Here is a 115,343-nt window from a genome sequence, read left to right on the forward strand (position 1 = left end):
ACACGCTAAACAGCAACGATACTATCAGCGCCAGCAACGGCAGGCTGGCGCTCAACCGCCAGTTGAACCGCATGCGCAACAGCGGCTTCAGGCGCGGGGCAGCCAGCAGCACCGGCAGAATCAGCAAGGTAGTAGAAAACTGTTCGCTAAACCAGGCCAGCCAGGCGGTAATCACCGTATTGTTATACAGGCTGTCATTACGCAGCACCGACAGCGTCGACGCCACCGCCGCGCCGGCTAAACTGGCAGAGAACATATACAGAATGGCCTGTGGTTTGCCCATCCGGCGCTGCGACTGGGGCAGTAACAGCATTACGCCATAGCCGGTGGCGATCAGCGCCATATTGCAGGCATTCAGCCATAGCGCCAGCGACACGCCTTCACCGGTGGCAAGATCGGCGCTGACCATGCCAAGATAGGTGGCCAGCCACCCCATCGGCGTTGCATACGCCGGCTTGCGCAATAACAGTCCCAGTAAAATGGCGTTTACCGGCCAGAATAATGACAGTGAACCAATCGGCCGAGAAAATATCCCTACCAGCGATAGCAGAAATGTCAGTAAGAAAAGATTAATAAGCTGAAGCGCAACCGGTAGGCCATATTTGGAAATTATCCTGGCGTTCATGGTGTTACCCACGCGCGCATAATAACCAGAATAGTTGTGTGCATATTCTATGACCCAGCAAAATAGGGAAGATAAATAAGCCGTAAATCAGGCTGATAGCCGCGTTAATTTTATTTAGCAGGAACATTCTAACGCATTATCCGGACAAGTCGCTTAGTGGCCGACTCTATCAGCATCACCGCTCCCTTCTCGGTGAGCGGCAATACGCCAACAGCATAGCGCAAGCCGTTGTCTTTCGGAACAAACAGTAAACCACATTATTTTTAAGACTATTCGAAGGTGTTGCTGTTTTCGCGCAGGATTATTTGACTTGCTGGCAGGTACACACAAAAAACCCGGTCTAGGAACCGGGAGTATTTGTACCAATATGCAGTGTTAGCCTAAGCGGGCTAATAACCCCGATACAGTACAACCAAAATGTGCAGAAAAAATGAACAAAAAAGGCGGCGGAACGCATTTAGCGCTTAGCTCGGGCAAAATCGATAAAAGCACGTAACGGGCGCGGCATCTGCCGGTTGGCAGGGTAATAAAGATAAAAACCAGGAAACGGCGGCGTCCAGTCATCCAGCAATGGCAACAATCGCCAATCCGCCAACGCAGCGGCTATTTGACGCTCAAACAGATAAGCGGCGACCATTCCGTCGATGGCGGCCTGCACCAATATCTCCGGTTCGTTGGCCACCAATGGCCCTTCGACGGCAATAATGTCCAGCTTGTCCGCGCCACGTTCAAACTCCCAACGATACGGGTGGCCATTGATCGGCCAGCGGTAGTTAAGACAACGATGGCGCACGTACTCTGGTACAGCTAGAGGATAATCTGGCAACGCTGGAAGCGGAGCAATGGCAACGATTGGCTGATATCAGTGCCATCGAGCTCGGTTTCCCACATGATCTTTGGCGCTGTCTCCCCCCGCAGCATCATGACCGGCGAAATAAATATTGCCGCACGCCAATAAAAAAAATCCCGCACTAGGCGGGATAAACTCAATAGGGATGGGATATACACTACAGGAAAGGAATAACACACAACTTCATCGGGTGAGTTAACACTAGCAATTCCAATGTATAGATTTGTCATTACTCGGTAAGTTTGCTGAGGCAGATGTAACGCCGAATGGAAAAATCAACGTTGGCCATGCCGGCGTGGCTACTCACACCGGCTGCCTGGCCTTGAACACCTTATTCCATCTGTCCGTTATGCATGCAGTGAGGCCATGTCAATGACAAAGCGATATTTCACGTCGCTTTTCAGCATCCGCTCATATGCCTGGTTTATATCCTGTATCGCAATCACCTCAACGTCGGAGGTAATTCCATGCTGCCCGCAAAAATCCAGCATCTCCTGCGTTTCGGCAATACCGCCGATGCACGAGCCAGCCACCGAACGACGCCCTAAAATCAGCGGAACGGTGTTCAGCATCGGATCGATATCCCCCAGGAAACCGACAAATACCAGCGTACCGTCCAGCGTCAGGGTCGACATATACGGATTGATATCATGAACGTACGGCACGGTATCAATAATCAGATCGAACTTCCCTGCCACTTCGGCCATTTGCGCGTCGCTGCTGGACAGGATGACGTGATGCGCACCCAGCCGGCGAGCGTCCTCTTCTTTCGACGCCGAACGGGTGAATAGCGTAACATCGGCACCCAGCGCATTCGCCAGCTTCAGCGCCATATGCCCCAGCCCTCCCAGCCCGACCACCGCCACCTTGCTGTCTTTGCCGATATTCCAACGGCGCAACGGCGACCAGGTGGTGATGCCGGCACACAACAGCGGCGCCGCCGATGAGAGATCCATGCCTGCGGGAATTTTCAGAACGAAATCTTGCGTCGTCACCATGGTTTGCGAATAACCGCCGTAGGTCGGCAGGCTGTCATGAGGATCGACGCCATTATAGGTCTGAATATTACCCTGTTCGCAGTACTGCTCCAGTCCCTGCTGACACGGCTGGCATTGGCGACACGAATCCACCATGCACCCCACGCCGACAATATCGCCGAGCTTGATCCCCGTCACCTGGTCACCTACCGCCGTCACACGCCCAATCACCTCATGGCCTGGTACCAGTGGATAAAGGCTGATCCCCCAATCATTGCGCGCCTGGTGTAAATCCGAATGACATACACCGCAATAAAGAACCTCGAACACCACGTCATCCGGGCGCGGATCGCGGCGAGTAAATTCAAACGGAGCCAGCGGCACCTGCGCTGACTTTGCTGCATAACCAAGCACTTTCATCATCTAGACTCCTGTTCGGCGGGAAAGCTAACAATGAGCAACGGCGGCTCTACGTGGGTTATTGCTGATACTGTTCGTCGCTGACTTTTTCCATCCACTCAACCGGGCTGCCGTTGAGTGATTCGGCAATCGCGATATGCGTCATTGCCGTGGTCGCGGTTGCACCATGCCAATGTTTGACGCCCTGCGGGATCCAGACAATATCACCTTGATTGATTTCCTGTACTGCCTCGCCCCACTGCTGGAGCCAGCCACGACCCTGGGTGACGATCAGCGTTTGCCCCAGCGGGTGAGTGTGCCAGGCGGTACGCGCACCCGGTTCAAAGGTGACGGTCGCACCGCCCACCCGCGCCGACTCGCTGCCCTGGAAAGGCGCATCGATACGCACCTGGCCGCTGAAATAGGCGGCCGGGCCAGCTTGCGACGGTTGTGAACCACTGCGTTGAATTTTCATTTTTTCCTCCACGTCGGCATACGCTGCCGGGGTTAACATAGACATCATCACCGCTGATGCTGCGAGTAATTTCATAATCGCTCCTCATTAAGGTTTAGCCGATTCGACATCGAGCTGCTGCAGATTCGGCATGCAGCGGTTTTTTACCGCCAACGGTGATGGCAAGAATAACAGCGACGGGCTTAGCCGATTAGAGTGCGAAATAAGAATGGGCTTATGAGGTAAACTCATTAAACCTGCAGGTTCGATTATGCTAAAAGTCATCACTTTCACGCCGGCGAAAGCGACCGTTGACACTGGTAACCTCTCAGGCAGAGACACCACGCCTTGTAGATAGCTTGCATGGGCTATTTTTACCATTAATGGCAATCGTATTATCTGCCGGAGCTGTAATACCGCTGCGCTTTATGAGGTAATCCTTGAGAATGTACAAAGTCCCTGTGCAACTGCCAGAGATTAATCACGCTAAGAGGCGTAGGTAAAGAAGATGCTTATTGAAGTCGCATGTTGTGGGGGAACAGTGACTTTAGTAGAGATTGGGAGAAGTGAAAATGGTACGCCCTACAGGGCTCGAACCTGTGACCTACGGCTTAGAAGGCCGTTGCTCTATCCAACTGAGCTAAGGGCGCATTGGGATGCGGCAACTGAAGTTGCGGGTTGGATTATACGGTCAGAGGTTATTGAGTCAATGCCTTTTCATAACCTCGCCGCGCCAAGCGCGCCTTATGCTGTTTTTTCACCCAGCGCAATGGCTTACCAGCCACTATCTGGCCGTACGCCGTGATATTTTTGCCGTCGGCAACCCGCCCAAGCCGGCAAAAAACGCACGGAATGAGGGCGTTTTGGCCACGGTAAACGATGCATATCCTTATTCAGCGCCTGACAGCGCGCTCAGCTTCTGACAAAATAGCCGCATCCCCCGCTTTTCTTATTTGATGGATTTCCACACCGATGGCAGCAAAGATTATTGATGGTAAAACGATTGCGCAGCAGGTTAGAAACGAAGTGGCTGAGCAAGTTAAACAACGCCTGGACGCGGGAAAACGCGCGCCAGGCCTGGCAGTCGTGCTGGTTGGCGAGAACCCGGCCTCGCAAATTTACGTTGCCAGCAAGCGCCGTGCCTGTGAAGAAGTGGGTTTTGTTTCCCGCTCTTACGATCTGCCGGCCTCCACCAGCGAAGCCGAACTGCTAAAGCTGATCGACCAACTGAATGTCGACAGCGACATCGACGGTATTCTGGTGCAGCTGCCGCTGCCGGCCGGTATCGATAATGTCAAAGTGCTGGAACGCATCAATCCGGACAAAGACGTCGACGGCTTCCACCCCTACAACGTCGGCCGCCTGTGTCAGCGTGCGCCCAAACTGCGCCCCTGCACCCCACGTGGCATCGTTACGCTGCTGGAACGTTACAATATCGATACCTACGGCCTGAATGCCGTGGTGGTCGGCGCCTCCAACATCGTCGGCCGACCGATGAGCATGGAATTGCTGCTGGCCGGGTGTACCACCACCGTTACCCATCGCTTCACCAAGAACCTGCGTCACCACGTCGAAAATGCCGACCTGCTGGTGGTGGCGGTAGGCAAACCAGGCTTTATTCCCGGCGACTGGATCAAACCGGGTGCGATCGTGATTGATGTCGGCATCAACCGCCTGGAAAGCGGCAAGGTGGTCGGCGACGTAGAATTTGACGTTGCCAGCCAGCGCGCGGCCTATATCACGCCAGTGCCGGGTGGAGTCGGTCCGATGACCGTTGCTACACTGATCCAGAATACCTTGCAGGCCTGCGAGGAATACCACGACGTTCAACCTAAATAAGTAAGGCAGTATGGAAATTTTTAATCTGGAAAGTCACCCTCATGTCGAACTGTGCGATCTGCTGAAGTTTCAGGGCTGGTGCGAAAGCGGCGGTGCCGCCAAAGAAGTCATCGCCGAAGGGTTGGTGAAGGTTGACGGCAAGGTGGAAACACGTAAACGCTGCAAGATCGTTGCCGATCAGGTGGTCGAATTCGCCGGCAGTAAAGTGACCGTAAAACCCTGAATGCGGTCAATTGAAAAAGGCGCCTGAGGCGCCTTTTTTATTACCGGCACAAACTTACTTGCGCCGCCAGGTGGTGCCCTGCGGGCCATCTTCCAGCACGATGCCCATTTCGTTCAGGCGATCGCGCGCGGCATCCGCCAGCGCCCAATCCTTGGATTTGCGCGCATCGTTACGCTGTTTGATCAACGCCTCGATTTCCGCCACTTCTCCGTCGTCAGCCTGTGCGCCACTTTGCAGGAACGCTTCCGGTTCTTGTTGCAGCAGGCCAAGCACCCTGGCCAGTTTACGCAGTTCCGCCGCCATTGCGTTAGCCGCCGCCATGTCTTCGTTCTTCAAACGGTTCACTTCACGCGCCAGATCAAACAGAGCGGAATAGGCTTCCGGCGTGTTGAAGTCATCATCCATCGCTTCACGGAACCGTGCCTCGAACTCTGCGCCACCCGCGGGAGCCGCCAACGGATCGGTACCGCGCAGCGCGGTGTACAAGCGTTCCAGCGACGCGCGTGCCTGCTTGAGGTTCTCTTCGCTGTAGTTCAGCTGGCTGCGATAGTGGCCGGACATCAGGAAGTAACGCACGGTTTCTGCGTCGTAATAGCCCAATACGTCGCGAATGGTGAAGAAATTGTTCAATGACTTGGACATCTTCTCTTTGTCGATCATCACCATACCGGAATGCATCCAGTAATTGACGTACGGGCCGTCATGGGCGCAACTGGACTGGGCTATTTCGTTTTCGTGGTGCGGGAACATCAGATCCGAACCACCGCCATGAATATCGAAATGGGTACCGAGCTGCTTGCAGTTCATCGCCGAGCATTCGATGTGCCAGCCAGGACGGCCTTCACCCCACGGCGACTGCCAGCTCGGCTCACCCGGCTTGGACATTTTCCACAGCACGAAGTCCATCGGGTTGCGCTTGACGTCGTCAACTTCAACGCGCGCACCGGCCTGCAACTGGTCCAGATCCTGGCGCGACAACAGGCCGTAATCCGGATCGCTGTCGATGGCGAACATCACGTCACCGTTGCTGGCGACATAGGCGTGATCGCGGGCGATCAAACGCTCGGTGATCTCGATGATCTCGGCGATATGCTGTGTGGCACGCGGTTCCTGATCCGGGCGCTCGATCAGCAGCGCGTCAAAATCGGCGTGCATTTCTGCCAGCATGCGACCGGTCAGTTGATCGCAGGTTTCGCCATTCTCCGCCGCACGGCGGATAATTTTGTCGTCAACGTCGGTCACGTTGCGCACGTAATTCAGATCGTAACCAAGATAACGCAGATAACGCGCTACCACGTCGAAAGCAACAAAGGTACGCCCGTGACCAATGTGGCACAGGTCATAAATGGTTACCCCGCACACATACATACCGACTTTTCCGGCATGAATAGGTTTGAATTCCTCTTTTTGACGACTCAGGGTATTAAAAATCTTTAGCATCGGGACATTCCGTGGTGTGCGTAGTAACAGTATTAATAACAGGGATCAGCGTATTGAACCGCGAAGGCCGATCTAATGCAAGGTCAAGGCCAAGGTTTGCGCTACCGGGCAACAGAAATCTGCGGCCCGGCTACAATAGGTTATAACATAACACCACCTATCGTGACGATGGCGTGTCCGGTTGCCGCTACTGACTCGTTAAGGGAGATATGTTATAAGGTCGTTCTGATTGTTCACACCTGTTTTGTGGCATCTCACTTCATCTTGTTAGGATTAAAACTATGGTTACTTTCCACACCAATCACGGCGACATCGTCATCAACACCTTCGCAGACAAAGCACCGGTCACCGTTGAAAACTTCCTGAACTACTGCCGCTCTGGTTTCTACGACAACACCATTTTCCACCGTGTTATCAATGGCTTTATGATTCAAGGCGGTGGTTTTGAACCTGGCATGAACCAGAAGAACACCCAGGCGCCAATCAACAATGAAGCCAACAATGGCCTGAAAAACACCGTTGGCACCCTGGCAATGGCGCGTACCAACGATCCACATTCCGCTACCGCGCAGTTCTTCATCAACGTAGCAGACAACGACTTCCTGAACTTCCGCGGCGAGAACGCGCAGGGCTGGGGATACTGCGTATTTGCCGAAGTGGTTGAAGGCATGGACGTGGTCAATAAAATCAAGGGCGTGAAAACCGGCCGCAGCGGCATGCACCAGGACGTGCCGGTAGAGGACGTGGTGATCACCAGCGTTACCGTCAGCGAGTAATCGCGGCGGCATGAGCACGCTGTTTATCGCAGACTTGCATCTATGCGCACAGGAACCGGCAATTACTGCCGGTTTTCTGCGTTTTTTACAGCAAGAAGCCGTTCAGGCGGATGCGCTCTACATTCTTGGCGATCTGTTTGAAGCCTGGATTGGCGACGACGACCCCGAACCACTGCACGCTGAAATCGCCGCCGCCTTGAAAGCGCTGCAACAGGCTGGCGTTCCGTGCTATTTCATCCACGGCAACCGTGATTTTCTGCTCGGCAAACGCTTTGCCAACGCCAGCGGCATGACGCTGCTGCCGGAACAGCAAGTGCTGGAGCTGTACGGTCGACGGATACTGATCCTGCACGGCGATACCCTGTGCACCGACGATCTGCCCTATCAAAAATTTCGCCGTCGGGTACATAACCCCCTGATCCAGAAACTGTTCCTGGCGATGCCTTTACGCTGGCGCCTGAAGATCGCCGCCAATATGCGGGCGCGCAGCCAGCAAAGTAATCAGCATAAATCGCTGGACATCATGGACGTCAATCCACAGGCGGTTGAGCAGGCGATGGTGCAACACCGGGTACGCTGGATGATCCATGGCCATACCCACCGCCCTGCGGTGCATTCGTTGCAACTCGCCAACGGCGAAGCGCAGCGGGTGGTGCTTGGCGCCTGGCATCATCAAGGTTCGATGGTCAAGGTCACCGCCGACGCCGTTGAGCTGATCCAATTCCCGTTCTGATTGCCACGCTGACGCTGTGCTAAAAATTTTAGCGCTTTTGACGGCGAAAAGCGGCCACGCAACCGTTTTCCTCGCCGTGTACCCATGATATGCTCTACGCCCTCAAACGGCCTGCCTCCGCTGGCATCCGGCCGATGCGTGAACAATCTACAGGAGCCTTACACCCATGGGAGCCAACGCTGCTTCAGCCACCAACACCGAGGCTAAAATCGCAATTGTAATGGGATCAAAAAGTGACTGGGCCACCATGCAATTCGCGGCCGAGGTTCTGACTTCACTTGATGTTCCGTTCCATGTCGAGGTCGTCTCCGCTCACCGCACGCCGGATAAACTGTTCAGCTTTGCCGAACAGGCAAGCGCCAACGGGTTTGACGTGATTATCGCCGGTGCCGGCGGTGCAGCGCATCTGCCAGGCATGCTGGCGGCGAAAACGCTCGTGCCGGTGCTGGGTGTACCGGTGCAGAGCGCGGCGTTGAGCGGCGTTGACAGCCTGTATTCCATCGTCCAGATGCCACGTGGCATTCCGGTCGGCACGTTGGCGATCGGCAAGGCAGGCGCAGCGAACGCCGCGTTACTGGCGGCGCAGATTGTGGCACTGCATGATACCGCACTGGCGCAGCGTCTGGCCGACTGGCGTCAGGCACAAACCGATGAAGTACTGAACCATCCAGACCCGCGGGAGGACGCATGAAACCGGTTTGCGTACTCGGCAACGGACAGCTCGGGCGCATGCTGCGCCAGGCCGGCGAACCGCTGGGCATCGCCGTTTACCCTGTCGGGCTGGACGCCGAACCCGAAGCGGTGCCGTACCAAAACAGCGTGATTACCGCCGAAATCGAGCGCTGGCCGGAAACGGCGCTGACGCGCGAACTGGCGACGCATAACAGCTTCGTCAACCGCGACATATTCCCGCGCCTGGCCGATCGCCTGACGCAAAAACAGCTGCTCGATCGGCTCAATCTGGCTACCGCGCCGTGGCAACTGCTGGCGGATGCCGCCGAATGGCCGCAGGTGTTCGCCTCATTGGGTGAACTGGCGATCGTCAAACGCCGCGTCGGCGGCTATGACGGCCGCGGCCAGTGGCGTTTGCGCAGCGGTCAGCAGCACGAATTGCCGGCCGATGCATACGGCGAATGCATCGTCGAACAGGGCATCAACTTTTCCGGTGAAGTGTCGTTGGTCGGTGCTCGCAGTCATGATGGCCAATGCGTGTTCTATCCGCTGACGCACAACCTGCATGAAAACGGCATTCTGCGTACCAGCGTGGCGCTGCCTGCGCCAAACCCGGCGTTGCAGCAGCAAGCTGAACAGATGCTGGCGGCGATCCTGCATGCACTCGACTACGTCGGCGTGATGGCAATGGAATGCTTTATCGTTGGCGACGAACTGCTGATTAACGAACTGGCACCGCGGGTACATAACAGCGGGCACTGGACGCAGAACGGCGCGTCAATCAGCCAGTTTGAGCTGCATCTGCGGGCCATTCTCGGCCTGCCGCTGCCCAAACCGGTGGTCAATACGCCGTCGGTGATGGTCAATCTGATCGGCACCGCAGTGAATACCGCCTGGCTCGGTCTGCCGCTGGTACATTTGCACTGGTATGACAAAGAGGTGCGCGAGGGTCGCAAAGTGGGTCACCTCAACCTCAACGATCCCAACGCCGACGCGCTGGCGCAGACGCTTGGAGATTTGGCACCCCTGCTGCCAGCGGAATACTGCAGCGGCCTCGACTGGGCGCGGCAAATGCTGGCATAGTCTGCATCAACCGGCGGCAAAAAGGGCGTGGTTCCACTGAACCGCGCCCTTTTTTATTGCCGCGCCAGCGCAACCAGCGACTGCCCACCGTCGGCGCCAAGCGCCAGGGCAATTGATGAGCAACCCAATGGCCGACGCAAACGCCGCCACAGGGCTGATCAGATCGCTCCGGCGTTAACCTTCGTAGCTGCGGAACAGCGCCTGGCCACGCAGTAATCGCACTCCCAGCCAGCCGCCGCACAGTGACAGCAGCAACGCGCTGAACAGTGGCAATGACCACCATAACAGCGGCGTTGGCTGCCAAGGGAAGTCAAACACCCGGCTTTGCAGTAGCCACAGCGCCGCCTCTGCGCCGATCGCCGCGGCGATCCCCGCCACCAGCCCGAGCAGTGCGAACTCGCACCATAGCGTACCACGCAGCAAACGCTTGCTGGCGCCGAGCGTGCGGTACACCACCAGTTCCTGCCGCCGTTGGCGCATGCCGACCTGCACCTGCGCCAGCAACAGCAAACCGCCGCACACCACCACCAGCACCACCATCACCTCCAGCGCCCGGCTAACCTGCTGCAACACGCCGCCGACCTGTTGCAGGATGGAACCGATATCCATCAGGCTTAGGGTCGGGAATTGCCGATTCAATTGCGTCAGCATGCTGCCGTCACCGTCGTAACGAAAGCTGGTCAGCCAGGTTTGCGGCTGGCCGTCGAGCGCGTGCGGCGGGAAGATAAAATAGAAGTTGGGTTTCAGGCTTTCCCAATCCACCTGCCGCAGGCTGGTTACCTTGGCATTGAACGACTGCGTATCGCCGCTGAAGGTCAGCGTATCGCCCAGCTTCACCTTCAGTCGCTCGGCGATACCGGCATCCATTGACACTTCACCGGCCTTCGGTGGCCAGTATCCGGCGGTCAGCGGATTGTGATCCGGTCGTGCCGCCAGCCAGGTCAGGTTCAGCTCGCGGTTGACCGCCTCGCCCCCCGGATCGTCCTCACGCACCAGTTCGGTCGCGACCTGTTGGTTAATTTCCGTCAGGCGTACGCGTACAATCGGATAATAGGTTTCCTCTGGCACCTGATGCTGTTGCAGGAAAGCCTTCACCTGCGGTACCTGTTCACCGGTCATGTTCAACAGGAAGTAGTTCGGCGTATCCGGCGGCAACTGCTGCTGCCAACGATCCAGCAAATCGCCGCGTAGCACCAACAGCAACGCCAGCAGCATGAACGACAGCGAAAAGGCCGCCAACTGGCTGACCGTCACCCACGGCTGGTGCAACAGCCGGTTGACCGCCAGGCGCAGCGCCAGATTGCGCAGCGTGATACGACGCAGTAACAGCAGACTGCCCCAGCCAATGCCACCCAACAGCAGCGCCAGCACCAGCATGCCGGCCAGAATCGACCACAGCAGCGTGCTGGCCCCCATCAGCACCGTCAGCAACGCCACTACCACGATGGCGGTTGCCGGCAGGAAGTAGCGCAGCGGCCAGACATTGGCCACCACATCGCGCCGCAGCACGCGCAGCGGCTGGGTGGCCAACAGTTGGCGATACGGCCGTACGCCGACCAACAGGGAAATCAGCACCAGCGCCCCCAACGACCACAACCACGGCCAGCCGCCTGCCGCCGGCAGTTCGCCCGGCAACACCGGTGCCAGCAACTCGATCAGCAACGCCTCAAACCCCAGCCCGATTGCGCTGCCGCACAGCGCTGCCAGCGCCAGAACCGCCAGCCACTGGCCGATAATCAACCGGCGTAGCGCCCGGCGGCCGGCCCCCAGGGTTTTCAACACCGCGATCAGATCGTAACGGCTGCGGCAATAATGGCTCATCGCCACCGCCACGGCAGCGATTGACAGCAGCAACGTCAACAACGCGGACAGCAGCAGAAACTGTTGCGAACGTTGCAGCGACTTACCCAGCGCCCCGCCAGAATTTTCCAAACCAAACCAGCGCTGGTCGGCTTTCAGCTGTGGAGTCAGACGCGTCTCATAACGCGCCAGATCGTCCGCAGCACCGGCAAACATATAACGATAGGTCAAGCGACTACCGGGCTGCACCGCACCGGTTTTGTCAACGTCCGCCATGTTGATCAGAATGCGCGGCGCGGTCTGGAACGGGTTAAAGCCCGAATCCGGCTCCTGCACGATCTCCCCGGCGATACGCAGCCGGGTGTCCCCCACCTCCAGGCTATCGCCAACCTTCACTCCCAGTAACGCCAGCAGGCGCGGCGCCACCAGCACCGTTCCGGGTTGCGGCTTGACGTTTGCCGGCCGCGTCTCAAGACGGCCATACAGCGGGTAGGCCAGATCGGTCGCCTTGACGTTCGCCAGCTGCGGCCTGTCACCGGCATAGGTCATGGTGGTAAATGACAATTGGCGGCTGACCTGCAAGCCCTGTTGTTGCGCGTCAAGCAGCCACCCTTCCGGTACTGGCCGCGCGCTGCGCAACACCCGATCGCCGGCAATGAAATCCCGACTCTGCTGGCTGAGTCCTTTATCCATACGATCGCTGATGCTGCCGAGCGCCAGCACGCAGGCCACCGACAGTGTCAACGCCAGCCAGACAATCAGCAGCGAAGGCGAACGCCATTCGCGCCAGAACCAGCGCCAGATCATGCTTCCTCCCACAGCTTGCCTTCACGCAAGCGCAACCGACGCTGACAGCGGGCTGCCAACGTTTCGTCGTGGGTCACCAGGATCAGCGTGGTGTCAAAATCACGGTTCAAGGTAAACAGCAGATCGGCGATGCGCTCGCCGGTCTGGCGGTCAAGATTGCCGGTCGGCTCGTCGGCAAACAGCACCCGCGGCCGGCCGCTAAAGGCACGCGCCAGCGCCACCCGCTGCTGCTCACCACCAGACAGCTGCGCCGGCAAATGACTTAGCCGCTGCCCCAGCCCAAGCTGTTCCAGCAATTGCACCGCCTGTTCGCGGCTCTGGCGATCGCTTTCGCCACGCAGCAACGCCGGCAGTTGTACGTTTTCCAATGCGTTGAGCGTCGGCACCAGCATGAACGACTGAAATACAAAGCCGACATTGTTGGCGCGCAGTGCGGCACGCCCTTCTTCGTCCAGCGCGGTCAGCGATTCGCCCAGTAAATGAACATCACCAGCGCTGCCGTCATCCAGTCCGGCCAGGATCCCCAGCAGCGTCGACTTCCCCGAACCAGACTCGCCAATCAGGGCAATTGTCTGTGCAGGTTTGACAACCAGCTCGACTCCGGTAAGGATGGTGAGCTGATGCTCACCCTGACCAACGTGTTTACTAAGATGATGAACTTCAAGAACGTTTTCCGCTGGCATTTTCCCTTCCTTTTGCTGTTGGGCTTATTCGGTTTACGTGCGGCGGCTGCCGATACGTTATTGATTCTTGGCGACAGTTTAAGCGCCGGCTATCGGCTGCCGGTCGCACAGGCCTGGCCGACGCTGCTGGCCAACCAATGGCAGCAGCAACCCGGTGCGCCGACGGTGATCAACGCCAGCATCAGTGGTGATACCGCTGCTCAAGGCCTGGCACGCTTGCCGACGCTGTTGGCGCAGCACAAACCGCGCTGGGTGCTGATTGAACTGGGAGCCAACGACGGCTTGCGTGGCTTCCCGGCGCAGGATGTACAGCGCGATCTCGGTAAGATCATTACCCTGGTGCAACAGGCCGGCGCCCGGCCGCTACTAATGCAAATCCGCATACCGCCGAACTACGGACGCCGTTATACTGAGGCCTTCAGCGCGATTTACCCGCAATTGGCCAAACGGTTCAACATTCCGCTGGTGCCGTTTTATATGGAGCAGGTGGCTATCAAAGCGGAATGGATGCAGGATGACGGTTTGCACCCCAACCGCGACGCGCAGCCGTTTATCGCCACCTGGATGGCGGAGCGCCTGAAACCGTTAGTAAAACATGAGTCTAATTAAATAGGGTTGTACACTAGGTAAAGTTATGCAAAAAGCGGTATTGATAACCGGTTGTTCCAGCGGCATTGGCCTGATCGCAGCTCAGGACCTGCGTAACCGTGGCTACCGCGTGCTGGCGGCCTGTCGTAAAGCACAGGACGTCGACAACATGCGGCAGCTCGGGCTTGAGGGCATCGAGCTTGATCTGGACGACAGCGCCAGCGTTGAGCGGGCGGCGGCGCAGGTGATCGACATGACCGGTGGCCGGCTATACGGCCTGTTCAACAATGGCGGGTTCGGGGTATACGGCCCGCTCAGTGGTATTTCCCGCCAACAGTTGGAACAGCAGTTTTCCACCAACCTGTTCGGCACCCACCAACTGACGCAACTGCTGTTGCCGGCCATGCTGCCCCATGGCGAAGGGCGCATTATTCAGACCAGTTCGGTGATGGGGCTGGTGTCCAGCGCCGGGCGTGGTGCCTATGCCGCCAGCAAATTCGCGCTGGAAGCATGGTCAGATGCATTGCGCATGGAACTGCACGGCACCGGTATTCAGGTCAGTCTGATCGAACCCGGCCCGCTGACTACCCATTTCACCCAGAACGTCAACCAAACGCGTAGCGATCGACCGGTACACAATCCGGGGATTGCCAAGCGACTGACGCTACCGCCAGAGGCGATATTGCCAAAATTGCGCCATGCGCTGGAAAGCCCGAAAGCGCGACTGCGCTATCCGGTGACCCTGCTGGCCCATGCCTTGAGCGTACTGCGCCGTATTTTACCCGGTCGCGCGCTGGACTGGCTGTTGCGCAGCAACGGTTAATTTCATTGCGGGGTTGAACGATGTCCCCCCTGCCCCCACCTAATGTTAATCAGACTTGCACGATCAGAGAGAAACCCATGCTAGCTCCGACTGTTATTGATATTAACGAAATGAATCTGCAGCAAACGCTGGAACAATCGATGTCCGTTCCGGTGCTGTTCTACTTCTGGTCCGATCGCAGCCAGCACTGCCAGCAACTGACGCCGTTGCTGGACAAGTTGGCGACGGAATACGCTGGCCAGTTCGTGCTGGCAAAAGTGGATTGCGATGCCGAACAGATGATTGCCTCGCAGTTCGGACTACGTTCGATTCCTACCGTTTATCTGTTTAAAGACGGCCAGCCGGTAGACGGTTTCCAGGGCCCGCAGCCGGAAGAGGTTATCCGCGAATTCCTGCAGCGTTTTCTGCCCAAGGCAGAAGATCTGAAGCTGGCACAGGCCAATGAACTGTTGCAGGCAGGTAACGCCATCGAAGCACTGCCTCTGTTAAAGGACGCTTGGCAGAGCAGCAATCAGCGCGGCGATATCGGGCTGGCACTGGCGGAAACCCAGCTAACGCTAAACCGCATTGAAGACGCCGAAGCGGTGCTGGCGACTATCCCGCTGCAAGATCGCGACACGCGTTATCAAGGACTGGTGGCACAGATCGAACTGATGAAACAGGCCGCCGACACGCCGGAAATCCAGCTTTTGCAACAGCAGGTCGACGCAGACCCGGCCAACGCCGAACTGGCGGTACAGCTGGCGCTGCAATTGCACCAGGTTGGCCGTAACGAAGAAGCGCTGGAACAGCTGATGGGCCACCTGAAGAAAGATCTGGCCGCCGCCAACGGCAGCGCGCGCAAGACGCTGATGGATATCCTCGCTGCGCTCGGTACCGGCGATGCACTGGCTGCCAAGTATCGCCGTCAGCTGTATTCATTGCTCTACTGATCGCCAAATGGGCGGTTTTCACCGCCCTTCTCGACGCTATCCCCTAGATAGTTCGCGTTGCATCAAGGCGGCAACGACAGGCGCCCCCGGCAGCATAGACCACTAGGTGACCGGGGTGACTGAAGGCAGCCAACGCCGAGGCAGCGTGAAATATGACGGCCATGCTATCCCCTAGATAGTTCGCGTTGCATCAAGGCGGCAACGACAGGCGTCCCCGGGAACATAGACCACTATGTGACCGGGGTGACTGAAGGCAGCCAACGCCGAGGCAGCGTGAAATATGACGGGGATATTACCGGTAGACACGCACCCCACCGTCTACCCCTTTCGGACTAAACAACACCTGCCACAGCTGAATATTACGCGAACGGAATGCGCCGGCGCAGGCATTCAGGTAGTAGGTAAACATGCGTTCGAAGCGCTCGGAGTAATTGTCCGCCAACGATGGCCATGCCCGTTTGAAGTTGTCGAGCCAGGCCATCAGGGTGCGATCGTAATCCGCGCCGATGTTGTGCCAGTCTTCCATCACAAAGCGCCCCTCGCTGGCCTCGGCAATGTGTTTTACCGATGGCAGACAGCCGTTCGGGAAAATATATTTATCGATCCAGGCGTCTACATTGAGATCGGTTTGATTGGAACCGATGGTGTGCAGCAGAAACAGGCCGTTAGGCTTCAGGTTGCGCGCCGCCACGTTAAAGTAGGTATCGTAATTTTTTGGCCCGACGTGCTCGAACATGCCTACCGAGACGATGCGGTCAAACTGCCGATGCAGATCGCGGTAATCCTGCAATAAAATCTCGACTTCCAGGCCGGCACAGCGCTGCTGCGCCATTTTCTGCTGTTCGGCAGAAATGGTCACGCCATGCACTTTTACTCCGTACTGTTCCGCGGCATATTGCGCCAACCCGCCCCAGCCGCAGCCGATGTCCAGCAACGTCATTCCTGGCTGCAAGCGCAGCTTTTCGCAGATCATCTTCAGCTTGTTTTGCTGCGCCTGTTGCAGCGTATCCGCGTCTTTCCAGTAGCCGCAGGAATACTGCATATAGGGATCCAGCATTTGACTGAACAGATCGTTGCCAATGTCATAATGTTCCTTGCCGACCTGCCAGGCGCGTTTGCGCGATTGGCGGTTGACCAGGCGTGCATAGGCGATACGCGCTATATCCGTCAGGCTGCTCGGTAGGCGTTCATCAATGCCGGCACGTAGAATGCGGGTGAACAACATATCCAACCGTTCGCAATCCCACCAGCCATCCATATAACTCTCACCGAAACCCAGCGAGCCTTCCTGCAATATACGTTTGAACAACGCCGGATTTTTTACCTGAATATCAAACGCCTGGCTGCCATTAATGGTTATGCCAGCCTCGCCAAGCATCTCTTCAATGATTAAATACCAGCGATCTTTTTTCTGCGACAGCGCATTAATGCCGATCGAATCCATAAAAATCCTTGCCGTAAAAGACATTTCAAAAAGCATAGTCGCAAATTGAAATGACAAATTTTTGAAAGAAAGTCTTCTTCTACGGCAACTATACTCAGGGCAGGAAAGGTCATGAAATGAATTAAAATTATTAGCAATATGCCAAATTGGCATGTTTTCTGGCCCCGTCATGCCCGCCTCTCCCGGTCCCCTTAACCATGCACGCAGGTGCCTTTGGTTCCCGCCAGGATCGCGGCGGCATCACGCAGTGCGCCAATATAGGCGTTACGGCCGGTCGCCTGCACGAAATCGATCGCGGCCTGTGCTTTCGGCCCCATAGCGCCGTCATCAGCGGCAAAAGGCCGTAGCTGGGTCGGCGTCACCCGCGTTAAGGCACGCTGATGTTCGGTGCCCCAATCCTGATATACCGCGTCGGCGTCGGTGAGAATCAATAGATGATCGGCCTCTAGCCGCTGAGCCAACAGTACCGCTGCCGCATCCTTGTCAATTACCGCCTCTGCGCCACGGTAGCGACCTGCGTCAGCAAATACCGGCACGCCGCCGCCGCCGCAACAAATGACCAGCCGCCCCTGTTGCACCAGTTCGCTGATGGTGTCCAGCTCAACGATATCGCACGGCTTCGGCGAGGCGACCACCCGCCGCAAATAGTCGCCATCACGCTGCATGCGCCACCCCCATCGCCGCTCCAGCTCGCTCTGTTGCTCCAGGCAATAAACCGGACCGATAAATTTGCTCGGGTGTCTGAATGCCTCATCCCGTGCCTCGACCACCACGCGAGTCAGCACGGTAGCCACCGGCGGCATATCGGGCTGACTGCCAACTGACTGCGCCAGCATATAACCCACCATGCCCTGCGTTTGCGCGACCAGAATATCCAGCGGATAAGCAGGAATTTCCTGACAGCTCTGGTTCTGCAAGGCCAATAATCCAACCTGTGGCCCATTGCCATGCACCAGAATCACCCGGTATTCTCGTGTCAATGTCCACAGCCCCTGCACAACTGCCTCCATATTCTGATATTGATTCTCTGCGGATAATTCCTGTCCACGTGGCAATAGCGCATTCCCGCCCAAGGCAACGACGATTTTCTTCATTTTATCATCCCTTAATTAATCAACGTTAGCAGGACAAATTAAATTAAAAACTTATTTTATATGTGATCGCTGGCACAAATGGCCAACAGTAAATTTTATTTTTAAAATAACGCCGGCGCTCCACCCATCATATTTAATAAAAAACCTGGTTAGTTAATTTTTTTTAAGAAAAACGCACTATCAGTAAAAACATTATGAACAATCAATCGCCTGTGAACTCCGTCACGATGCTGGCCAATGATTTTTCGCACTCTAGCGCTAGAAAAGGCCGTGGGCCAATGAATTGTTAAATCCTTTTAACAAAAAACAGGGATTTCAATCTATTTAATCGGGGGGATAAATGAGCCATTCAACTAACGAAACGGTTATTAATGCCAAGCGAAGAATACCTGCATGGTGTATTACCATTTTCCTTTTCTGGCTTGGTTGGATATTTATGTATGCGGACCGCACCATATTAAACCCCGTCATGGGCGAACTGGAAAAGGAATTCGGTCTGAGCGGCACTCAGCTTGGGGTTCTTAATTCCGTGTTTTATTTTTCTTATGCGCTGTTGCAGGTGCCAGCCGGGGTGCTGGGCGACAGGATCGGCAGGAAGAAAGTGCTGGTTCCCGGCTTCCTGCTTTTCGGCGCTTTTACCGCCGTCACCGGCTGGGCCAAAAGCTGGAGCACCCTGCTGTGTGCCCGCGTGGTCACCGGCGCCGGTGAAGGGACCTACTATGGCCCGCAGTACGGTATATCTTCCGAACAGATCCCCAAAAAATACCGGTCGCTTGGCAGCGCCATCATCAACAGCGGCATGGCATTTGGCATTGCGCTAGGGCTGATGACCTCCAGCTGGCTGGTCTTCGACCTCGGCCACAGCTGGCGCATGCCGTTTTACGCAATGGCGGTGCCCAGCCTGCTGACCGGCCTGGCGATTTGGTGGTTCGTCAAAGAAAAGAAACGCAGCGCGCAAACCGTCGCCGCAGGTGGCCAAAAAATCAGGTTTAGCGATCTGTTCAAAAACCGCAATTTGCTGTTGGTGTACCTGATGGTGTTTTGCAGCCTGTTCGGCTTCTTTGTCATCCTGACCTGGCTGCCCTACTACCTGCAAAACGAACGCGGTATTCCCGGTTCAGAAACCGGCTTTATCTCCTCGCTGGTGGCATGGATCTCCATTCCCGGCGCGCTGCTGTTCTCCAGCCTGTCCGACCGTCTTGGCAGACGCAAGCCGTTGATTCTGCTTCTGGTGCCGCTGGCAATCCTCAGCATGATCTCGATCGTGTGGATGCCAACCATGACCGGAGTGATCGTCGCGCTGTGCATGTATGGTCTGGTGGGCAAGCTGGCGCTAGATCCGGTGCTGATCGCACTGGTGGCCGACAGCGTTGATGAACACAACTACGGTTCGGCCTTTGGCCTGTTCAACTTTATCGGTATGAGTTCTTCCATTTTGGCGCCGATTATCGCCGGTATGGTACGCGATATCACCGGCAGCCTGGCCGCCAGCTTCTACTTTTCCGCTGCGCTGCTGGCTGTCGGCCTGTTCGGCATGCTGTTCCTCAAGGAAAAGAAAACCCCAGAGGTAATACTATGATTCATGCGTTTATTAAAAAAGGCAGCTTTCAGGATTCAGTCAGTCTGATGCTGATTTCGCGCCGGCTCAGCGAGTCAGATGCGGTAGACGAGGTATCGGTAATGATGGGAACCCCGGCCAACAAGACGCTGCTGAAGGCGACCGGCTTTTGGCATCCGCACTTCACCGATGCCACGCCCAATGACATCTGCGTGGCCATTCGCTGCGAGCACCGACAGGACAGCATCACCGACAGCGTACGCCAGCAGTTGGAGCAGGCGCTGAACACCGTCAGCCAGGGCAACGGCAACGGGCAAGCGCTGCCGACGGCCCGTCGCTGGCAAAGCGCATGTGAAAAATTGCCAGATGCCAACCTGACACTGATTTCCGTTGCCGGCGAGTACGCCGCGGAACTGGCCGAGCGCGCGCTGGAACGGCAGCAAAACGTAATGATCTTCTCCGATAATGTGTCGCTGGAGCAGGAGGTGGCGCTGAAACAACGGGCACGCGCCCGGCAATTACTGGTCATGGGACCAGACTGCGGCACTGCGGTGGTTGCCGGCGTACCGCTGGCCTTCTCCAACGCACTGCCGACCGGAAGCATCGGCATCGTCGGCGCCTCCGGTACCGGTATACAGGAACTGGCTTCGCAAATTGCCCTGATGGGCCAGGGCATTACCCATGCGCTTGGCCTCGGAGGCCGCGATCTGAGCGCCGAAGTGGGCGGCATCAGCGCGCTGACCGCTCTTGAGATGCTGGCGGGCGATCCACACAGCAAAGTGATTGCCTTCGTTTCCAAGCCGCCGGCAGCGGTGGTGCGCCAGACGGTTCTGACGGCAATGAAAGCGATTGGCAAACCGGTGGTGGCCCTGTTTCTTGGCTCCAGTCCGCCCCTGCGACGCGACGGCAATGTCTACCTCGCCAGTACGTTGGCGGAGGCCGCTCGGCTGGCGGTGATGCTGGCCAACGTTGCAGCCGTGGCCAGCACGCAGCCAAAGGTGATCGAGCGGAAAATTATCGGGCTGTTCACCGGCGGTACGCTGGCGGCGGAGGCCGCAATGATCCTGGGCGAACATCTCGACGCCAAGTCGGATCAACGGCATACGCAGGGGATCATGTTCCAGGCTGCCGGGCATCAGTTGATCGATCTGGGTGATGATGTTTATACCGTGGGCAAACCGCATCCCATGATCGACCCCACCGCCCGCCATCAACAGATCCTGGCACTGGCGGAACGGCCCGAGATCGGCGTACTGCTGCTGGACGTGGTGCTGGGTTACGGTTCACATGCCGATCCGGCAGGCATGGCGGCCAACGCCGTGACCGAACTGCGCGCTCGGCGCGGCACCAGCACGCCGTTGGTGGCGATCGCAACCATTACCGGAACGGAACAGGATCCCCAACAACGCAGCGTACAGCTCAATACCCTGCTCAACGCCGGCATCGTGGTTATGAACAATCTGGAAGAAGCCGTGCTTTTGGCATTGCAGCTGATAACCCCGGGTCCGGGCGACGGATTTGCCCCGCTTCATGCCCTGCTGCAAGACGCCAGGGTCATCAATGTCGGATTGCGCAGCTTCGCCGATGAGCTACAGGCCAACGGCTGTCCGGTGGTGCATTACCAATGGTCGCCGGTAGCCGGCGGAAACGCGCAGTTAGCCAATTTATTGAAACAATTAGATTAAAAGGATCGGTTATGTATTCATCTATCACCGCAGCCAATCAGGCGGTCATTGAACGTATCAGAACAGCCAGGCCACACTGGGTTGGCGTCTGTCCCGCACAGCAAGCAGTGCCACAGCTCGCCAACGGTAAAAAACTGCTGCATGCCGGTCCGCCGCTGGACTGGGGTGCCATGACCGGGCCAATGCGCGGAGCCTGCATCGGCGCCGCTATTTTTGAGGGCTGGGCCGGCAGCGAAGCGCAAGCGCTGTCTTTGTTTGATACCGGTGCCGTGGAATTCATCCCCTGCCATCACGTCAATGCCGTGGGTCCGATGGGCGGCATTACCTCCGCCAACATGCCGGTGGTGAAGGTAAAAAACCTGACCCATGGCAATATGGCATATTGCAACCTGAATGAGGGTATCGGCAAAGTAATGCGCTTCGGGGCATATGATGATGAAGTTCAGCGGCGTTTGCATTGGATGCGCGAGGTTCTGGCACCGGTGCTCAACGATATACTGGTGCAGATGGAAGACGGCATTGACCTCGGCGCGCTGATGGCACAAGCCATTACCATGGGTGACGAATTCCACCAGCGTAATATCGCCGCCTCCTCCCTGCTAATGCGCATGCTGGCAACCGGCATTGCCCAACTGCCACGGGACAAAAATCAGCTGGCGGAGGTGCTACGCTTCCTCAGTATCACCGATCAATTCTTCCTGAACCTGGCAATGGCCTATTGCAAGGCCGCCATGGATGCCGGAGCTGCCGTCAAGGCAGGTTCGATTGTCACCGCAATGACGCGCAACGGACGCGATTTCGGCATTCGCGTCAGCGGGTTGGGAGAACGTTGGTTTACCGCCCCGGTAAATACTCCGCAGGGGTTGTACTTCACTGGCTATAGCCAACAGGACGCCAACCCCGATATTGGCGACAGCGCGATTACCGAAACGCTGGGCATTGGCGGTGCCGCGATGGTCGCAGCACCCGGCGTTACGCGCTTCGTCGGCGCCGGCGGCGTTGCGGCGGCACTGGCAACCTCCGAAGAAATGGCAGAAATCTACCTGGAACACAACCCGCTGCTGCAAATCCCTACGTGGAACTTCCAGGGAGCCTGTCTGGGATTGGACGTCCGTCGGGTGGTGGAGACCGGGATCACCCCGCTGATCAATACCGGGATCGCGCACCGCAATCCCGGCGTTGGACAAGTGGGTGCCGGCACGGTACGGGCACCACTGCCCTGCTTCGAACAGGCGCTAATCGCGCTTGCCGAAACGATGAATATTAGCGGCTGACTTATGCGGGCCGCAGCGGCGGCCCGCTCAACCGGAGGAATAGTGTCCAGTTATGTGCCGTTGGCCATCAGCCAATCTCTATCGCTCCGCCCCACCTCACTGCGTTGCATCGGTATATTCGGCAAAGCCATCAATCTGCTGACTACCGACGATCGCCTGCTGGTGTTACAACGCTACGGCCATGGCCTAAGCCCAATGGGGATGCTGATACGTGGCACAGATTTTAACGCCATAGCGCAGGCGCTGGGCCGTGACGATACCTTACGCCTGTGCTCCTCCGGTCTGCACCATCGTCGCTTTTCCATTGGCGTTACCGCCCGGCGTATCTCGCTGACAATGCCTCCGTTAACCCTATTGCCCCACTGCCTGGATAGATTACTCGCCGGCCAATCTCATGCTACCGGCCTGTTTGGTCCACTGGAGCAGGCGATAAAGCAGCCGCTCTCGCCATGGTTGCACGATTTACGCCAACATCTGTTCCACTGGTTGACGGGGCACCCCTGCGACTTTACGCCTTTTATCGGGCTTGGTCCGGGTCTGACGCCCAGCAGCGACGATATGCTGATTGGCGTCATGGCATTGCTGCATAGCGATCGGCGCTCTCGGTCACGAATGCAGCAGCTTTCCCTCCTGCCGCCGTCCTGCACGCTGCGCAGGCTCACCGCCAGCGTCAGCCGCAGCTATTTGCAGCACGCGGCCGCAGGGAGATTCTCCTCAACCTTGTTAAGCCTGTTGCAGCGTTTGGCACAAGGGCGTGGAAGCCACTCGCAAATCGGACATTTTTTGACGTTAGGCCACTACTCCGGTGCCGATACCCTGTTAGGGTTAGCCATGGCTAACCATTGGCTCGGTGATTTTTATCAGGGAAGTGACGCTTATGCTTGATCAAGAAACTATTCGTACCTTTATCAAGGTTGCCGAGAGCAGCAGTTTTTCCAAAGCGGCAGAAACGCTGTTCAAAACGCCGGCGGCTATTAGCTATCGCATTAAAATGCTGGAAGAGAACGTCGGGACTCAGCTGTTCCTACGCACCACCCGTACGGTGCAACTGACGCCGGCCGGGGTACACCTGCTGGAACGCTTTCGTCAGTGGCTGGCCTGGTTTGACGCCATGCCCGGCGAATTACAGCAGATCAATCACGGCGTCGAACGCCAGGTCAACATCGTTATCAATAATCTCTTGTACAGCCCGACGGCGGTAGCCCAACTGCTGACGCATCTGCATCAACGATTTCCGTTAACGCAGTTTCTGCTGTCGCGGCAGGTGTATATGGGGGTATGGGATACACTGCTTAACGAAGGTTTTCAACTGGCTATTGGCGCCACCGGCTATGAGTCACTGGCTAACCACGTCAGCATATTGGAGCTCGGCGGCGTAAGCTGGCGGTTTGTCGTAACGCCGCAACATCCGTTGGCCAGCACCACGGGGGTGTTGGACGAAGATCGGCTGCGTGCCTACCCGGCAATTAATGTCGAGGACACCTCGCATAATCTGACCAAACGTATTGCCTGGCTATTGCCGGGTCAAAAAGAAATCAAAGTTCCCGATTTGCGCAGCAAGCTAGAATGCCATTTGCAGGGGCTTGGCGTAGGATTTTTACCGCTGAGCCTCTGTCAGCCATATCTGCAATCCGGCCAGTTGATCGCCCGTGAGATGGTCAACCAACGCCAGCCGTCGCCGTTGTCCCTCGCCTGGCATAACCACAGCGGTAGCGCGGTGGCTGAAACCGTCGCTTTATTTACCAACAAAGCGCCCTGCATCGCCCAGTTTCTGAAAAATATCGACCTCCCGAGCTGATGCGTTGGGTTTTCCCCAGCGGATGGCGTAATATCTATTTACATATGTCTGACAGGAGGTTATGCCATGTTTACCCTCATTCCCATCATCATCGTCGTGGCGCTGATCGTGGTGTTCGCTGGCGTCAAAATTGTGCCACAAGGTTACCAATGGACGGTAGAACGCTTTGGCCGCTACACCAAGACGCTGATGCCGGGCCTGAATCTGGTAGTGCCATTCATGGACCGTATTGGTCGCAAAATCAACATGATGGAACAGGTACTCGACATCCCGTCGCAGGAAATCATTTCACGCGACAACGCCAACGTCGCCATCGACGCCGTGTGCTTTATTCAGGTGGTCGACCCGGCACGTGCCGCCTATGAGGTCAGCAACCTCGAGCTGGCAATCGTCAATCTGACCATGACCAACTTCCGTACCGTTCTCGGCTCGATGGAACTGGATGAAATGCTGTCGCAGCGCGACAGTATCAACAGCCGACTGCTGCATATCGTCGACGAGGCCACCAATCCGTGGGGCGTCAAAATCACCCGTATCGAAATTCGCGATGTGCGTCCACCGGCCGAGCTTGTCGCCTCGATGAACGCGCAGATGAAGGCGGAACGTACCAAACGTGCGGACATTCTGGAAGCCGAAGGGGTACGGCAGGCCGCGATACTGCGCGCCGAGGGAGATAAACAGTCACAAATCCTCAAGGCGGAAGGCGAGCGCCAGTCGGCCTTCCTGCAGGCAGAAGCGCGAGAACGTGCGGCCGAAGCCGAAGCCCGTGCCACCCAACTGGTGTCCGACGCGATAGCAAACGGGAACATTCAGGCGGTGAATTACTTTGTCGCGCAGAAGTACACCGACGCGTTGCAAAAAATCGGCTCCGCCAACAACAGTAAAGTGATCATGATGCCGCTGGATGCCAGCAGCCTGCTCGGCTCGATTGGCGGTATCAGCGAATTGCTGAAAGACGGCAAAGGCCAATAATGATGCTGGAACAGATTGCGGCACATCCACACTGGTTCTGGCTTTCGCTCGGCGGACTGCTGCTGGCGGCGGAAATGCTTGGTGCCAGCGGCTACCTGTTGTGGAGCGGCGTGGCCGCGGTAGCGGTCGGCGCCATCGTCTGGCTGCTGCCGGCCATCAGTTGGGAATGGCAGGGCGTACTGTTCGCCATTTTGGTGATGTTGGTGGCCTATCTATGGTGGTACTGGCTGCGACAGCGTCCACAGGAAACCGGCGGTAGCACGGTGCTTAATCAACGCAACCGCCAGTTGATCGGCACCCGTGCCACGCTGAGCGAACCGATACGCAATGGCGTGGGGCGGATAAACATCGGTGACAGCAGCTGGCGTGCGCAGGCAGCACAGGATTTACCGGCCGGAACCGAAGTAGAAGTGATTGCGGTCGACGGCGCTACGCTGGTGATCCGCGCGCTTAATCGCTAATGTTTATGGCAGCAGCCTGCCAGATTGTTAATGATCGGGCAGTCTGCACCATCATCCCCCGGGCACTGCTCCGCCAGCAGCAACAGGCGCTGACGCATTTCGCCCAGTTCATGAATGTGCTTTTCAATATCGGCCACTTTTTGCAACGTGCGGGCTTTGACATCGGCGCTGTGCCGGCCGGGATCGTTAAACAACGCTACCAGCTCCCGGCATTCGTCCAGATTAAAGCCAACCTGACGCGCCTGGCGCAATAATGTCAGTTCTTCTATATGTTTCGGGCTGTAGCTACGGTAGCCGTTTTCGCTGCGCATCGGCGCGGTAACCAAGCCTTTTTCCTCGTAAAAACGAATGGCTTTGCTGGTTAAACCGGTTTTTTTGGCAACATCGCTAATATTCATTCTCCCCCCTTGACCTTACCCTTGCTGGAAGGTTTAAGCTCATTCTTAATGAAAAGAGTTAAGACGGTCAAGTCTTAATCAATTCCCTAACGCGAGGAACCACATCATGTCACAAACTACCGTGTTGGCATTGCAGGGACTGTCCTGCATGCACTGTGTTGGCAGCACACGCAAGGCTCTGGAAGCCGTGCCGGGTGTCACGGGTGCGGACGTAACCATCGACAGCGCCAAAGTCACTGGCGATGCCGATCCGCAGACCTTGATCGAGGCGGTCGAACAGGCCGGGTATCATGCCAGCCTGGCGGGAGCCGATAGCCACCCAAAAACTGAGCCGTTGGTTGATGCAACTCCTTCGTTGCCGGAAACGCAGTCAGCGGCACAGGCTTTAACTCCGGCAACATCCGAGCAGGACGACGACAGCGTGCAACTGTTGTTGAGCGGCATGAGCTGTGCCAGTTGCGTCAGCAAAGTGCAGAATGCACTGCAGGGCGTGCCAGGCGTCGAACAGGCGCGGGTCAATCTGGCAGAGCGCAGCGCATTGATCACCGGCGCGGCCAATCCGCAGCAGCTGATAGCCGCGGTAGAAAAAGCCGGCTACGGCGCGGAAATGATTCAGGATGAAACCGAACGTCGCGAACGCCAGCAACAAACCGCACGGGACAATATGAAGCGGTTCCGTTGGCAGGCGGCGCTTGGCCTGGCTCTCGGTATCCCGCTGATGGCCTGGGGTCTGTTTGGCGGCAGCATGACGCTGACGGCGCAGACCCAACGACCGTGGCTGATCGTCGGTCTGATAACCCTGGCGGTGATGGTGTTTGCCGGCGGCCACTTTTATCGTAACGCCTGGCGCGCGCTGAAAAACGGCAGCGCCACCATGGATACGCTGGTAGCGCTCGGTACCGGGGCTGCATGGCTGTATTCGATCAGCGTCAACCTGTGGCCAGAATTCTTCCCGATGGCGGCGCGACACCTGTATTACGAAGCCAGCGCCATGATCATCGGGTTGATTAACCTCGGTCATGCGATGGAGCAACGGGCACGTCAACGCTCCTCGCAGGCGCTGGAAAGACTGCTGGATCTGACACCGCCCACTGCGCGTCTGGTTACCGATGGCGGTGAGCAGAGCATCCCGTTGGCAGAAGTGCAGTTGGGTATGACACTGCGCCTGACCACCGGCGATCGTATTCCGGTTGACGGGGAAATCATCCAGGGCGAAGTGTGGATCGACGAAGCGATGCTGACCGGCGAAGCGGTGCCGCAGCAAAAAGGCGTTGGTGATACCGTACATGCAGGCACGGTGGTAGAAGATGGCAGCGTGCTGTTCCGCGCCGCCGCCATCGGCAGCAAAACCACGCTGGCGCGCATCATCAAGCTGGTACGACAGGCGCAAAGCAGTAAACCGGAAATAGGCCAGTTGGCGGACCGCATTTCTGCGGTGTTTGTACCGACGGTGGTCGCCATCGCCCTGTTCAGCGCGGCAATCTGGTATTTCTTCGGCCCGCAGCCACAGCTGGTTTATACCCTGGTGATCGCCACTACGGTGCTGATCATCGCCTGTCCGTGTGCACTCGGCCTGGCAACACCGATGTCGATTATTTCCGGCGTTGGTCGTGCGGCAGAGTTTGGCGTTCTGGTACGTGATGCCGATGCACTGCAACAGGCCAGCAATCTGGATACGCTGGTATTTGATAAAACCGGTACCCTGACCGAAGGCCAGCCGCGCGTGGTGGAGATCGTCACCTTTAATCAGGTGAGCGAACAGCAGGCGCTGCGTTGGGCGGCAGCGTTAGAGCAAGGCGCCAGCCACCCGTTGGCACGCGCCATTATCGACCACGCAGAGGGGCAAAGCCTGCCGCAGATTAGCCAGTTCCGTACCCTGCGCGGCGCCGGTGTCAGTGGTGAGGCCGACGGCGTCAAACTGCTGCTGGGCAATGCCAGATTGTTGCAGGATCATCAGATTGCCATCAGCGCACTGGAAAGCCAGATGCAGCAACAGGCGGAACGCGGCATCACGCCGGTGCTGTTGGCCGCCGACGGCAAACCGGCTGCCTTGATCGCCATTCGCGATCCGCTGCGCAGCGACAGCGTCGCCGCATTGCAGCGCTTGCATCAACAGGGGTATCAGTTGGTGATGCTGACCGGCGACAACCCGGTGACGGCGAACGCCATCGCCAAGGAGGCCGGGATTGACCGGGTGATTGCCGGCGTCCTGCCTGACGGCAAGGCAGATGCCATCAAGCAGTTGCAGGCACAGGGCCATCGTGTCGCAATGGTGGGCGACGGCATCAACGACGCCCCGGCGCTGGCGCAGGCCGACGTCGGTATTGCCATGGGCAGCGGCAGCGATATTGCCATCGAAACCGCTGCGATTACGCTGATGCGTCACAGCCTGAACGGCGTTGCCGATGCGCTGGAACTGTCCAAAGCTACGCTGCGCAACATGAAGCAAAACCTGCTTGGGGCGTTTATTTACAACACGTTGGGCATCCCGATCGCCGCCGGTGTGCTGTACCCACTCACCGGTACGCTGCTCAGTCCGGTGGTGGCCGGCGCGGCAATGGCGCTATCGTCGATTACCGTGGTCAGCAATGCCAACCGCCTATTGCGCTTCAAACCCAAACAGTAATGCTCAGGGGCTGCCATTGGCGGCCCCTTTCTTTGCTACTTTCTGACTTTCCTGCGCGGCGCAGAGCGTTTAGCATGGGGTAAACGCTTTACCGATGAACGACAGCGTATCGCCTGCGTCCTCGGAGCCATCAGGAGCCACGTTGTATGGGTCAACTGCTACGCCGCATTGCCGCTTTTTTCGGCCTTATCTCTCCCATCGCCTACGCCTATCCGGCCCTGGACGTCACGCTGCCGGGCGATCGTCAGCTGCATCTGGTCGGCAGCATACACATGGGTACCGTCGACATGGAACCCCTGCCTGCCAGACTGGTCAGTCGGCTTAAGCAAGCCGACGCGCTGATCGTGGAGGCCGACATTACCGGTAGCGCCTCGCCGTTCGGTGAGCCCGATCCGCAGCCCCTGCTGACGGAAAGGCTCAACGCAGAAGAGCTGGCGCAGTTGCAACAACTGTGTCAGGAACTGGGAACGGATATCGAGGGTTTCTACGCGCTGCCCGGTTGGCAAGTGGCACTGATGATGCAGGCGCGTCAAGCGCAACGGCTTGGGCTACGGGCAGAATTCGGCATTGACTATCAGCTGTTGCAGGCTGCCAGAGATCAGCAGAAAACCGTGATTGAGCTGGAAGGCGCACAACAGCAATTGAACATGCTGCAGGCGCTGCCCGAAGGCGGTATGGCGTTGCTGCGCGATACGCTGGAGCATTGGCATACCAATGCACGCCTGCTGCAAACCATGGTCAGTTGGTGGCTGGACGCCAAACCCAACATGGCGCTGGAAACGCTGCCAGCCACCTTTAGCGCCGCGCTGTACGATGTGCTGATGCAGCAGCGCAATCGCAACTGGCAGCAACAGCTGCGGGCGTTGCCGCCGGGGAAATACGTGGTGGCGGTTGGCGCCCTGCATTTGTACGGCGAGGACAACCTGCCGGCGATGCTGCTGGCGGAGTAAAAAAATGGCCAATATCGCTATTGGCCAGTCAAAGAGGAATTTCTCATATTCTAGTTATACGCATTGCAACCGTGTTAACGGTTACAGCTGACAGGGTAGCAATCTGGTGAACATATTGGCAACCTGCTTTATTCATTGGCGGCACAGCTTGCTGCATTTGCACTATTTTTGTAATTTTATTGCCGTGCGTTGCAACTCTTTCCCGCTCGGGATCATCTTAGGACAAAAATTATGACACCCGCCGTTGTGCTGCTTGAAAAACAAAAGGTCGCCTTCACCCTGCATCCTTATCACCACGACAGTGACGAAACCAATTTTGGTGATGAGGCGGTTAAAAAGCTCGGGCTCAATGCCGATCAAGTCTATAAAACTCTGCTGGTGGCGTTAAACGGCGATGCCAAACACCTGGCAGTGGCAGTCACGCCGGTTGCCAGCCAGTTGGACTTGAAAAAGGTAGCCAAGGCGCTGGGAGCCAAAAAGGCGGAAATGGCCGATCCGCTGCTGGCGCAACGCGTGACCGGCTATCTGGTTGGTGGTATCAGCCCGCTTGGGCAAAAAAAGCGCCTGCCGACGGTGATAGACAGCCCGGCTCAGCAGTTTGCCACCATCTTTGTCTCCGGCGGCAAACGCGGGCTGGATATTGAACTGGCAGCAGTGGACCTGTGTCGTTTGCTGTCAGGCAGCTTTGCCGATATCGCCAAGCGGGACTGAGCATGGCGCGCGGCAGTGCCTTGTCGTCGACAAAACACCGCCGCCTGTTTTAGCGATAAACGATTTCACCCTTTGGCTCATACGCCGCCGCATCCAGCGGCGAATGTTTCTCGATATACTGCTTGAGCACTTCGGCATCAATAAAACCGGTGTTGACATAGCTTGGCAACCCGTCGATCTTCGGATAGCCGTCACCGCCCAGGGCGTTGAAATTGAGCGTCGCCATGCGGTAGGTTTTATCCGCCTGCAGCGGTTGTCCGTTGATCTTCACCTGGCTGACGCCGGTGCCATCAGCCAGCAGACTGACGTTGGCAAACTGGGCATAGGCGCCGGAATCCGGTTTCATATTGGCCACCACCGCCAGGTATTTTTCCACTTCGCGACCGGTCATATCCGCATATACCAGGGTGTTGCCGAACGGCTGCACCTTGAGCACGTTTTTATAGGTGATGTCGCCAGGCTCGATCGAGTCCCGCACCCCACCGCCGCTCATCACGGCAAAATCGGCGTTGGCACGTTCCATTTGTGCCGCCAGCAGCACCCGCGCCAGATTGGTCTGCACAAAACGCACTTTGCTGCGATCGCCTTCCAGTTTGCCGTTGACGCTGCCGATCTTGACGTCCAGCTGCGCCTTGCCCTTGTCCTGGAACGGCGTCAGCAATTTCATCATAGCGGGATCTTGCGCAATCTCCTGGGTGTAATACACCCGTTCGCTGCTGCCGTCGGCCTTTTCCACTTTCTTTTTCAGATTCACCGGGATCAGTTGGTAATGCACCAGCTTCAGCTCACCGTTGCGGAACTGGAAATCGGCGCGGCCAACGTATTTGCCCCACTCATGAGCCTGAACGATCCAGGTGCCGTTCTGCCGGTCTGGCGCACAAGGCGTGCCCGGCACGTAATCGACCTGTTTGTGGTTTTCGTCAGCCATGCATACCGGATCCTGCGAATGGCCGCCAACGATCATGTCGAGATAGCCTGCCGGCAGGCTACGGGCCATTTCGACGTCACCGGGCGCGTTGGAGCCGTGCTTTCCGTCGTCATAGTGGCCCATATGGGTCGCTGCAATGATCACGTCCGGTTTTTCACCGTTACGCAGTTGCTCCACCACCTGCCTGGCTTCCTGCGCCGGCGCGCGGAACTCGATATCGGTGAAATATTCCGGGTTACCGATTTTGGCGGTATCGTCGGTTGTCAGGCCGATAACGGCAATCTTGATACCTTGCCGGTCAAACAGCGCGTACGGTTTGAACAAGCGCTGCCGGGTGCTTTTTTGGTAAATATTGGCGGAAAGCAGCGGGAACGTGGCCCACTTTTCCTGCTGGCGCAACACGCTGAGCGGGTTATCAAATTCATGGTTGCCAATGGCCATCGCGTCGTAACCAATCAGATTCATGCCGCGAAAATCGGGCTCGGCGTCCTGCAGGTCTGACTCCGGCACGCCGGTATTGATGTCGCCACCCGACAGCAGCAGCACGCTGCCACCCTGTGCAGCCACCTGTTGACGAATGCTGTCCACCAGCGTTTTTTGCGCGCCAAGGCCATATTCGCCATGATCGTTACGCCAGAAATGGCCGTGATGATCGTTGGTATGCAAAATGGTGATGTCGTAGGTTTTATCCTTTTCCCAGGCGCCGGCCAATCCTGGCATCACGCTTAGGGACGCCGCCAACGCACAGACGCTGGCTTTTAACGCAAAACGCATGACGAATCTCCATGTTATAAGCAGTTCAAAGTGACGAGTGCAGAATTGTAACGCAGATAAACCACCGCTAATTTCAATTTTTTGCGATGTGCGTCAGATTATGTCGCATCTGGCAAAAAACCAGCAACCTGCTTAAGATGTGAGCCTGTCTACTAAAACTTACCAGGCTAACAATAATATGACTGACCGTAGCGACATCGCCACGCCTCCGGCCAAAGGCAGCGCGGTTAAGGGCACCGCGTTTTCCATACTGGGCGCCATCAGCGTTTCACACCTGCTTAACGATATGATCCAATCGCTGATCCTGGCGATTTACCCTATTTTGCAAGCCGACTTTAACCTCAGTTTCGTGCAAATCGGCATGATTACCCTGACTTATCAGCTCACCGCTTCGCTGTTGCAACCGCTGATCGGCTATTACACCGACAAGCACCCGCAACCCTATTCGCTGCCGATCGGTATGGGCTTTACCCTGTGCGGCCTGCTGTTGCTGTCGATGGCCAACACCTTCCCGCTGGTACTGTTGGCGGCGGCGCTGGTCGGTACCGGTTCGTCGGTGTTCCATCCAGAATCGTCGCGCGTGGCGCGTATGGCGTCCGGAGGGCGCCATGGACTGGCGCAATCGCTGTTCCAGGTGGGCGGCAATTTCGGTAGTTCACTTGGCCCATTGCTGGCTGCGCTGATCATTGCGCCTTACGGCAAAGGCAATGTCGCCTGGTTTACCTTGGCGGCGCTACTGGCGATCGTGGTGTTACTGCAGGTCAGTAAATGGTATCAGCAACAGCATCGCGCCACGCAGGGCAAGGCCAAACCGGCATCATTGTTGCAACCGCTGCCCAAGCGTACCGTCGCATTTTCGCTAACCATTCTACTGGTACTGATTTTTTCCAAGTATTTCTATCTCACCAGCATCAGTAGCTATTACACTTTTTATCTGATTCACAAATTCGGCGTGTCGGTGCAGAGTGCGCAAATCCATCTGTTCGCCTTCCTGTTCGCGGTAGCGGCTGGCACCATTATCGGTGGGCCGATTGGCGACCGGTTCGGGCGCAAATACGTAATTTGGGCCTCCATTCTGGGTGCGGCGCCGTTTACCCTGGCCCTGCCCTACGTCTCGCTGGAATGGACCGGCATTTTGACGGTGATCATCGGCCTGATTCTGGCTTCCGCCTTCTCGGCCATTCTGGTGTATGCGCAAGAACTGATCCCCGGTAAAGTGGGGATGGTGTCCGGCCTGTTCTTCGGTTTTGCCTTTGGCATGGGCGGGTTGGGCGCGGCGGTACTCGGCTATGTCGCGGACGCCACCAGTATCGAACTGGTTTATAAAATCTGCGCTTTTCTGCCTCTGATCGGCATTATCACCGCACTATTGCCAAATATGGATCATAAATCGCAGTAACAGTCGTTTTATCCCGGTTGAAAACCAGCTTTCAGCCGGGACTCCCCCTTGTCTCCACAAGTGTTTTAACACTATCCATCATAAAACTGCCACTTGGCATGGCTATCATAGCAATCGGCCATTTTTCTACAGAATAGCAATATTTAATCAAGCGGCGTATCGACAAATGCCATAAACTAAATGTATCAATACGTAACAGCCCCCGCCCCGCAAGCATGAAAGAAGGAGACTTGATGCATCATTCAACACCGCTGATTACCACCATCGTCGGAGGGTTAGTACTCGCCTTCCTCCTCGGTATGCTGGCGAACCGTCTGCGCATTTCCCCGTTGGTGGGATACCTTGCCGCAGGCGTACTCGCGGGCCCCTTCACGCCGGGTTTTGTCGCCGACACCTCACTGGCGCCGGAGCTGGCGGAAATCGGCGTGATCCTGTTGATGTTCGGCGTCGGTCTCCACTTCTCGCTGAAAGATCTGCTGGCAGTAAAATCCATCGCCATCCCCGGTGCCGTGGCGCAGATTGCCGTCGCTACCCTGTTGGGTATCGGTCTGTCGCATCTGCTGGGCTGGGATCTGATTTCCGGGCTGGTATTTGGCCTTTGCCTGTCTACCGCCAGTACCGTGGTATTGCTGCGAGCGCTGGAAGAGCGGCAGCTTATCGACAGCCAGCGTGGGCAAATTGCCATCGGCTGGCTGATCGTCGAAGACCTGGCGATGGTGCTGACGCTGGTGCTATTGCCGGCCTTCGGCAATCTGTTGGGCGGCGGCAACCACGCCAGCCCCCTGCAACTGCTGAACGAACTGGCAATCACCATCGGCAAGGTGGTGGCCTTTATGGCGCTGATGATCGTCGTCGGCCGCCGTGCCGTGCCGTGGATCCTGGCCAAGACCGCCAGCACCGGCTCTCGCGAGCTGTTTACCCTGGCGGTGCTGGCGCTGGCGCTCGGCATCGCCTACGGCGCCGTAGGCCTGTTTGACGTATCGTTTGCGCTTGGCGCCTTTTTTGCCGGCATGGTGCTGAACGAATCTGAGCTGAGCCAGCGCGCAGCGCATGATACCTTGCCGCTGCGCGATGCCTTTGCGGTGCTGTTCTTTGTTTCGGTCGGCATGCTGTTCGACCCAATGATTTTAATCAACGAACCGCTGGCGGTGCTGGCGACGCTGGCGATCATCGTGTTCGGCAAATCCGCCGCCGCCTTCCTGTTGGTGCGAATGTTTGGTCACTCCAAGCGCACCGCGCTGACCATTTCCGCCAGCCTGGCGCAAATCGGTGAATTCGCCTTTATTCTGGCCGGTCTGGGGATTTCGCTTGGCATGATGTCGGAACACGGCCGCAATCTGGTGCTGGCTGGCGCCATCCTGTCCATTATGCTCAACCCGCTGCTGTTTACCCTGCTCGAACGTTATCTGGCGAAAACCGAAACCCTGGAAGAACAGAGCCTGGAAGAGGCGGTGGAAGAAGAAAAACAGATCCCGGTGGATATGTGCAACCACGCGCTGGTAGTCGGCTACGGTCGCGTTGGCAGCCTGTTGGGCGAAAAGCTGCGCGAAGCCGGCATTCCGATGGTGGTGATTGAAACCTCGCGCCCGCGAGTGGAAGCGCTACGCGAACAGGGAGTCAAAGCGGTATTGGGCAACGCCGCCAACGTAGAGGTGATGGACCTGGCGCGGCTCGACTGTGCGCGATGGCTGCTGCTGACCATTCCGAACGGCTACGAGGCGGGGGAAATCGTCGCCTCGGCGCGCAGCAAGCGGCCGAATATCGACATCATCGCCCGTGCCCACTACGACGATGAAGTGACCTACATTAGCGAACGCGGCGCCGACCAGGTGGTAATGGGCGAGCGTGAAATCGCCAACAGCATGCTGAATATTCTGCAGCTCGACGATATCAGCGAAGAAGAAAAAGCCGGGGCCTGCCCAATCTGATTGGCCATACCTGGCGGATCGCCATGCCGGACAGCTCAGCCTGGGCGGCATGGCAACAAACCGTGGTTACCGTTCCCAGTAAGACTCTTCCAGGCTGTCTTCCCGCTCCGGCAGGCCGCGCGTCAGGCGCGGTGAGTGCTGATTCAACACCTGATAGCTGACGCGGTTGGCGTATTTGCACACCTGTGCCAGCGAGGAGTAGGTCAGGTAGCTGCGTGCATGCTTGCTGGAGTTAGGCACATTGTTACGGTGATAACCGTTGGCGGCAATGTCATGCAGCAGCGCCGACAGCGCCCCGTCACCGGCCCCGTTGGTATTCATGATTTTTTCCGGCCCGCCCATGTACGGCGCGATGTGCGAATAGACGCGGAACGGACTTGCGCAATGCTCGCGGCGCATCGCACGGCTGAACTCGTAAAGGTTGAATTCGGCAATATGCCCCGGCAGCAACGGGTGCTGCGTCTGGCGTTTGGTCGCTTCTTCGGTATAACCGGCCATGTACAGTCCGTTCGGCCCGGCGGTGCACAGCACCAGATCGACCCAGTCCAGCGCCATATCCGACGCAGTCAACGGATCGCTTAAACCGGTCAGCTCCAGCGCTTCGTCTTCGTTCATCGCCAGGATCGACACGTTGTCGCGCAGAAAATCGCGCCACCACTGGGGGTTGTCGGCGATGACATACTTGGTGCCCAGCGTCAGCACCACTGGCACATCATGCTTTTTGGCAAAGGCGATCGCCTGCATGGTCGCCGCCGGCATCGGTTCGCCGGGTTTGCAGCGCACCAGATACGACGTCAGCACCAGCGCCGACGCGCCGGCGATCACCTCTTCCGGAATGCTTTCGGGGCGCAGCTGATTCATCTGGCCCGGACTGATGGCAAAGGTGCGTTCGCCGCTTTCGCCAATCAGCGTGAAACAACGGCCAATCGCGCCGTCTACCGCCTGCAAATAGTTGAGATCGGTGCGGCTGGAGGTATTACACAGGTAACGATAGGCGTAACTGCCGATTTTGATATTGCTGCACATGACCCCCAGCAGGATCGAGCGATCGTCCGCCAGCACCGAATAGTTATGTAGCGTATTGCCGATGGTGCCGCCGGCAAACTGATGAGTAATCAGGTTTTTTTCGCTCAATTCCTGATACAGCGCTTCGGCGACCTGGTCTTCAATCACCAACGAGTGGCCCAGGCTCAGGCCATAGCGCTCAACAAACGCGTCATCCACTTTGGCTTCAATATCAACCAGCGTTTGATCGATGCCGACGATATAAGAGGTGCTGATTTCGTTTTCGGGCTGAACCTGTTGCAATAACGGATCGCGAGCGTTCACCGGAAAATAGTGTTTGGACTTACGTTTACCAGGAAATTTCATGTAATTTGGCGGTAGTGGCAGTTAACAGGCGGGGAATGTTAACACATTCCCGCCGGATAAATGATACGTCGTTGGCGATCAGAAGCGTTGCGCCACCAGCTCCTGCATCATGTCGATATGCGCCGAATCGTCATTGAGCGCTGAAATATATTCAAATTTTTCACCGCCGGCATGCAGGAAGATTTCGCGATTCTGCTCTTTGATTTCCTCCAGCGTTTCCAGACAGTCGGCCGAGAAGCCCGGGCAAATTACCTGAATATGCTTGACGCCCTGCGCCGGTAACGCCTTCAGCGTTTCGTCGGTATACGGCGTCAGCCACGGCTCGCGGCCAAAACGTGACTGATAGGTCAGCATGATGCGATCCGGCGCCAGCGGCAACGATGCCGACAGCGCGCGCAGAGTATCTTCGCAGCGTTGCGGATAGTCATCCCCCAGCCGCGCGTAGCGTTTCGGGATGCCGTGGAACGACAGCAACAGCCGATCGGGCTGGCCATGCTGGTCGAATGCCCGTTCGACACTGTGACGCAGTGCGGCGATATACGCCGGGTGCTCAGCGTAATCGCGGATAAAGCTGACCGATGGCAGGCGACGATAGCCCTTGAGCACGCGCGCCACGCCGTCCCACACCGCAGCGCTGGTCGAACAGGAGTATTGCGGGTATAGCGGTAACACCACCAGATGGGTTACGCCCTGCGACAGCAGTTTGTCGATGGCCTGTGCCAGGCTGGGCGCCCCATAGCTCATGCCAAGCTCAACCGGCGTGTTCGGCATTCTTTCCGCCAGCGCCCGCTGCTGCCGGCGGCTGAACACCAGCAGCGGTGAACCTTCTTCCATCCATACCGACTGATACAGCTTGGCAACGCGCGGCGAGCGGATCGGCAAAATCACCCCATTGAGAATCGGCCACCAGATCGGCGGCGCAGTATCTACCACGCGATCGTCACTGAGGAATTCCTTCAGGTAGCGTTTTACCGCAGGCGAAGTCGGGGCATCCGGCGTACCCAAGTTCACCAGCAGCACCCCGTGTTTCTCTTGCTTCATCTTTGTTCCCCTCGTTTCCCTTACGCCCAGCGCATCCTGGATATAACCATTGACTGCACCTATTGTAACGGAAATGAGGTTTATCGGAACCGATAACAGCGACAGGCCTTACCGTTGTGCCAGTTGCCACACCGCCGCCACGTTGCGTGCGGTGACTTCCAGGTTATGCGCCGCGCCGGCCAATGCTTCCTCCAACGTCACGATGCGATCGATCACCGAAAACGCCGCGTCGATGCCGTGCTGATGCACCACCTGGTAATCCGCCGCCAGGCTGCCGGCAATGCCGATCACCGGCAGCCGATGGCGTTTGGCGACGCGCGCTACGCCAATCGGCGTCTTGCCATGGATAGACTGACTGTCGAGCCGCCCTTCGCCGGTGATCACCAGGTCGGCTCCCTTGATCGCCTCTTCCAGCCGCAGGGTTTCGATCACGATTTCGATCCCTGGCCGCAGCTGTGCATCAAGCATACCGAGCAATGCCGCGCCCATACCGCCTGCTGCCCCGGCGCCCGGTGCATTGAGTACGTTGCGCCCGGTGGTCTGTTCCAACAGGGTGCCATAATGACGCAACGCGTTATCCAACTGCTCAACCATCGCCGGCGTCGCGCCTTTTTGCGGGCCAAAAATGGCCGAAGCGCCGTTTTTGCCGCACAGCGGATTATCCACGTCGCAGGCCACGGTAACCTTCACCTGCTGCAAACGCGCATCCACGCCGGAAAGGTCAAGCTCAACCAGGCTGGCCAACGCCGCGCCGCCCGGCGGCAAGGACCGTTGTTGCCCATCCAGCAGCCTGGCTCCCAGCGCCTGCATCATGCCGGCACCGCCGTCGTTGGTCGCGCTGCCGCCAATGCCGAGGATAATTGCGCTAACGCCGCGATCGAGCGCCGCCAGTATCAGTTCACCGGTACCATAGCTGGTGGCGATCAACGGATCGCGCTGGCCACTCGGCGCCAGATGCAAACCGGACGCCGCCGCCATTTCAATCACCGCCGTTTCGCCGTCGCCCAGCAGACCATAAAATGCCTCAACCGGCGTGCCTAGCGGCCCGCGCACCGACAACTGAACGATTTCTCCCTCGGTCGCCGCCACCATCGAATCCACCGTGCCTTCGCCGCCGTCGGCCATCGGCAACTTGACGTATTCAACGTCGGGATAAATCTGGCGAAACCCGCGTTCAATCGCCGCTGCGACGTCCAGCGCACTCAGGCTTTCCTTGAAGGAGTCCGGAGCGATTACCACTTTCCTCAGCGCTTTCATCATAGTTTCCTTAACCTGCCAGATTGAATACGCCAAACATCAGCGCAGAGACTGCCGCAATGGTAAAGCCCACCAGCGTTTCGTACGGCAACAGTTTCAGCCGCTCGTGTACCGCCATATTGACGCTGCCGCCCGTGGCGTGGAAGAAGCTGCCGTGCGGCAAATGGTCAAGCACCGTAGCGCCGGCGTGGATCATCGCCGCGCCCGCCAGACCACTGACCCCCAGCTCCAGCAGCGTACTGCTGAACACCCCGGAGGCCACGGCGGTACCGGCGGTGGTAGAGGCGGTCGCCATTGACATCAGCGCACCGGAGAGCGGCGCCAACAGCCAGGCTGGCAGGCCGGTATGCGTCAGGCCGTTGATCAAGACGTCTTTTAACTGCGAATTGGCGATGATGCCCGCCAACGTGCCGGTGCCAAGTAACATGATCGCCACCGGCGCCATGCGAGACAGGCCCGACACCATAAACTGATTGCATTGGCGAATTCGTCCCATCAGCAATGCGCCGACCAGGCCACCAACCGGCAAGGCGATCAATGGATCGATAGCTATCCCGGCGATCGGCCGTAGCGACAGCAGCAGGATCGCCACCAACGGTGCGCTGATAGCCGCCATAAAACCGGGGCGAGCGCCCTCGGCCTGCACCGTCAGCTCTTCGGCGCTGACCATGCTGCCCCGATTGCTGAGCCGCTTGGCCAGCAGGTAGGCCACTACCAGTCCGCACAGGCCGGGCACAATACCTGCCATCATCACCGACGTTAGCGGCACGTGAAAATTATCCGCCGCCGCGATAGTGTTGGGGTTCGGCGACATCACGTTGCCCGCCTTGCCACCGCCGATCATCGCCAGCAGGATCGCCACGCGTGAGATCCCCGCCTTCTGTGCGATCGACAGGGCGATCGGTGCGACAGTGATCACCGCCACGTCGATAAATACCCCGACCGCCGTCAGGATCAGTGTAGCCACTGCCAGCGCCAGCAGCGCGCGCGTTTCACCCACTTTGCGCACGATGGTTTCGGCAATGGTATGCGCCGCGCCGGACTCGATCAGCACCCCGGCCAGCACGCCCGCCGCCAGGATGCGCATCACCGCATTGGTAATGCCTTGCGCGCCGGTAATCATCAGCGAAACGGTCTGTACCAGATCGGCACCGCCGACCAATCCCCCCGCCAGCGCGCCGGCTATCATGCCGTAAGCGGGCGGAACCTTGCGTAAAATCAGTACGATGGCGACAAGCAACGCCACCAGTGCACCCAGTGTGGATACCGTAGTCATTGTTGTTATTCTCTTGTTGTTGGTGTCTGGCCAACATATCCCCGGACAACGGGATTAACTTGAGAGGAAACAACAAAAAACGCACCGACCGGCGGCAACAAAGTTGTGGGTTAGCACAATTCACTCATTCATCAGCATGCCGATATACAATTGCAACGTCCCGGTTAATTCATTGATTTTTAAACCAGTAATCGCCTCGATTCGTTGCAGTCGATAGCGCAGGGTATTGACGTGGATATGAAGCTGAACCGCGGTCTGCGTCTGATCACAGTTCCGGTAAAAATATTGCCTCAGGGTCTGGCGCAGCACGCCTTTCTCATCGTGTTCGCACAGTTGCTGCCACGGGCGACTCAGCTCCTGCGCACGCCAGTCGTCGCTCATGTCGCACAGCAGTGATGGCAACGGGTAGTCCGGGTAAAACAGCAGTTTATGCCGCAGCTTGAGCCGCTTCGCCATCGCCTGGGTGGCTCGCGCGGTCAGTCCGGAGCGGAAAACGCCATCGCCGCCGCCAAACAACCCGCCGACGATCAGCCGCAGGTTGAAGCGCTGCTGAAACTGGGCCTGCAATTGCTGCGCCTGCTTGCGCTCCTGCTTCAGGTTCCATACTCCCTGCGCCAGGCTGGCCGGCCGCAGCAGCACCAGTTCATTGAAGTCGGTCATGGCGATCAGCGCCTCACGCTGGGTGTTTTCCAGTTCGCGCAGCAGCTCGCGCAACAGGTGCGGTTGTTGATCGTGCAATTCGATGATCCACACAATACGCGGCTGTTGCAGATCCAGTCCCAGATACGCCGCCATGGACTCCAGCGCGGCCGGCTCTCCGGTTCCTTGCAACAGCTGGCTCGCCAGTTCTTCGCGGTAGCGTTTTTCCCACTGATGCTGGCCAAGCAGCGCCGCCTGTTCCACCATCAGTTCGGCCGCCATCTTCACCAGTTCGGCATAATTGCGCACCTGCGCCGGATCGCCGGAGATTCCAATCACCCCCACCCGCTGGTTGCGGAAACAGAACGGCAGGTTGATGCCCGGTTGTACGCCTTTCAGGTGTGCGGCGGTGGCAATATCGATTTCCACCACGCGGTTTTCGGTCAACGCCAATACGGCGCCTTCATGACGCTGGAACAGCCGCGTCGGATCGCCAGAGGCGATAATGACACCGTTGTGATCCATCACATTTACCGAATGGTTGATGATCCCCATGGCGCGTTGAACGATCTGCCGGGCGGTGGATTCTTCCAGAAAAGTAGTCTGTCTGAGCATGCGCTTCTTCCTGACGGCTGAAATGGAGGCTGTTATACGCCATTCCCGCTAGGGATTTAATCAACGGCGGCGTAACAAGCTAAGGGGATCACACTTCGTGGGGAAAAAGCAAAAAAAAAACGCCGGGCGCATGCCCGACGTTAGCTGACACTGATCTCTCGGCTTAGCCGAGAATGGTGGCCAGTTCGGCGCTCACTTCAGCAACTTTGCGGGTGCCGTTGATTTTGTGGTATTCGGTGTTGCCGGCGTCGGCTTCCTGGCGGTAGTAGGCAACCAGTGGCGCCGTCAGCTGATGGTATTCCACCAGACGTTTACGCACGGTTTCTTCCTGGTCGTCTTTACGCGTGGTCAGCTCTTCACCGGTCACGTCGTCTTTGCCTTCGACCTTAGGTGGATTGAATTTAACGTGATACACGCGACCCGATGGCGCATGCACACGGCGACCGACGATACGATCGACGATCAGTTCATCCGGTACGTCGAATTCCAGCACGTAATCCACCTTGATGCCGGCTTCTTTCATCGCATCGGCCTGTGGAATCGTACGCGGGAAACCGTCCAGCAAGAAACCGTTACGGCAATCTTCCTGGGCGATCCGCTCTTTCACCAGGGCAATCACCAGCTCATCGGTGACCAGCTTGCCGGCGTCCATGATTTCCTTCGCCTGCTTGCCCAGTTCAGTGCCGGCCTTCACGGCTGCGCGCAACATATCACCGGTGGAGATTTGCGGAATAGCGTATTTCTCCATGATGAATTGAGCCTGAGTACCTTTACCAGCGCCCGGAGCGCCCAGCAGAATGATACGCATTGCGTAAATCCTCTTATATTTTTATAAAATTGCGAAAACGCTCAACCATACCATTTTAGCGGGGGGTGGCTCAAGGTACGAGAAAGGAAATCGATTGCGTATCAGCAAGAGGAAAAGTGATTAAAATACGCGACTGCCAGGGTAATAGCGGGGAAAACGCCCAAAACCTGATGATTTTGGGCGCGTTAAATCAGAATTATGCGGAAAGCAACTTGTTCATGCGTCGGATGAACTGGTTCGGATCTTCCAGCGTGCCGCGTTCGGCCAGCAACGCCTGATCCAGCAACAGGTCGATCCATTCGGCGAATTGTTCGTTATCACCCACATCGGATGCGCGTTTGACCAGCGCATGTTCCGGATTCAGCTCGAAAATGTACTTCACTTCCGGTGCCTGTTGACCGGCGGCAGCGAACAGTTTCGCCATCTGGGTGCTCATTTCATCGGCATCGGTGGTCACGATCGCCGGCGTATCGGTCAGACGGTGCGTCAGTCGCACGTCCTTCACCCGCTCGCCCAGCAGCGTTTTAACGCGTTCAATGAATGGCTCCAGCTGTTTTTCAGCTTCTTTCTGCTCTTCGGTTTCGTCTGCCAGTTTTTCCAGCGCCTCATCGGCCTTGCTGACCGACTGGAATGATTTGCCGTCGAATTCGGTCAGGTAGCTCATCATCCATTCGTCGATACGCTCAGAGAGCAGCAGCACTTCGATGCCCTTCTTGCGGAACAGCTCCAGGTGCGGGCTGCTGTTGGCCGCGGCGTAGCTGTCGGCGGTGATATAATAAATCTTATCCTGTCCTTCGCTCATGCGGCCGACGTACTCTTCCAGCGACACGGTTTGCGCCGAGCTATCGCCGTGAGTAGAGGCAAAGCGCAGCAGCTTGGCAATCGCGTCCTTGTTCGCCGCATCTTCCGCTGGCCCTTCTTTCAGCACCAGGCCGAATTGCTGCCAGAATTTCTGATAGGCTTCGGCATCGTCCTTCGCCAGTTTTTCCAGCATCTGCAATACGCGTTTGGTCAGTGCGCTGCGCAGATTCTGGGTTACGCGACTGTCTTGCAGAATTTCACGCGATACGTTGAGCGGCAGATCGTTGGAGTCGATCAGTCCGCGTACAAAGCGCAGGTAGTTCGGCATAAACTGCTCTGCGTCATCCATGATGAATACGCGCTGTACGTACAGTTTCAGGCCGTGTTTGTGATCGCGGTTCCACATGTCCCACGGCGCCTGCGCCGGAATGTACAGCAGGCTGGTGTATTCCTGCTTGCCTTCAACGCGGTTGTGGCTCCAGCTCAGCGGATCGGTGAAGTCGTGGGCAATGTGTTTGTAGAATTCTTTATACTCTTCGTCGGTAATATCGGACTTGCTGCGCGTCCACAGCGCCTGGGCCTTGTTGATTTTCTCCCAGTGAGTCGCGCCGTCGGCGTCTTCTTCGTTGTTGCTTTCGATCTCTACCGGCAAGGCAATGTGATCGGAATATTTGCCGATCACCGAACGCAGACGCCAGGCGTCGAGATACTCGTCTTCGCCTTCGCGCAGATGCAGGGTGATTTCGGTGCCGCGTTCGGCTTTGCTGATGTCGGCAATAGTGTAATCGCCCTCGCCGGCAGATTCCCAGAACACACCCTCATCGGTAGCTGCGCCGGCAGCACGGGTGCGTACCGTTACCTTGTCCGCAACGATGAACGCCGAGTAGAAACCAACGCCGAACTGGCCGATCAGCTGGCTGTCTTTGGCCTGATCGGAACCGATCGATTCGAGGAAAGCCTTGGTGCCCGATTTGGCGATGGTGCCGAGGTTCTCGATCACTTCATCGCGACGCATGCCGATGCCGTTATCAGCGATGGTCAGAGTACGTTTTTCTTTGTCGAAGGACAGACGCACGCGCAGCTCGCCCTCTCCTTCGTACAGTTCCGGCGCAGACAGCGCGCGGAAACGCAGTTTGTCCGCCGCATCGGAGGCATTGGAAATCAGTTCGCGCAGGAAAATTTCTTTATTGGAGTACAGCGAATGAATCATCAAATGAAGCAGTTGTTTTACTTCAGACTGAAATCCGCGAGTTTCTTGACCTTTCATACTCATTGCTTACCTCAAAGACAATTGCAACCAAACACAGACAATGAGGATCAGGTGGGGATGAGGGCCTTATTTTTCAAGCGGGTGGCGGGGAATTTTTTAACCGGAGCTAACGGGGCGAAGCCGCCCCGTCAGGGAAGTGCGTCAGTATTTGATGGCGTGGCGCCCGGCCAATGAGTGCGACAGCGTGGTGCCGTCGACCATTTCCAATTCGCCGCCTACCGGCACACCGTGCGCAATGCGGCTGGCCAGTACGCCGTACTGGCCGCACATTTCCGCGATGTAATTGGCGGTTGCTTCACCTTCCACCGTCGGGTTGGTGGCCAGGATCACTTCGCTGATGCTTTCCTGTTCCAGCCGTTGCTCCAGCCGATCGAGGCCGATATCGCCGGGTCCGATGCCGTCAAGCGGCGACAGATGGCCCATCAGCACAAAATAGCGCCCGGCGAACTGGCCGGTCTGCTCGATGGCATGGATATCCGCCGGACTTTCCACCACGCAAATCTGGCCGTTTTGCGCACGACGCGGATTGGCGCATATGGTGCAAATATCCTGCTCGGTGAAGGTGCGGCAATCGGCGCAATGGCCGATTTCCGACATCGCGCGGGTCAGCGCCTGTGCCAGACGCATGCCGCCACTGCGATCGCGCTGCAGCAGCTGAAACGCCATACGCTGCGCCGATTTCGGGCCAACGCCCGGCAGGCAGCGCAGCGCCTCCATCAGGGTTTCAAGCAGCGGACTGGTTTGCATCAGAACGGCATCTTAAAGCCAGGCGGCAACTGCATGCCGCTGGAAACCGAGGCCATTTTTTCTTTCTGGGTTTCTTCAACGCGACGTGCGGCATCATTGAACGCGGCTGCGATCAGATCTTCCAGCATGTCTTTATCGTCTTCCATCAGGCTCGGATCGATTTCCACACGGCGGCAGTTGTGCGCCCCGTTGATGGTTACTTTCACCAGGCCAGCGCCGGATTCGCCAGTTACTTCCAATTTGGCGACTTCTTCCTGCATCTGCTGCATTTTTTCCTGCATTTGCTGGGCTTGCTTCATCAGGTTGCCCAGACCGCCTTTACCAAACATAGTCGTCTCTCGTAGCAATGGGCCGCGCACGGTGCGCGGCGGTTAAATGGGGCGAATACTGTCTTCATCCAGATCTGCATCAAAGAAGCGACGCAGCGTCTGGATATTGGTATCCGCAACGATGGACTGACGCGCCTGCGCCAGTTTTTCTTCATATATGGCTTGCCGCCACTCCAGCGGCGTTCGCTCCGCCGGGTTTTCGTCTTCCACCACGGTCAGCTCAATCGGGCCACCGTGCAGCTCGCTGAGCGCGTCGCATAATGCCTTTTGCGCCGAGGGCGTGTTCAGGTGACGCTGCGCAGGCCGTAAATGGAGACAAATCTTGCCGGGCTCCAACTGCTGTTTAAAGGCGTTCAACGCCAATTGTTGCACCAGTTTCGGGATGGTCAGCCGGTCTATTTCCGCCGCCCACGGGTCGCGCGCGATTGACTCTACCACCAGTTTAGCCGACAGCTCGGGGGTTTTTTCATGTTCCAGCGCGGTACGCAGCGCCTTTGGCGTCGCCAGTGGTTCTGGCGCTGCTTCTGGCGCGGTTTGCGCTCGCCAGCGATACGCCTCCGGCTTGGCCGGTTTTTCCTTGACGATTTTTTCCGCCTGACGCTGCTGGCTGCGCTCAGTCACGGAAGCCAATCGCTCCAGTGCCGAGTTTGCCGGCCGCGCTCTTCCTGGCGCCGCCGGCTCACTCTTTTTTGGTGTAGATGCCCCCTGTTGCCGCTGCAACTGGGTGCGCGCCTTCAATAACTGCGCGGTGGCGTCCGGTAAATTTACCGCCTGTGACGAAGCCGCGGCCTGCCCTAACGGCGGCGGTGCCTCTGACGATGGCGGCGCTGTTGCCGGTGCCTGCGCCGCCGGGACGGCCGACGTCACGCCCTGCGCCGAGGACGTTGAGGTAATCGCTGCCGGCTCGGGGATCTGCGCCTTGGGATGAAACGCCAACGCACGTAACAGGGTCATCTCTACGCCCATGCGGCGATCGGGTGCATAAGCCAGCTCTTTACGACCCACCAGCAATGTCTGGTAATACAGTTGCACGTCGGCAGGCGGCAAGCTGCGCGCCAGCTCACGCAGTCGCTGTTCGATAGCGGCGTAATGATGATCCAGCACCGAGGGCAGCAATTGCACCATCGCAATGCGATGCAGCAGCGCCAGGGTTTCCACCAGCAGGCTTTCCCAATCGACGCCGCGTGCTGCCGCTTGTGCCACCTGAGCCATCACTTTTTCGCCGTCGGCGTTGACCAGCGCTTCAAGGATCGCCAACGGCTGTTCGTCGTCCAGCGTGCCGAGCATATGGCTGACGGTGGCGCTGGTGACCTGGCCCTCGCCCATGGCGATCGCCTGATCGGTCAGGCTGAGGGCGTCACGCATGCTGCCGTCGGCGGCGCGCGCCAACAGTTGCAGGGCGCGGGCGTCGCTCGCGATCTGTTCCGCCTGTAGTACCGTTTCCAACTGGTTGCGGATTTGCTCCACGTCCAGCGCCTTCAAATGGAATTGCAGGCAGCGTGACAGAATGGTCACCGGCAGCTTTTGCGGATCGGTGGTCGCCAATAAAAATTTCACATGCGCCGGCGGCTCTTCCAGCGTTTTCAACAACGCATTGAAGCTATGGCGTGACAGCATGTGCACTTCATCGATCAGGTAGACCTTGAAACGGCCGCGCGCTGGCGCGTACTGCACGTTGTCCAGCAGATCGCGCGTGTCTTCCACCTTGGTTCTGGAGGCCGCATCGATCTCGATAAGATCGACAAAACGCCCCTGCTCAATCTCGCGGCAGTTATCACATTGGCCACACGGGGTAGCGGTAATGCCGGTTTCACAGTTAAGGCCTTTGGCCAACAGGCGGGCGATGGTGGTCTTACCCACGCCGCGCGTGCCCGAAAACAGATAGGCATGATGAATCCGCCCAAGCGTTAGGCCGTTGGCCAGTGCGGTCAGGACGTGTTCTTGCCCAACCACATCTGCAAAGGTTTGGGGGCGCCACTTACGGGCGAGAACCTGATAGCTCATTAATACCGGAGAAGTCGAATAATCTGGAGGGTCATGCTAACACAGCAGTGCGGCGATCCGCGATAGCCCATTCTGTTTCGAGCGACAGCGCCGTTGGCCAACGGCCTGTGTGCCAGTCGCTCGATTTTGATCGGGGTTGAATGCTAAATCAATGGCCGGCGAAGTTGACCAGGCTGTAGCAGTCGATGCCGAGCTGGTTCAGACGTGCTTCACCGCCGAGATCCGGCAGGTTGATGATGAAGGCGGCGTCTTTCACCTGGCCGCCCAAACGACGGATCAGTTTGGCGGTGGCTTCGATGGTACCGCCGGTCGCCAGCAGATCGTCCACCACCAATACCACGTCGTCTGCGGTGATGGCATCGCTGTGGATTTCAAGCTGGTCGGTGCCGTATTCCAGCTCATAGCTTTCGATCAGCGTGGCACGCGGCAATTTGCCCGGCTTGCGTACCGGCACAAAACCAACGCCCAATGCCAGCGCTACCGGCGCGCCAAACAGAAAACCACGCGCTTCGGTACCGACCACTTTGGTGATACCTGCTTCGCGATAACGCTCAACCAGCAACTCGATGCTGGCAGCGTAAGCCAGCGGATTTTCCAGCAGGCTGGTGACGTCACGGAACAGGATGCCCGGCTTAGGGTAATCCGGGATGGTTTTGATACTGTCTTTGATAAACTGAAGCTGCTGCGCAGTAGCGGTCATAATTATTGCCTGATAAAACTGCTTGAAACTGGAACGCAGGCCGCCTGATATCCTGCTTCACCCATTAGGGCGAAACCATTAATCAAGGACGTTCAGGGAGGGTTCCCGCGCACGAAAACGCCCAAATCTATGCAAACTGGCAGACAATTGCAACTCTACCCTTCATCTTTCATGCCCCACGGGGCTGGGAAAACGCCGGCGGGGCCAGTGGATTCATACGCTTGCCGTCAGATGGCGACGTCAGGCTAACAAGAATTCTAGCCTGCCTTCAGCGCCGTTTGTGCTGATCCGCATCGACCACCGGCAGGCGCAGCATGACGATCAACAGCGTCGCCAGCATCACCAGCAGCAGGCCGCGCACCCACCAGATTTTCACCAGCCATAGCGACACGGCAAAAGTCAGCACAATAAACAGCATGGCCTTCCATTTGGCGCCCGGCGGCAATGCGCGGTGGCGTTGCCAATGGCGCAGGTAACCACCAAACCATGATTGATATAACAGCCAATGGTGAAAACGCGGCGACGAGCGGGCGAAACACCAGGCCGCCAACAGCAGAAAGGGGGTGGTCGGCAACAGCGGCAATACCACGCCCAGCGTAGCCAACGCCACCGCTAGCCAACCTACAGCGATCAATAGCCAACGCGTCATGCCGATCCTTTTAGCCAGACAGTATGCCAATGACTGTAACACCGGAACTACTGATAATGAATATCGCCAAAATATTCCGAGAGCACCACATAACGGCAATATTCAAACGGCTGATCGGCACCACTGAGAAAGGTTTGCCGAGCAACCGACAGTAACGGCGTATTTGACGCTACCTGCAGCAGTTCACACAGCTCCCGGGACGGCAAGATGGCGTCGATTTTTTCCACCGCGGAGCCAATGGCGATCTGATAGCGCGTCATCAGCAACTGGTAGAGCGACTGATTGGCCAGATCCTGCGGCTGCAATTGCAGTCCGGGAAAAAAAGACAGATTGATGTAGATTTTCTCATGGTTGAACGGCTTGCCCTTGGCGGAACGCACGCGCGAAATAAACAGATACTTATTGCCGGGCGGCAGGTTCAGCCCATCCAGCAGGGCATCTTTGGCGCTGCGTTGCGCAATGTCGAGGATCTGACTGTCGATGCGGATCTGGGAAAAACTGAGGTCGGCGGTGATGCCGCGGAAGGTATGACCGTAACTTGCTCCCTCTGGCAACGCATTGACCACCGAGCCGGTGCCGCGCTGCGAGGCAATGATGCCGCTTTCCACCAGCGCGTTCCACGCCTGCTTTACCACGATCAGCGATACATCAAACTGGCGGGCGATGTCTTTTTGCGTCGGCAGGCGATCGCCCAGCCGGTATGTGCCGTCAAGGATCCGATGGCAGATAATGGAATATAACTGCTTGTATAATGGCGTATAGCTCGCCTTATCTACCACCAACGTAAAACCTCGCCTGGTCAGGTTGGAAGGGAAAGTTGCAGCGCTTTCCCTTGGTTATGCATTATTCGGTTATTGAACGCGCCAGCGCCTCCAGCGAGAAATGATTCATTTTATCCAGCAGAGGCAGGTAATGTTCAGGCCAGGCCGCGGCACCATGGTATGCCCCTGAAATCGCGCCGACCATGGTTGCGACGGTATCCGTGTCATTACCGATATTAACGGCGGAAATAATAGCATCAACCGGCGTGGCGGCACAGCAGGCAAATAACCCCAGCGCCGCGGGAACCGCCTCACTGACGTGCAACCCGGTGCCGATAATATCGTTCAGTTCGACGATCGCGGTTTCCCAGTGGCGATGACGCTTGCCAATGGCAACGGCCAGTTCGATGCGCCGACCGACCGACGGCCCGGCGATCGCCATTGCTCCCTGCTCTGCAGCCAGAGCCAGCCCCTTATCCGCTCCATAGATCGACGCGGCGACGATCGACGCGCTGCTGGCGCTGGACGAGAGTGCTTCGGCGATCGCTGCCGCCATCGCGGCTGCACCAGACATTGCCAAAACGTTATTGTGGGTAAAGCGCGCAATGTCGAGCGCACACTGGATCGCACCCTCCAGATCGCCTGGGTGCAGCACCGCGGCAGGCCAGATCTTCATCGCCGAGCCGTTGGTGGCTGCCGCGTTGCCACCGTTGATGATCTGCACCGACTGCTTTTCCCCTTCCAGCTCGCCCTGCAACGATGCACGCCGATCGTTGAAAATGGCCTTCATTGCCGCGCGCGTCGTCGGGCCGGTAAAATTGGCATAAAAGGGGTAATCCAGCCAGCGTTGAAAGGCTTCTTTCATCGCCGAGTCTGTGACTTTACGCCCATGAGTTAGCAGCGCATCCATAATATATTTCGCCTGAATAAAATCGTCAGTGCACATGCCGGCCTCGTTACAGCGCCCAAAGGTATCCGCCGGCGGTTTGACAAAGGTGGTCACCCAGCCGCCAAAAGTGTCTTTTATCTGTTGTTGCGTTCGTACCTCCGTTGCTGCGCCCATCGCATCAGCAGCAGCGGCGCCGATCAGGCAGCCTAAAACATGGTCGTAATTTGCGTTCATCAAAGTCTCCTTGGGTTTATCGCATCTGATGGGTCATAAATGCCGCCAGTTGTTCGGCATCTGGCAGCGCCGTCATGGCGCCTTTTTGTGTCACCGCCGCCGCACCGCAAAAATTGGCGACGTTCATCGCCGAGGTGAGCGGTTGCTGCCGCCAATCCGGTTGCTTCGCCAGCTCGATAAGTAATCCGCCGACAAAGGCATCGCCCGCGCCGGTGGTGTCGACAACCTGCACCGGCAGCGCCGGGTAATGCCGCTCTTGCCGTTGATGTATCAGATACGCCCCCGCTTCGCCGAGCGAAATGACGGTGGTCGGACAGCCCAGTTCGCGGGCGTAGTAACGGGCGGAATGCCAGTCCTGCCGTTGAGTCAGTCGACACAGCTCATCGGCCGAAATCTTGCAGATATCCGCCTGGGCAATGGCATTTTCGATTTGTGGCGCAATGTCGGCCGGGCGGTCCCACATGGCTTCGCGCAGGTTGACGTCAAACAGCACGGAACCCTGCGCCAGACGCATGCGCCGAGCGCCTTGCAGGCAAGCGTCACGCGCGGGCTGGCGAATCAGGCCGATGGAGTTGAAGTAAAACCATTGATTGGCAGCAAACGGCGGTAGATCGGCCGCGCAGACAAAACTGTCGGCGCTGGGGGCCACCAGATAACTGAACGAGCGCTCGCCGTCTGCCGCCAGATCGACAATCAGTACCGCGGTTTTCAGCGCCGGGTCGAGCGTCAGATGACCAATGTCGACCCCTTCACGCCGCAGGGTTTGCGCCAGAAAGTGCCCAACCGGGTCCAGCCCAAGCCGGCCAATAAAGCCGCAATGGCCGGCCAGCCGTGCGATACAGACCGCAACATTGGCTGACGCGCCGCCGGGGCATTTCAAATAGCGTTGTTGGTCGTCGGGCACCAGATCGACCGAGGCATCGCCAATTACCCATACGGTATTTTTAGCCTGCATATCAGCCTCGCTTGCCAAGCACTAATTTCAGCTCGGCGTAGTAATGATTATTAATAATGTAACGCTTCATTATCAGGCTAATGGCGAAATGAAACAGGGCAGGAATAACCGTCATCATTAGCGCTATTCCGGCCAATGCCGTTGGCGATTGCTGCGCATCCGGCTGATAACCGAAATAACTCAGCAGAAAACCCAATATTCCCCCGGCGATGCCCATGCCGAACTTCTGGAAAAACAGGATGCCACCAAAAGCCAGACCGGAAACCCGTTTGCCATTTTTGTTTTCACCGTAATCTACCGCCTCGGCAATCGACGACCAGAAAATCGGCATTTGCATATCGCAAAAATAGTTAATCAGGAAATAGGCGACAAAAGCCAACCACAGATCGCCCTGCCCCACCAGAAAATACATCGCCAGACTCAGAATAAAGGTCATCATCTGGCTGTGGCGGAACAGTTTTATCTTGTCATATGCTCGGGTTATATAGGTGGTGGATATCATTGCCAATATCGAAGCCACTACGCCGATGGTCAAAAAAGGTGAAATTAACGCGTCGCCGCCGTTTAGATAATATTTGGCATAATACGCCGCCACCGAACCACGAATCACATATCCGCACATCAGCAGCATGATCACCACCCCCAGCAGTAACCACTGATCGTTACGCAACAACAGTCTGAACTGTTCGCCGCTGCGCATGGTGGGGATTTCTGGCCGGCTGCGTTCGCGCGTGGCCAGGAAGCAGAAGATGAACAACGCCGCCCCGACCGCCCCCATCAGCCCCATCGACAACTGATAGCCCAGCGCCTTGTTACCCTGGCCGAGCCACACCGCCATTATCGGCACAATGATGGTTACCAGAAACGCGGCAATCTTGGTCATCACAAAGCGATAACCATTCGCGCTCAACCGCTCTAGCGGGTCGTCGGTAATAACGCCAATCATCGAGATATAAGGAATGGTTATCGCGGTATAAACCACGGTCATCAGTATGTAGGTAAAATAGGCCCAGGCCAATTTTGCAGTATAGGCAACGTCCGGCGTAATAAACATCAGGTAGACCGCAAAACCAAACGGCAGCGCAAACCATAATAGATAAGGACGGTAACGCCCCCAGCGTGTATTGACCTTGTCGGTATACATTCCCATCAACGGGTCGATAATGGCGTCAAGAAAACGCACCACCATAAATAACACGCCGACGTCGACCGCATGCAAACCGTATACGTCGGTATAAAAATAGGCCAGCAACAATTGCATCGCAATCATGATGATATTGATTGCCATATCCCCGGCGCCAAAGCCTATTTTCTCTATTACTGACAGTTTCATCTGAGCACCTTTTAATAACGTATGACGCCGGCAACAACGGCGGGCCATTTTTATTATTCACAACCTGGCCGTTCAGGCTGGGTTGTTGGCGACACAAGCCGGTTCGCTTGCCTCACCCCCTGGAACGCTGGCACAACCCCAGTGTAGTGAAGTCGATAAAAATATAAAGGTATACTGTTATACTTTTTAATTGCGATCACAAAAAAAGGCCCGCAGGCAGCGTTAGCATCGGTGCGGTTACAATGAAAACCTATCGTATTCAATCTACTGGGAAACAGATAAGGATAGCGATGATACTTGTATCAAACGCCTATCGCGGGCAAGCTAGGCTTCTTTAAGTACCACATGGGGAACGGCGTGAATACGCAGCATTTATTACAGGCTTTGCAGCAGCAAATCGCGGCGCTTGCCAGTGAAGTAACGCCGCGCGGCGATGCAGCGGTTTCGCAGGCGCGCTTCGATAGCGCGTTATTCGCCAACCACGGGACGCGACTGCGAGATTACCTGGCGCAGGTACAGAAGAACTTCAGCCAATTGCAAACCGCCGTCCATGACAACCGCAACGCGCAAGTGGCGTTCCTGGCGGAAAAATTGGTCGCACAGATCGGCGCGCTGCAACGTGAACTGGCAACCCAGGCGCTGCGGCGTCAGAATCAGCCCAAAGCGCCGGCGCAGGTCGATCTGTACCATAAGCTGGCAGAGCATCAGGATTATGAGCGCCGTTTGCTGGCGATGATCCAGGATCGCGAAAGTCTGTTGGGCCGACAAACCACTCTGGCAGGGCAGCAAAAAATACAGCAGGAGCTGGCGGCGCTCGAAGGCCGTCTGATGCGATGCCGTCAAGCGTTGGCACGCATAGAGCGCAGTATTGAAAGAAAAGAAAACGGTTTTTGAAGTTTTATCACATTATTTGAAGGAATATTCCCCTCCCCGGCCAGGGTTCACTATACTCAGCCAGTGTCAGAATTCATTCACCCATCGCAAACCAAATAATGTTGGATTTATGTCCCTAGAAAATGCTTCACCAGAATTGCAGCTGGCAGTCGATCTGATTTACCTGCTGGAATGTAACGAGATCGATCCAGCCACCGCGCTGGCGGCGCTGGATATCGTCAAACGCGACTATCAGGAAAAAATGCAGCGCAGCGGCGCCGCCACGCCGTATCTGCCCGGCAACCCTTAACCGTGCTTCAGCGGTTGTTCATCAGCTGGCCGGTTGTTCCTCACCAGGATTGTAGTCACGCCTCACTTCCTGCACCTCGTTACCCTGCTGATTATGCAAATACACCTCCAACTGATTGAAGGCGATATTGATGTCGTTTTCGCGGCACAAACGATCGATGGAACGATTAAGCTCATCGACGGTGTAACTGCGGTCGCGTAGCTCGCGTACGTACAGGCGCAATTCATGATCCAGCGTGCTGGCACCGAAATTCAGGAAAAACACCTGCGGTTCCGGATCGGCCATTACCCGCGGGTTGTCGTGCGCAGCCTGCAGCAATACCTGTTTGACCTTGTCCAGATCGGAACCGTAAGCCACGCCTACCTTGATCAACACCCGGGTAATGGTGTCGGACAGTGACCAGTTGATCAGCCTTTCGGTAACGAACGCCTTGTTCGGAATGATCACTTCCTTGCGATCGAAATCGGTGATGGTGGTGGCGCGAATGCGAATTTTACTGACCGAACCGGAAAAGGTACCGATGGTAATGGTATCGCCAATGCGCACCGGGCGTTCAAACAGGATGATCAGGCCGGAAACAAAGTTGGCGAAGATCTCCTGCAAACCAAAGCCCAGCCCGACCGACAGCGCCGCCACCAGCCACTGCAGCTTGTCCCATGAGACACCCAGCGATCCCAGCGCGGTTACGGTGCCCACCGCAGTGATCAGATAGGTCAGGATGGTGGTAATGGCGTACGACGCCCCCTGGCGCAACTGCAAGCGTGACAGCACCAGCACCTCCAGCAACCCCGGCAGGTTGCGCGTCATGACATAGGCGACCATCACCGCCAGCAACGCCACCATCAGATTGCCAAGCGTCACCGCCTGCGGCACGCTACTGCCAGCCACCACGCTGGTGTAATGCCACAGCGAGATGCTGTCCAGGTAGCCGAACACCGTGATCAGATCAGACCAAATCGCATAGAACGCGGTCGCGAACAGCAAGAACAGCGCCATGGTGGTCAAACGCAATGACTGCTGGTTGATCTGGTCCAGCGCCAGCGGCGGCTCTTCCACCGGTTCGTTGCCTTCTGCGCCCTCTTTCGCCAGACTTTGGCGGCGCGCCAGCGCCCGCCGGTAGGCCAGACGGCGTGCGGCAACGCTCAAGCCGCGAATGGCGGTCAGATAAACGATATTCCACAGGAAGAACAGATACAGACTGTCGATCCAGCGCCCTGCCAACCGCAGCGTGGTATAGAAATAACCGGCAAGCATCAGCCCAAGCAGCATCAGCGGCGTCGCGGCAATGGCGGTAACAATTACCAGCCGTACCGCATGCGCGCCTTTTTCGCGCCAGCTGTCACGGCAGATCGGGAATACCAGCACCGCCAGCAGTAACAGCGTCAACATCACCACCACCTGACCAATGACGTCTTCCACCAGTCGCAACGGCGCCTTTTCACCCAGAACCGACCAGAAGATCAGCGGCAACAGCGCTAGCCCCAGACGAATTGTCTGGCGGCGGTAGTGCGCGCACAGGCTCGCCGACAGGGCGAAATGCCGCTCGGCAATCCCCCCCGGCACCATTAGGCGGAAGGTGAAACCGAACACCAGGTAAAACAGCGTCAGCTGCTGCGACAGCGACCATAAAAAATCGCTGATGCTGATTTCCGAGCGGTAACACCAAAAACCGGCGCCAAGTAGCAATGCGGCACCCGGCACCACTTTTAGCAGGATCAGCAATAGCGCCTTTGGCGTATGCAATTGGCTGTCGCGCTTCAATTGCCCGACGTCGTTGCCGAGCTTTTGTATATGGCTGTCAATCAGGCTATAGCGCCAGCGCAGCAAGCCGATCAACAGCAACATCGGCAGCAGGAACACCAGCACGCGCAGCCCGCCGTCCAGCAGTTTGGCGGCTTTGAATTTGAAATCCAGCGACGCCAGCTGCTGTTTGATGGCACCGGGCAGGGCCTTCAGCCAGGCCAGATCGATGGGTTTATTGCTGTTCACCCAAAAAATCTGCTGGGTCAGCGTGTCCTGTACCGAATCGTATACGCTGGTGAGCTGCTGCTGATTGATTTGCAGATTAATCGCCAATGTCAATTGATTGCTCAGTTGGCGGTTCAATTGATCCAGTAATTCACGGCGCATATCAATGATTTCATTCAACGCATCAATCACATCATCACTGGCCTTTTCCTGGGCATTGGCCAACAGCTTATCGATGTAATCATTGCCCTTGAACAACTCGTCCCGCTGCTGGTTAATGTCAAACTGCTCCAGACGCAGGTCGGCGATATGGGTTTGCATATCCGCCACCAGTATCCCCTGCGGCAGGCTCTGCTGCTGCTGGTACAGAATGCGCGACAGCACCAGACTGCCTTTCAGCATCTGGATCTGTTCTTTCAGATTGCGTTCGGATTGCAGGCCACGATCGAGCCAGCTTTTTACCTGGATATTTTGCTGGAACAGGGTGTTGCTTTCACGCGTTGCGGCAATCAGCCGCTGGCTGAGCTGGCGATTGAGATCCAGTTCGTTGCGCACCAGCGCATCGTGCTGGATGTCGGTGGCATCTTCCGGGTTCTGCGCCGCTTTGGCGGTTTTTTCCGACAGCGTCAGGCGTTTGCTGTTGACCACGTTCTGCAGCACCTGCACCTGATGGTTCAACTGCTCTATATGGCCGTTGGTATAGTCACGCTGTTTCTGCAGCAAATCCTGGAGCGTAGTATTGGCTTCAAGGCTTTTACGTTGCAGTTCGATCTGCGCATTCAATAAAACCTGTTCCGTAGCCAACATCTCCTGTTGGCTGGTGCGCAACATTGCCTGCCCCGGCGATTGCCCATTCAGTTGATTGCGGATCTCCTGCAGGCGTTGCGATGCGGTGTACATGCTGGTTTGTACCCGTTCCGGCTGGGTTTGCAGCGACACCAACTGGCTATTGTAGGTCGACAGGCTTTCCTGCGCGGTTTGCAGCTCATCCAGCGTTTGGTACAGGCGACCTTCCAATTGGCGCAGCGACAGCGTCAGCAGTTCGGCACGTACCGTGGTATCATCCGGCGGCGATTTCAACGCCTCCAACTGCTCCGTCACCTGCCTCAGCTTCACCGGTGCCTGCTGTAACTGCTGTTTCAACTGCCCCCCTTCCTGCCGGATATGCTCGATAGCGTCCAGCAGTTCAGTGGTGCGGTTGAGATCCTGTTGCGACAGCTTTTCGACCGGCGTCAGCGTTTTTTGCCTGGCCAACGCCTCAAGCTGGTTCTGGATATCACTGCGCGACGGCAGGTCGCTATTATAGGAAATCTGTGCCAGCGCCGGCTGCCATAGTGTGCAGACCATCAGAAGCAACAGTGCCACGGCGCGGCATGGCACCGTGTACGACATTGACAGTAAAGCCAAAGGGAAGGACGTGACGAACCTGCGACTCATGATTTGACTTCGTTTCAACTAATAAGCCTAAAGGTTAGCATGTTCGCCAAGCGGCAAAAAACGAGAAAAATATTGCCGATGATGAATGGGGGTCTGACCGCAGACTCAAAACGTCAGGACTTTCTCCGCCGCTAGCGTCCACTGAGCCAGTTCGACCAGCGTACCAATCTCCACCCCGTCAACCAGAGTCAGTCGGCTGACGCCGCGCGCATCGGCGCAGGTTTTACACAGCTTGATCGGTACCTGCTGCGCGCTGAGAATTTCCAGCATCTGCTGCAGGTGATAGCCTTCGTGTGGCTGCTGCCCGGCGATACCGGCAATCACCGCGTCAGACATCAGAAACAGTTTCAAATCCAGCGAGCCTTGCTGCTCTTTCAAGGCAATCGCCAGACGCAACGCATTAAACAGCGATTCCTGCCCGTAGGCTGCACCGCTGGCAATCAGTACCATTGAAGTCATCTATTCCTCCCTGTTTGCTATTGAAGGGGGCCGTCGACACGCTGCATCAACGCCGCCCGCTCACCCGGTTTGATACGCAACGTTGGGCAGTACTGCGCCATTTCGATAAACGCATCAACCAACGTTGCTGCCTCGCGCTTCAAATCAAAACTTTCCGGCATAAAAAGCCAGTTTTCCATCAGGCCGGTGACATAGGCACGCAAAATAATAGCCGCACGGCGGATATGCAGATCCTCCGGTAGCTGGTCATGACGGATGCAGTTCTCAAGCACTGACTCAATCCGCTCGTAACTTTCCAGGTACAATACCTTGCGCACGTCATGTAATGGCATCATTTCGCCCACAAACTCGCATTTATGAAATATAATTTCCATCAATGCACGTCGACGGACGTCTTCTACCGTAGCGGTCAAGATGTAAATCAGGATTTCCCTTAAAATCCTCAGTGGATTCTCTGGAAACTTTGCCTGATACTCTACTTCGAGGTCACCTATTTTCGATTCTGATAATTCCCAAACTTCGTTAAACAGGTCTACCTTATTTTTGAAGTGCCAATAAATTGCACCACGGGTAACCCCGGCTGCGGTGGCAATATCTGTCAGTGACGTTGCAGAAACGCCACGTTCAGAGAATTCTCTTACCGCAGCATCAAGAATGTGCTGTCGGGTTTCTTGCGCCTGCTGTTTGGTTTTTCGTGCCATGGCGTTGTTTTTTAGGGGGACTGTGATTTACATACATTCGCGAATGTATGTACCATAGCACGCACATATAATTAACGCAGCAATGGGTTTTAATGCTTGTGATCCATTGATCATTTTGAAATCGGACACTTGAGGTTTTTCTATGAACAAAAACAGAGGGTTAACGCCTCTGGCGGCAGTTCTGATGCTTTCCGGCAGCTTAGTGCTTACAGGATGTAATGATAAAGAAGCCCAACAGCAAGGCGCGCAACAACCGGCCCCTGAAGTGGGTGTGGTGACCCTGAAAACCGAACCTCTCAACATTACTACCGATCTCCCTGGTCGCACCGCTGCGTATCGCATCGCCGAAGTTCGTCCTCAGGTCAGCGGTATTATTCTGAAACGCAACTTTGTTGAAGGTAGTGATATCAAAGCCGGTGAGTCGCTGTACCAGATCGATCCCGCGACTTATCAAGCCACCTATGACAGTGCCAAAGGCGATCTGGCCAAGGCTCAGGCCGCAGCCGACATTGCCCGTCTGACGGTCAACCGTTACAAACCATTGCTGGGTACCAATTACATCAGTAAGCAGGATTACGATACCGCCATCTCCACCCTGCAACAGAATAACGCGGCAGTGGTCGCGGCCAAGGCTGCGGTAGAAACGGCGCGCATCAATCTGGCCTATACCAAGGTGACCTCGCCGATTTCCGGGCGTATCGGCAAATCCGCCGTCACCGAAGGTGCGCTGGTAACCAGTGGTCAAACCAACGCGTTGTCTACCGTACAACAGCTGGATCCGATGTACGTTGACGTTACCCAGTCCAGCAACGATTTCCTGCGTCTGAAACAGGAACTGGCCAGCGGCTCGCTAAAGCAGGAAAACGGCAAGGCCAAGGTCAAGCTCCTGCTGGAGAACGGCCAGACCTACGCACAGGAAGGCACGCTGGAATTCTCTGACGTAACCGTTGATGAAACCACCGGCTCCATCACCATTCGCGCCGTGTTCCCGAACCCGAAAGATGAACTGTTGCCTGGCATGTTCGTGCGCGCTCGTCTGGACGAAGGCGTTCGCAACGACGCGCTGCTGGTTCCACAGCAGGGCGTAACGCGTAATCCGCGTGGCGATGCGACTGCGCTGGTGGTCGGAGCCGACAACAAGGTGGAACTGCGTTCACTGAAAGCGGATCAGGCGATTGGCGACAAATGGCTGGTCAGCGAAGGGTTGAAAGCCGGCGATCGCGTTATTGTCACCGGATTGATGAAAGTCAAACCGGGCGCGCAGGTAAAAGCACAAGAAGTTGACACTCAGGCGCAAAAACAGCCACAGGCTGACGCGCAGAAGTCATAAAAAGGAGCCGGTAATACATGGCTAAGTTCTTTATAGATCGCCCTATTTTCGCCTGGGTAATCGCCATCATCGTGATGTTGGCGGGGGTGCTTGCGATAATGAAACTGCCGATTGCGCAGTATCCGACTATCGCACCACCGGCGGTGACGATCTCCGCCACCTATCCTGGCGCTGATGCCACGACGGTGCAGGACACCGTGACACAGATTATCGAACAGAACATGAACGGTATCGATAATCTGATGTACATGTCCTCATCCAGTGATTCCTCTGGTAGCGTACAAATTACATTGACGTTTGAATCCGGCACCGACCCTGACATCGCGCAGGTTCAGGTCCAGAACAAACTGTCTCTGGCAACGCCACTGTTGCCACAAGAGGTGCAACAGCAAGGCCTGAAAGTAGAAAAATCCAGCAGTAGCTTCCTGATGGTAGCCGGCTTCGTTTCCGACGATCCGAACATGACCCAGGATGATATTGCGGACTACGTGGCTTCCAATATCAAAGACCCGATCAGCCGTTCTCACGGCGTGGGTGAGGTTCAGCTGTTCGGGGCACAATACGCGATGCGTGTCTGGCTCGATCCGAACAAGATGAACAACTTCCAGCTTACGACGACCGATGTTACCAGCGCCATCACCGAGCAGAACAATCAGATTGCCGCCGGGCAACTGGGCGGTATGCCTCCGGTGCCGGGCCAACAGCTGAACGCCTCGATCATTGCGCAGACCCGTCTGAAGTCACCGGAAGAGTTCGGCAAGATCCTGCTGAAGGTTAACAGTGACGGTTCGCAGGTGCGTCTGAAAGACGTGGCACGCATCGAACGCGGTGCTGAAAACTATTCGGTAACGGCGCGCTTCAACGGCAAACCGGCGGCAGGTCTGGGTATCAAACTGGCCACCGGCGCCAACGCCCTGAACACCGCCGCTGGCGTAAAAGCGGAACTTGGCAAGCTGGCTCCCTTCTTCCCGCAAGGGATGAAAGTGGTTTATCCGTACGACACTACTCCATTCGTCAAGATTTCGATTAATGAAGTGGTGAAAACGCTGTTCGAAGCGATCGTACTGGTATTCCTGGTCATGTATCTGTTCTTGCAAAACTTCCGTGCGACGTTGATTCCAACCATCGCCGTACCGGTCGTCTTGCTGGGAACATTTGCCATTCTTGCAGCGTTCGGCTTCTCGATAAACACCCTGACGATGTTCGGCATGGTGCTAGCGATAGGTCTGTTGGTGGATGACGCCATCGTGGTGGTGGAAAACGTCGAGCGTGTGATGTCCGAAGAGGGACTGCCGCCGAAAGAAGCCACCAGAAAATCGATGGATCAAATCCAGGGTGCGCTGGTCGGCATCGCGCTGGTACTGTCGGCGGTATTCGTACCAATGGCGTTCTTCGGCGGTTCTACCGGGGCGATTTATCGACAGTTCTCGATCACCATCGTTTCGGCAATGGCCCTGTCGGTGCTGGTTGCGTTGATTCTGACGCCGGCGCTGTGTGCCACCCTGCTCAAACCGGTAGCGAAAGGCGACCACGGCGTGAAGACCGGCTTCTTCGGCTGGTTCAACCGCATGTTCGAAAAGAGCACGCACCACTACACCGACAGCGTAGCCAACATTCTGCGCAGCACCGGTCGTTACCTGCTGATCTATCTGCTGATCGTCGTCGGCATGGCGTTCCTGTTCCTGCGTCTGCCGTCCTCGTTCCTGCCGGATGAGGATCAGGGCATCCTGCTGACCATGGTGCAGTTGCCTGCCGGTGCCACCGAGGCACGTACCTCTAAAGTTCTGGAAGAGGTCACCGACTACTTCCTGACGAAAGAGAAAGACAACGTGGTGTCGGTGTTTACCGTTGCCGGCTTCGGCTTTAACGGTAATGGCCAGAACAACGGTCTGTCCTTCGTCAGCCTGAAGAACTGGGATGAACGTCCGGGTACCGAGAACAAGGTTGAGGCGATTGCTGGCCGAGCCATGGCTGCCTTCTCGAAAATCAAGGACGGTATGGTCATTCCGTTCAACCTGCCTGCAATTATCGAACTGGGCACCGCGACCGGCTTCGACTTTGAATTGATCGACCAGGGCGGTCTGGGACACGAAAAACTGACCGAAGCGCGTAACCAGCTGTTGGGCATGGCTGCAAAACACCCAGATGTTCTGGTCGGTATGCGTCCTAACGGTCTGGAAGATACGCCGCAGTTCAAACTGACCGTCGATCAGGAAAAAGCCAAGGCGCTGGGCGTCAGCATTACTACCATCAACAGTACGCTGACCACCGCGCTGGGCGGTTCGTACGTCAACGACTTCATCGACCGTGGTCGTGTGAAGAAGGTTTACGTACAGGCTGATGCACCGTTCCGTATGTTGCCGAACGACATCAACAACTGGTATGTGCGCGGCGATAGCGGCCAGATGGTACCGTTCTCCGCCTTCGCTACCGCGAAGTGGGAATACGGCTCACCGCGTCTGGAGCGATACAACGGTCTGCCATCGATGGAAATCCTCGGCCAGGCTGCGCCAGGCAAGAGTACCGGTGAAGCCATGAACCTGATGGAAGAACTGGCGTCGAAACTGCCAAGCGGCGTTGGTTATGACTGGACCGGCATGTCCTACCAGGAACGTCTGTCTGGCAACCAGGCCCCGTCACTGTATGCCATCTCGATTCTGGTGGTGTTCCTGTGTCTGGCGGCGCTGTATGAAAGCTGGTCGATTCCGTTCTCGGTGATGCTGGTACTGCCACTGGGGGTTATCGGTGCGCTACTGGCGGCAACCATGCGCGGTATGAACAACGACGTTTACTTCCAGGTGGGCCTGCTGACAACCATTGGGCTATCGGCGAAGAACGCGATATTGATCGTGGAATTCGCCAAGGATCTGATGGAAAAAGAAGGCAAGGGGCTGATCGAGTCAACGCTGGAAGCGGTTCGCATGCGTTTGCGTCCGATTCTGATGACCTCGCTGGCCTTCATCCTCGGGGTACTGCCGCTGGTTATCAGCAGTGGCGCTGGCTCCGGTGCCCAGAACGCGGTAGGTACCGGCGTTATGGGCGGGATGATCACCGCAACCGTGCTGGCGATCTTCTTCGTTCCGGTGTTCTTCGTGGTGGTACGCCGCCGCTTCTCCAAGAAGAGCGAAGACCTCGAGCATTCTCATCCGGTTGAGCATCGCTGATCCCCTTCTCTACTGAATACCAAGGCCGCGTATGCGGCCTTTTTTTATGCCCCCCTCCCTTGACACGCGCAATGGTTGCTCTGGGTCGACAATTTATACTTGATCGAGTACGCCGATCGGCGCATACTTATTGTTATAGTATAACATAACATGAGAGGTCATCATGAAAGCAGACATTCATCCAGAATACCGTACCGTGGTGTTTCACGATCTGAGCGCCAATGCCTATTTTAAAGTGGGGTCGACTATCAAGACCGAGCGCACTATCGATCATGACGGCGAAACCCTGCCATACGTCACTATCGACGTCTCTTCCGCTTCGCACCCGTACTACACCGGCAAGCAGAAAGAGTTTTCCAAAGAAGGCAGCACCGCACGCTTCCAGCAGCGTTTCGGTCGCTTTATCGGCAGTAAGTAAAGGGAATCAGCATGCAGGTTTTGAGTTCATTGCGTTCGGCGAAGAATCGCCATCCAGATTGCCGAGTGGTGCGCCGCAAGGGTCGCATCTACGTGATCTGCAAGTCCAATCCACGTTTTAAAGCGGTACAGGGACGTAAGAAAAAGCGTTAACTATCGTAAAACATCTCGTTTATCGTCAAAGCCCCGTAGCTGTTCAACGGGGCTTTTTTATGGGTAATTGCCAATCGGCTCTAACAAGCCCCACCATCCAGACGGGGCTAAATCACCGTTATTTCATACTGGCGACCATGGTTTCGACGTTGTGCTTGAACGCCTGAACATAGGTTGCCGCTGGCCCCTGGGCGGTTGACAGCGCTTCAGGATACAACTCTCCACCAGCCTTGGCGTCGGTTGCCGCGGCGATTTGCTTCACCAGGCGTGGATCGGTCTGGTTTTCGATAAAATAGGTGTGCACCTTTTCCCGTTTGATTTGGGTAATCAACTGGGCAACGTCACTGGCGCTGGCCTCCGCCTCGGTAGAAAAACCCACCGGCGCCAGGAAGGTCACGCCATATTGCTGCCCGAAATAACCAAACGCATCATGGCTGGTCAGTACCTTGCGCTTTTCTGCCGGCACGGCGGCAAATTCCGCCTGCGCCCAGCGGTCGAGCCGTTGCAACTGCTGTATGTATTCGGCGCCGCGTTGACGGAAATAATTGGCATCCTGCGGATCGGCGGCGATCAACGCATTCATCACGTTCGTCGCATACTGAACGCCGTTTTTCATGCTGTTCCAGGCATGCGGATCGGTAACCGGCTTGCCATCCTCTGCCATCTGGCGAGTCGAAATTCCCTGTGAGGTGGTAATCAACGGGCCATGATAACCGGAAGCGTTTACCAACCTGTCGATCCAGCCTTCCAGCCCCAAGCCACTGACAAACACCAAATCTGCCTGTGATAGCAGTTTGCTGTCCTGGGGCGACGGTTCAAAACTGTGCGGATCGCCGTTCGGCCCCACCAGCGACGTCACCTTGACATGCTCGCCACCGATCTGTTTGACGATGTCGCTCAACACGGAAAAACTGGCCACCGCGTTCACGGTATTGGCCATTGCCAACGGGCTGGAAAGCAGAGCCGCCGCCACCAGCGTTATTGATAAACCTTTCATTGGTATCTCCTTGTACAGGGCACTTCTCAACGACGCGCACGGGCATAAATCCCACCACGCCTCCCAAATAGAATCGAAATGAAAAATATCAGGCTGGCACTCAGCACGATCGCCGGGCCGGCGGGCAACGATGCATAATAAGACCACAGCAGCCCGACGATACTGGCGAGTGCGGCGATCGCCATCGCTGCCGCCAGAGTCTGCGGCAGATTACCTGCCCAGAAGCGTGCGCTGGCGGCCGGCAACATCATCAGCCCAACCGACATCAGCGTGCCCAGGATTTGAAACCCGGCCACCAGATTGACCACCACCAATGCCAGAAAAAGACCATGCACCCATGCCAGCCAGCGCGGGGCGCCAACGCGTAAAAAGGTCGCGTCAAACGATTCGATCACCAGCGCCCGATACAACGCAGCCAGCGTCAGCAACGACACGCTGGCGATCCCGCCCACCATCACCATGGCATGGCTATCCACCGCCAGAATCGAGCCAAATAATACGTGCAGCAAGTCAACGCTGGAGCCGCGCAGCGATACCAGCGTCACCCCGAGCGCCAGCGAACCGAGGTAAAAACCGGCGAAGCTGGCATCCTCTTTGAGCGGCGTATGCCGGCTGACCAGGCCGGAAAGTATCGCCACGGCCAGACCTGCGATAAACCCGCCGATGCCCATCGCCACCAATGACATGCCGGACATCAGATAGCCGATCGCCGCACCTGGCAGTACCGCATGCGACAGCGCATCTCCCACCAGACTCATGCGACGCAATAACAGAAACACTCCAAGCGGCGCAGTGCTAAGCGACAACGCCAGGCAGGCCACCAGCGCCCGGCGCATAAAACCGAAGGACAGGAAGGGATCGACCAGCAGATGATGCAGCATCATGACACTACCTTGATCCGGCTAACCGAAGCGTTGGCGGCATGCAATAACGGCAGTTGTGCGAGAACGCGGTCAGCATCGCCCCAATGACAATCGTGCTGCGTCAACAGCAATGCCTGAGGAAAATGCCCGGCCACCATTGCCATATCATGTAAAACCGCGATCACCGTTTTCCCTTGCTGATGCAAACGCGCAATCACCCGCAACAATAAGCCAATCGTCGCGCTGTCGATGCCGGTAAAAGGTTCATCCAGTAAGATCAGCGGCGCTTGCTGGGTTAACAACCGGGCAAATAACACCCGCTGCAACTGACCACCGGATAATTCACTCACCGGCGCGTGTATCATCTGGCTCATTCCCACCGTGGCCAATGCCTCGGCTATCTGCGCGCGCGCACTGGCCGTCAATCCGCCCAGCATGCCCCACCGTCGCCAACAGCCCATGGCAACCACGTCGTTGACAACAACTGGAAACTGGCGATCCAGTTCCGCCTGCTGCGGCAAATAGGCAATCGAGGGAAATTTACTGTCGCCGTAGTCGATATGGCCGCCCTGCAACGGCAATAGCCCGGCGATGGTTTTCAATAAGGTGGATTTGCCGGCACCATTGCTACCGATCACCGCCGTCAGCGATCCGCGGTTGAAACGACCGCTTAACGGTGGAAACAGAGCACCGGTGCCGTAACCAAAAACCGCATGCCGTAATGCGATCATGGCAATGCCACCGCCCAGCCGATGGCCAACCATAATGCCGTCAACAACAGCAGTGCGGCGGCACAGCGCGCCCCGGCAGAGGCGGTGAACCAGCTGTAAACCGGCAATGGCTCCGATTTGTCGTACGCAGAAGAATGCTTCATGTCGCTAAACGCTCTTTAGTTAATGTTATAATATAACATCACAACATTAGCGCAGGCTCAAGCGGCGGAAAACATTTTATTGCAACTTAACGTAACGACCGACAATCCCGCCCCACTTTCTCTCTGGGTAGAGCATTGAAGGTTATTGCTAAGATTGTTCTTAAATAGATGGGCTATTTCCGATACGGTAAACGCTTGGGAATTGTAAAAAAACTATGGTAAGTGAAAAGTCTGCCGACGACCGCGCGAAAAAAGAGTAAGATAAGGCTAACGTTGTCGAGAGCAGGCAGAGATAAATGCACGTAACCTTGGCTTGTCAGCAGAACGTTAGCTCACTTTCTCGCGATCAATTAATGAAAGTGATTAACGATCGACTGTCAGAGTTAGTTCCCGCGTTAACTAGCGGCCTGAGTTTTTATTCAGAAAATGCTCATTATACTGAGGGATCATTAGAAATACTTGAGTTACGACAGCTGTCCGCACTTGAGTATTCAATGAGTTACCGCTACCAGTGGTACATCTTCAATGCCTGCATTGATATCTACGCTCATGAATACCTTAGTGACAGTGTGCGTTTTAGCCTGAGCCGACAAGGGTTAGTTTTTGATATAATTGACAACTCCCGCCCGTCAACGGCAGACGAATTGTAAGATTACGTAATAATTACAGGCCAGCTGCGGAAAAATGATTTATATTAATAATACGGAAAGTTTATATCGCATCACTTAAGCTACCTCCGACAAGAAGTCCACCAGCTTACTCACAGAGTGTTATCACACCGAAATTAAGACTTACGGAGGGGATGATATGGATGAGTATTCGCCTAAGCGGCACGATATTGCCCAGCTTAAATTCTTGTGCGAAACTTTGTATGATGAAGGGATCGCGACTCTCGGTGACAGCCACCATGGCTGGGTAAACGATCCAACGTCTGCGATCAACCTACAGCTTAATGAACTGATTGAGCATATTGCTTCGTTTATCATGAGCTATAAAATAAAATACATGGACGAAAGCGATTTTTCGGAACTGGTCGAAGAATATCTCGACGATACCTACACGCTGTTTAGTAGTTACGGTATTAATGATTCCGATCTGCGTCGTTGGCAAAAAACCAAAGCGCGACTATTCAGAATGTTCTCAGGAGAGGGCATCTGTACTACGATGAAAACTTAAGGGATAATTATCCCCAAATTATTCGACGGTTAATAAGACTAAAGGTTATCATGACTAAAATTGACTATCTGATGCGTTTACGTAAATGCACCACGATTGACACGCTTGAACGCGTTATTGAAAAAAACAAGTATGAACTTTCTGACGACGAACTGGAACTTTTTTACTCTGCGGCGGATCATCGGCTGGCCGAGCTGACGATGAATAAACTGTATGACAAAGTGCCGACTGCCGTTTGGAAATACGTAAGATAATCCAAGATTTGTCTGCGTTGAGCCGATGCCGTGGTCGGCCTCAATGAGAATATTATTTAGCATTCTTTTATTCCTAAAAGATATTACGTCAATATCTAGCACCATGAAAAATCAATTTACTTTTGGCTGCTCATTGCCTCCAGTCTGGATGCTTTTTTATCAGCGGGTAAAGGCCTGCGCTTGCTCCGTTAATATCCAGGCAAGGTAACCACCAATTACTGATGGCAGCTTTGCTCCTAGCGGGAGCGGGAATGTAGTCTTAGCGAAAATTGCGCGGAAACCACGGGAAACGTAGGAGGTATCTCTAACAGCTCCAGCAGGTTTCCTACGCGAGGGAGAGACATGCAGGCGGGATAGCACAGCGGCAATAGCACCAAAGTCATCAACATCCTCGCTGCTCGGCCGCGTCTCACAGAACACCATGGAAAACCGTTCACCGGTGCTCAGATTTGGCCGTCCTACATCCCCATTTAGCAGTTCAACTGTATCCATCCCTGCCCCCATTACGTTAGTCGAATTGATATTAATAGCTAAGGCCTAACCCGAGGCAACAGGCTTAATAACGCCTAGTTGCAAACCTCTCACGACTCAAAAATTTTGAACCAAGCGTGAGCAGGAGATATGAGAATGTAAAAGTTTTGATAAAAGGCAATAATTGAGATTAGTCTTATAAAAAGATTTCTTATGAAACAACCTTGATGCTATATAAGCGTGCAACTGTTCCTTGTGAGCGTCTTTAGCTCTGAGTGGTGATGATACAGCTGCAATTGGTGGAGTGAATGACGAATTATCCTCGGAGAGGGGAAAGAATAGCGCTGAACACGCATTGAGCAAGTGCGAAGTAATACGCGGATTTCCCGACGTTTTCGAGCTGCCGGTAGATTCTACGGTAGTAGCCAATGCCGTGACGGGAGAGAGCCAGGTGAGATACGGTTAGTATCCCCTACGATCCACAAAAAGTGTGACGCCTGCGAATACAATGCTCTAAATCTAAATAAATAACCAACAAATCAATCAGTTATCTAAATTGGTGGAGGCCCTGCCAGCTACATCCCGGCACACACGTCACCTGCTGCGGCTGCTTCCTTCCGGACCTGACCGAGTTCACAAGTTAGTGTTGCGGGAGAACCAACAGGGCCCCCATTGACGGCTTCTGTACTTCGAAGCGGTGGGCATTATCGTTGATGGCACCCCAAATAGCAAGCCAACCGGACCTGACCGCTGTTTTCTTACCCACCCCTGCTGTGGCACACTGCCAACCTGGGTTTTACAGGGTAGGTAAACAGCAGATGGAATCAACAGATGCCACCTTCCGCCAGCGCGTATTTCATGTCGTCGCGGCAATTCCTGCGGGTAAAGTCACCACCTATGGTGAGGTGGCGCAACTGGCGGGATCTCCGCGCGCTGCACGGCAGGTCGGTGGCGTATTGAAGAAGTTACCGCCAGGCAGCAGTTTGCCATGGCACCGGGTGATCAATCGTCATGGCAAGATTTCATTGCGCGGGGAGGATTTTCAGCGTCAGCGCCAGGCGCTGTTGGCGGAGGGTATCCAATTTGGCGTCGGCGGCGTGATCGATCTGCGCCGTTTTGGCTGGCGCCTATAATAAAACAGCCTTTGGCCGGCCGGCCAAAGGCTGTCGAACGACACACCGAGATAAGAATCTATCGCATTATGGCATGGCGGTTGGTGTCGCCTGCACCGGAATGTTCTGTACCGGAACCAATTGCAAATCGGCACGAGTGCCGTTGCGGTTCACCACTTCCTGAATGGTGTCGGTAATAAAGGTCAACTGACCATCCACGGTGATTGCCGCGCTCAGGATGATACGTGCGTTCGGCTGAATTTCCGCCGGATTGAAAGGTATGGCGAAGTTAAACGGTGCCTGCTGGCCTTCGGTGCGAATCACCCGCTGGGCAATCACTTTGGAAGGCGCATCAGCCAGCGAAGCATCCGAAAGGGTTACCGTCAGCACCGCATTCGGAGGCAGCGCGATACGTTGACGCATGTTAACCGAACCTGTCACCGCCGGGCCCTGAACCTGCATTTGCTGCGCAGTCGCCGGGCTGCCTGCTGCCGGTGTTGGCACCTCCGCACTCTTCTGGGCGCAGCCGGCCAATGTGACGGTTAATGCAGTAGCTCCACCAAGGATTTGCCAGAGTTTCATGGGTCGGTCTCCTTTATTATTCTCAACACGTTGGTGGCTTTAACCACCTGACCCATTAAACCTAGCACAAAATCCTGAAAAATTCCTATTAGCCTACCTATTAATCACTTAGCGTTCTAATAACGCTCACTATTAAGGCAATTTCGTCTGTGTCATAACGCAAGATGTTGACGTCCCGCCGTGATATTCAGCACACTGCATAAAATGATTATTAAAAGGGTAACTTTTTTATGAGCCAGGCACTGCAAAATCTCCTTGAACTGCTCGATTTGGAAAAAATCGAAGAAGGATTGTTCCGCGGCCAAAGTGAAGATCTCGGTTTACGCCAGGTATTTGGCGGCCAGGTCGTCGGTCAGGCACTCTACGCCGCCAAACAGACCATTCCCGCCGAGCGCAGCGTGCACTCGTTCCATAGCTATTTCCTGCGTCCGGGCGACAGCAGCAAACCCATCGTCTATGACGTCGAAACGCTGCGTGACGGCAACAGCTTCAGCGCCCGCCGGGTCAGCGCCATCCAGAACGGCAAGCCGATCTTTTACATGACCGCATCGTTCCAAAGCCCGGAAGAGGGTTTTGAACATCAAAACACCATGCCGGAGGTGCCGCCGCCGGAAGGATTGATGTCGGAATCGGCAATCGCACAAAAACTGGCGCATATGCTGCCGGAAAAGGTACGGGACAAATTTATCGGCCAAAAGCCACTCGAAATACGCCCGGTGAAATTCCATAATCCATTGCAGGGCAGCGTGGAAGAGCCACATCGCTACGTCTGGTTGCGCGCCAACGGCAGTATGCCGGACGACCAGCGCATCCACCAATACCTGTTGGGTTACGCCTCGGACTTCAACTTCCTGCCAACGGCGCTACAGCCACACGGCGTCGGCTTCCTCGAGCCGGGCATGCAGGTTGCCACCATTGACCATTCGATGTGGTTCCACCGCCCATTCCGCCTGGACGATTGGCTACTGTACGCGGTTGAAAGCACCTCGGCATCCGGCGCCCGCGGTTTTGTACGTGGCCAGTTTTACACCCGCGAAGGGGTACTGATCGCCAGCACGGTACAGGAAGGGGTTATTCGCCAGCGCCAAGCTTGATAAGGCACAAAGGAAAAGGGCGATGTGATCATCGCCCTTTTTTGCATCATCATTATTTTTTATGTTTAGCGCACCGCTCTTCTTTACAACTTGCTACTCATCTTACTGGTTATACGCACTCTCGCCGTGACTGTTGACGTCCAGGCCTTCGCGCTCCTGTTCTTCCGGTACGCGCAGCCCGACGATGGCGCCGGCCACTTTAAAGGCGAGGAATGCCGCCACGCCAGACCACACCAGCGTAATGAGCACGCTTAACAGCTGCACCCACACCTGGTGGCCCATGGTGACGCCCTCGGCGTACCCGGTGCCGCCCAGCGACGATGCAGTGAACACACCGGTCAACAGGCAACCGACGATGCCACATACGCCATGCACGCCGAAGACATCACAGGTGTCGTCCACTTTCAGCCATTTCTTCAGCGTGACCACGCCCCACAGGCCGGCAACCCCGCCCACCAGACCAATGATTAACGCGCCCCCCACGCCAACGGTGCCAGCGGCCGGCGTTACGGCAACCAGACCGGCGATGCAGCCGGAACATGCGCCCAGCAACGACGGCTTGCCACGCACAATCCATTCGGCAAAGGTCCAGGACAGGATCGCGCCTGCGGTAGCAATCACGGTATTGAGGAACGCCAGAGCCGCAATGCCGTTGGCCGCGCTGGCCGAGCCGGCGTTGAAACCAAACCAACCGATGTACAGGATCGAAGCCCCGGTAAACACCATCGGCAAGTTATGCGGTTTGAACGCTTCCTTGCCAAAGCCGGCACGCTTGCCCAACAGATAGGCTCCCACCAGTCCGGCGCTTGCGGCGTTGATATGCACCACGGTTCCGCCAGCGAAGTCCAGCGCACCGTCTGCCGCCAGGAAGCCACCGCCCCACACCATATGCGCCACCGGCAGATAGGAAATGGTGAACCAGATGGTGGCGAAAATCACCACCGCGGAAAAGCGAATGCGTTCGGCGAAGCCACCCACTACCAGCGCCACGGTGATACAGGCGAAGGAGCACTGGAACGCAACATGGATCATTTGGCTGAAGGTGCCGGTAACGCTGTCAATGCCGATACCTTTCAGCATGGCCGTTTCAAATCCGCCGAAGAAAGCATTGCCTTCGCTGAAGGCCAGGCTATAACCGTACAGCACCCACAGTACACATACCAAGGCAAAGGTAACGGTGACCTGCGTCAACATCGACAGAACGTTTTTCGAGCGCAGCAAACCACCGTAAAACAGCGCCACGCCAGGTAAGGTCATAAACAGCACCAACGCGGTGCAAATCATCATGAACGCGTTGTCTGCCTTGTCTGCTACCGCCGGAGCGGCCAGAGCCAAAGAGGGAACCAGGGTCACCGTACTCAGGCCCAACATGGAGAAAAGTTTTTTCATTATCAATCCATCCCATCTACTTAACTGAGCCAGTATTTACAGTGCTGCTTCATCTGTTTCGCCGGTGCGTATGCGAATAACACGTTGCAATTCGGCAACGAAAATCTTGCCGTCACCGATTTTGCCGGTGTAGGCAGCTTTACTAATGACATCAACCACTTCATCTAATTGATCGTCAGCGATGGCGATATCGATTTTGACCTTCGGTAAAAAGTTGACGCTGTATTCGGCACCACGATAAAGCTCTGCATGCCCCTTCTGGCGTCCGAACCCTTTCACTTCGGTTACGGTCAGCCCTTGAATACCTACAGAGGATAGGGCTTCACGCACGTCCTCCAACTTGAATGGTTTGATCACCACGGTAACCAGCTTCATATTGCCTCTCCACGATTAAGCCCAAACTCACCCTGGGTACCTGGCTAATAAAGCAAAGGTTGTGCCATAAATAGTTTTATATGAACTTTCAGCCAATTACCCGGCCGAAGGGCAATCGTCGGTAGCGTAAGCCGCGCCCGGCAAGCAACGAAAGGTAACGGTGGTCAATTAATGTGCACTGCAATTGTGCAGCGTGCGCCGCCAGGGTGCATGACAAGACATTTTGCCTGATAGTCTGCCTGATTATGGTGCGAAGGGATTGATGCGGGAGCCGCCATGGCTCCCGGGGACAGATCATGCCGTCTGGATATCTTCACGGCTGCTGGCGGCCAGCTCTTCACCCACCAACTGCAACTGATACATTTGGTAATAACGGCCTTTTTGCGCCAGAAGTTGCTGGTGATTACCCTGCTCCACCGCATACCCGCGGTGCAGCACCAGTATCGAGTCCGCATCGACAATAGTCGACAAACGGTGAGCGATCACCACCAGCGTGGTGTGTTCGCGAATCAGCCGCAGCGCGCGCTGGATCGCTTGTTCGGTACCAGAATCGATATTGGCGGTGGCTTCGTCGAGGATCAGGATCTGCGGTGCCAGCACCAGTACCCGCGCCATCGCCAGCAGTTGCTTTTGCCCGACCGACAGATTATTCCCCTGTTCACCAAGCCGCGTATGGATCCCCTGCGGGAACCCCCGCACCAGCTCCGCCAGCTGTACGGTTTCCAGCGCCTGCCATACGGCCTGTTCGCTGATATTGCGGCCAAGCGTCACGTTGGCCAGCACCGATTCAGCCACCACCACCGGATCTTGCTGCACCATTGCCACCCCTTGGCGCAAGGTGCGGTGCGACAGACTCGACAGCGGTCGACCATCCAGCCGTATTTCTCCTTCATTGACCGGGTAATAGCCCATCAACAGGTTGGCAAGGGTGCTTTTGCCACTGCCGGTGTGGCCGACCAGCGCCACGAAACCGCGTGACGGCACCTGCAACGAGATATTTTGCAGCACCTTTTTGTCTGCGCGGTAAGCGAAGGTCACATTGTCAATCTCGATCCGGCCGCTTGCCAAAGGATGTTCGTCGGTACCGTAACTCTGCTGGCGACGATCCATCAGCTCAAAGATACGCTCGCCGGCCACCACCGCCTGCTGAAGAATCGATTGCTGCGACGTCAGCTCGATCAGGGGCTCGTTCAGACGACCGAGATAATTGATAAACGCGTACAATACCCCAACGCCGATGCTCCCTTCGCCGCTGAAGCCAAACAGCATCAGCAGGCCACACAGCACCAGCGCCGAGAACAGACTGAGCAACGGCCGCAGCAGGAAGCCGTCCAGCCGCAGCGTCTGCATGCGCGCAGTATAATGCGACCAACTGGCATTGCTCATGCGTTCGCCAAAACGAATCTGCTGACGGAACTGCTGGATCACCCCCATGCCGTTGATCACTTCGTTAAAACCGTCGTTGATATCCGCCAGATAGCTGCGCACCCGCCGCACAATCGGCGTGCTGTAATATTGGTAAATGCCCATCACGATCAACACCGCCGGGAAGATGCAGATCGCCACCAGCGCCATGCGCCAATCAAGACTGAACATCGCCACCAGCATCGCACCGATCAGCGCCGCGCTTTTCAGCACGGTGGAAACCACCATCACGTACAGATCCTTAATCACTTCGGTATCGTTGGTGACGCGGGAAATCAACTGCCCAACCGGCTGGGTATCAAACGCGCTGAGCGGCTGGCGCAGCGCGGCGTCCATCACATCGGTGCGCAAACGCTGCACCACGCCGACCGCCGCCTGATTAAACAAAATCGCCTGAAAATAGTGCAGCGCCGCCGCCAGCAGTTCCAGCAGAATATACGCCACCGCCAGTCCGGTAACGATGGTCAGCGGCAGTTGCCCTTTGGCAACATAGTTATCGATGAAATAGCTCACCAGGATCGGCCCGGCCACTTCCGCCGCCGCCGCAACCCACAGCATCAGCACCGCCATCCCCAGCGGTTTGCGGTATGGCGAACCATAGGCCAATAGCCGTTTCAGCGTCGGCCACAGCGTTTGTACTTTACTCATTGGTTAACATCTCCACGCCGATTTCCGGCGCCTCGTCCAACGCGGCCTCCAACTGCTGGTAACGATACATATCGCGATACCAACCGGGCTGCGCCGACAACGTTGCGTGCTCGCCGCGCTGTGCCACGGTGCCGTGCTGCATCACCAGGATTTCACTGGCTTCGGTCAGAGCTGACAAGCGATGCGCACTGATGATTACCGTGCGGTTTTGCCCCCAGCGGCGTAGATTGTGCAGGATCTGGTGCTCGGTACGGCCATCGACCGCCGACAAGGCGTCGTCGAGGATCAGGATTTCCGCCTCCAGCAGCAGCGCTCGCGCGATTGAAATTCGCTGCTTTTGCCCACCGGACAACATCACGCCCCGCTCGCCGACTTCGGTTTCATAGCCCTGCGGCAAGCGCAGAATATCGTCGTGAACGCTGGCCAGACGCGCCGCCTGCTCGATTTGTTCCTGCGTAGCCCCAGGTTTGCCCAAGGCGATGTTATTCGCCACGCTGTCGGAAAACAGGAAAGGCGTTTGGCTAACCACCGACAGACGCGCACGCCACGCATCCAGTTTCAATTCGGTCAGCGGCAAGCCGTGATAACTGATATGGCCTTCGTCAATATCAAACTGCCGCTGGATCAACGCCAACAGCGTGGTCTTGCCTGCTCCGGTCGGGCCACACAGGCCAAGCATCTGGCCAGGTGCCAGATGCAGCGCCACATCATGTAACGCGCTATGGGCGTTTTCCGGGTAATGGAAGCGGCGAATGTCGACCGCCAGTTGCCCACGCCCCGGCGGCAGTTCGCTGTCGCCGTCACGCACCGCCGGCGCTTCGGCCAACAGGCTGCGAATACGGCTGTAGGCCGCACTGCCGCGTTCAACGATATTGAACATCCAGGCCAGCGCCAGCATCGGCCAAATCATCAGGCCGAGATACATGACAAAACTGGTCAGTTGGCCGAGCGTCAGCATCTGATTTACCACCATCCAGCTGCCGCCGCCGATAGCCAACAGATTGGCCGCGCCAATGGCGATATAAATAGTCGGGTCGAAACGCGCGTCGACCCGCGCCACGTGCATATTCTTGGCGCCGGTCTGCGCCGCCACGTCGGCAAATTGATTAGATTGATGATCTTCCAGCCCGAACGCCTTGATCATGCGGATGCTGGTCATGCTTTCCTGAGCCTGATCGTTCAGGTTGGAAAACGCCGCCTGCGCGGATTTGAAACGCTGGTGCAGCTGATCGCCGTAATATTTGATCACGATAGCCATGATCGGCATCGGTATCAGCGACAGCAGCGTCAGTTGCCAACTGATCTGGGTGCTCATCACGATCAGCACCACCAGGCCCATCACCAATGAATCCACCAGCGTCAATACCCCCTCACCCGCGGCAAACACCACGCGGTCCACGTCATTGGTGGCGCGCGCCATCAGGTCGCCAGTGCGATGACGCAAATAGAACGCCGGGTTTTGCCGGCTGAGCTGGCGGTAAAAATTCTCGCGCAGTTCAACCGCCAACTGATAGGACGCGCCGAACAGCAGCACCCGCCACACGTAACGCAGCAGGTAAACGACAATGGCAGTGGCAACCATTAATCCCAGCCAGGCCATCAACACGCCGCTGGACATATGGTTTACCGTTACGCCGTCGACAATCACCCCCACCAGCTTGGGCGGTAGCAGTTGCAAAATGGCAATGATAATCAGCAGAGCCACCGCACCAAGGTAGCGGCGCCATTCGCGGCGAAAATACCAGCCGATTTGAGCAAATAATCTCACGCAGTCTTATCCAAAATAAGTTGGTTTTTTACTGTTGTTGTGCTTTAGCAGCGTAGAATACCACCGTTGAGCGGCCAATTCGGTGAACTTTTCACTCTGGAACCGGCAGTGCAGTAGTGTATTTGATTTTTTCCATCGCGAAGCTCGAGGTAACGTCAATCAACCCCGGGACGCCATTTACCAGCCGTTTGTAAAAGTTATCGTAGCTTTTCATGTCCGCCACCTGCACTTGCAGCAGATAGTCGTATTCGCCCGCCATGCGATAAAACGCCAGCACTTCCGTCATTTGCGCCGTGAGGTCGACAAAAGCCTGATACCACTCGCTGCTGTGCTGCTGGGTTTTGATCAGCACAAACGCCGTCAGCCCCAATCCGAGCTTTTCGTTATCCAGCAATGCCACGCGGCCGCGAATGTAACCTTCATCCTCCAGGCGTTTCAGCCGCTTCCAGCACGGCGTCGAGGTCAGGTTGACCGCCTCGGCCATCGCTTGCAGCGACTGCGTACAGTCCTGTTGCAACAGGCGCAACAGTTTACGATCGGTTTTATCTAGCATTTAGCCACCATGGGGAAATATTTTCTCTGATTAGGCGATTAAGCAGGGAAAATGGCAATCTTTTTTTCCTGATAACGCGCTATGCTACGCGCAAAACCACTCACTAGTTTAAGGCCAGACGATGACAAACACCTGGGTAAAATATGCTATCGGTGAAATAGAAGCGGATTTCCAGCGCTCCGCCGACACCCACCTGATCCGCCTAAATCTGGCCGAATTTCCCGGCATTCATCTTTATCTGAAGGACGAAAGCACCCACCCGACCGGCAGCCTCAAGCATCGCCTGGCGCGTTCGCTGTTTTTGTACGGATTGTGCAATGGCTGGATCAACCAGAACACGCCGATTATCGAAGCCTCTTCCGGCAGCACTGCGGTGTCGGAAGCCTACTTCGCGCGCATGATTGGCCTGCCGTTCATTGCGGTGATGCCGTCTTGCACCGCACGACGCAAAGTGGAACAAATCACGTTCTATGGCGGTCGCTGCCACTTTGTCGATCACGCTGCACAGATCTATGCCGTTTCCGAACAGTTGGCCCAAGAGCTGAATGGCCACTATATGGATCAGTTCACTTACGCCGAACGTGCGACCGACTGGCGCGGCAACAACAACATTGCCGACAGCATTTTTCGCCAGATGGCGCGTGAACCTTTCCCGGTGCCAAAACACATCGTGATGAGCGCTGGCACCGGCGGTACCTCGGCAACCCTGGGCCGCTACATCCGCTATCAAGGGCATGATACTCAACTAACGGTGGTCGATCCGGAAAACTCGGTGTTCTATGACTGTTTCCTGCACCACGATCGCACGCTGATCGGCAGCTGCGGTAGCCGAATTGAGGGTATCGGACGCCCGCGGGCGGAACCGTCGTTTATTCCGTCGGTGATAGATAATATGCTGCGCGTGCCGGATGCCGCCAGCGTTGCCACCATCCACTGGCTGGAAGGCATCCTGGGTCGCAAGGTCGGTGCCTCCACCGGCACCAATCTATGGGGAGCACTGCAGCTGGCCAGGCAAATGCGCGAGCGTGGCGAACAAGGCGCTATCGTCACCCTGCTATGCGATAGTGGCGAACGCTATCTGGACACCTACTACAATCCGCAATGGGTCAGCAGCCAAATCGGCGATCTGACGCCGTACCTGGAACAGCTGCGCAACCTGTAAGTCACCCGCCCATCACGGCTTGCGACAGTAATAAAAAAAGCCGGGTAATCATACCCGGCCGGCTGCAAGGGGGACTCCACTATACGGGGGTATATGGGGAGCCAGGTGAACACAGCCAATGGTTCAAATAGTGGGCCACCGCCTGCGTTTGACAGTGGCCAATAACCGTAAGTTGCGGCAGTTGCGCCTTCAGCTGCGGTAATGCGTTGCCCATCACCACGCCGTGGCCGACGGCGGCGAGCATTTCCTTATCGTTCATCGCATCGCCAAATGCCATGCACTCCGCCATGGAGACGCCCAAGTGAGCGCTGAGCACGTTCAGCGCCGCTCCTTTATTGCAGCCCAGCGGCAGCACTTCCAGACAGTCGTACGCCGAAAAACACAGATCCACCCGCCCGGAAAAGTGAGCGTGCAACTGCACCTGCAACCGCGTCAGTTCCTGATGCGAACCAATGAAACATACTTTGCTGTTACCGCTGGACGGCAGGCTGCGCGGCGCGGTCAGCTGAAAATGGAAACCGCTCAAATGGTGCGCCCGCAGCAGTTCCGGCATGGCAAATTCGGTCAGCCATCCTTCATCACGAAAAACGTGCATGCTGGCTGAGGTGTCCCACTGGCGATGCAGCAGCTGTTCGGCAATCTCCGCCGGCAAATCGCTGGCGTGCAGTTGCTGGCCGTGCTTATCGTAGACGCGAGTGCCGTTGCCGGTAATCAGATAGCCCTGTAACCCCAGTTGCGCCATGATTGGCTGTGCATCAAGGTAATGACGGCCGGTGGCGAAGGTGACGATCATCTCACGCTCGACCAATTTATTCAGCGCAGCCAGCGTTTCCGACCCAATGCGATGGTCGGGAGTCAGCAATGTGCCATCCATATCGAACGCTGCCAGGCGATACATAAAGACCTCATGAATGTCGAAACAGTTATCGTGCTGAAAGTATGGGGTGGTATTTGCGGAAGTAATAGTGAACAATTTGAAAAAACAGTTCCTGATTTATCAAGCATAAATTCCATACCGCAGCCAACGGCCGGCAGCATGGAACAACAAGGGGATGTCATGCGCCTGATTCACCGTCTTGGCCAGTATCAACGCCTGTATCAACAGCTTGGCAGCGAGCCGGTATTGATGACCATGGCACAGCTGGCGGCGCTGTTTTATTGCAGTGAACGACACGCGCGCACCCTGGTGCAGCAAATGCAGCAACAGGGTTGGCTAAGTTGGCATTCGCAGGCTGGCCGCGGTAAACGCGCCCAATTGCAGTGTCTGAAAATGCCGGACGAGCTGCGCAGCGCGCTGCTGCAACGCCTGTTACAGCAAGGCGACCATCAGGGTGCGCTGGCGTTGGTACGTCTTGATCCACAACATCTGCAAGAAGTGCTGAGCCCGCACCTCGGCGGCCAATGGCAAGCAGATAGCCCAACGTTGCGTATCCCTTACTATCGGCGGTTGGAATCGCTGGATCCGTTGTCGCTCACCGGTCGCGCTGAACAGCATCTGGTTTCCACGCTGCACGCCGGCTTGACCCGCTTTACGACCGGCAACCGGCTTCCGCAGCCGGATCTGGCGCACCACTGGCAGATCGGCCCCGACGGCCTGCGTTGGCAGTTTTTTCTACGTAGCCAATTGCGGTGGCATAACGGCGAGCCGCTCAGCGGCCAGCAACTGTTACAAACCCTGGAAAAATTGCGTTCGCACCCGCGCAGCATGCCGAGTCTGGCAAGCGTCGCCACAATCGCTCTGCCGCATGCGCTGTGCATCCAGTTCGATTTGCATACGCCAGATTATTGGTTGGCGCATCGGTTGGCCGACTTACCCTGCCTGATGACCCATCCGGAAAATGCCACGCTCGGTGCCGGAGCGTTCAAGCTGGCGCTGAACGAACCGCATCTGGTTCGACTGGAACAGCATGCGTTTTATCATTTGCAGCATCCATACCTGGAAAGTATCGAATACTGGATCACGCCGGCGCTGTCGGCCGGTGGCGATGCCAGTTGCCAGCATCCGGTGCGCATCACCCTTGGCCAGCAGGAGGAGCTGCCTTTTGCCCGACCGGTACAACGCAGCCTGAGCCTCGGCTGGTGCTATCTGGCGCTCAACCTGCGGCGCGGCACGCTCAGCGAGGCCCAGGGCAAGAAATTGCTGATGCTGATCCAGCAGTCCGGTCTGCTGGCCAACCTGCCGATCCCCAACGGCGTGATTACCCCCAGCCAGGAAATGCTGCCTGGCTGGGCCATTCCGCAACACTCAGCCGCTGAAAACCTGGCGTTGCCGCCAAAGCTGACGCTGTTATATCGTCCACCGGTAGAACTGATGGCGGTAACCCACGCGCTGAAAGCGCTATTGGCCGAGCACGGCTGTGAGCTGGAGATCCGTTATTTTTCCGGTAAGCGCTGGCAGAGCGCAGAACAAATCGCCGAGGCCGATTTGCTGCTGGCCGATAATCTGATCGGCGAAGCACCGGAGGCAACGTTGGAAAGCTGGCTGCGGCAGGATGTGCTGTGGCAGGCCATTTTGCCGCCGTCCGTAGCCCGACATCAGACGCAGCGGCTGCGGCAAATTCAGCAATACCCGGACGAGCCGCGACGCTTTGCCGCAATACAGGCCTATTATCAACAATTGATGGAGACGGGGATCATCACCCCGCTGTTCAACTATCAATATCAGGTCAGTGCGCCGCCGCGCATTCATGGCGTCACACTTACCGCCCACGGCTGGTTTGATTTTTGCCAGGCCTGGCTGCCCCCGCCGGTGGCGTAACCGCCGCTACGCCCAACCCGACAGTTCTGCTACCATAATGCTGACAAATGTCTCTCATCAGGCCGCCCGAATGTGTATCGGGAAGGGTCGCAGCAAAGGATTAATTCTATGAAACGTGCCGTAGTGGTATTCAGCGGTGGACAAGACTCCACGACCTGCTTGATCCAGGCCTTAAAACAGTATGACGAAGTGCACTGCATCACCTTCGATTATGGCCAGCGCCATCGCGCCGAGATTGACGTAGCTCAGGAACTGTCACACTCGCTCGGTGCCAAGGCCCACAAGATTCTGGACGTCGGTTTGCTCAACGAACTGGCGATCAGCAGCCTGACCCGCGACAACATTCCGGTTCCGGCGTTTGGTAGCGAAACCGAGGGTGGCTTGCCGAGCACCTTCGTGCCTGGGCGCAATATCCTGTTCCTGACGCTGGCAGCCATCTATGCCTATCAGGTGGAAGCGGAAGCGGTAATTACCGGGGTGTGCGAAACCGACTTTTCCGGTTATCCGGACTGCCGCGACGAATTCGTCAAGGCGCTCAATCAGGCCATCGTACTGGGCATCGCCCGCGATATTCGTTTTGAAACGCCACTAATGTGGCTTAACAAGGCGGAAACCTGGGCGCTGGCGGATTATTACCATCAGCTTGATCGCGTACGCCAGGATACCCTGACCTGTTATAACGGCATCAAGGGCGACGGCTGCGGGGAATGCGCCGCCTGCCATCTACGCGCCAATGGCCTGACGCAGTATCAAAGCCGGCAAGCCGAGATCATGGCGAGCCTGAAGCAGAAAACCGGGCTGATCTAAGCTCTCCTGGGGCGGCACTCACAGCCGCCCATCGCCCGAAGCATTGATTGCCGGCTGTTGCAGGCTCATCAGGTGCTCGCGCAGTTCTCCTTCAATCGGCAACGCCCGCTGAGTTTTCAAGTCAACGCAAACAAAAGTCAGCAGCGCGTCCGCTACCGGTGAGCCTTGCGGTTCCAACGTCACCTTCTGACTCAGCACACCGCTTTTGCCGTTCAATTGTTCCATCTGACTGTCGATGCGCAACCGGTCGCCCAACACCGCCGGCTTGCGATAATTGATATTGATATTCACCACGATAAAGGCGATGTTGTTTTCCGTCATCCAGCGGAAGGCATCCAGATTGTCCAGCCATTCCCAGCGTGCCTCCTCCAGGAACTCCAGATAGCGAGCGTTATTAACATGTTGATAAACATCAAGGTGATAGCCGCGGACTTTAATCATGGTTTGCATAATGCACGTTCGCTCCTGACCGGTGGTAACAAAATAAGGCGAGGCGAAAGATTGCGCCTCGCCGATGTGATGATGCGTCACACACTGGTATGACCTGTAAAAATGTAGCAGAGGAACGCGGTGGCGAGAATATTTTGCCGCACGGCCGCGATCCGGATCACATTCTCAACCGGCCGCGATTACGTTCAAACAGCGACAAACCAATGCCTGGCACCTCCTGTAACTGGTCAATTTCGGTAAACGGCCCATGTTGTTCGCGGTAGCGCACGATTGCTTCGGCCTTTTTCAACCCAACGCCATTGAGCACGCTGGCCAGCTGTTCCGCATCCGCCTGATTGATGTTTACCGTCGCTTCAACCTCCGTGGGTGCCGCCGGCGCTTTTGCCGCAGAGGCCGTCGTAGCGGCTTTCTGGCTCGCAGCCGGTTTCTCCGCCGCCATCGCCGGCGCTAGCGTCAGCAGCAGCAAGGTGGTCGCCAACAGGTTTTTGATGCTGCGCCGATAACCTTGAACCAGACTGATTTCGTTTGATGTCATTGCTGTATCCTCCTTGTATTTGACAGCACGGCTACCTTGCGGCAGATACTCAGCGACAGCAATCGAGGGATGTGAAATATGGAAAAGGCCGCGAAAGCGGCCTTTGGTGATTACATCGAGTTGCAGAAAAATGCGCGGGTTATTGCGGCTGTTGCTCGGCCGCGCCCATTTTGATCTTGGCTTCCTTACGCAGATTCGCCAGCAGCGAATCGAAGGTTACGCCGATCGCGCTTTCCTGCATTTTGCCGGTAAAGGTTTTCATTTCATCAGCCGGCAGCGTACCTGGCTTCACCGCTTCCAGGGCAATCAGCACTACGTTGTCCTGGCGATCCTGTGACATACCGTACACCGGCTTGCCTTGCTGCGGGTGCGGCAGGGCAAATACGCTTTCGGTCAGTTGGCTGTCTTCCGGCGCACGCGCCATCTTCTGCACTGAACCAAAGCTCAGACCGGCCGCTTTCAGCGCGTCATCGCCCTTGCCCTGCTTCAGTTCGACCAGCAGTTTCTCGCCCTGCAGTTTGGCCTGTTGCACCGCCTTGTTGCGCTTAACCAGCTCGGCAACGTGATCCTTTACCTTGTCGAACGGTTCAACGCCTTCCGGCTTGTGACCCGAGACGCGAATAACAAAGGCGCGATCGCCCTCAACGTTGATCACATCCGAGTTGCTACCCGGGCTGCCGTTTTCGCCGATCAGGGAGCCGTCGAAGATCGCCTGTACTACCGGTTTGAAGTTCAGCTCAGCCGGCACGTTATCACGCGTAAACCAGGCGGTCTTCGCTGCTTTTACGCCTGCGGCCTCTTCTGCCGACGCCAGCGACTCGTTGTCATTGGTCGCGGCTTCACTGACTTTTTGCTGCAACGCATAATAGGCGTCTACCGCTTTCTCTTGCTTGACCTTGTCGGCGATGCTGTCACGCACTTCGCTCAACGGCTTGAGCTTTTCCGGCTCAACGTCATTGAGGCGTACGATCAAGTAGCCCACCGAGGATTTCACTACGCCGGAAAGCTGGCCTTTCTCGCTCAGTTTGGCTTCTTTCAGCTCGTCTGCAGTGGTGTCAGGTTCCAACCAGCCCAGCTCGCCGCCGTTGCGCTTGGAGATGATGTCGGTGGACTTCTCTTTTGCCAGCGTGGCAAAGTCGGCACCTTTGTTCAGTTCATCCAGCACCGCCTTGGCTTCGGCTTCGGTTTTCAGCTGGATGACGCTGTAGTTCTTGCGTTCCGGCTGGCCGTAGCTGCTTTTGTGCTGGTCATAATACGCGCTGATGTCCGCATCGTTTACCGTGATCTTGCTTTGCATCGCGGCGGCATCCATCGGGATATAACTGACCTCCACCTGCTCTGGCGCAATGAAGCTATTCTTGTGCTGGTTGTAATACTCCTTGAGCTCGTCATCGCTGACGGTCTGCTTGGCTTGCAGCGCATTCAAATCGATGGTTGCCAGGCGCACATCACGCTCTTGCAATACCAATGCGGCCATCGCCTCAGACTCGCTCGGCAGGACGAAGCCGGAGTTTCCGAACGCCTGAATCACCTGCTGGTTAAGCAGTTGCTGGCGCATCGACTGCGCATAGTTGTCGGGGCTGTAGCCCATGCGAGCGAGCAGATCGAGATACTTGGCATTATCGAACTGGCCATTAGTCTGGAAATAAGGGGCTTTGCGAATCGCATCCTTGACCTGATCGTCGCTGATGCTCAGGCCCAGTTTCTTCGCGTACTGGTCAAGCAACATGTTGTCGATCAGCTGTGACAGCGCCTGTTGGCGCAGCTGCTGCATATAACCTTCATTGCCGGCCAGCGCAGAGAATTGTTCGCCCAATTGCTGCTGCATGCGGCTACGTTCGCTCTGGAAGGCCTGCTCCAGCTGAGCGCGTTCGATCACCTGGCCATTTACTTTCGCTGCATAATCACCGGAACCGCCAATCAGGTAGTTACCCACCCCGGTCAATACAAATGACAAGATGATCAAGGCCAGGATTATTTTGAGCACGACGTTATTAGCTGCCGCGCGTAAATTGTCCATCATAGTGTGACAACGCTCCGCTGTGATGTATTCCCTTCATGCGTCGGACTGCTGGTGCGCCGGCTACTGCACATCATCTGGCCAGGTACTGTGGGTACCGGCCGAAAGTGCCTTGCCGCCTTCCTGCAACCCGGCGCAGCCGGGCATAGATTAAAAACCCTTGTGCAGGCGCGTTCCCTGCGACAAAAATAAAAAAAGCGCATCAAACGATGCGCCTTGTATCTTACCTTACCAACTCCGTTGCGTCAGGTGATTGTTTGACACAAAACCCATTGACGCTAACCGGTTAGACGCTGCAATCAGTTTACCGCGTCTTTCAGCGCTTTACCTGCACGGAAAGCCGGCACTTTGGCAGCAGCAATTTTAATTTCTTTACCGGTTTGTGGGTTACGGCCGGTGCGGGCAGAGCGCTCACGCACGGTGAAAGAACCGAAACCAACCAGAGCTACATCATCCCCTTCCTTCAAGGAGTCAGTTACGGATGCAATGATTGCATCTAAAGCACGTCCAGCTGCCGCTTTCGAAATATCAGCACCTGCGGCAATTTTGTCGATCAGTTGTGACTTATTCACTCTATCATCCCCTCTAGAATTCTATCGTCGCGCCGAAAAATCCCTACGGCGCGACAGCGCAGCTGTTATATCAAGCCCGTCGACCCTGTGCAAGTGTCCCGCAATGGGACAAAACTCAGACCAACAGTAGACTAACTTAGCGGCACAAAAAAATACTGGCAAGTCAGAAATGGCTTGCCAGTATAAGTTTTATCAATGGATTTTGCTGTACGTCACTATTTTACCGCGATCGGCTGCGCGCCGAAGGCCGGATTCTGCAACGCAATGTTCAAAACTTCATCGATTTTCTGTACCGGGTGAATCTCAAGATCGGCAATGACATTGTCAGGGATCTCTTCAAGATCGCGTTTGTTCTCATACGGAATCAACACGGTCTTGATACCGCCGCGATGGGCCGCCAGCAGTTTTTCCTTTAGACCACCGATTGGCAGTACCTGGCCCCGCAGCGTGATTTCGCCGGTCATCGCCACATCGGCGCGCACCGGATTACCGGTCAGGCAGGAAACCAGCGCGGTGCACATCGCAATACCGGCGCTTGGGCCATCCTTCGGCGTCGCACCTTCCGGTACGTGCACGTGGATGTCGCGTTTTTCGTAGAAATCCGCATTGATGCCCAGCTTGTCGGCGCGCGCGCGCACCACCGTCAACGCAGCCTGAATCGACTCTTGCATGACTTCACCCAACGAGCCGGTATAGGTCAGCTTGCCCTTGCCCGGTACGCAGGCGGTTTCAATCGTCAGTAAATCGCCGCCGACTTCCGTCCACGCCAGGCCGGTGACCTGACCGATGCGGTTTTCGGTATCCGCGCGACCATAATCCACGCGCTGAACGCCCAGATAGTCTTTCAGGTTGTCACCGTTGATCTCGATATGCTTGACTTTCTTGTCCATCAACAGCGTCTTCACCGCTTTACGGCACAGCTTGGAGATTTCACGCTCCAGGCTACGCACCCCGGCTTCGCGAGTGTAATAGCGGATAATGCCGATAATGGCGCTGTCATCAACCGTCAGCTCATTTTTCTTCAACGCGTTACGTTCGATCTGCTTCGGCAGCAGGTGCTGTTTGGCGATGTTCAGCTTCTCGTCTTCGGTATAACCGGACAGACGGATCACTTCCATACGGTCCAGCAACGGCGCCGGAATATTCATCGAGTTAGAGGTGGCGACAAACATCACGTCGGACAGATCGTAATCGACCTCCAGATAGTGGTCGTTGAACGCCACGTTCTGTTCCGGATCCAGCACCTCAAGCAGCGCCGAAGCCGGATCGCCGCGCATGTCGGAAGACATCTTGTCAATCTCGTCCAGCAGGAACAGCGGGTTTCTCACCCCGACCTTGGCCATTTTCTGGATCAGCTTGCCCGGCATCGAACCAATGTAGGTACGACGGTGACCACGGATTTCCGCTTCGTCACGCACGCCACCCAGCGCCATACGCACGTACTGACGACCGGTAGCGCGAGCGATGGATTGCCCCAACGAGGTTTTACCCACCCCCGGTGGCCCCACCAGGCACAGGATCGGCCCCTTGATTTTGCTGACGCGACTTTGTACCGCGAGATACTCAAGGATGCGATCCTTGACCCGCTCCAGGCCGTAATGATCGGTATCCAGCACTTCTTGCGCCTTGACCAGATCTTTCTTCACCTTGCTGCGCGCGTTCCACGGTACCTGCAGCATCCAGTCGATGTAACCGCGCACCACGGTCGCTTCCGCCGACATCGGCGACATCATTTTCAGCTTTTGCAGTTCTGCTTCGGTTTTCTCACGTGCTTCTTTCGGCATTTTCGCCGCGTCGATCTTGCGCTTCAGCGCTTCGTGCTCGTCCGGCGCGTCGTCCATCTCGCCCAGCTCTTTCTGAATGGCCTTCATCTGCTCATTCAGATAGTACTCGCGCTGGCTCTTTTCCATTTGTTTCTTGACGCGATTACGGATGCGTTTTTCGACCTGCAACAGATCGATTTCCGACTCCATCATCGCCATCAGGTATTCGAGGCGCTCAGTGATGTCGAACATTTCCAGCACCGATTGCTTGTCGCTGAGCTTCAGCGGCATGTGCGCGGCGATGGTGTCCGCCAGGCGCGCAGCGTCGTCGATGCTGTTCAGTGACGTCAGCACCTCCGGGGGAATTTTCTTGTTCAGTTTGATGTAGCCTTCAAACTGATTGATTGCCGTGCGTACCAGTACTTCCTGCTCACGCTCGTCAATCGCCGGCGACTCAAGGTATTCGGCCTGCGCGGCAAAATGCTCGCCGCTGTCGGACAAGGTGGTGATACGCGCGCGCTGCAAGCCTTCCACCAACACTTTTACCGTGCCGTCGGGCAGTTTCAGCATTTGCAGGATCGACGCTACGGTGCCGACCGAGAACAGATCGTTAATGCCAGGTTCATCCGTTGAGGCCTCTTTCTGTGCCACCAGCATGATCTTCTTATCGTGATCCATTGCGGCTTCGAGGCACCGAATCGATTTTTCCCGGCCAACAAATAACGGGATCACCATATGCGGATAAACCACCACGTCGCGCAACGGCAAGACGGGGATTTCAATGCGTTCGGAACGCTCAGGGTTCATAGAGCTCTCTCTTAGTTTAATTTCCGCCAGGATTTAGGGGATTCTCATGAGACGCAAGCATCAAACGTTTCATAAAATCTGGTTATTGAGTATATGGGGATGAATCTCTTACATTCAACGGCAAGAATGCAGGAAAAAGAAATGGGGGATAAAATCCCCCATTTTGTATTAACTTTCTGGTTTGACTGGCGAATTATTCACCGGATGCCTGGGCTTCCGGCTTGCCGTAAATCAACAGCGGTTTGGATTGGCCGGCAATTACCGATTCGTCGATCACCACTTTATCAACGCTGTCCATGGACGGCAGATCGTACATGGTGTCCAGCAGTGCGCCTTCAACAATCGAACGCAGCCCGCGAGCGCCGGTTTTACGCGCCATAGCTTTCTTGGCGATGGCGTTCAGCGCTTCGTCACGGAACTCCAGTTCGACGCCTTCCAGGTTGAACAACGCCTGATACTGCTTGGTAAGGGCGTTCTTCGGCTCTTTCAGGATCTGAATCAGCGCGTCTTCGCTCAGCTCGCTCAGGGTGGCAACCACCGGCAAACGGCCGATAAATTCCGGGATCAAACCAAACTTGATCAGATCTTCCGGCTCTGCCTGCAACAGCAGCTCGCCTTCGGTGGCTTTTTCTGCCTCGCCCTTCACGGTCGCGCCAAAGCCAATGCCGGAACCGGTGTTCACGCGCTGGCCAATTACTTTGTCCAACCCGGCGAATGCGCCGCCGCAAATAAACAGAATCTTGGAGGTATCAACCTGCAGGAATTCCTGTTGCGGATGCTTGCGGCCACCCTGCGGCGGAACTGCGGCGATGGTACCTTCGATCAGCTTCAGCAACGCCTGCTGCACGCCTTCGCCTGACACGTCACGAGTAATCGACGGATTGTCGGACTTGCGCGAAATCTTATCGATTTCATCAATGTAAACGATGCCGCGCTGCGCTTTCTGCACGTCATAATCACATTTCTGCAACAGTTTCTGGATAATATTTTCCACGTCCTCGCCCACATAACCGGCTTCGGTCAAGGTGGTGGCGTCGGCCATGGTAAATGGCACATCCAGGAAACGCGCCAGCGTTTCTGCCAGCAGCGTTTTGCCGCTACCGGTCGGGCCAATCAGCAGAATATTGCTCTTGCCCAACTCGATGCCATTGCTGGTATCGCCGTTGCGCAGGCGTTTGTAGTGGTTGTACACCGCAACCGCCAGCACTTTCTTCGCCTGCTCCTGGCCGATAACATAATCATCCAGGTGGTGGCGGATTTCGTGCGGCGTCGGCAGCGCACTGCGCTCACGATGCGGGGCAACTTCTTTAATCTCTTCGCGAATAATGTCGTTACACAGGTCAACACATTCATCGCAGATATACACTGACGGACCGGCAATCAGCTTACGCACTTCATGCTGGCTTTTGCCGCAGAAAGAGCAGTACAGCAGCTTTCCTGAACCGTCTTTGCGCTTATCTGTCATCAGTAAACCTCTTCTTTTGTCTTTGTCCCGCAGGAAAATCATGGCGGCAGTGCGCCCAAACTGATACCGGGAACGCCGATAATGCTGTACAAAGCGGGCTATCCCCGCTCTGTTTACTATAGTCTATCGGCTCGCACTTAACGCTCGCCGGCCGCGTGCTACTAGCTGCGGTGCGTCAGAATGCCGTCGACCAGACCGTATTCTACCGATTCTTCCGCGGTCATAAAGCGATCGCGCTCGGTATCGCGATCGATCTGCTCCAGTGACTGTCCGGTGTGCTGCGCCATCAGCTCGTTCATACGCGCCTTGACCTTCAGGATTTCCCGCGCGTGGATTTCGATATCCGTCGCTTGCCCCTGATAGCCGCCCAGTGGCTGGTGAATCATCACCCGCGAATTTGGCAGGCAGAAACGCTTGCCCTTGGTGCCGGCGGTAAGCAGGAATGACCCCATGGAGCACGCCTGGCCCATACAGATAGTGCTGACATCAGGCTTGATAAATTGCATGGTGTCGTAAATTGACATACCGGCAGTAATCACCCCGCCCGGCGAGTTAATGTACAGGAAAATGTCTTTTTCCGGGCTTTCCGCTTCGAGGAACAGCATCTGTGCCACGATCAGGTTGGCCATATGGTCTTCAACCTGGCCGGTCAGGAAAATGATGCGCTCTTTCAGCAGGCGGGAATAGATGTCGTAAGAACGCTCCCCGCGTGAGGTCTGCTCTACCACCATCGGCACCAGTGCCATGTGAGGTGCAAATTGATCTTGTTCGCCACTGTATGACATTACCGTCTCCTAATAGAAATTGCCTTGGCGCCATTGTTTGTCGATTCTACTTGAGAACAGCCACGCTGACTACGTTCAAGCATCCGACGCGCGCCACATGACCCTGACGGTCGTTATCATCCCGCGCTTCGGCAAACAGCCCTGGTTTATACCAGTTGGGGGGCAGCGGGCGAAATTTCAAGCCCGGTGCGCAACTTTCCGCGATCGCCATCTGCAGCTTTCGCACGCACAGGCACCATCATGCCAGCAATCAGCGCCGGCAACAGGATAAATATAGTGCAAATTGCCTCGCTTAACCTGAGATTAATCAGCCACGTGGCAAAAAGAAAAGCCCGTAACCGAAGTTACGGGCTTTTTCAGATATACCCGGGGTTCGGCACGCCGCCCCCCGGGATTCAGACATTACGCCTGTTGAGTCTGGTTCATCAGCTCGCTGAAGGTAGTGGCTTTCTCGGTCACCTTCGCTTTGGCCAGCAGCGTTTCAACCGCCTGCTCTTCCAGGGCAACGTTGCGCATGTTGTTCATCAGCTCTTTGTTTTTGCTGTAGAACTCAACCACTTCGCTTGGATCTTCGTACGCGGAAGCCATTTCTTCAATCAGCGCTTTAACGCGATCTTCGTCTGCCTTCAGTTCGTGCGTGCTGATCACTTCGCCCAGCAGCAAACCAACGACAACGCGACGCTTCGCCTGCTCTTCGAACAGCTCACGTGGCAGTTCCAGCGCCTGCTTCTCGTTGCCGCCAAAACGCTGTGCAGCCTGACGACGCAGCACGTCGATTTCGCCGTCGATCAGCGCAGCCGGTACGTCGATTTCATTGGCGCTCACCAGGCCGTCGATAGCCTGAGTCTTGATACGGTTACGCACCGCGCCTTTCAGCTCGCGCTCCATGTTTTTACGCACTTCGGCACGCAGACCTGCAACAGAACCATCAGCAACGCCGAAACGCTTGATGAATTCTTCGGTCAGTTCAGGCAGTTCACGCTCTTCGACTTTCTTCAGCACGATGGCGAACTTGGCTGCTTTCCCTTTCAGGTTTTCAGCGTGGTAATCTTCCGGGAAATTGACGTCGATGGTGAATTCTTCACCGGCTTTATGACCAACCAGACCTTCTTCGAAGCCCGGGATCATGCGGCCTTGGCCCATCGCCAGCACGAAGTCGGACGCTTTACCGCCTTCGAACTCTTCACCGTCGATAGAGCCGGTGAAGTCAACGGTCACGCGGTCTTCAGCTTCTACTGCGCGGTCGGTGTCTTTCCAGGTCGCCTGCTGCTTGCGCAGGGTGTCCAGCATGGTGTCGACATCGGCATCGTTAACTTCTACTACCGGTTTTTCAACTTCGATGCTTTCCAGGCCTTTCAGCTCAACTTCTGGATACACTTCGAACTCGACGGCGAAATTGAAGTCTTCGCCTTCTTTGTACTCGCCCGGCACGTAGTTTGGTGCACCGGCCGGGTTGATTTTTTCCTTGATGATCGCGTCAACGAAGTTGCGCTGCATCAGGTCGCCCAGCACGTCTTGACGAACAGAGGCGCCATAACGCTGCTCAACGATGTTCATTGGCACTTTGCCTTTACGGAAACCGTCAATACGCACGCTTTTCGCTGCATTGATCAGCTCTTTTTTTACTGCCTGCTTGATAGTATCGGCGGGTACAGTAATAGAGAGACGGCGCCCAAGGCCTTGAGTGGTTTCTACTGAAACTTGCATCTTGTTACCTCAAAAATATCACAGTGCTCGGTCAACCCCGTTCCAAGAACCAGGACGGCTGCATTACAGAACCGAGTTCCCTGATGCCGAGAGCGTCCCGAAACCATTCCGAAAAATAAGACGCGACATTATAGCGGCGCATGCGGAGCGAGTCGAGGAAAGCAAGACGATGCGTGCGCGTTAAAACTCACACTTTTACCGATTTCCGCTAAAAAATCGCCGTTGCCGACCTTTCTGCGTTGCATCTCGCATTGGCCGCGTCGTCGTCAAAAACAGAAACGGCCCGCAGGCCGTTTCAAAATTCGTCAGTAGTAATACCCTAGATCGAGGCTAAAGTTCCACTGATACCTGAGTTTTTACGCTTCAGGCCAAGGTCCCAGCCCCTCGACAGGGTGGCGAAGCAGGAACGGTGTCCTGCAGGCCCTCCCATTCCTTCTGGGTATAGGTATGCAGCGCCAGCGCATGCACGCCGCCGGCCAGCTCATCGGCCAATACGCCATATATGGAACGATGGCGGGTCAGAAAACGTTCGCCGAGAAAGCGATCGCTGACCATCACCACCTTGAAATGACTTTCAGAACCCGCCGGAACGTTATGACGATAGCTTTCATCAACCACTTCCAGATACGCGGGCTCGAACGCCGCCCTTAACTTTGCTTCTATTTGCTCGCGAATCATAGGATCTCCTTACAACACCGGCAGAGGACCTTGCCATCTAGTTCAATATTAGCCGGTTTTGCCCCTGTTAGAATATTCCTATCGTAAATTTCTGCACTTTGCGGTGAAAAAACGACCAACACTGGCCTTTGCTTGGGGTTTATCTGATTGAGAGCGGCAAAAAAGCGTGTTTTTATCACCGGTAGGTAAAAAATTGTCACTCGGGCGCGTTGAGCACTTCCCCCGGCCGGCGGCGATGCTATGATGTCGGCAATATATTGTTGGCTATCCCACTCAGATTATTACTCTTCCATCAAGAATGAGACAGTAACTATGTTAAAGAAACTTTGTCTTCCCTTCCTGGCCGCATTACTGCTGGCCGGTTGCGCTACCGGCAGCAATACCCTGAACGTCACGCCAAAGATTGTGCTGCCAACGCAGGATCCCACCTTGCAAGGCTTGACCATCAGTATCAACGGCGCCGACCAGCGTAAAGATCAGGCGCTGGCCAAAGTCAATCGCGACGGCCAGTTGGTCACCCTCACGCCATCACGCGACCTGCGCTTCCTGTTGCAAGAGGTACTGGAAAAACAAATGGGTGCGCGCGGTTACATGATCGGCCCGGACGGCGCAGTAGATCTGCAAATCATCGTCAACAACCTGTATGCCGACGTTTCCGAAGGCAACCTGCGTTATAACATCACCACCAAAGCCGACATCTCCATTATCGCAGTGGCGAAAAACGGCAACAAGCAGGTGAAGAACTACCGCTCAACCTATAATGTGCAGGGCGCGTTTACCGCGACCAATGACAAAATCACCAATGCGGTCAACACCGTGCTGGGCGACGTCATCGCCGATATGGCGCAGGACACCAGCGTCAACGACTTTATCAAGCAGAACGCGCGTTAATGCGTTAGTGCCCAGTATTGCCCGGGTAACCGGGCAGTACAGACAGGGATCTCATGTCAAAACAGTACCTTAATATCTTCACACAGCGTAACTCCGTCGTTCTGCTGCTCCTGGGGTTTGCGTCGGGTTTGCCGCTGGCCCTCACCTCGGGCACTCTGCAAGCCTGGATGACCGTCGAGAATATCGATCTTAAAACCATCGGCATTTTTTCGCTGGTGGGCCAGGCCTATGTATTCAAATTTCTCTGGTCGCCGTTTATGGACCGCTACACGCCACCATTCCTTGGCCGGCGGCGTGGCTGGCTGCTGATCAGCCAACTACTGCTGGTCGCGGCCATCGTGGCGATGGGCTTTATGAATCCGGCGCAGCACCTGTGGTGGCTGGCGGCGTTGGCGGTGCTGGTGGCGTTTTGCTCGGCGTCGCAGGACATCGTGTTTGATGCCTACAAGACTGATTTGCTGACGGCGGAGGAGCGAGGTGCCGGCGCAGCGATTTCGGTGCTGGGCTATCGGCTGGCAATGCTGGTTTCCGGTGGACTGGCACTGTGGCTGGCCGATCGCTATTTTGGCTGGCAATCGACCTACTGGCTGATGGCCGCTCTGATGCTGATCGGCATTGCCGCTACGCTATGGGCCCCGGAGCCAGATGACGGCATAGCCGCACCACGCACCCTCGAACAGGCGGTGGTCGCGCCGCTACGCGACTTTTTTGCGCGCAACAATGCCTGGCTGATCCTGCTGTTGATCGTGATGTACAAAATGGGTGACGCCTTTGCCGGTAGCCTCAGTACCACCTTTTTGATCCGTGGCGTCGGCTTTGATGCCGGTGAAGTCGGTCTGGTAAACAAAACCCTCGGGCTGTTCGCTACCATCGTTGGCGCACTGTTCGGCGGCGTGCTGATGCAGCGCCTCAGCCTGTTTCGTGCACTGATGCTGTTCGGCATGCTGCAGGCCGTTTCAAACCTCGGCTACTGGATCCTGGCGGTGACCGACAAGAATATCATCACCATGGGTAGCGCCATCTTCCTGGAAAACCTGTGCGGCGGCATGGGCACCGCGGCCTTCGTCGCGCTACTGATGACGCTGTGCAACAAATCGTTTTCCGCCACCCAGTTTGCGCTGCTGTCGGCGCTGTCCGCCGTCGGGCGCGTGTATGTCGGCCCTATCGCTGGCTGGTTTGTCGAAGCGCACGGCTGGCCATTGTTCTACCTGTTCTCCATTGCTGCGGCGCTGCCTGGGCTGATGCTGCTGGCGGTGTGTCGCCAAACGCTGGAATACACGCAAAAAACCGACCATTTCATGCCACGCAGCGAATTCCGCCAGGCCTATCGCTGGGCACTGCGCCTGCTGACCCTCGGTTGCTTACTGCTGGGCATCTGGCTGCTGCTGCTGATCGTCGATGCGCTCGGTTGGGGGGCGCTGACATTGCTGGCTGACAGCGTGTTACAGCTCGGCGCTGCGCTGAGCCTGCTGGGGATTGCCATGGGAAGCCTGCTGGATTATCTGGCACTGCGCCGCACGCAACTGGCCTGACACGACGGCCGGTGTATCCGCCGGCCGTCAAAAAAAGCATAAGCAGGATGAATTAATTTTTCCAAAAAAATATAATTGCAGCGCAAATAATTTTTTTATCCGACTAATTCACTCGGAAATAAAATTAAATTCACCTTTGCGACACATTTATTTTACATTAAATAAACCTTTCCCTGTCATTTAAAAAAAACCGTTTTTGGTCGTTAAAACAGCTTACCTTTATTTTTCCTTAACATAGAGGTCACTCGTCACGATTCAGCGTGCCAACGCGTTGTTGCCATTGGTAAATTGTCACGCAACGTTACATCTGTGACCCCTGTAACAGAAAGTGTCAACAAGCTACTGACACAACCCTAAGCATGTTTACAGTACTGCAACCTTCCCGTAAAATGCCCGCACACATGAAACGACAATAGAGCCTTTGTAATTGAGGTCGTTAGATGAGACTTAAGAAATACAATAAAAGTATTGGGATGCTGTCATTAATTGCATCCACTGTAATGCTCAGTGGTTGCGATATGGTTCTGATGAATCCCAAAGGAGCAATAGGTGTTGAGCAACGGACACTGATACTTACCGCAATCGCATTGATGCTGATCGTGGTAATACCAGTTATCATCATGGCGTTCGCCTTTGCCTGGAAGTACCGTGCTTCCAACAAAGACGCCAAGTACAGTCCTAACTGGTCACACTCCAACAAGATCGAAGCGGTCGTCTGGACCATTCCTATCATTATCATCGCCATCCTTGGCACCATTACCTGGAAAACCACCCACGAACTGGACCCATTCAAGCCGATTGTCACCGACAAGAAGCCAATGACCATTGAAGTGGTGTCGCTGGACTGGAAATGGTTGTTCATCTACCCGGAGCAGGGCATCGCAACGGTAAATGAACTGGCCTTCCCGAAGGATGTTCCAGTCGAATTCAAGATCACCTCTAACTCGGTAATGAACTCGTTCTTTATTCCTCAGTTAGGTGGGCAGATTTATGCGATGGCCGGCATGCAGACCAAACTGCATCTGATTGGCAACGAAGCGGGCAAATACGACGGTATTTCCAGCAGCTTCAGCGGTCGCGGGTTCTCCGGAATGAAGTTCACCGCCATTGTCACACCGACCGAAGGCGACTTCGACCAGTGGGTGGCCAAGGTGAAGGAATCCTCCAAGAATCTTAATACCACCGACGACTTTAACAAACTGGCTGAGCCGAGTGAAAACAACCCGGTTGAGTACTTCTCCAGTGTCAAACCGAATTTGTTCAAGGAAACAATTGGCAAATTCATGGGTGATATGCACACGCACAAGAGCGCAGTGACTACTGCACACGAAGGCATGGACATGAACCAGGGTATGGACATGGGCGAACATGCTCACGCCGGAGCCGAGGAATAATCTGATGTTGGGAAAATTAACGCTTGATGCGGTTCCGTACCATGAACCGATCATCATGGTCACCGTTGCTGCAATTATCGTTGGAGGCCTGGCACTGCTGGCGCTGATAACATATTTGGGCAAATGGAAATGGTTGTGGAGCGAATGGCTGACCTCCGTTGACCATAAAAAAATTGGTATCATGTACATTATCGTGGCGATGGTCATGCTGTTGCGCGGTTTTGCCGATGCCATCATGATGCGTAGCCAGCAGGCGCTTGCGTCTGCCGGCGAGGCCGGATTCCTGCCGCCGCACCACTATGACCAGATCTTCACCGCTCACGGTGTGATCATGATCTTCTTCATGGCGATGCCTTTCGTGGTCGGCCTGATGAACGTAGTGGTTCCGCTGCAAATCGGTGCACGCGACGTTGCCTTCCCGTTCCTGAACTCCCTGAGCTTCTGGTTCTTCGTGGTCGGCGTCGTCCTGATCAACATCTCCCTGGGGGTTGGTGAGTTCGCCCAGACCGGCTGGCTGGCGTATCCGCCGCTGTCGGGCAAGGAATACAGTCCTGGCGTCGGGGTCGATTACTGGATCTGGAGTCTGCAGATATCCGGTCTGGGTACCTTGCTGACCGGTGTGAACTTCTTCGCTACCATTCTGAAGATGCGTGCTCCTGGCATGCCACTGATGAAAATGCCGGTGTTCACCTGGGCTGCGCTGTGTACCAACGTACTGATCATCGTTTCATTCCCGATTCTGACCGTCACCATTGCGTTGCTGACCCTGGATCGCTATCTGGGCACCCATTTCTTTACCAATGATATGGGCGGCAACATGATGATGTACATCAACCTGATTTGGGCCTGGGGTCACCCGGAAGTGTACATCCTGGTTCTGCCGGTGTTCGGTGTGTTCTCCGAAGTTACCGCGACCTTCTCGAAGAAGCGCCTGTTCGGCTACACCTCTCTGGTGTGGGCAACCATCGCGATTACCGTACTGTCGTTCATCGTATGGCTGCACCACTTCTTCACCATGGGGTCCGGCGCGAACGTCAACGCCTTCTTCGGTATTGCCACCATGATCATTTCCATCCCGACCGGGGTGAAAATCTTCAACTGGCTGTTCACCATGTATCAGGGTCGCATCCAGCTCAACTCGGCAATGCTGTGGACTATCGGTTTCATCATCACCTTCTCCGTCGGTGGGATGACCGGGGTACTGCTGGCCGTTCCGGGTGCCAACTTCGTGCTGCACAACAGCCTGTTCCTGATCGCGCACTTCCATAACGTGATTATCGGCGGTGTGGTGTTCGGTTGCTTTGCTGGCCTGACCTACTGGTTCCCGAAATCCTTCGGCTTCACGCTGAACGAAAAATGGGGTATCCGCGCGTTCTGGTTCTGGATCATCGGCTTCTTCGTTGCCTTTATGCCGCTGTATGCACTGGGCTTTATGGGCATGACCCGTCGTATCAGCCAGAATATCAACCCTGAGTTCCACCCGCTGTTGCTGGTTGCAGCTGGCGGTGCAGCACTGGTTGCCTGCGGTATCCTGTGTCAGTTGATTCAGATCTTCGTCAGCGTTCGTGACCGCGATCAGAACCGTGACCTGACCGGTGACCCATGGGGCGCTCGTACGCTGGAGTGGTCAACGTCCTCTCCACCGCCGTTCTATAACTTCGCTGTAGTACCGGAAATTCATGACCGTGATGCCTTCTGGGACATGAAAGAAAAAGGCGAAGCTTATAAGAAACCGGCGAAATACGAACCGATCCATATGCCTAAGAATACCGGCGCCGGCGTTATCATCGCCTTCTTCAGCCTGATATTCGGTTTCGCAATGATCTGGGAAATTTGGTGGATGGCGCTGGCCGGCTTCATCGGCATGATCGTAGTCTGGATTGCCAAGAGCTTCGACCAAGATGTTGATTACTATGTGCAGGTTGACGAAATCGAGCACATTGAAAACCAACACTATGAACAAATCAGCAAAGCAGGCGTGAAACATGTCAACTGATACTCTGACTAACCATAACGCAGCCCATGCAGAGCATGGGCACCACGATGCAGGAGAAACCAAAGTCTTCGGATTTTGGATCTACCTGATGAGCGACTGTATTTTGTTTGCGAGCTTGTTCGCGACTTATGCAGTCCTGGTGAACGGGACCGCTGGCGGTCCCTCTGGCAAAGACATCTTCGATCTGAAGTTTGTTCTGGTTGAAACTTTCCTGCTGCTGTTCAGCTCCATTACCTATGGTATGGCGATGATCGGCATGAACAAAGGGAAAGTGGGCAGCGTCAATACCTGGCTGTTCCTGACCTTCCTGTTCGGTCTCGGCTTCGTGGCAATGGAAATCTATGAATTCCATCACCTGATCGCCGAAGGCTTTGGCCCGGATCACAGTGCATTCCTGTCCAGCTTCTTTGCGCTGGTCGGTACTCACGGTCTGCACGTGTCTGCCGGTCTGGTCTGGATCATCATCATGATGATTCAGGTGAGCAAGCGTGGCCTGACGTCAACCAACAAGACTCGCCTGATGTGCCTGAGCCTGTTCTGGCACTTCCTGGACGTGGTCTGGATCTGCGTATTTACCGTTGTTTACCTGCTGGGGGTTATGTAATGAGCCATTCATCCCATGAAACCTCTCACGGCGGCGCAAGCCACAGCAGCGTTAAGTCTTATGTGATCGGCTTTATTCTGTCGGTCATCCTGACGGTAATTCCATTCTCGATGGTCATGAGCGGCACCGCTTCTCATGCAACCATCCTGGCGGTCGTGGTCGGCATGGCGGTTATCCAGGTGATTGTTCACCTGGTGTACTTCCTGCACATGAATACCTCATCGGAAGAGCGCTGGAACCTGGTGGCATTGCTGTTCACCGCTATGATCATCGGTATCGTTGTTGTGGGTTCACTCTGGATTATGTACAACCTCAACATCAATATGATGGTCAGTTAAGAGCCGAGCTGCACGTGATGATTAAGCAATACCTGCAAGTAACCAAACCAGGAATTATTTTCGGCAATTTAATTTCTGTCGTTGGGGGATTCCTGTTGGCTTCCAAAGGAAGCATCGACTATCCCCTGTTTCTCGCTACCCTGGTGGGTGTCTCGTTGGTTGTCGCCTCGGGCTGTGTATTTAACAACTACATTGACCGCGACATCGACAAGAAAATGGAGAGAACGAAGAATCGGGTGCTGGTAAAGGGCCTGATTGCGCCGAATGTCACTCTGGTTTACGCTACCGCGCTGGGTATTGCTGGTTTTGCGTTGCTGTATATCGCAGCCAACCCGCTGGCCATGTGGCTGGCGGTGATGGGCTTCGTGGTTTATGTCGGCATCTATAGCCTGTACATGAAACGCCACTCGGTTTACGGCACCCTGATCGGCAGCCTGTCCGGCGCTGCGCCACCTGTTATCGGTTATTGCGCAGTGACCAACGAGTTCGACGCCGGTGCGTTGATCCTGCTGGCTATCTTTAGCCTGTGGCAGATGCCGCATTCTTATGCGATTGCCATCTTCCGCTTTAAAGATTACCAGGCGGCCAACATCCCGGTACTGCCGGTCGTAAAAGGTATTTCCGTAGCGAAAAACCACATCACGGTCTACATCCTGGCATTTATGATTGCCACGCTGATGCTGACCCTGAGCGGTTACGCCGGTTACAAATACCTGGTGGTGGCAGCAGCCGTCAGCGTGTGGTGGCTGGGCATGGCCCTGCGCGGTTACAAAACCGAAAATGACAGCATTTGGGCGCGCAAACTGTTTGTGTTCTCAATCGTTGCCATCACTTCGCTGAGCGTAATGATGTCGATTGACTTCAGCGCTACCGCCTCACCGGACGCATTACTGACTTACGTTTGGTAACGAAAGGGCCGCCTAGCGGCCCTTTTTATTTGTCTCGTCGAAAATCGATCAAACTGTAATATCTGCTAAACAACAATACGTTTACCCCCCCTGCCCTTCACTTTAAAATGATGCATCTTTGCAGAGGCCATTCCCTCAGACGCTGTCATTCAGAGCCTGAGGGAATGGTTTTTATTGAGGTTTGATGGTGCATGAACGATAACACAATGACGCCGCTGGAACGCCGAGCGACCTGGGGACTAGGGACGGTATTTTCATTACGCATGCTGGGCATGTTTATGGTGCTGCCGGTTCTCACCACCTACGGCATGGCGCTGAATGGCGCCAGCGAGGCGTTGATCGGTATCGCCATCGGTATTTATGGCCTGGCGCAGGCCATTTTCCAAATCCCGTTCGGTTTGGTTTCCGACCGCATAGGCCGCAAGCCGTTGATCGTCGGCGGCCTGCTGATCTTCGCGCTGGGCAGCGCAATCGCTGCAGTCAGCGATTCGATCTGGGGCATTATCATTGGCCGCGCACTACAAGGTTCGGGGGCGATTGCCGCTGCGGTCATGGCGTTGTTATCGGATCTGACGCGCGAACAGAACCGCACCAAGGCGATGGCGTTTATCGGCATCAGCTTTGGCATTACCTTCGCCATCGCCATGGTTCTCGGCCCGATCGTAACCCATTCGCTGGGCCTGCATGCGCTGTTCTGGATGATCGCCGCGTTGGCGCTGGCCGGCATTGTCATCACGCTGGTAGTGGTGCCGTCGGCCGACAGCCACATATTGAATCGCGAATCGGGTATCGTACGCGGCAGCTTCAGCAAGGTGCTGAGCAACTCACGGCTGCTGAAGCTGAACTTTGGCATCATGTGTCTGCATATTCTGCTGATGTCGAGCTTTGTCGCGTTGCCGCTGGCCATGGAAAAAGCCGGATTGGCCGCCAGCCAGCACTGGATGGTGTACCTGGTTACCATGTTGGTATCGTTCGCCGCGGTGGTGCCGTTTATCATCTATGCCGAAATAAAGCGCCGCATGAAGCAGGTGTTCATGGGTTGCGTTGCCGTACTGTTCTGCGCGGAAGTGCTGCTGTGGTTCTCCGGCCAGCACCTGTGGGGCATTATCGCCGGGGTTCAGATGTTCTTTATGGCCTTTAACGTGATGGAAGCCATTTTGCCGTCGCTGATCAGCAAGGAATCACCGGCGGGCTACAAAGGAACTGCAATGGGCGTTTATTCCACCAGCCAGTTCATTGGCGTGGCGATCGGCGGCAGCCTGGGCGGCTGGCTGTATGGACTGCAGGGTGCTGGCGCAGTGTTCATCGCCGGTGCGGTGATTGCCGCCATCTGGTTTGTCGTCAGCAGCACCATGAAGGAACCGCCTTACGTCAGCAGCCTGCGTATTACGCTCTCCGAACTGGCCGTCAAGGATTCGGCGCTGGAAAGCCGTTTGAAAGCCCAGCCGGGAGTTGCTGATGTGGTTGTGGTACCAGAGGAACGCAGTGCCTACGTGAAGATTGATACCAAACAGACCGATCGCGGTCGGCTGGAGGCGCTGGTCAACGCGCTCTAGAACGAACATAGACCGGGTCATGCCCGGTCTGTATATCGTTGGCGCCGCGCAATAAAAGCCACGTCGCCAACGGCATCAGTCGCGGAAGTTCTTGAACTGGAACGGCTGTCCCAAATCCCCACCACGCACCAACGCCATGACGCTTTGCAGATCGTCACGCGATTTACCGGTCACGCGTACCTCTTCCCCCTGGATCTGCGCCTGAACCTTCAGCTTGCTGTCTTTGATCAGTTTCACGATCTTCTTCGCCAGCGTGGTTTCGATGCCCTGCTTCAACTTGGCGTTGACGCTATAGGTTTTGCCGCTGTGCTCCATCTCTTCAGGGATCTCCAGCGCCGCACCTTCTATACCGCGTTTGGCCAGTTTTTCACGTAAAATATCAACCAGCTGATTCACCTGAAAATCAGACTCGCTGGCTACCTTGATGGTTTCATTTTTTTCGTTAAGCTCGAAGCTGGCCGGAACATTGCGAAAATCCCAACGGGTACCAAGATCGCGGGTCGCGTTCTCAACGGCGTTGCGTACTTCCTGCATATCAATTTCGGAAACGATGTCGAAAGATGGCATACTTCTTCCTCCTGAATTAATGCCCTATTGAGCGGGCGATTTCGATGGCGAGCATAATACCCGCTTTACTGGCTCAGGCAAAACGCCAATGCCAGGCTCGCCTCCTGAATCACAACAGAAAAGTCTATAATAAATCTGATATATGCGCGGGAATACCGCCGTTACTCCAAGGAGGCTGGATGAAAATAACAATTCTTGGTTGCGGTGCACTCGGGCAACTGTGGCTTTCACGACTCTATCAGCAAGGCCATGATGTACAAGGATGGTTACGCGTTCCGCAACCGTTTTGCGCAGTGAACGTCATCGAGCCGGATGGCGATTCCTTCAATCGCAATTTGCCGACCAACGATCCCGAACACCTGAGCCAAAGCGAGTTACTGCTGGTAACGCTCAAAGCCTGGCAGGTTTCTGGCGCGGTCAGCACGCTATTGCCCAAGTTGAATCCGCAGTGCGCCATTTTGTTACTGCACAACGGCATGGGCACGCAAGAAGAGCTACCGGCCACGCAGCAGCCGATACTGCAAGGCACCACCACTCACGCCGCGCGCCACGATGGCAATACCATCATTCATGTTGCCAATGGTACCACCCATATTGGCCCAACCAGCCCGGCGGCCACCCAGCTCAGTCATTTGGCGGAAGTATTGCATCAGGCGCTGCCAGACGTCGCCTGGCACAATGATATTGCCGCCGCCAACTGGAAGAAGCTGGCGGTAAACTGTGTCATTAATCCGCTCACGGCGCTGTATGACTGCCGTAATGGCGATTTAGTGCAGTATCCGGCGCAGATAGAGGCGATCTGCCGCGAGGTTTCCAGCGTCATGGCGATGGAAGGACACCATACCTCATGTGAAGGCTTGCAGCATTACGTTATGCAGATTATTGAAAGTACCTCGGATAATATTTCGTCGATGCTGCAGGATATCCGCGCCCAGCGGCACACCGAGATCGACTACATTACCGGTTATCTACTGCGTCGGGCGCGTAGTCATGGCCTTACCCTCACGGAAAATGCCCGGCTGTTTGATTTGATTAAGCGAAAGGAAAGTGTTTATGAACGTATTGGTCTGTCTGGCGCCTGGTAGCGAAGAAACCGAAGCCGTCACCGCCATCGATTTGCTGGTTCGCGCCGGTATAGAGGTTACTACCGCCAGCGTAGCCGGCGATGGCGATCTGACCATTGTCTGTTCGCGCGGCGTAAAGCTGCTGGCGGATGCGCCACTGGTGGCAATCGTTGACCAGCCATTTGACGCTATCGTGCTGCCCGGCGGCATTAAAGGCGCGGAGTGCTTCCGCGACAGCCCGCTGCTGGTGGAAAAAGTGCGGCAAATGCATTTACAAGGTAAGTATGTTGCCGCCATTTGCGCCGCGCCAGCGCTGGTTTTACAGCATCACGATCTGTTCCCGGTCGGGAATATGACCGGCTTTCCTGGTTTGAAACAGCAAATCCCGCAAGATAAATGGATGGAGCGCCGCGTGGCGTATGATGCACGCGTAAAGTTGCTGACCAGCCAAGGCCCCGGCACAGCCATGGAGTTCAGCCTGAAATTGATCGATCTGCTGTTGGGGAAAGCCAAAGCGGCCGAAGTGGCAGCCCAGCTGGTATTGATCCCGGGGATGTACGACTTTAGCGATTGAGCGTCTTGCTGCGTAACAATCATTAAAGCCAAACCGCCCTCATACCTCAGCCAACGGTTATCAACAACGCGAAGACGTGTAACACTCGCAGATGCCCGATGGATTTTGCGCCTCAGCCAGGCGGCAACGGTGCCCCCGCGGACGCTTACATCAGTAAGTAACCGGGGGGCGCGCCGGCAACCAACAACGCTGAGGCGCGCAAGATAAACGGGATTAAGGGCGGTAGACCTTGATATTGCCGTACCCCTGCTCAATCAGGTACAGCGCCTGCAAGCGGCTCATAACGCCACGCTCGCAGTACAGCAGATAGGTCTTGCTCTGATCCAGTTCGGCAAACTGGCTGCCAAGCTTGTAAAACGGCAGCGACTTCACCTCGACCTGTTGCAGTTGCAGCGGTCGCTCGTCCTGTTCATCAATCGCACGGATATCCAGAATCACCTCGTCGGCGCCAAACGCCGCCACGGTTTCCACCTCGGTGACCTGCTGTTGCATCTCGCTGGCGATGGTACGGATATCAACGTTTTTGGCTTCGCGTACCACACGCTCGAGGATTTCGAAGTCGAAATGCCCTTCTTCCTCTTCGATTTTCTCTTTGACCGCTTTCACCGTTGGATTTTTGGAGATCACACCACAGTATTCCGGCATGGTCTTGGCGAAATCTTCGGTACCGATCTGCCGCGCGACGTTAATGATGTGCTCCTTGTCATGCGAAATCAGCGGCCGCAGGATCAGCGTGTCGGAGGCGTTGTCGATCAGGCGCAGGTTGGTCAGCGTCTGGCTGGAAACCTGCCCCAGCGCCTCGCCGGTCACCAACGCCTGCACGCCATAGCGCTCCGCCACTTTAGACGCCGCACGCACCATCATGCGTTTCAGCACCACGCCCATCTGGCCGTCATCGACCTTTTCCAGGATCTCACCGACCACCGGCTCAAAATCAATCGCCACGAAACGTACCTTGTGCGAACTGCCGAAACGGTTCCACAAATAATGCGCTACCTGCTTGACGCCGATTTCATGCGCCGAGCCGCCAAGGTTGAAGAAGCAATAATGTACCCGACAGCCGCGGCGCATCAGCATATAGCTGGAGACACCGGAGTCGAAACCGCCAGAAATCAGCGACATCACGTCTTCCTGGGTGCCGATCGGGTAACCGCCGATACCTTCGCGACGCGCCTTCACCAGCATCAACTTGTCGTCTTCAATCTCCAGGTTAACCGTCACCTGAGGACGCGTCAGATTAACGCGCGCGCTGTCAATATGCTGATTAAGGCCGCCGCCGACGTAACGTTCCACGTCCTGCGAATTGAAATCCTGCTTGCCGCGGCGTTTGACCCGCACACAGAAGGTTTTTCCTTCCAGCTGTTGGCGATAGGCCTCCAGCGTTTGTTCAAAAATGTGGTGGATATCGGTGTACTCACGGTCTTCCACTTCCAGAATATGGTGAATACCGGGGATACGCGTCAGCGCATCGGCAATCACCGGCCGCTGGTTTTCGTCCTTGGCGCGGACTTCGATGAAGTCCCAATGACGAACAACCGCCAGGGTTTCATCATACTGCTTCAGAACGTTACGGATGTTGGTCGTCAGAATCTTAATGAAGCGCAAGCGCACAGATTGACTCTTGATGGTGATTTCCGGGAACAATTTAATGATAAACTTCATGGCGGTCTTTATGGTCAGATAAAATTAACGGTGCGGAGTATATCACCATCTGGTATGGCTCTGCGCACAAAACCACACGCGCACGCCATGATTTGCTAATCAAGATCCGCTAGGATAGGCTCTGGCGCCACTGTTCACATGATGATGTAAAAAGAAAATTATGCCTAAAAAACCCGCGCAATCAGACAGTACAGAGCAAAACGTCAGTTTTGAAAACTCCCTCACCGAGCTGGAGAGCATCGTAACGCGCCTGGAATCCGGCGAACTGCCGCTGGAAGACGCGTTGAATCAATTTGAGCGCGGCGTACAATTGGCGCGTCAGGGCCAGCAAAAGTTGCAGCAGGCGGAACAGCGCGTACAGATTTTATTGAACGATAGCAACGATGATGCCGCATTAACGTCTTTTACCCCGGATGCCGAGTAATTATTGATGTCTGACTTCAACAGCCAGTTGCAGGTATATCGTCAACGCACCGACGATGCGTTACTGGGGTTTATCGCCCCGCTGCCGTTCAATAAAGACGGTATGGTCGAAGCCATGCGTCACGGCGCGTTATTGGGCGGAAAACGCCTGCGCCCGTTCCTGGTTTACGCCACCGGCGAGATGTTCGGCGTATCGCTGAACAATCTGGATGTGCCGGCCGCCGCCATCGAATGCATTCATGCCTATTCGCTGATCCATGACGATCTGCCGGCGATGGACAATGACGATCTGCGCCGCGGCCAGCCGACCTGCCATATCAAGTTTGGTGAAGCCAATGCCATCCTGGCCGGCGACGCTCTGCAAACGCTGGCGTTCTCTATTCTGGCCGATGCCGACATGCCTGACGTCGCGCTGCGTGACAGGTTGGCGATGGTGTCTGAACTGGCCGGCGCCAGTGGCGTTGCCGGCATGTGCGGTGGCCAGGCACTGGATCTGGCGGCCGAAGGACGTCAGATTAATCTGGAAGCGCTGGAGCAAATCCACCGGCATAAAACCGGGGCATTAATCCGCGCTGCGGTGCGTCTGGGTGCGCTGGCTGCGGGAGAAGCAGGCCGGGCGGCGCTGGCGCCGCTCGATCGTTACGCCGCGGCGATTGGCCTGGCGTTCCAGGTTCAGGATGACATTCTCGACGTCATCGGCGAAACTGCCAAAATAGGAAAGCGCCAAGGGGCCGACCAGCAGCATGGCAAGAGTACCTATCCTGCGCTGCTCGGGCTGGAAAACGCCAAAGCCAAAGCCAGAGATTTGCACCTGGAAGCCTTGGCCGCGCTGGATACGCTGGCCGCACACTCTTACAATACCGCGCCATTAAGGGCGTTAGCCAGCTTCATTATTGAACGCGACAATTAACGTGTGACGTTATCGCCATTGGCAGACATTGCGCCACAGGCACAATGGTCAATTAATGGCATACCTCTGATATGAGTATCGAATGAGTCTTGATATAGCCAAATACCCAACGTTGGCACTGGCGGATAACCCCGAGGAACTCCGCTCGTTGCCAAAAGAAAGCCTGCCGAAGCTGTGCGACGAGCTACGGCAATATCTGCTGGACAGCGTCAGCCGCTCGAGCGGCCACTTTGCTTCCGGGCTGGGTACCGTCGAACTGACGGTGGCGTTGCACTACGTTTACAACACGCCGTTCGATCATCTGGTATGGGATGTTGGTCACCAGGCCTATCCACATAAAATTCTGACCGGTCGTCGCGATCGCATCTCTACCATTCGCCAAAAGAATGGCTTGCATCCTTTCCCTTGGCGCGCTGAAAGCGAATACGACGTATTGTCGGTTGGCCACTCGTCGACGTCGATCAGCGCCGGCCTGGGCATGGCCGTGGCCGCCGCGCGTGAAGGCAAGGGCCGCCGTACGGTATGCGTGATCGGCGACGGCGCGATTACCGCCGGTATGGCGTTCGAAGCAATGAACCACGCCGGCGACATCGATCCGGACATGCTGGTAGTGCTGAACGACAACGAAATGTCGATCTCGGAAAACGTCGGCGCGTTGAATAACCACCTGGCGCAGTTACTGTCAGGCAAACTGTATTCCACGCTGCGCGAAGGCGGCAAAAAAGTGCTTTCCGGCCTACCGCCGATCAAGGAACTGATCAAGCGCACCGAAGAGCATTTGAAGGGCATGGTCGTGCCGGGCACGCTGTTTGAAGAGCTGGGCTTTAATTATATCGGCCCGGTCGACGGTCACGACGTGCAGGGGCTGGTCGCCACGCTGAAGAACATGCGCGATCTGAAAGGGCCACAGCTGCTGCATATCATGACCAAAAAAGGCCGTGGTTATGCACCGGCAGAAAAGGATCCGATCAGCTTCCATGCGGTGCCCAAGTTCGATCCGGCCAGCGGCACCCTGCCGAAGAGCGCCGGCGGCCTGCCGACCTATTCAAAAATATTTGGCGAATGGCTGTGTGAAACCGCCGCCAAGGACAGCGCGCTGATGGCCATCACTCCCGCGATGCGCGAAGGCTCGGGCATGGTGCAGTTTTCGCGCGATTACCCACAGCAATACTTCGACGTGGCAATCGCCGAACAGCACGCGGTCACCTTTGCTGCCGGTCTGGCGATTGGTGGTTACAGGCCGGTGGTAGCGATTTATTCCACCTTCCTGCAACGCGCCTACGATCAGGTGATCCACGACGTAGCGATCCAGAATCTGCCGGTGCTGTTTGCCATCGATCGCGGTGGCATTGTCGGCGCCGATGGGCAGACCCACCAGGGGGCGTTCGATCTCTCCTTCCTGCGCTGTATCCCGAACATGGTGATCATGACGCCAAGCGATGAAAACGAATGTCGTCAAATGCTGTTTACCGGCTATCACTACAACGATGGTCCAAGCGCGGTGCGTTATCCGCGTGGCAACGGTATCGGTGCCACGCTCGAGCCACTGGCCGCATTGCCGCTGGGTAAAGGCGTGGTACGCCGTGAAGGCGAGAAGATCGCCATTCTCAACTTCGGTACCCTGCTGCCGGAAGCGCAGTTGGCCGCCGAGGCGCTCGACGCCACGCTGGTCGACATGCGTTTCGTCAAACCGCTGGATGAAGCGCTGGTGCTGGAAATGGCCGCCAGCCATCAAGCGCTGGTGACGCTGGAAGAAAACGCCATCATGGGCGGCGCCGGCAGCGGCGTGAACGAACTGCTGATGGCGAAACGCCGCGTGGTACCGGTGTTGAACATCGGCCTGCCGGACGCCTTTGTACCGCAGGGTGGCCAGGACGAGATCCGCCACGATCTGGGCCTTGATGCCGCCGGTATTCAACGCCAAATCACCAACTGGCTGGCAGAATAAACCTTCCGGGGCTTCGCTGAAGCCCCGTTTTCTTCAATATCCCCACCTCGTCCTCCGATAATCCGCTACAGTTACTGTCGGAGCTAAACCGGAGGCAAGCATGAAGTATGTAAAACTGGGCACTACCGATCTTAACGTATCCCGCATCTGTCTGGGTTGCATGACCTATGGCGAGCCCAATCGTGGCAATCACGCCTGGACCCTGCCGGAAGAGAGTAGCCGCCCGCTGCTCAAACAAGCGCTGGAAGCGGGCATCAACTTTTTTGACACCGCCAACAGCTATTCAGACGGCAGCAGCGAAGAGATCGTCGGCCGAGCCTTGCGTGATTATGCGCGCCGTGACCAGGTGGTGATCGCCACCAAAGTATACTTTCCGCTTAGCAATCTGGAGCGTGGCCTGTCGCGCGGCAAGATAATGCAATCCATCGACGACAGCCTGAAACGACTGGGAACCGATTACGTCGATCTGTTGCAAATCCACCGTTGGGATTACGAGACGCCGCTCGAAGAGACGCTGGAAGCGCTCCATGAGGTGGTAAAGGCCGGTAAGGCGCGTTATATCGGCGCCTCGTCGATGTATGCCTGGCAGTTCGCCAAGGCGCTCTACACTGCCGATTTACACGGCTGGACGCGCTTTGCCACCATGCAAAACCAATACAATCTGATCCAACGGGAAGAAGAGCGTGAAATGCTGCCGCTGTGCGCGGCAGAAGGGATCGCCGTTATGCCTTGGAGCCCGCTGGCGCGCGGGCGTTTAACCCGCCCGTGGGGCGAAAGCACCGCCCGACTGGTGTCGGATGAGGTCGGCAAGGATCTGTATGATCAGACCGAGGGGATTGATGCAATTATCGCCGAACGTGTAGCGACCATCGCCGAACAGCGCGGCGTTTCGCGCGCTCAGGTGGCGCTGGCCTGGCTACTGAGTAAACCGGTCGTCACCACCCCGATTGTCGGCGCCTCGCGCAGCGAACAACTGGAAGACGCCATTGCCGCCGTCGATCTGACGTTGAGCTCGCTTGAAATTGCCGAACTGGAAACGGCCTATGTGCCGCACCGAGTCACCGGGTTTGAATAACCAACGGGGCGCTCACCGGCGCCCCGTCACATCATCAAAATAGCCCAACCGGCCAATGGTGACCTATCAGATAGATAACCCCGGCGGCAATCACCCCGGCGACGATATCGTCGATCATGATGCCCATACCGCCATGCACGTTGCGATCAAACCAGCGAATCGGCCACGGTTTCCAGATATCCAGCAGGCGGAAAATCACAAAACCGGCGGCTACCCAGCGCCAATCGTTGATTGGCAACGCCATCAGCGTGATCCACATCCCGACAAACTCATCCCAGACGATGCTGCCATGATCGTGCACGCGCATGTCTTTTGCCGTCTGATGGCATAGATAGACACCCATACAGATGCTGAACATCACCAACAGTGAATAGAGCTGCCACGGCAGCTGGATAAGCAGCAACCAGGACGGTATCGCCGCCAATGACCCGACGGTGCCCGGCATGATCGGCGATAATCCACTGCCAAAGCCGGTGGCCAGCAGATGCCATGGGTTGCTTAAACGCAACCGGCGTGTCGCTTCATCCATGTGCTGTCCTATTCCACGCTAAAGTGATCAAAACCGGCCCACGGCAAATCAACCGCTTCATTGTCGCGCAAGAATTGCAGACCTTCGGAAAGTGGCCCTATCTGGCCAATACAGGTGTAATCGGCACCCAAATGGCTCAACGCCACTTCCAGCGCGCCGCGATTGATCTCCGGCACCGTGAAGCACAGTTCGTAATCCTCGCCGCCGGTCAGCGCCCAGCGCAACGCCTGCTCACCATCGGTATGGCCGGTAAGCGACTGCGACATTGGCAATTCATCCAGATCGATACGCGCACCGCATTCACTGGCTTTCAACAGGTGTTTCAGATCGGAGATCAGACCGTCGGAAATGTCGATCGCGGCACTGGCCAGATCGCGCAGCGCTTGCCCCTGCAATACCCGTGGCTGCGGCCTTAAATGACGCCCCAACAGATAATTGCGCGCGCTGGCGTCAGCTACCGACAGACGATTCTGTAAAATGGCCAAACCGGCGGCGCTGTCGCCTAGCGTACCGGTAACATAAATCCAGTCGCCAATACGCGCCCCGCTGCGCGTTAATGCGCGCCCGGCCGGGATCAGGCCATTGATGGTCAGCGTCATGCTGAGCGGACCACGGGTGGTATCGCCGCCAATCAGCTGCATGCCATAATAATTGAGCTGCTCGAACAGGCTATCGCTAAAGGCCTTCAACCAGCTCTCATCAACGCTTGGCAAGGTCAATGCCAGCGACAACCAGGCAGGATCGGCGCCCATCGCCGCCAGATCGCTGAGGTTTACCGCCAGCGCCTTGTAACCAAGATCGGCCGGATCGATATCCGGCAGGAAATGAACGCCCGCGACCAGGGTATCGGTACTGACGGCCAAAAGCTGTTTTTCTGCCACTGTCAGCAGTGCGCAGTCATCTCCAATGCCCAACTGTACGTCCCGGCGCACGCTCTTAAACCGGTCAAAATAGCGGGCAATGAGGTCAAATTCGCCGCATGCCATAATCATATTCCAATAGACTTTTCATCATTCATGTCACCCGCTTGGTCCTGGCTCCTGTCATTGACTTGGTCAATACCGGAAATCACTGCACCGGGCAGTGCAAAATGAATGACGTGGTGTACAGATGAATTTAAGGCCGGTAAACCGGCCTTAAAATTTATTTCTTCTTGCGGATGCTTGGCGCTGCTTTATCCAGCACGCCATTCACAAACTTGTGGCTATCTTCGGCACCGAAGGTTTTTGCCAGTTCGATCGCCTCGTTGATTGCCACTTTGTAAGGGACATCTTCACGCATTTTCAGCTCAAACAGCGCAATGCGCAGCACCGCTTTTTCTACCTGGCCCAGCTCTTCGAGCTGACGAGACAGGTAAGGCGCCATCAGAGCATCCAACATACCTGCATTCACTGCCACGCCGGACAGCAGCTCGCGAAAATAGGCGATGTCAACGTCTTTGACATCCTGCTCCGTCAGGAACTGTAATTCAACATCGGCAATGTCATTTTTTGACAACTGCCAAGAGTAAAGCGCTTGAACAGCGCACTCACGAGCGCGGCGACGAGCAGCAGGTTTCACGGAATTCCCCTTAACTAAATTCAGGCTTTAATAGCTTTGATAACATTAATCATTTCAAGTGCGGTCAGGGCAGCTTCTGCGCCTTTGTTGCCCGCTTTGGTGCCGGCACGCTCGATCGCTTGTTCGATGCTTTCGGTGGTCAGGACGCCAAAGGCAACCGGGATTTCAGCGCTCAGAGAAACGCTACCCAGGCCAGAACTGGCTTCGCCTGCCACATATTCAAAGTGAGCTGTGCCCCCACGGATCACCGTGCCCAGCGCGATAACGGCGTCGTACTTGCCGCTATTGGCCAACACCCGTGCGGTCAACGGCAGTTCGTAGGCACCCGGTACCCAGACAACGGTGATGTTGTCGTCTGCAACCTGGCCAATGCGTTTCAGCGCATCAATGGCGCCTTCCAGCAGGCTGTCGTTGATGAAATTGTTAAAACGTGCAATTGCGATCGCCACACGGGCATTTGGAGTAGCAACAACACCTTCGATAACTTTCATGGGCTTTCCTTAAAAATGGGTTCAATACCCCGCAGGGGGGCGGATTCTATCATATTCTTTGCACGCCTGCGCGGCGGTTTTGTAAAACCCGACGGGCTACCGTCCAGCAGGATTTATTACTGGTGTCTGGCTTTCAGACGCAACCGTAAATCCGGCCCGATTTGCCGCACCTCGCTGAAGACGAATTCGGGTGCATCGGCCAACTGTTCCAGTCCCGGCAGGTGACAAAGGCCACGGCCATTATCCCCCAACAGTTTTGGCGCGATGTACAAAATGAGCTCGTCCACCAGGCCGGCCTGCAATAACGCACCGGACAGCCGGGCGCCGGCTTCCACCCAGATCGAATTCACCTGACGTTTCGCCAGTTGCATCATCATCACCACCAGATCGATACCGCCGCCGTGTGCCGGGAACTGCAACTGTTCGACGTTTTGTGGCCATGATCTCTGGTCCGGCTGCAAACGCGCCAGCCAGGTGGTGCCGGGTTGCTGGATCAGCTTATGCTGAGGCGTGACACGGTTGTGACCGTCGAGAATAATCCGCAGCGGCTGGCGCAGGTTCTCTCGCGGATAGCTGCGCTGAGTTTCCTGGTCCAGTTCGTCCCAACGCACCGTCAGCGACGGATCGTCCGCCAGCACGGTGGCGCTGGTACTGAGTATCGCCGCGCTTTCGGCGCGTAAACGCTGTACATCCTGACGCGCCTGGGCGGAGGTGATCCACTGGCTTTCGCCAGATGCCATCGCGGTACAGCCATCGAGCGAAGCACCCAGTTTGAGTTGCACATAGGGGAAACCGGTACGCATGCGCTTGAGGAACCCCAGGTTGACCGCCTCGGCCTCGGCCAGCATCAGACCATGTTGCACCTCGATGCCCGCCTGCTGCAGTTTGTACAGTCCGCGCCCGGCAACCTGCGGATTGGGATCCTGCATTGCCGCCACTACGCGGCTGACGCCGGCATCGATCAGGGCATCGGCGCACGGCGGTGTGCGGCCATGATGGCTACAGGGTTCCAGCGTGACATAGGCGGTAGCACCACACGCACGCTCACCGGCCATGCGCAGCGCATGTACTTCGGCATGCGGCTCGCCGGCGCGCAAATGATACCCCTCGCCAACGATCTGGCCATCGCGCACGATCACGCAGCCGACGTTGGGATTCGGCGCGGTAGTAAACCGCCCCAGCCGCGCCAGTTCAAAGGCGCGCGCCATATAGAATTCGTCGTTGTGCATCTCGAGCCCCGTCAATCCTGGAGTCTGGCGATCTCTTCGCCGAACTCGCGGATATCTTCAAAACTGCGATAGACCGAAGCAAAACGGATGTAAGCCACCTTATCCAGTTTCTTCAGCGCATCCATGACCAGATTGCCGACCATTTTCGTCGGCACTTCACGCTCGCCGGTGGCACGCAACTGGGATTTTATATGGTTGATGGCGTTTTCCACGTCATCGGAGCTGACCGGACGCTTTTCCAGCGCTTTCAGCATGCCGCGACGCAGTTTGTCCTCATTGAAAGGTTCACGCACCTCGTCACTTTTGATCACGCGCGGCATCACCAGCTCCGCCACCTCAAAGGTGGTAAAGCGTTCGTTACAAACCAGACACTGACGACGACGGCGCACCTGTGACCCATCGCCTACCAGGCGGGAATCAATCACTTTGGTATCAACAGCAGCGCAAAAAGGGCAATGCATAACACGTCCTGACAAGCGTTCTCATAGTTAAGAATAGTTTACCCCGAAGTTTCGCTACAACAAAGGGCATGGGAGATTTGTTGCGACGCCGCGCCGCTTGACGCGGTATTGTGCCGGCCGACGCATGACTTTCAGCACGATTGCGACTAAGCTGATAACAGGAGCTATTGAATAGGAAATCACTGCCATGACAACTAGTTATCGTAAAGTTCTTTTGCTTGGCGCCCTGGTTGCGCTGGCTGGCTGCGCGCAGAATCGTGAAGTGCCGAAATTGCAAAATGAGATGGTCGAGCTGAACCAAAAGCTGAATACGCTAACCGACCAGGCTACCGCGCTGGAGCGCCAG

The 115,343-nt window shown here is 56.1% G+C and carries 107 protein-coding genes, 1 tRNA gene, 1 other RNA gene, 1 pseudogene and 1 other annotated feature (2 of these 111 cut by a window edge); of the genes and pseudogenes, 50 read left to right on the forward strand and 60 right to left on the reverse strand.

Going from position 1 to position 115,343, the window contains the following annotated elements:
• The 5 genes and pseudogenes from NYE85_RS21405 to NYE85_RS21425 all read right to left on the reverse strand — a co-directional run.
• Window positions 1-625, reverse strand: the beginning of a protein-coding gene (locus NYE85_RS21405; RefSeq protein ID WP_259006729.1) for a sensor domain-containing diguanylate cyclase. It extends 824 nt beyond the left edge of the window; the window shows 625 of its 1,449 coding nt (coding positions 1-625); it begins with the start codon at window positions 623-625; its stop codon lies beyond the left edge, outside the window.
• Window positions 626-1,082: 457 nt separating this feature from the next.
• Window positions 1,083-1,415: pseudogene (locus NYE85_RS21410) on the reverse strand (LysR substrate-binding domain-containing protein); the annotation flags it as partial.
• A 407-nt stretch (window positions 1,416-1,822) separates the two neighbouring features.
• Entirely contained in the window at window positions 1,823-2,872 is a 1,050-nt protein-coding gene (locus NYE85_RS21415; RefSeq protein WP_309600889.1) for an NAD(P)-dependent alcohol dehydrogenase, read from the reverse strand.
• A gap of 58 nt (window positions 2,873-2,930) precedes the next feature.
• A complete protein-coding gene (locus tag NYE85_RS21420) occupies window positions 2,931-3,365 on the reverse strand; it encodes a cupin domain-containing protein (RefSeq protein WP_259007003.1) in 435 nt (144 codons plus the stop codon).
• A gap of 513 nt (window positions 3,366-3,878) precedes the next feature.
• A tRNA-Arg gene (locus tag NYE85_RS21425) sits at window positions 3,879-3,955 on the reverse strand.
• Window positions 3,956-4,277: 322 nt separating this feature from the next.
• Here NYE85_RS21425 and folD point away from each other — a divergent pair.
• Together folD and ybcJ are read left to right on the forward strand one after the other, a co-directional pair.
• Window positions 4,278-5,144 carry a bifunctional methylenetetrahydrofolate dehydrogenase/methenyltetrahydrofolate cyclohydrolase FolD gene (gene folD / locus NYE85_RS21430; RefSeq protein WP_259006732.1) on the forward strand — a complete coding sequence of 289 codons (867 nt, stop codon included), beginning with the start codon at window positions 4,278-4,280 and terminating at the stop codon, window positions 5,142-5,144.
• 10 nt (window positions 5,145-5,154) lie between these two features.
• Window positions 5,155-5,367 (forward strand): ribosome-associated protein YbcJ, encoded by a 213-nt coding sequence (ybcJ, locus tag NYE85_RS21435; RefSeq protein ID WP_004954409.1) that lies wholly within the window; start codon window positions 5,155-5,157, stop codon window positions 5,365-5,367.
• Window positions 5,368-5,421: 54 nt separating this feature from the next.
• Here ybcJ and cysS read toward each other — a convergent pair whose 3' ends face one another.
• Entirely contained in the window at window positions 5,422-6,807 is a 1,386-nt protein-coding gene (gene cysS, locus NYE85_RS21440) for a cysteine--tRNA ligase (RefSeq protein WP_259006733.1), read from the reverse strand.
• 281 nt (window positions 6,808-7,088) lie between these two features.
• Between cysS and ppiB the strand changes: the two genes are divergently transcribed.
• The 4 genes from ppiB (at window position 7,089) to purK (ending at window position 10,071) form a co-directional block, all read left to right on the forward strand.
• Entirely contained in the window at window positions 7,089-7,583 is a 495-nt protein-coding gene (gene ppiB, locus NYE85_RS21445; RefSeq protein WP_259006734.1) for a peptidylprolyl isomerase B, read from the forward strand.
• Between the two features lie 10 nt (window positions 7,584-7,593).
• Window positions 7,594-8,316, forward strand: a complete 723-nt coding sequence (locus NYE85_RS21450) for a UDP-2,3-diacylglucosamine diphosphatase (RefSeq protein ID WP_259006735.1) — start codon at window positions 7,594-7,596, stop codon at window positions 8,314-8,316.
• A 166-nt stretch (window positions 8,317-8,482) separates the two neighbouring features.
• Complete coding sequence (purE, locus tag NYE85_RS21455) at window positions 8,483-9,007, forward strand: 5-(carboxyamino)imidazole ribonucleotide mutase (RefSeq protein WP_259006736.1); 525 nt, start codon at window positions 8,483-8,485, stop codon at window positions 9,005-9,007.
• Entirely contained in the window at window positions 9,004-10,071 is a 1,068-nt protein-coding gene (purK, locus tag NYE85_RS21460) for a 5-(carboxyamino)imidazole ribonucleotide synthase (RefSeq protein WP_259006737.1), read from the forward strand. The genes purE and purK overlap by 4 nt, the downstream gene beginning before the upstream one ends.
• 174 nt (window positions 10,072-10,245) lie before the next feature.
• On the opposite strand, the gene ybbP is transcribed toward purK, so the two are convergent.
• On the reverse strand, window positions 10,246-12,678 hold the full coding sequence (ybbP, locus tag NYE85_RS21465; protein WP_259006738.1) for a putative ABC transporter permease subunit YbbP: 2,433 nt from the start codon (window positions 12,676-12,678) through the stop codon (window positions 10,246-10,248).
• Window positions 12,675-13,361, reverse strand: a complete 687-nt coding sequence (gene ybbA / locus NYE85_RS21470; protein WP_259006739.1) for a putative ABC transporter ATP-binding protein YbbA — start codon at window positions 13,359-13,361, stop codon at window positions 12,675-12,677. The genes ybbP and ybbA overlap by 4 nt, the downstream gene beginning before the upstream one ends.
• On the opposite strand from ybbA, the gene tesA reads away from it, so the two are divergent.
• The 3 genes from tesA to NYE85_RS21485 all read left to right on the forward strand — a co-directional run bounded on the left by tesA (window position 13,332) and on the right by NYE85_RS21485 (window position 15,704).
• Window positions 13,332-13,970, forward strand: coding sequence for a multifunctional acyl-CoA thioesterase I/protease I/lysophospholipase L1 (gene tesA / locus NYE85_RS21475; protein ID WP_259007005.1), 639 nt, complete (start codon window positions 13,332-13,334; stop codon window positions 13,968-13,970). The genes ybbA and tesA overlap by 30 nt on opposite strands.
• A 25-nt stretch (window positions 13,971-13,995) precedes the next feature.
• Window positions 13,996-14,772 carry an SDR family oxidoreductase gene (locus tag NYE85_RS21480; RefSeq protein WP_259006740.1) on the forward strand — a complete coding sequence of 259 codons (777 nt, stop codon included), beginning with the start codon at window positions 13,996-13,998 and terminating at the stop codon, window positions 14,770-14,772.
• A 77-nt stretch (window positions 14,773-14,849) separates the two neighbouring features.
• A complete protein-coding gene (locus tag NYE85_RS21485) occupies window positions 14,850-15,704 on the forward strand; it encodes a co-chaperone YbbN (RefSeq protein WP_259006741.1) in 855 nt (284 codons plus the stop codon).
• 292 nt (window positions 15,705-15,996) lie between these two features.
• Here the strand turns inward: NYE85_RS21485 and cfa are convergent, their stop codons facing one another.
• A complete protein-coding gene (gene cfa / locus NYE85_RS21490) occupies window positions 15,997-17,148 on the reverse strand; it encodes a cyclopropane fatty acyl phospholipid synthase (protein ID WP_259006742.1) in 1,152 nt (383 codons plus the stop codon).
• 191 nt (window positions 17,149-17,339) lie between these two features.
• Window positions 17,340-18,242 (reverse strand): carbamate kinase, encoded by a 903-nt coding sequence (locus tag NYE85_RS21495; protein ID WP_259006743.1) that lies wholly within the window; start codon window positions 18,240-18,242, stop codon window positions 17,340-17,342.
• 340 nt (window positions 18,243-18,582) lie between these two features.
• Between NYE85_RS21495 and NYE85_RS21500 the strand changes: the two genes are divergently transcribed.
• The 7 genes from NYE85_RS21500 to NYE85_RS21530 all read left to right on the forward strand — a co-directional run bounded on the left by NYE85_RS21500 (window position 18,583) and on the right by NYE85_RS21530 (window position 25,990).
• Entirely contained in the window at window positions 18,583-19,821 is a 1,239-nt protein-coding gene (locus NYE85_RS21500; protein WP_259006744.1) for an MFS transporter, read from the forward strand.
• The gene (fdrA, locus tag NYE85_RS21505) at window positions 19,818-21,485 is read left to right on the forward strand and encodes an acyl-CoA synthetase FdrA (RefSeq protein ID WP_259006745.1); all 1,668 of its coding nucleotides are present in this window, start codon (window positions 19,818-19,820) and stop codon (window positions 21,483-21,485) included. The genes NYE85_RS21500 and fdrA overlap by 4 nt, the downstream gene beginning before the upstream one ends.
• Before the next feature lie 11 nt (window positions 21,486-21,496).
• The gene (locus tag NYE85_RS21510; protein ID WP_259006746.1) at window positions 21,497-22,759 is read left to right on the forward strand and encodes a DUF1116 domain-containing protein; all 1,263 of its coding nucleotides are present in this window, start codon (window positions 21,497-21,499) and stop codon (window positions 22,757-22,759) included.
• A 42-nt stretch (window positions 22,760-22,801) separates the two neighbouring features.
• Window positions 22,802-23,644, forward strand: coding sequence for a DUF2877 domain-containing protein (locus NYE85_RS21515; protein ID WP_259006747.1), 843 nt, complete (start codon window positions 22,802-22,804; stop codon window positions 23,642-23,644).
• The gene (allS, locus tag NYE85_RS21520; RefSeq protein ID WP_259006748.1) at window positions 23,637-24,557 is read left to right on the forward strand and encodes an HTH-type transcriptional activator AllS; all 921 of its coding nucleotides are present in this window, start codon (window positions 23,637-23,639) and stop codon (window positions 24,555-24,557) included. Before NYE85_RS21515 ends, allS begins: the two co-directional genes overlap by 8 nt.
• Before the next feature lie 66 nt (window positions 24,558-24,623).
• On the forward strand, window positions 24,624-25,529 hold the full coding sequence (locus NYE85_RS21525; protein WP_259006749.1) for an SPFH domain-containing protein: 906 nt from the start codon (window positions 24,624-24,626) through the stop codon (window positions 25,527-25,529).
• A gap of 2 nt (window positions 25,530-25,531) precedes the next feature.
• On the forward strand, window positions 25,532-25,990 hold the full coding sequence (locus tag NYE85_RS21530) for an NfeD family protein (protein WP_259007007.1): 459 nt from the start codon (window positions 25,532-25,534) through the stop codon (window positions 25,988-25,990).
• On the opposite strand, the gene cueR is transcribed toward NYE85_RS21530, so the two are convergent.
• Complete coding sequence (gene cueR / locus NYE85_RS21535) at window positions 25,987-26,388, reverse strand: Cu(I)-responsive transcriptional regulator (RefSeq protein WP_259006750.1); 402 nt, start codon at window positions 26,386-26,388, stop codon at window positions 25,987-25,989. The genes NYE85_RS21530 and cueR overlap by 4 nt on opposite strands.
• A gap of 106 nt (window positions 26,389-26,494) precedes the next feature.
• Between cueR and copA the strand changes: the two genes are divergently transcribed.
• From copA to ybaK, 3 genes are all read left to right on the forward strand, one after another.
• Window positions 26,495-29,014 carry a copper-exporting P-type ATPase CopA gene (gene copA / locus NYE85_RS21540; RefSeq protein ID WP_309600886.1) on the forward strand — a complete coding sequence of 840 codons (2,520 nt, stop codon included), beginning with the start codon at window positions 26,495-26,497 and terminating at the stop codon, window positions 29,012-29,014.
• Between the two features lie 146 nt (window positions 29,015-29,160).
• Window positions 29,161-29,964, forward strand: coding sequence for a TraB/GumN family protein (locus NYE85_RS21545; protein WP_259006751.1), 804 nt, complete (start codon window positions 29,161-29,163; stop codon window positions 29,962-29,964).
• Window positions 29,965-30,195: 231 nt separating this feature from the next.
• Window positions 30,196-30,675, forward strand: a complete 480-nt coding sequence (gene ybaK / locus NYE85_RS21550; RefSeq protein WP_259006752.1) for a Cys-tRNA(Pro)/Cys-tRNA(Cys) deacylase YbaK — start codon at window positions 30,196-30,198, stop codon at window positions 30,673-30,675.
• A gap of 49 nt (window positions 30,676-30,724) precedes the next feature.
• Here the strand turns inward: ybaK and ushA are convergent, their stop codons facing one another.
• Window positions 30,725-32,377, reverse strand: a complete 1,653-nt coding sequence (ushA, locus tag NYE85_RS21555; RefSeq protein WP_259006753.1) for a bifunctional UDP-sugar hydrolase/5'-nucleotidase UshA — start codon at window positions 32,375-32,377, stop codon at window positions 30,725-30,727.
• 178 nt (window positions 32,378-32,555) lie between these two features.
• Between ushA and NYE85_RS21560 the strand changes: the two genes are divergently transcribed.
• Entirely contained in the window at window positions 32,556-33,776 is a 1,221-nt protein-coding gene (locus NYE85_RS21560; protein ID WP_259006754.1) for an MFS transporter, read from the forward strand.
• A 233-nt stretch (window positions 33,777-34,009) separates the two neighbouring features.
• Window positions 34,010-35,704: a YbaL family putative K(+) efflux transporter gene (gene ybaL / locus NYE85_RS21565; RefSeq protein ID WP_259006755.1), complete on the forward strand. Its 1,695-nt coding sequence runs from the start codon at window positions 34,010-34,012 to the stop codon at window positions 35,702-35,704.
• Window positions 35,705-35,770: 66 nt separating this feature from the next.
• Here the strand turns inward: ybaL and NYE85_RS21570 are convergent, their stop codons facing one another.
• The 16 genes from NYE85_RS21570 to NYE85_RS21645 all read right to left on the reverse strand — a co-directional run bounded on the left by NYE85_RS21570 (window position 35,771) and on the right by NYE85_RS21645 (window position 53,383).
• Window positions 35,771-37,075, reverse strand: a complete 1,305-nt coding sequence (locus NYE85_RS21570) for an inosine/guanosine kinase (RefSeq protein ID WP_259006756.1) — start codon at window positions 37,073-37,075, stop codon at window positions 35,771-35,773.
• A gap of 78 nt (window positions 37,076-37,153) precedes the next feature.
• Window positions 37,154-38,116, reverse strand: coding sequence for a ferrochelatase (gene hemH, locus NYE85_RS21575; RefSeq protein WP_259006757.1), 963 nt, complete (start codon window positions 38,114-38,116; stop codon window positions 37,154-37,156).
• Between the two features lie 108 nt (window positions 38,117-38,224).
• Window positions 38,225-39,373, reverse strand: a complete 1,149-nt coding sequence (locus NYE85_RS21580) for a glycerate kinase (protein WP_259007009.1) — start codon at window positions 39,371-39,373, stop codon at window positions 38,225-38,227.
• 10 nt (window positions 39,374-39,383) lie between these two features.
• Complete coding sequence (locus NYE85_RS21585) at window positions 39,384-40,649, reverse strand: GntP family permease (protein WP_259006758.1); 1,266 nt, start codon at window positions 40,647-40,649, stop codon at window positions 39,384-39,386.
• Between the two features lie 120 nt (window positions 40,650-40,769).
• Window positions 40,770-41,903 carry a sugar diacid recognition domain-containing protein gene (locus NYE85_RS21590; protein ID WP_259006759.1) on the reverse strand — a complete coding sequence of 378 codons (1,134 nt, stop codon included), beginning with the start codon at window positions 41,901-41,903 and terminating at the stop codon, window positions 40,770-40,772.
• A 163-nt stretch (window positions 41,904-42,066) separates the two neighbouring features.
• Window positions 42,067-42,711, reverse strand: coding sequence for an adenylate kinase (gene adk / locus NYE85_RS21595; protein WP_259006760.1), 645 nt, complete (start codon window positions 42,709-42,711; stop codon window positions 42,067-42,069).
• A 196-nt stretch (window positions 42,712-42,907) separates the two neighbouring features.
• The gene (gene htpG / locus NYE85_RS21600; RefSeq protein ID WP_259006761.1) at window positions 42,908-44,779 is read right to left on the reverse strand and encodes a molecular chaperone HtpG; all 1,872 of its coding nucleotides are present in this window, start codon (window positions 44,777-44,779) and stop codon (window positions 42,908-42,910) included.
• Window positions 44,780-44,923: 144 nt separating this feature from the next.
• Window positions 44,924-45,529 (reverse strand): recombination mediator RecR, encoded by a 606-nt coding sequence (gene recR, locus NYE85_RS21605; protein WP_259006762.1) that lies wholly within the window; start codon window positions 45,527-45,529, stop codon window positions 44,924-44,926.
• Complete coding sequence (locus tag NYE85_RS21610) at window positions 45,529-45,858, reverse strand: YbaB/EbfC family nucleoid-associated protein (RefSeq protein WP_004954498.1); 330 nt, start codon at window positions 45,856-45,858, stop codon at window positions 45,529-45,531. Before NYE85_RS21610 ends, recR begins: the two co-directional genes overlap by 1 nt.
• Window positions 45,859-45,900: 42 nt before the next feature.
• The gene (dnaX, locus tag NYE85_RS21615; RefSeq protein WP_259006763.1) at window positions 45,901-47,862 is read right to left on the reverse strand and encodes a DNA polymerase III subunit gamma/tau; all 1,962 of its coding nucleotides are present in this window, start codon (window positions 47,860-47,862) and stop codon (window positions 45,901-45,903) included.
• Window positions 46,504-46,568, reverse strand: a sequence feature (DnaX frameshifting element). (Overlaps the previous gene by 65 nt.)
• Before the next feature lie 148 nt (window positions 47,863-48,010).
• Window positions 48,011-48,562 carry an adenine phosphoribosyltransferase gene (gene apt / locus NYE85_RS21620; protein ID WP_259006764.1) on the reverse strand — a complete coding sequence of 184 codons (552 nt, stop codon included), beginning with the start codon at window positions 48,560-48,562 and terminating at the stop codon, window positions 48,011-48,013.
• Between the two features lie 268 nt (window positions 48,563-48,830).
• Entirely contained in the window at window positions 48,831-49,211 is a 381-nt protein-coding gene (locus NYE85_RS21625; protein ID WP_259006765.1) for a DUF454 family protein, read from the reverse strand.
• A 47-nt stretch (window positions 49,212-49,258) separates the two neighbouring features.
• Window positions 49,259-49,993, reverse strand: a complete 735-nt coding sequence (locus NYE85_RS21630) for a GntR family transcriptional regulator (RefSeq protein WP_309600887.1) — start codon at window positions 49,991-49,993, stop codon at window positions 49,259-49,261.
• 61 nt (window positions 49,994-50,054) lie between these two features.
• The gene (locus NYE85_RS21635; protein ID WP_259006767.1) at window positions 50,055-51,095 is read right to left on the reverse strand and encodes an ADP-ribosylglycohydrolase family protein; all 1,041 of its coding nucleotides are present in this window, start codon (window positions 51,093-51,095) and stop codon (window positions 50,055-50,057) included.
• A gap of 16 nt (window positions 51,096-51,111) precedes the next feature.
• Complete coding sequence (locus NYE85_RS21640) at window positions 51,112-52,050, reverse strand: aminoimidazole riboside kinase (protein WP_259006768.1); 939 nt, start codon at window positions 52,048-52,050, stop codon at window positions 51,112-51,114.
• A gap of 1 nt (window position 52,051) precedes the next feature.
• The gene (locus NYE85_RS21645) at window positions 52,052-53,383 is read right to left on the reverse strand and encodes an MFS transporter (protein WP_259006769.1); all 1,332 of its coding nucleotides are present in this window, start codon (window positions 53,381-53,383) and stop codon (window positions 52,052-52,054) included.
• 357 nt (window positions 53,384-53,740) lie between these two features.
• On the opposite strand from NYE85_RS21645, the gene NYE85_RS21650 reads away from it, so the two are divergent.
• The gene (locus NYE85_RS21650) at window positions 53,741-54,277 is read left to right on the forward strand and encodes a primosomal replication protein (RefSeq protein WP_259006770.1); all 537 of its coding nucleotides are present in this window, start codon (window positions 53,741-53,743) and stop codon (window positions 54,275-54,277) included.
• A 109-nt stretch (window positions 54,278-54,386) separates the two neighbouring features.
• On the forward strand, window positions 54,387-54,566 hold the full coding sequence (rsmS, locus tag NYE85_RS21655; RefSeq protein WP_259006771.1) for a pleiotropic regulatory protein RsmS: 180 nt from the start codon (window positions 54,387-54,389) through the stop codon (window positions 54,564-54,566).
• A gap of 21 nt (window positions 54,567-54,587) precedes the next feature.
• Here rsmS and mscK read toward each other — a convergent pair whose 3' ends face one another.
• From mscK to acrR, 3 genes are all read right to left on the reverse strand, one after another.
• Window positions 54,588-57,926, reverse strand: a complete 3,339-nt coding sequence (gene mscK / locus NYE85_RS21660; protein ID WP_259007010.1) for a mechanosensitive channel MscK — start codon at window positions 57,924-57,926, stop codon at window positions 54,588-54,590.
• Between the two features lie 150 nt (window positions 57,927-58,076).
• On the reverse strand, window positions 58,077-58,430 hold the full coding sequence (locus NYE85_RS21665; RefSeq protein WP_259006772.1) for a DsrE/DsrF/TusD sulfur relay family protein: 354 nt from the start codon (window positions 58,428-58,430) through the stop codon (window positions 58,077-58,079).
• Window positions 58,431-58,447: 17 nt separating this feature from the next.
• Entirely contained in the window at window positions 58,448-59,131 is a 684-nt protein-coding gene (gene acrR, locus NYE85_RS21670) for a multidrug efflux transporter transcriptional repressor AcrR (RefSeq protein ID WP_259006773.1), read from the reverse strand.
• A gap of 142 nt (window positions 59,132-59,273) precedes the next feature.
• Between acrR and sdeX the strand changes: the two genes are divergently transcribed.
• The 4 genes from sdeX (at window position 59,274) to ykgO (ending at window position 64,195) form a co-directional block, all read left to right on the forward strand.
• The gene (sdeX, locus tag NYE85_RS21675) at window positions 59,274-60,461 is read left to right on the forward strand and encodes a multidrug efflux RND transporter periplasmic adaptor subunit SdeX (protein WP_004954534.1); all 1,188 of its coding nucleotides are present in this window, start codon (window positions 59,274-59,276) and stop codon (window positions 60,459-60,461) included.
• Between the two features lie 17 nt (window positions 60,462-60,478).
• Window positions 60,479-63,625, forward strand: coding sequence for a multidrug efflux RND transporter permease subunit SdeY (gene sdeY, locus NYE85_RS21680; protein ID WP_259006774.1), 3,147 nt, complete (start codon window positions 60,479-60,481; stop codon window positions 63,623-63,625).
• A 163-nt stretch (window positions 63,626-63,788) separates the two neighbouring features.
• On the forward strand, window positions 63,789-64,043 hold the full coding sequence (locus NYE85_RS21685; RefSeq protein WP_259006775.1) for a type B 50S ribosomal protein L31: 255 nt from the start codon (window positions 63,789-63,791) through the stop codon (window positions 64,041-64,043).
• An 11-nt stretch (window positions 64,044-64,054) separates the two neighbouring features.
• Complete coding sequence (gene ykgO / locus NYE85_RS21690; protein ID WP_004954542.1) at window positions 64,055-64,195, forward strand: type B 50S ribosomal protein L36; 141 nt, start codon at window positions 64,055-64,057, stop codon at window positions 64,193-64,195.
• Window positions 64,196-64,313: 118 nt separating this feature from the next.
• On the opposite strand, the gene NYE85_RS21695 is transcribed toward ykgO, so the two are convergent.
• From NYE85_RS21695 to NYE85_RS21710, 4 genes are read right to left on the reverse strand one after another with little or no spacing between them, the layout of a single operon-like run.
• Entirely contained in the window at window positions 64,314-65,192 is an 879-nt protein-coding gene (locus NYE85_RS21695; RefSeq protein ID WP_259006776.1) for a metal ABC transporter substrate-binding protein, read from the reverse strand.
• Window positions 65,193-65,218: 26 nt separating this feature from the next.
• Window positions 65,219-66,076 carry a metal ABC transporter permease gene (locus tag NYE85_RS21700; protein WP_259006777.1) on the reverse strand — a complete coding sequence of 286 codons (858 nt, stop codon included), beginning with the start codon at window positions 66,074-66,076 and terminating at the stop codon, window positions 65,219-65,221.
• Window positions 66,073-66,786: a metal ABC transporter ATP-binding protein gene (locus NYE85_RS21705; protein ID WP_259006778.1), complete on the reverse strand. Its 714-nt coding sequence runs from the start codon at window positions 66,784-66,786 to the stop codon at window positions 66,073-66,075. The genes NYE85_RS21700 and NYE85_RS21705 overlap by 4 nt, the downstream gene beginning before the upstream one ends.
• The gene (locus tag NYE85_RS21710; RefSeq protein ID WP_259006779.1) at window positions 66,783-66,929 is read right to left on the reverse strand and encodes a hypothetical protein; all 147 of its coding nucleotides are present in this window, start codon (window positions 66,927-66,929) and stop codon (window positions 66,783-66,785) included. The genes NYE85_RS21705 and NYE85_RS21710 overlap by 4 nt, the downstream gene beginning before the upstream one ends.
• 296 nt (window positions 66,930-67,225) lie before the next feature.
• Between NYE85_RS21710 and NYE85_RS21715 the strand changes: the two genes are divergently transcribed.
• The 3 genes from NYE85_RS21715 to NYE85_RS21725 all read left to right on the forward strand — a co-directional run bounded on the left by NYE85_RS21715 (window position 67,226) and on the right by NYE85_RS21725 (window position 68,359).
• On the forward strand, window positions 67,226-67,579 hold the full coding sequence (locus tag NYE85_RS21715) for a hypothetical protein (protein ID WP_259006780.1): 354 nt from the start codon (window positions 67,226-67,228) through the stop codon (window positions 67,577-67,579).
• Window positions 67,580-67,736: 157 nt separating this feature from the next.
• Window positions 67,737-68,105, forward strand: a complete 369-nt coding sequence (tomB, locus tag NYE85_RS21720) for an Hha toxicity modulator TomB (RefSeq protein WP_259006781.1) — start codon at window positions 67,737-67,739, stop codon at window positions 68,103-68,105.
• Between the two features lie 50 nt (window positions 68,106-68,155).
• The gene (locus NYE85_RS21725; protein WP_088499884.1) at window positions 68,156-68,359 is read left to right on the forward strand and encodes an HHA domain-containing protein; all 204 of its coding nucleotides are present in this window, start codon (window positions 68,156-68,158) and stop codon (window positions 68,357-68,359) included.
• A gap of 1,037 nt (window positions 68,360-69,396) precedes the next feature.
• Here NYE85_RS21725 and ffs read toward each other — a convergent pair.
• An RNA gene (gene ffs, locus NYE85_RS21730) (signal recognition particle sRNA small type) lies at window positions 69,397-69,493 on the reverse strand.
• A gap of 155 nt (window positions 69,494-69,648) precedes the next feature.
• Here ffs and NYE85_RS21735 point away from each other — a divergent pair.
• Entirely contained in the window at window positions 69,649-69,963 is a 315-nt protein-coding gene (locus NYE85_RS21735; protein ID WP_259006782.1) for an MGMT family protein, read from the forward strand.
• Between the two features lie 66 nt (window positions 69,964-70,029).
• On the opposite strand, the gene NYE85_RS21740 is transcribed toward NYE85_RS21735, so the two are convergent.
• On the reverse strand, window positions 70,030-70,524 hold the full coding sequence (locus NYE85_RS21740; RefSeq protein WP_259006783.1) for a YbaY family lipoprotein: 495 nt from the start codon (window positions 70,522-70,524) through the stop codon (window positions 70,030-70,032).
• 230 nt (window positions 70,525-70,754) lie between these two features.
• On the opposite strand from NYE85_RS21740, the gene tesB reads away from it, so the two are divergent.
• Window positions 70,755-71,618, forward strand: coding sequence for an acyl-CoA thioesterase II (gene tesB, locus NYE85_RS21745; RefSeq protein WP_259006784.1), 864 nt, complete (start codon window positions 70,755-70,757; stop codon window positions 71,616-71,618).
• 102 nt (window positions 71,619-71,720) lie between these two features.
• On the opposite strand, the gene amtB is transcribed toward tesB, so the two are convergent.
• The 5 genes from amtB to NYE85_RS21770 all read right to left on the reverse strand — a co-directional run bounded on the left by amtB (window position 71,721) and on the right by NYE85_RS21770 (window position 77,776).
• Window positions 71,721-73,007, reverse strand: a complete 1,287-nt coding sequence (gene amtB / locus NYE85_RS21750) for an ammonium transporter AmtB (RefSeq protein WP_259006785.1) — start codon at window positions 73,005-73,007, stop codon at window positions 71,721-71,723.
• A 36-nt stretch (window positions 73,008-73,043) separates the two neighbouring features.
• Entirely contained in the window at window positions 73,044-73,382 is a 339-nt protein-coding gene (gene glnK / locus NYE85_RS21755) for a P-II family nitrogen regulator (protein WP_004949337.1), read from the reverse strand.
• Between the two features lie 294 nt (window positions 73,383-73,676).
• On the reverse strand, window positions 73,677-75,455 hold the full coding sequence (locus NYE85_RS21760; protein WP_259006786.1) for a SmdB family multidrug efflux ABC transporter permease/ATP-binding protein: 1,779 nt from the start codon (window positions 75,453-75,455) through the stop codon (window positions 73,677-73,679).
• Window positions 75,448-77,223, reverse strand: a complete 1,776-nt coding sequence (locus tag NYE85_RS21765; protein WP_259006787.1) for a SmdA family multidrug ABC transporter permease/ATP-binding protein — start codon at window positions 77,221-77,223, stop codon at window positions 75,448-75,450. Before NYE85_RS21765 ends, NYE85_RS21760 begins: the two co-directional genes overlap by 8 nt.
• A gap of 91 nt (window positions 77,224-77,314) precedes the next feature.
• Window positions 77,315-77,776, reverse strand: coding sequence for an Lrp/AsnC family transcriptional regulator (locus tag NYE85_RS21770; protein ID WP_259006788.1), 462 nt, complete (start codon window positions 77,774-77,776; stop codon window positions 77,315-77,317).
• Window positions 77,777-77,897: 121 nt separating this feature from the next.
• On the opposite strand from NYE85_RS21770, the gene NYE85_RS21775 reads away from it, so the two are divergent.
• Entirely contained in the window at window positions 77,898-78,938 is a 1,041-nt protein-coding gene (locus NYE85_RS21775) for a PLP-dependent cysteine synthase family protein (RefSeq protein WP_259006789.1), read from the forward strand.
• A gap of 79 nt (window positions 78,939-79,017) precedes the next feature.
• Here NYE85_RS21775 and cof read toward each other — a convergent pair whose 3' ends face one another.
• Window positions 79,018-79,836, reverse strand: a complete 819-nt coding sequence (gene cof / locus NYE85_RS21780) for an HMP-PP phosphatase (RefSeq protein WP_259006790.1) — start codon at window positions 79,834-79,836, stop codon at window positions 79,018-79,020.
• A 159-nt stretch (window positions 79,837-79,995) separates the two neighbouring features.
• Between cof and NYE85_RS21785 the strand changes: the two genes are divergently transcribed.
• Together NYE85_RS21785 and queC are read left to right on the forward strand one after the other, a co-directional pair.
• On the forward strand, window positions 79,996-81,696 hold the full coding sequence (locus NYE85_RS21785; RefSeq protein WP_259007012.1) for an SgrR family transcriptional regulator: 1,701 nt from the start codon (window positions 79,996-79,998) through the stop codon (window positions 81,694-81,696).
• A gap of 108 nt (window positions 81,697-81,804) precedes the next feature.
• Complete coding sequence (queC, locus tag NYE85_RS21790) at window positions 81,805-82,503, forward strand: 7-cyano-7-deazaguanine synthase QueC (protein ID WP_259006791.1); 699 nt, start codon at window positions 81,805-81,807, stop codon at window positions 82,501-82,503.
• Between the two features lie 18 nt (window positions 82,504-82,521).
• On the opposite strand, the gene NYE85_RS21795 is transcribed toward queC, so the two are convergent.
• The 9 genes from NYE85_RS21795 to bolA all read right to left on the reverse strand — a co-directional run bounded on the left by NYE85_RS21795 (window position 82,522) and on the right by bolA (window position 93,285).
• Window positions 82,522-82,953 (reverse strand): YbgC/FadM family acyl-CoA thioesterase, encoded by a 432-nt coding sequence (locus NYE85_RS21795; RefSeq protein WP_259006792.1) that lies wholly within the window; start codon window positions 82,951-82,953, stop codon window positions 82,522-82,524.
• Window positions 82,954-83,110: 157 nt separating this feature from the next.
• Window positions 83,111-83,488: a ComEA family DNA-binding protein gene (locus NYE85_RS21800; RefSeq protein WP_259006793.1), complete on the reverse strand. Its 378-nt coding sequence runs from the start codon at window positions 83,486-83,488 to the stop codon at window positions 83,111-83,113.
• A gap of 139 nt (window positions 83,489-83,627) precedes the next feature.
• Entirely contained in the window at window positions 83,628-85,511 is a 1,884-nt protein-coding gene (gene ppiD, locus NYE85_RS21805) for a peptidylprolyl isomerase (protein WP_259006794.1), read from the reverse strand.
• 296 nt (window positions 85,512-85,807) lie between these two features.
• The gene (hupB, locus tag NYE85_RS21810) at window positions 85,808-86,080 is read right to left on the reverse strand and encodes a nucleoid-associated protein HU-beta (protein WP_004954599.1); all 273 of its coding nucleotides are present in this window, start codon (window positions 86,078-86,080) and stop codon (window positions 85,808-85,810) included.
• A gap of 215 nt (window positions 86,081-86,295) precedes the next feature.
• A complete protein-coding gene (lon, locus tag NYE85_RS21815) occupies window positions 86,296-88,650 on the reverse strand; it encodes an endopeptidase La (RefSeq protein ID WP_259006795.1) in 2,355 nt (784 codons plus the stop codon).
• Window positions 88,651-88,843: 193 nt separating this feature from the next.
• On the reverse strand, window positions 88,844-90,115 hold the full coding sequence (gene clpX / locus NYE85_RS21820; protein ID WP_039991048.1) for an ATP-dependent protease ATP-binding subunit ClpX: 1,272 nt from the start codon (window positions 90,113-90,115) through the stop codon (window positions 88,844-88,846).
• Between the two features lie 161 nt (window positions 90,116-90,276).
• Window positions 90,277-90,900 carry an ATP-dependent Clp endopeptidase proteolytic subunit ClpP gene (gene clpP, locus NYE85_RS21825; RefSeq protein WP_004954607.1) on the reverse strand — a complete coding sequence of 208 codons (624 nt, stop codon included), beginning with the start codon at window positions 90,898-90,900 and terminating at the stop codon, window positions 90,277-90,279.
• 402 nt (window positions 90,901-91,302) lie between these two features.
• Window positions 91,303-92,607: a trigger factor gene (gene tig / locus NYE85_RS21830; protein ID WP_259006796.1), complete on the reverse strand. Its 1,305-nt coding sequence runs from the start codon at window positions 92,605-92,607 to the stop codon at window positions 91,303-91,305.
• 363 nt (window positions 92,608-92,970) lie between these two features.
• Complete coding sequence (bolA, locus tag NYE85_RS21835) at window positions 92,971-93,285, reverse strand: transcriptional regulator BolA (protein WP_259006797.1); 315 nt, start codon at window positions 93,283-93,285, stop codon at window positions 92,971-92,973.
• A 312-nt stretch (window positions 93,286-93,597) separates the two neighbouring features.
• On the opposite strand from bolA, the gene NYE85_RS21840 reads away from it, so the two are divergent.
• The 8 genes from NYE85_RS21840 to NYE85_RS21875 all read left to right on the forward strand — a co-directional run bounded on the left by NYE85_RS21840 (window position 93,598) and on the right by NYE85_RS21875 (window position 102,504).
• The gene (locus tag NYE85_RS21840) at window positions 93,598-94,176 is read left to right on the forward strand and encodes a lipoprotein (protein ID WP_259006798.1); all 579 of its coding nucleotides are present in this window, start codon (window positions 93,598-93,600) and stop codon (window positions 94,174-94,176) included.
• A gap of 53 nt (window positions 94,177-94,229) precedes the next feature.
• Window positions 94,230-95,708 carry a muropeptide MFS transporter AmpG gene (gene ampG / locus NYE85_RS21845; RefSeq protein ID WP_259006799.1) on the forward strand — a complete coding sequence of 493 codons (1,479 nt, stop codon included), beginning with the start codon at window positions 94,230-94,232 and terminating at the stop codon, window positions 95,706-95,708.
• Between the two features lie 440 nt (window positions 95,709-96,148).
• A complete protein-coding gene (gene cyoA / locus NYE85_RS21850) occupies window positions 96,149-97,102 on the forward strand; it encodes a cytochrome o ubiquinol oxidase subunit II (RefSeq protein WP_259006800.1) in 954 nt (317 codons plus the stop codon).
• A 4-nt stretch (window positions 97,103-97,106) separates the two neighbouring features.
• Window positions 97,107-99,098, forward strand: coding sequence for a cytochrome o ubiquinol oxidase subunit I (gene cyoB / locus NYE85_RS21855; RefSeq protein WP_259006801.1), 1,992 nt, complete (start codon window positions 97,107-97,109; stop codon window positions 99,096-99,098).
• On the forward strand, window positions 99,088-99,702 hold the full coding sequence (locus NYE85_RS21860; protein ID WP_015671185.1) for a cytochrome o ubiquinol oxidase subunit III: 615 nt from the start codon (window positions 99,088-99,090) through the stop codon (window positions 99,700-99,702). The genes cyoB and NYE85_RS21860 overlap by 11 nt, the downstream gene beginning before the upstream one ends.
• Complete coding sequence (locus tag NYE85_RS21865; RefSeq protein ID WP_004954632.1) at window positions 99,702-100,040, forward strand: cytochrome o ubiquinol oxidase subunit IV; 339 nt, start codon at window positions 99,702-99,704, stop codon at window positions 100,038-100,040. Before NYE85_RS21860 ends, NYE85_RS21865 begins: the two co-directional genes overlap by 1 nt.
• Before the next feature lie 17 nt (window positions 100,041-100,057).
• Window positions 100,058-100,948, forward strand: a complete 891-nt coding sequence (cyoE, locus tag NYE85_RS21870) for a heme o synthase (RefSeq protein ID WP_259006802.1) — start codon at window positions 100,058-100,060, stop codon at window positions 100,946-100,948.
• A gap of 191 nt (window positions 100,949-101,139) precedes the next feature.
• Entirely contained in the window at window positions 101,140-102,504 is a 1,365-nt protein-coding gene (locus tag NYE85_RS21875; RefSeq protein WP_259006803.1) for an MFS transporter, read from the forward strand.
• 75 nt (window positions 102,505-102,579) lie between these two features.
• Here the strand turns inward: NYE85_RS21875 and NYE85_RS21880 are convergent, their stop codons facing one another.
• A complete protein-coding gene (locus NYE85_RS21880; protein ID WP_004954641.1) occupies window positions 102,580-103,071 on the reverse strand; it encodes a YajQ family cyclic di-GMP-binding protein in 492 nt (163 codons plus the stop codon).
• 179 nt (window positions 103,072-103,250) lie between these two features.
• Here NYE85_RS21880 and panE point away from each other — a divergent pair, with 179 nt between their 5' ends.
• Window positions 103,251-104,156: a 2-dehydropantoate 2-reductase gene (gene panE, locus NYE85_RS21885; RefSeq protein ID WP_259006804.1), complete on the forward strand. Its 906-nt coding sequence runs from the start codon at window positions 103,251-103,253 to the stop codon at window positions 104,154-104,156.
• Window positions 104,125-104,709: a protein deglycase YajL gene (gene yajL / locus NYE85_RS21890; RefSeq protein ID WP_405050702.1), complete on the forward strand. Its 585-nt coding sequence runs from the start codon at window positions 104,125-104,127 to the stop codon at window positions 104,707-104,709. The genes panE and yajL overlap by 32 nt, the downstream gene beginning before the upstream one ends.
• Before the next feature lie 213 nt (window positions 104,710-104,922).
• Here the strand turns inward: yajL and thiI are convergent, their stop codons facing one another.
• Window positions 104,923-106,371, reverse strand: coding sequence for a tRNA uracil 4-sulfurtransferase ThiI (gene thiI, locus NYE85_RS21895; protein ID WP_259006806.1), 1,449 nt, complete (start codon window positions 106,369-106,371; stop codon window positions 104,923-104,925).
• 160 nt (window positions 106,372-106,531) lie between these two features.
• Here thiI and xseB point away from each other — a divergent pair, with 160 nt between their 5' ends.
• The 4 genes from xseB (at window position 106,532) to NYE85_RS21915 (ending at window position 110,727) form a co-directional block, all read left to right on the forward strand.
• The gene (xseB, locus tag NYE85_RS21900; protein WP_004954655.1) at window positions 106,532-106,795 is read left to right on the forward strand and encodes an exodeoxyribonuclease VII small subunit; all 264 of its coding nucleotides are present in this window, start codon (window positions 106,532-106,534) and stop codon (window positions 106,793-106,795) included.
• Window positions 106,796-106,801: 6 nt separating this feature from the next.
• Window positions 106,802-107,704: a (2E,6E)-farnesyl diphosphate synthase gene (ispA, locus tag NYE85_RS21905; protein ID WP_259006807.1), complete on the forward strand. Its 903-nt coding sequence runs from the start codon at window positions 106,802-106,804 to the stop codon at window positions 107,702-107,704.
• An 82-nt stretch (window positions 107,705-107,786) separates the two neighbouring features.
• Window positions 107,787-109,652 carry a 1-deoxy-D-xylulose-5-phosphate synthase gene (gene dxs, locus NYE85_RS21910; protein WP_259006808.1) on the forward strand — a complete coding sequence of 622 codons (1,866 nt, stop codon included), beginning with the start codon at window positions 107,787-107,789 and terminating at the stop codon, window positions 109,650-109,652.
• A gap of 100 nt (window positions 109,653-109,752) precedes the next feature.
• Window positions 109,753-110,727, forward strand: a complete 975-nt coding sequence (locus NYE85_RS21915) for an aldo/keto reductase (RefSeq protein WP_259006809.1) — start codon at window positions 109,753-109,755, stop codon at window positions 110,725-110,727.
• A 34-nt stretch (window positions 110,728-110,761) separates the two neighbouring features.
• Here the strand turns inward: NYE85_RS21915 and pgpA are convergent, their stop codons facing one another.
• From pgpA to nrdR, 6 genes are all read right to left on the reverse strand, one after another.
• On the reverse strand, window positions 110,762-111,256 hold the full coding sequence (gene pgpA / locus NYE85_RS21920; protein WP_259006810.1) for a phosphatidylglycerophosphatase A: 495 nt from the start codon (window positions 111,254-111,256) through the stop codon (window positions 110,762-110,764).
• An 8-nt stretch (window positions 111,257-111,264) separates the two neighbouring features.
• Window positions 111,265-112,242, reverse strand: a complete 978-nt coding sequence (gene thiL, locus NYE85_RS21925) for a thiamine-phosphate kinase (RefSeq protein ID WP_259006811.1) — start codon at window positions 112,240-112,242, stop codon at window positions 111,265-111,267.
• Between the two features lie 157 nt (window positions 112,243-112,399).
• The gene (gene nusB / locus NYE85_RS21930; RefSeq protein WP_259006812.1) at window positions 112,400-112,816 is read right to left on the reverse strand and encodes a transcription antitermination factor NusB; all 417 of its coding nucleotides are present in this window, start codon (window positions 112,814-112,816) and stop codon (window positions 112,400-112,402) included.
• A gap of 20 nt (window positions 112,817-112,836) precedes the next feature.
• A complete protein-coding gene (gene ribE / locus NYE85_RS21935; RefSeq protein ID WP_259006813.1) occupies window positions 112,837-113,307 on the reverse strand; it encodes a 6,7-dimethyl-8-ribityllumazine synthase in 471 nt (156 codons plus the stop codon).
• A 116-nt stretch (window positions 113,308-113,423) separates the two neighbouring features.
• Window positions 113,424-114,536 (reverse strand): bifunctional diaminohydroxyphosphoribosylaminopyrimidine deaminase/5-amino-6-(5-phosphoribosylamino)uracil reductase RibD, encoded by a 1,113-nt coding sequence (gene ribD, locus NYE85_RS21940; protein ID WP_259006814.1) that lies wholly within the window; start codon window positions 114,534-114,536, stop codon window positions 113,424-113,426.
• Window positions 114,537-114,547: 11 nt separating this feature from the next.
• A complete protein-coding gene (gene nrdR, locus NYE85_RS21945) occupies window positions 114,548-114,997 on the reverse strand; it encodes a transcriptional regulator NrdR (RefSeq protein ID WP_004954675.1) in 450 nt (149 codons plus the stop codon).
• A 187-nt stretch (window positions 114,998-115,184) separates the two neighbouring features.
• On the opposite strand from nrdR, the gene NYE85_RS21950 reads away from it, so the two are divergent.
• A protein-coding gene (locus NYE85_RS21950) for a DUF3251 domain-containing protein (protein ID WP_259006815.1) crosses the window boundary here: on the forward strand, window positions 115,185-115,343 show its 5' end (the start). 390 nt of this gene lie beyond the right edge of the window; the window shows 159 of its 549 coding nt (coding positions 1-159); its start codon is at window positions 115,185-115,187; its stop codon lies beyond the right edge, outside the window.

This window comes from Serratia sp. AKBS12 (genome assembly GCF_024793895.1).
Lineage (GTDB): Bacteria > Pseudomonadota > Gammaproteobacteria > Enterobacterales > Enterobacteriaceae > Serratia_F.

Excerpts from the sequence above, each read along its gene's own strand:
- purK (WP_259006737.1), top strand. The coding sequence starts at position 9,004 with ATGAAACCGGTTTGCGTACTCGGCAACGGACAGCTCGGGCGCATGCTG.
- NYE85_RS21705 (WP_259006778.1), bottom strand. The coding sequence starts at position 66,786 with ATGATCGCATTACGGCATGCGGTTTTTGGTTACGGCACCGGTGCTCTG.
- thiI (WP_259006806.1), bottom strand. The coding sequence starts at position 106,371 with ATGAAGTTTATCATTAAATTGTTCCCGGAAATCACCATCAAGAGTCAA.
- panE (WP_259006804.1), top strand. The coding sequence starts at position 103,251 with ATGAAAATAACAATTCTTGGTTGCGGTGCACTCGGGCAACTGTGGCTT.
- NYE85_RS21525 (WP_259006749.1), top strand. The coding sequence starts at position 24,624 with ATGTTTACCCTCATTCCCATCATCATCGTCGTGGCGCTGATCGTGGTG.
- NYE85_RS21450 (WP_259006735.1), top strand. The coding sequence starts at position 7,594 with ATGAGCACGCTGTTTATCGCAGACTTGCATCTATGCGCACAGGAACCG.
- NYE85_RS21695 (WP_259006776.1), bottom strand. The coding sequence starts at position 65,192 with ATGAAAGGTTTATCAATAACGCTGGTGGCGGCGGCTCTGCTTTCCAGC.
- mscK (WP_259007010.1), bottom strand. The coding sequence starts at position 57,926 with ATGTCGTACACGGTGCCATGCCGCGCCGTGGCACTGTTGCTTCTGATG.
- NYE85_RS21635 (WP_259006767.1), bottom strand. The coding sequence starts at position 51,095 with ATGAACGCAAATTACGACCATGTTTTAGGCTGCCTGATCGGCGCCGCT.
- cueR (WP_259006750.1), bottom strand. The coding sequence starts at position 26,388 with ATGAATATTAGCGATGTTGCCAAAAAAACCGGTTTAACCAGCAAAGCC.
- NYE85_RS21585 (WP_259006758.1), bottom strand. The coding sequence starts at position 40,649 with ATGACTACGGTATCCACACTGGGTGCACTGGTGGCGTTGCTTGTCGCC.
- NYE85_RS21665 (WP_259006772.1), bottom strand. The coding sequence starts at position 58,430 with ATGACTTCAATGGTACTGATTGCCAGCGGTGCAGCCTACGGGCAGGAA.
- NYE85_RS21625 (WP_259006765.1), bottom strand. The coding sequence starts at position 49,211 with ATGACGCGTTGGCTATTGATCGCTGTAGGTTGGCTAGCGGTGGCGTTG.
- tig (WP_259006796.1), bottom strand. The coding sequence starts at position 92,607 with ATGCAAGTTTCAGTAGAAACCACTCAAGGCCTTGGGCGCCGTCTCTCT.
- dxs (WP_259006808.1), top strand. The coding sequence starts at position 107,787 with ATGAGTCTTGATATAGCCAAATACCCAACGTTGGCACTGGCGGATAAC.
- NYE85_RS21510 (WP_259006746.1), top strand. The coding sequence starts at position 21,497 with ATGTATTCATCTATCACCGCAGCCAATCAGGCGGTCATTGAACGTATC.
- clpP (WP_004954607.1), bottom strand. The coding sequence starts at position 90,900 with ATGTCATACAGTGGCGAACAAGATCAATTTGCACCTCACATGGCACTG.
- tomB (WP_259006781.1), top strand. The coding sequence starts at position 67,737 with ATGGATGAGTATTCGCCTAAGCGGCACGATATTGCCCAGCTTAAATTC.
- yajL (WP_405050702.1), top strand. The coding sequence starts at position 104,125 with ATGAACGTATTGGTCTGTCTGGCGCCTGGTAGCGAAGAAACCGAAGCC.
- sdeX (WP_004954534.1), top strand. The coding sequence starts at position 59,274 with ATGAACAAAAACAGAGGGTTAACGCCTCTGGCGGCAGTTCTGATGCTT.
- amtB (WP_259006785.1), bottom strand. The coding sequence starts at position 73,007 with ATGAAAAAACTTTTCTCCATGTTGGGCCTGAGTACGGTGACCCTGGTT.
- NYE85_RS21495 (WP_259006743.1), bottom strand. The coding sequence starts at position 18,242 with ATGAAGAAAATCGTCGTTGCCTTGGGCGGGAATGCGCTATTGCCACGT.
- allS (WP_259006748.1), top strand. The coding sequence starts at position 23,637 with ATGCTTGATCAAGAAACTATTCGTACCTTTATCAAGGTTGCCGAGAGC.
- NYE85_RS21760 (WP_259006786.1), bottom strand. The coding sequence starts at position 75,455 with ATGAGTAAAGTACAAACGCTGTGGCCGACGCTGAAACGGCTATTGGCC.
- NYE85_RS21715 (WP_259006780.1), top strand. The coding sequence starts at position 67,226 with ATGCACGTAACCTTGGCTTGTCAGCAGAACGTTAGCTCACTTTCTCGC.
- xseB (WP_004954655.1), top strand. The coding sequence starts at position 106,532 with ATGCCTAAAAAACCCGCGCAATCAGACAGTACAGAGCAAAACGTCAGT.
- NYE85_RS21530 (WP_259007007.1), top strand. The coding sequence starts at position 25,532 with ATGCTGGAACAGATTGCGGCACATCCACACTGGTTCTGGCTTTCGCTC.
- ybbP (WP_259006738.1), bottom strand. The coding sequence starts at position 12,678 with ATGATCTGGCGCTGGTTCTGGCGCGAATGGCGTTCGCCTTCGCTGCTG.
- NYE85_RS21570 (WP_259006756.1), bottom strand. The coding sequence starts at position 37,075 with ATGAAATTTCCTGGTAAACGTAAGTCCAAACACTATTTTCCGGTGAAC.
- NYE85_RS21415 (WP_309600889.1), bottom strand. The coding sequence starts at position 2,872 with ATGAAAGTGCTTGGTTATGCAGCAAAGTCAGCGCAGGTGCCGCTGGCT.
- pgpA (WP_259006810.1), bottom strand. The coding sequence starts at position 111,256 with ATGGATGAAGCGACACGCCGGTTGCGTTTAAGCAACCCATGGCATCTG.
- NYE85_RS21500 (WP_259006744.1), top strand. The coding sequence starts at position 18,583 with ATGAGCCATTCAACTAACGAAACGGTTATTAATGCCAAGCGAAGAATA.
- ybaL (WP_259006755.1), top strand. The coding sequence starts at position 34,010 with ATGCATCATTCAACACCGCTGATTACCACCATCGTCGGAGGGTTAGTA.
- NYE85_RS21590 (WP_259006759.1), bottom strand. The coding sequence starts at position 41,903 with ATGCTCAGACAGACTACTTTTCTGGAAGAATCCACCGCCCGGCAGATC.
- recR (WP_259006762.1), bottom strand. The coding sequence starts at position 45,529 with ATGCAAACCAGTCCGCTGCTTGAAACCCTGATGGAGGCGCTGCGCTGC.
- NYE85_RS21800 (WP_259006793.1), bottom strand. The coding sequence starts at position 83,488 with ATGACATCAAACGAAATCAGTCTGGTTCAAGGTTATCGGCGCAGCATC.
- ribD (WP_259006814.1), bottom strand. The coding sequence starts at position 114,536 with ATGCACAACGACGAATTCTATATGGCGCGCGCCTTTGAACTGGCGCGG.
- cyoE (WP_259006802.1), top strand. The coding sequence starts at position 100,058 with ATGATTAAGCAATACCTGCAAGTAACCAAACCAGGAATTATTTTCGGC.
- ybbA (WP_259006739.1), bottom strand. The coding sequence starts at position 13,361 with ATGCCAGCGGAAAACGTTCTTGAAGTTCATCATCTTAGTAAACACGTT.
- NYE85_RS21560 (WP_259006754.1), top strand. The coding sequence starts at position 32,556 with ATGACTGACCGTAGCGACATCGCCACGCCTCCGGCCAAAGGCAGCGCG.
- tesA (WP_259007005.1), top strand. The coding sequence starts at position 13,332 with ATGAACTTCAAGAACGTTTTCCGCTGGCATTTTCCCTTCCTTTTGCTG.
- NYE85_RS21640 (WP_259006768.1), bottom strand. The coding sequence starts at position 52,050 with ATGCAGGCTAAAAATACCGTATGGGTAATTGGCGATGCCTCGGTCGAT.
- nrdR (WP_004954675.1), bottom strand. The coding sequence starts at position 114,997 with ATGCATTGCCCTTTTTGCGCTGCTGTTGATACCAAAGTGATTGATTCC.
- dnaX (WP_259006763.1), bottom strand. The coding sequence starts at position 47,862 with ATGAGCTATCAGGTTCTCGCCCGTAAGTGGCGCCCCCAAACCTTTGCA.
- queC (WP_259006791.1), top strand. The coding sequence starts at position 81,805 with ATGAAACGTGCCGTAGTGGTATTCAGCGGTGGACAAGACTCCACGACC.
- NYE85_RS21865 (WP_004954632.1), top strand. The coding sequence starts at position 99,702 with ATGAGCCATTCATCCCATGAAACCTCTCACGGCGGCGCAAGCCACAGC.
- NYE85_RS21610 (WP_004954498.1), bottom strand. The coding sequence starts at position 45,858 with ATGTTTGGTAAAGGCGGTCTGGGCAACCTGATGAAGCAAGCCCAGCAA.
- ppiB (WP_259006734.1), top strand. The coding sequence starts at position 7,089 with ATGGTTACTTTCCACACCAATCACGGCGACATCGTCATCAACACCTTC.
- NYE85_RS21710 (WP_259006779.1), bottom strand. The coding sequence starts at position 66,929 with ATGAAGCATTCTTCTGCGTACGACAAATCGGAGCCATTGCCGGTTTAC.
- NYE85_RS21785 (WP_259007012.1), top strand. The coding sequence starts at position 79,996 with ATGCGCCTGATTCACCGTCTTGGCCAGTATCAACGCCTGTATCAACAG.
- adk (WP_259006760.1), bottom strand. The coding sequence starts at position 42,711 with ATGCGTATCATTCTGCTGGGCGCTCCGGGCGCTGGTAAAGGTACTCAG.
- cysS (WP_259006733.1), bottom strand. The coding sequence starts at position 6,807 with ATGCTAAAGATTTTTAATACCCTGAGTCGTCAAAAAGAGGAATTCAAA.
- ybcJ (WP_004954409.1), top strand. The coding sequence starts at position 5,155 with ATGGAAATTTTTAATCTGGAAAGTCACCCTCATGTCGAACTGTGCGAT.
- NYE85_RS21485 (WP_259006741.1), top strand. The coding sequence starts at position 14,850 with ATGCTAGCTCCGACTGTTATTGATATTAACGAAATGAATCTGCAGCAA.
- glnK (WP_004949337.1), bottom strand. The coding sequence starts at position 73,382 with ATGAAGCTGGTTACCGTGGTGATCAAACCATTCAAGTTGGAGGACGTG.
- ribE (WP_259006813.1), bottom strand. The coding sequence starts at position 113,307 with ATGAAAGTTATCGAAGGTGTTGTTGCTACTCCAAATGCCCGTGTGGCG.
- ykgO (WP_004954542.1), top strand. The coding sequence starts at position 64,055 with ATGCAGGTTTTGAGTTCATTGCGTTCGGCGAAGAATCGCCATCCAGAT.
- NYE85_RS21775 (WP_259006789.1), top strand. The coding sequence starts at position 77,898 with ATGACAAACACCTGGGTAAAATATGCTATCGGTGAAATAGAAGCGGAT.
- ispA (WP_259006807.1), top strand. The coding sequence starts at position 106,802 with ATGTCTGACTTCAACAGCCAGTTGCAGGTATATCGTCAACGCACCGAC.
- acrR (WP_259006773.1), bottom strand. The coding sequence starts at position 59,131 with ATGGCACGAAAAACCAAACAGCAGGCGCAAGAAACCCGACAGCACATT.
- NYE85_RS21480 (WP_259006740.1), top strand. The coding sequence starts at position 13,996 with ATGCAAAAAGCGGTATTGATAACCGGTTGTTCCAGCGGCATTGGCCTG.
- cyoA (WP_259006800.1), top strand. The coding sequence starts at position 96,149 with ATGAGACTTAAGAAATACAATAAAAGTATTGGGATGCTGTCATTAATT.
- NYE85_RS21770 (WP_259006788.1), bottom strand. The coding sequence starts at position 77,776 with ATGCTAGATAAAACCGATCGTAAACTGTTGCGCCTGTTGCAACAGGAC.
- NYE85_RS21840 (WP_259006798.1), top strand. The coding sequence starts at position 93,598 with ATGTTAAAGAAACTTTGTCTTCCCTTCCTGGCCGCATTACTGCTGGCC.
- NYE85_RS21420 (WP_259007003.1), bottom strand. The coding sequence starts at position 3,365 with ATGTTAACCCCGGCAGCGTATGCCGACGTGGAGGAAAAAATGAAAATT.
- cof (WP_259006790.1), bottom strand. The coding sequence starts at position 79,836 with ATGTATCGCCTGGCAGCGTTCGATATGGATGGCACATTGCTGACTCCC.
- rsmS (WP_259006771.1), top strand. The coding sequence starts at position 54,387 with ATGTCCCTAGAAAATGCTTCACCAGAATTGCAGCTGGCAGTCGATCTG.
- purE (WP_259006736.1), top strand. The coding sequence starts at position 8,483 with ATGGGAGCCAACGCTGCTTCAGCCACCAACACCGAGGCTAAAATCGCA.
- apt (WP_259006764.1), bottom strand. The coding sequence starts at position 48,562 with ATGACCGCTACTGCGCAGCAGCTTCAGTTTATCAAAGACAGTATCAAA.
- NYE85_RS21725 (WP_088499884.1), top strand. The coding sequence starts at position 68,156 with ATGACTAAAATTGACTATCTGATGCGTTTACGTAAATGCACCACGATT.
- cyoB (WP_259006801.1), top strand. The coding sequence starts at position 97,107 with ATGTTGGGAAAATTAACGCTTGATGCGGTTCCGTACCATGAACCGATC.
- tesB (WP_259006784.1), top strand. The coding sequence starts at position 70,755 with ATGAGCCAGGCACTGCAAAATCTCCTTGAACTGCTCGATTTGGAAAAA.
- ushA (WP_259006753.1), bottom strand. The coding sequence starts at position 32,377 with ATGCGTTTTGCGTTAAAAGCCAGCGTCTGTGCGTTGGCGGCGTCCCTA.
- NYE85_RS21795 (WP_259006792.1), bottom strand. The coding sequence starts at position 82,953 with ATGCAAACCATGATTAAAGTCCGCGGCTATCACCTTGATGTTTATCAA.
- NYE85_RS21875 (WP_259006803.1), top strand. The coding sequence starts at position 101,140 with ATGAACGATAACACAATGACGCCGCTGGAACGCCGAGCGACCTGGGGA.
- ppiD (WP_259006794.1), bottom strand. The coding sequence starts at position 85,511 with ATGATGGACAATTTACGCGCGGCAGCTAATAACGTCGTGCTCAAAATA.
- lon (WP_259006795.1), bottom strand. The coding sequence starts at position 88,650 with ATGAACCCTGAGCGTTCCGAACGCATTGAAATCCCCGTCTTGCCGTTG.
- NYE85_RS21685 (WP_259006775.1), top strand. The coding sequence starts at position 63,789 with ATGAAAGCAGACATTCATCCAGAATACCGTACCGTGGTGTTTCACGAT.
- hemH (WP_259006757.1), bottom strand. The coding sequence starts at position 38,116 with ATGAAGCAAGAGAAACACGGGGTGCTGCTGGTGAACTTGGGTACGCCG.
- NYE85_RS21580 (WP_259007009.1), bottom strand. The coding sequence starts at position 39,373 with ATGAAAGCGCTGAGGAAAGTGGTAATCGCTCCGGACTCCTTCAAGGAA.
- NYE85_RS21735 (WP_259006782.1), top strand. The coding sequence starts at position 69,649 with ATGGAATCAACAGATGCCACCTTCCGCCAGCGCGTATTTCATGTCGTC.
- fdrA (WP_259006745.1), top strand. The coding sequence starts at position 19,818 with ATGATTCATGCGTTTATTAAAAAAGGCAGCTTTCAGGATTCAGTCAGT.
- htpG (WP_259006761.1), bottom strand. The coding sequence starts at position 44,779 with ATGAAAGGTCAAGAAACTCGCGGATTTCAGTCTGAAGTAAAACAACTG.
- NYE85_RS21740 (WP_259006783.1), bottom strand. The coding sequence starts at position 70,524 with ATGAAACTCTGGCAAATCCTTGGTGGAGCTACTGCATTAACCGTCACA.
- NYE85_RS21700 (WP_259006777.1), bottom strand. The coding sequence starts at position 66,076 with ATGATGCTGCATCATCTGCTGGTCGATCCCTTCCTGTCCTTCGGTTTT.
- NYE85_RS21880 (WP_004954641.1), bottom strand. The coding sequence starts at position 103,071 with ATGCCATCTTTCGACATCGTTTCCGAAATTGATATGCAGGAAGTACGC.
- NYE85_RS21860 (WP_015671185.1), top strand. The coding sequence starts at position 99,088 with ATGTCAACTGATACTCTGACTAACCATAACGCAGCCCATGCAGAGCAT.
- folD (WP_259006732.1), top strand. The coding sequence starts at position 4,278 with ATGGCAGCAAAGATTATTGATGGTAAAACGATTGCGCAGCAGGTTAGA.
- bolA (WP_259006797.1), bottom strand. The coding sequence starts at position 93,285 with ATGATTCGCGAGCAAATAGAAGCAAAGTTAAGGGCGGCGTTCGAGCCC.
- ybaK (WP_259006752.1), top strand. The coding sequence starts at position 30,196 with ATGACACCCGCCGTTGTGCTGCTTGAAAAACAAAAGGTCGCCTTCACC.
- NYE85_RS21545 (WP_259006751.1), top strand. The coding sequence starts at position 29,161 with ATGGGTCAACTGCTACGCCGCATTGCCGCTTTTTTCGGCCTTATCTCT.
- clpX (WP_039991048.1), bottom strand. The coding sequence starts at position 90,115 with ATGACAGATAAGCGCAAAGACGGTTCAGGAAAGCTGCTGTACTGCTCT.
- sdeY (WP_259006774.1), top strand. The coding sequence starts at position 60,479 with ATGGCTAAGTTCTTTATAGATCGCCCTATTTTCGCCTGGGTAATCGCC.
- thiL (WP_259006811.1), bottom strand. The coding sequence starts at position 112,242 with ATGGCATGCGGCGAATTTGACCTCATTGCCCGCTATTTTGACCGGTTT.
- NYE85_RS21645 (WP_259006769.1), bottom strand. The coding sequence starts at position 53,383 with ATGAAACTGTCAGTAATAGAGAAAATAGGCTTTGGCGCCGGGGATATG.
- ampG (WP_259006799.1), top strand. The coding sequence starts at position 94,230 with ATGTCAAAACAGTACCTTAATATCTTCACACAGCGTAACTCCGTCGTT.
- cfa (WP_259006742.1), bottom strand. The coding sequence starts at position 17,148 with ATGGATTCGATCGGCATTAATGCGCTGTCGCAGAAAAAAGATCGCTGG.
- NYE85_RS21915 (WP_259006809.1), top strand. The coding sequence starts at position 109,753 with ATGAAGTATGTAAAACTGGGCACTACCGATCTTAACGTATCCCGCATC.
- copA (WP_309600886.1), top strand. The coding sequence starts at position 26,495 with ATGTCACAAACTACCGTGTTGGCATTGCAGGGACTGTCCTGCATGCAC.